Annotated in this window: 79 protein-coding genes, 2 tRNA genes and 1 pseudogene; 40 read left to right on the top strand and 42 right to left on the bottom strand. The window is 73.3% G+C overall.

The genetic code is table 11. The features are described from left to right. Nucleotides 1-905: 905 nt before the first annotated feature. Both AB0B83_RS08215 and AB0B83_RS08210 read left to right on the top strand, forming a co-directional pair. Nucleotides 906-1,502 (top strand): hypothetical protein, encoded by a 597-nt coding sequence (locus AB0B83_RS08215; RefSeq protein ID WP_357577574.1) that lies wholly within the window; start codon nucleotides 906-908, stop codon nucleotides 1,500-1,502. Nucleotides 1,503-1,651: 149 nt separating this feature from the next. Next, entirely contained in the window at nucleotides 1,652-1,900 is a 249-nt protein-coding gene (locus tag AB0B83_RS08210) for a hypothetical protein (protein ID WP_357577573.1), read from the top strand. A gap of 152 nt (nucleotides 1,901-2,052) precedes the next feature. Here AB0B83_RS08210 and AB0B83_RS08205 read toward each other — a convergent pair whose 3' ends face one another. Both AB0B83_RS08205 and AB0B83_RS08200 read right to left on the bottom strand, forming a co-directional pair. After that, a complete protein-coding gene (locus tag AB0B83_RS08205) occupies nucleotides 2,053-2,805 on the bottom strand; it encodes a PP2C family serine/threonine-protein phosphatase (protein WP_357577572.1) in 753 nt (250 codons plus the stop codon). A 108-nt stretch (nucleotides 2,806-2,913) separates the two neighbouring features. After that, nucleotides 2,914-3,348 (bottom strand): VOC family protein, encoded by a 435-nt coding sequence (locus AB0B83_RS08200; RefSeq protein WP_357577571.1) that lies wholly within the window; start codon nucleotides 3,346-3,348, stop codon nucleotides 2,914-2,916. A 133-nt stretch (nucleotides 3,349-3,481) separates the two neighbouring features. Between AB0B83_RS08200 and AB0B83_RS08195 the strand changes: the two genes are divergently transcribed. From AB0B83_RS08195 to AB0B83_RS08165, 7 genes are all read left to right on the top strand, one after another. Beyond that, the gene (locus tag AB0B83_RS08195) at nucleotides 3,482-3,718 is read left to right on the top strand and encodes an HTH domain-containing protein (protein WP_089001290.1); all 237 of its coding nucleotides are present in this window, start codon (nucleotides 3,482-3,484) and stop codon (nucleotides 3,716-3,718) included. Then, nucleotides 3,718-4,296, top strand: coding sequence for a Clp protease N-terminal domain-containing protein (locus tag AB0B83_RS08190; protein ID WP_357577570.1), 579 nt, complete (start codon nucleotides 3,718-3,720; stop codon nucleotides 4,294-4,296). The genes AB0B83_RS08195 and AB0B83_RS08190 overlap by 1 nt, the downstream gene beginning before the upstream one ends. 233 nt (nucleotides 4,297-4,529) lie before the next feature. After that, nucleotides 4,530-5,537 (top strand): diacylglycerol kinase family protein, encoded by a 1,008-nt coding sequence (locus AB0B83_RS08185; RefSeq protein ID WP_357577569.1) that lies wholly within the window; start codon nucleotides 4,530-4,532, stop codon nucleotides 5,535-5,537. Next, complete coding sequence (locus AB0B83_RS08180) at nucleotides 5,530-6,531, top strand: YihY/virulence factor BrkB family protein (RefSeq protein WP_357577568.1); 1,002 nt, start codon at nucleotides 5,530-5,532, stop codon at nucleotides 6,529-6,531. The genes AB0B83_RS08185 and AB0B83_RS08180 overlap by 8 nt, the downstream gene beginning before the upstream one ends. A gap of 79 nt (nucleotides 6,532-6,610) precedes the next feature. Beyond that, the gene (locus AB0B83_RS08175; protein ID WP_357577567.1) at nucleotides 6,611-8,101 is read left to right on the top strand and encodes a phosphatase PAP2 family protein; all 1,491 of its coding nucleotides are present in this window, start codon (nucleotides 6,611-6,613) and stop codon (nucleotides 8,099-8,101) included. Between the two features lie 8 nt (nucleotides 8,102-8,109). Further along, on the top strand, nucleotides 8,110-8,913 hold the full coding sequence (locus tag AB0B83_RS08170; protein WP_357577566.1) for an endonuclease/exonuclease/phosphatase family protein: 804 nt from the start codon (nucleotides 8,110-8,112) through the stop codon (nucleotides 8,911-8,913). Nucleotides 8,914-9,013: 100 nt separating this feature from the next. Beyond that, a complete protein-coding gene (locus AB0B83_RS08165; protein ID WP_357577565.1) occupies nucleotides 9,014-9,820 on the top strand; it encodes a hypothetical protein in 807 nt (268 codons plus the stop codon). Nucleotides 9,821-10,183: 363 nt separating this feature from the next. Here the strand turns inward: AB0B83_RS08165 and AB0B83_RS08160 are convergent, their stop codons facing one another. Together AB0B83_RS08160 and AB0B83_RS08155 are read right to left on the bottom strand one after the other, a co-directional pair. Continuing rightward, nucleotides 10,184-11,041 carry an alpha/beta fold hydrolase gene (locus tag AB0B83_RS08160; RefSeq protein ID WP_357577564.1) on the bottom strand — a complete coding sequence of 286 codons (858 nt, stop codon included), beginning with the start codon at nucleotides 11,039-11,041 and terminating at the stop codon, nucleotides 10,184-10,186. Further along, nucleotides 11,038-12,000 carry a TIGR03557 family F420-dependent LLM class oxidoreductase gene (locus AB0B83_RS08155; RefSeq protein WP_357577563.1) on the bottom strand — a complete coding sequence of 321 codons (963 nt, stop codon included), beginning with the start codon at nucleotides 11,998-12,000 and terminating at the stop codon, nucleotides 11,038-11,040. The genes AB0B83_RS08160 and AB0B83_RS08155 overlap by 4 nt, the downstream gene beginning before the upstream one ends. A gap of 239 nt (nucleotides 12,001-12,239) precedes the next feature. On the opposite strand from AB0B83_RS08155, the gene AB0B83_RS08150 reads away from it, so the two are divergent. Next, nucleotides 12,240-13,628 carry a cellulase family glycosylhydrolase gene (locus AB0B83_RS08150; RefSeq protein WP_357577562.1) on the top strand — a complete coding sequence of 463 codons (1,389 nt, stop codon included), beginning with the start codon at nucleotides 12,240-12,242 and terminating at the stop codon, nucleotides 13,626-13,628. A gap of 291 nt (nucleotides 13,629-13,919) precedes the next feature. Here AB0B83_RS08150 and AB0B83_RS08145 read toward each other — a convergent pair whose 3' ends face one another. From AB0B83_RS08145 to AB0B83_RS08120, 6 genes are all read right to left on the bottom strand, one after another. Continuing rightward, complete coding sequence (locus tag AB0B83_RS08145) at nucleotides 13,920-15,182, bottom strand: sigma-70 family RNA polymerase sigma factor (protein WP_357577583.1); 1,263 nt, start codon at nucleotides 15,180-15,182, stop codon at nucleotides 13,920-13,922. A 3-nt stretch (nucleotides 15,183-15,185) separates the two neighbouring features. Then, entirely contained in the window at nucleotides 15,186-15,578 is a 393-nt protein-coding gene (locus tag AB0B83_RS08140) for a YciI family protein (protein WP_357577582.1), read from the bottom strand. Between the two features lie 108 nt (nucleotides 15,579-15,686). Continuing rightward, nucleotides 15,687-17,825 (bottom strand): alpha-galactosidase, encoded by a 2,139-nt coding sequence (locus AB0B83_RS08135; protein ID WP_357577561.1) that lies wholly within the window; start codon nucleotides 17,823-17,825, stop codon nucleotides 15,687-15,689. Next, nucleotides 17,822-18,733, bottom strand: coding sequence for a carbohydrate ABC transporter permease (locus AB0B83_RS08130; RefSeq protein WP_357577560.1), 912 nt, complete (start codon nucleotides 18,731-18,733; stop codon nucleotides 17,822-17,824). The genes AB0B83_RS08135 and AB0B83_RS08130 overlap by 4 nt, the downstream gene beginning before the upstream one ends. Then, nucleotides 18,730-19,686, bottom strand: a complete 957-nt coding sequence (locus AB0B83_RS08125) for a sugar ABC transporter permease (protein WP_357577559.1) — start codon at nucleotides 19,684-19,686, stop codon at nucleotides 18,730-18,732. Before AB0B83_RS08125 ends, AB0B83_RS08130 begins: the two co-directional genes overlap by 4 nt. 21 nt (nucleotides 19,687-19,707) lie before the next feature. Next, nucleotides 19,708-21,033, bottom strand: a complete 1,326-nt coding sequence (locus tag AB0B83_RS08120) for an ABC transporter substrate-binding protein (RefSeq protein WP_357577558.1) — start codon at nucleotides 21,031-21,033, stop codon at nucleotides 19,708-19,710. A 271-nt stretch (nucleotides 21,034-21,304) separates the two neighbouring features. Here AB0B83_RS08120 and AB0B83_RS08115 point away from each other — a divergent pair, with 271 nt between their 5' ends. Beyond that, complete coding sequence (locus tag AB0B83_RS08115) at nucleotides 21,305-23,311, top strand: beta-galactosidase (protein ID WP_357577557.1); 2,007 nt, start codon at nucleotides 21,305-21,307, stop codon at nucleotides 23,309-23,311. Between the two features lie 28 nt (nucleotides 23,312-23,339). Continuing rightward, the gene (locus tag AB0B83_RS08110; RefSeq protein WP_357577556.1) at nucleotides 23,340-24,116 is read left to right on the top strand and encodes a DeoR/GlpR family DNA-binding transcription regulator; all 777 of its coding nucleotides are present in this window, start codon (nucleotides 23,340-23,342) and stop codon (nucleotides 24,114-24,116) included. Between the two features lie 17 nt (nucleotides 24,117-24,133). On the opposite strand, the gene AB0B83_RS08105 is transcribed toward AB0B83_RS08110, so the two are convergent. Next, the gene (locus AB0B83_RS08105) at nucleotides 24,134-25,300 is read right to left on the bottom strand and encodes an FAD-dependent oxidoreductase (RefSeq protein ID WP_357577555.1); all 1,167 of its coding nucleotides are present in this window, start codon (nucleotides 25,298-25,300) and stop codon (nucleotides 24,134-24,136) included. A 100-nt stretch (nucleotides 25,301-25,400) separates the two neighbouring features. Here AB0B83_RS08105 and AB0B83_RS08100 point away from each other — a divergent pair, with 100 nt between their 5' ends. Further along, a complete protein-coding gene (locus AB0B83_RS08100; protein ID WP_357577554.1) occupies nucleotides 25,401-26,006 on the top strand; it encodes a TetR family transcriptional regulator in 606 nt (201 codons plus the stop codon). Between the two features lie 117 nt (nucleotides 26,007-26,123). On the opposite strand, the gene AB0B83_RS08095 is transcribed toward AB0B83_RS08100, so the two are convergent. After that, nucleotides 26,124-26,558: a pyridoxamine 5'-phosphate oxidase family protein gene (locus AB0B83_RS08095; RefSeq protein ID WP_357577553.1), complete on the bottom strand. Its 435-nt coding sequence runs from the start codon at nucleotides 26,556-26,558 to the stop codon at nucleotides 26,124-26,126. Nucleotides 26,559-27,055: 497 nt separating this feature from the next. On the opposite strand from AB0B83_RS08095, the gene AB0B83_RS08090 reads away from it, so the two are divergent. Then, on the top strand, nucleotides 27,056-28,015 hold the full coding sequence (locus tag AB0B83_RS08090; protein ID WP_357577552.1) for a sporulation protein: 960 nt from the start codon (nucleotides 27,056-27,058) through the stop codon (nucleotides 28,013-28,015). A 69-nt stretch (nucleotides 28,016-28,084) separates the two neighbouring features. Here the strand turns inward: AB0B83_RS08090 and AB0B83_RS08085 are convergent, their stop codons facing one another. Further along, entirely contained in the window at nucleotides 28,085-28,489 is a 405-nt protein-coding gene (locus tag AB0B83_RS08085; protein ID WP_132240023.1) for a hypothetical protein, read from the bottom strand. A gap of 694 nt (nucleotides 28,490-29,183) precedes the next feature. Here AB0B83_RS08085 and AB0B83_RS08080 point away from each other — a divergent pair. After that, nucleotides 29,184-29,590 (top strand): annotated as a pseudogene (locus AB0B83_RS08080) (hypothetical protein). Nucleotides 29,591-29,639: 49 nt separating this feature from the next. On the opposite strand, the gene AB0B83_RS08075 reads toward AB0B83_RS08080, so the two are convergent. Beyond that, on the bottom strand, nucleotides 29,640-31,946 hold the full coding sequence (locus AB0B83_RS08075; protein ID WP_357577551.1) for an ATP-binding domain-containing protein: 2,307 nt from the start codon (nucleotides 31,944-31,946) through the stop codon (nucleotides 29,640-29,642). A 172-nt stretch (nucleotides 31,947-32,118) separates the two neighbouring features. Then, nucleotides 32,119-33,228, bottom strand: a complete 1,110-nt coding sequence (locus AB0B83_RS08070) for a sigma-E factor regulatory protein RseB domain-containing protein (RefSeq protein WP_357577550.1) — start codon at nucleotides 33,226-33,228, stop codon at nucleotides 32,119-32,121. A 94-nt stretch (nucleotides 33,229-33,322) separates the two neighbouring features. Between AB0B83_RS08070 and AB0B83_RS08065 the strand changes: the two genes are divergently transcribed. Both AB0B83_RS08065 and AB0B83_RS08060 read left to right on the top strand, forming a co-directional pair. Then, nucleotides 33,323-33,979 carry a response regulator transcription factor gene (locus tag AB0B83_RS08065; RefSeq protein ID WP_132240027.1) on the top strand — a complete coding sequence of 219 codons (657 nt, stop codon included), beginning with the start codon at nucleotides 33,323-33,325 and terminating at the stop codon, nucleotides 33,977-33,979. Between the two features lie 65 nt (nucleotides 33,980-34,044). Further along, nucleotides 34,045-35,415 carry an ATP-binding protein gene (locus AB0B83_RS08060; RefSeq protein ID WP_357577581.1) on the top strand — a complete coding sequence of 457 codons (1,371 nt, stop codon included), beginning with the start codon at nucleotides 34,045-34,047 and terminating at the stop codon, nucleotides 35,413-35,415. An 89-nt stretch (nucleotides 35,416-35,504) separates the two neighbouring features. Here the strand turns inward: AB0B83_RS08060 and AB0B83_RS08055 are convergent, their stop codons facing one another. After that, nucleotides 35,505-37,067 (bottom strand): tetratricopeptide repeat protein, encoded by a 1,563-nt coding sequence (locus tag AB0B83_RS08055; protein ID WP_357577549.1) that lies wholly within the window; start codon nucleotides 37,065-37,067, stop codon nucleotides 35,505-35,507. A gap of 57 nt (nucleotides 37,068-37,124) precedes the next feature. After that, a complete protein-coding gene (locus AB0B83_RS08050; protein WP_357577580.1) occupies nucleotides 37,125-37,586 on the bottom strand; it encodes a MarR family transcriptional regulator in 462 nt (153 codons plus the stop codon). Nucleotides 37,587-37,636: 50 nt separating this feature from the next. Here AB0B83_RS08050 and AB0B83_RS08045 point away from each other — a divergent pair, with 50 nt between their 5' ends. After that, nucleotides 37,637-38,158, top strand: coding sequence for a VOC family protein (locus AB0B83_RS08045; protein ID WP_311411444.1), 522 nt, complete (start codon nucleotides 37,637-37,639; stop codon nucleotides 38,156-38,158). A 132-nt stretch (nucleotides 38,159-38,290) separates the two neighbouring features. Beyond that, nucleotides 38,291-39,181: a hypothetical protein gene (locus AB0B83_RS08040; RefSeq protein WP_357577548.1), complete on the top strand. Its 891-nt coding sequence runs from the start codon at nucleotides 38,291-38,293 to the stop codon at nucleotides 39,179-39,181. A 57-nt stretch (nucleotides 39,182-39,238) separates the two neighbouring features. Here the strand turns inward: AB0B83_RS08040 and AB0B83_RS08035 are convergent, their stop codons facing one another. After that, the gene (locus AB0B83_RS08035; protein ID WP_007075522.1) at nucleotides 39,239-39,418 is read right to left on the bottom strand and encodes a DUF4236 domain-containing protein; all 180 of its coding nucleotides are present in this window, start codon (nucleotides 39,416-39,418) and stop codon (nucleotides 39,239-39,241) included. A gap of 345 nt (nucleotides 39,419-39,763) precedes the next feature. Between AB0B83_RS08035 and AB0B83_RS08030 the strand changes: the two genes are divergently transcribed. Continuing rightward, on the top strand, nucleotides 39,764-40,324 hold the full coding sequence (locus AB0B83_RS08030) for a flavin reductase family protein (protein WP_357577579.1): 561 nt from the start codon (nucleotides 39,764-39,766) through the stop codon (nucleotides 40,322-40,324). A gap of 41 nt (nucleotides 40,325-40,365) precedes the next feature. Here AB0B83_RS08030 and AB0B83_RS08025 read toward each other — a convergent pair whose 3' ends face one another. Genes AB0B83_RS08025 through AB0B83_RS08015 form a run of 3 tightly spaced genes read right to left on the bottom strand, consistent with a single transcriptional unit; the run spans nucleotide 40,366 to nucleotide 42,243 of the window. Further along, nucleotides 40,366-40,878, bottom strand: a complete 513-nt coding sequence (locus tag AB0B83_RS08025; protein WP_357577547.1) for a GNAT family N-acetyltransferase — start codon at nucleotides 40,876-40,878, stop codon at nucleotides 40,366-40,368. Continuing rightward, nucleotides 40,878-41,333, bottom strand: coding sequence for an Rrf2 family transcriptional regulator (locus AB0B83_RS08020; protein ID WP_121398934.1), 456 nt, complete (start codon nucleotides 41,331-41,333; stop codon nucleotides 40,878-40,880). The genes AB0B83_RS08025 and AB0B83_RS08020 overlap by 1 nt, the downstream gene beginning before the upstream one ends. A gap of 7 nt (nucleotides 41,334-41,340) precedes the next feature. Further along, the gene (locus AB0B83_RS08015) at nucleotides 41,341-42,243 is read right to left on the bottom strand and encodes an AraC family transcriptional regulator (protein ID WP_357577546.1); all 903 of its coding nucleotides are present in this window, start codon (nucleotides 42,241-42,243) and stop codon (nucleotides 41,341-41,343) included. Between the two features lie 268 nt (nucleotides 42,244-42,511). Here AB0B83_RS08015 and AB0B83_RS08010 point away from each other — a divergent pair, with 268 nt between their 5' ends. After that, complete coding sequence (locus tag AB0B83_RS08010) at nucleotides 42,512-43,288, top strand: glucose 1-dehydrogenase (protein WP_357577545.1); 777 nt, start codon at nucleotides 42,512-42,514, stop codon at nucleotides 43,286-43,288. Nucleotides 43,289-43,391: 103 nt separating this feature from the next. Here the strand turns inward: AB0B83_RS08010 and AB0B83_RS08005 are convergent, their stop codons facing one another. Further along, the gene (locus AB0B83_RS08005; RefSeq protein WP_053653619.1) at nucleotides 43,392-43,823 is read right to left on the bottom strand and encodes an SsgA family sporulation/cell division regulator; all 432 of its coding nucleotides are present in this window, start codon (nucleotides 43,821-43,823) and stop codon (nucleotides 43,392-43,394) included. A gap of 303 nt (nucleotides 43,824-44,126) precedes the next feature. On the opposite strand from AB0B83_RS08005, the gene AB0B83_RS08000 reads away from it, so the two are divergent. Together AB0B83_RS08000 and AB0B83_RS07995 are read left to right on the top strand one after the other, a co-directional pair. After that, nucleotides 44,127-44,672: a TIGR02611 family protein gene (locus AB0B83_RS08000; RefSeq protein ID WP_357577578.1), complete on the top strand. Its 546-nt coding sequence runs from the start codon at nucleotides 44,127-44,129 to the stop codon at nucleotides 44,670-44,672. Nucleotides 44,673-44,776: 104 nt separating this feature from the next. Next, nucleotides 44,777-44,851: transfer RNA gene (locus tag AB0B83_RS07995), tRNA-Val, on the top strand. A 325-nt stretch (nucleotides 44,852-45,176) separates the two neighbouring features. Here AB0B83_RS07995 and AB0B83_RS07990 read toward each other — a convergent pair. The 4 genes from AB0B83_RS07990 to AB0B83_RS07975 all read right to left on the bottom strand — a co-directional run bounded on the left by AB0B83_RS07990 (nucleotide 45,177) and on the right by AB0B83_RS07975 (nucleotide 47,329). Next, nucleotides 45,177-45,521, bottom strand: coding sequence for a hypothetical protein (locus AB0B83_RS07990; RefSeq protein ID WP_357577544.1), 345 nt, complete (start codon nucleotides 45,519-45,521; stop codon nucleotides 45,177-45,179). Between the two features lie 156 nt (nucleotides 45,522-45,677). Further along, nucleotides 45,678-46,013, bottom strand: coding sequence for a DUF6204 family protein (locus AB0B83_RS07985; protein ID WP_357577543.1), 336 nt, complete (start codon nucleotides 46,011-46,013; stop codon nucleotides 45,678-45,680). Nucleotides 46,014-46,187: 174 nt separating this feature from the next. Continuing rightward, complete coding sequence (locus AB0B83_RS07980) at nucleotides 46,188-46,742, bottom strand: GrpB family protein (protein ID WP_357577542.1); 555 nt, start codon at nucleotides 46,740-46,742, stop codon at nucleotides 46,188-46,190. Between the two features lie 140 nt (nucleotides 46,743-46,882). Next, nucleotides 46,883-47,329: a hypothetical protein gene (locus AB0B83_RS07975; protein WP_357577541.1), complete on the bottom strand. Its 447-nt coding sequence runs from the start codon at nucleotides 47,327-47,329 to the stop codon at nucleotides 46,883-46,885. Nucleotides 47,330-47,415: 86 nt separating this feature from the next. Between AB0B83_RS07975 and AB0B83_RS07970 the strand changes: the two genes are divergently transcribed. Next, nucleotides 47,416-48,159: an SDR family oxidoreductase gene (locus AB0B83_RS07970; protein WP_357577540.1), complete on the top strand. Its 744-nt coding sequence runs from the start codon at nucleotides 47,416-47,418 to the stop codon at nucleotides 48,157-48,159. A 204-nt stretch (nucleotides 48,160-48,363) separates the two neighbouring features. Here the strand turns inward: AB0B83_RS07970 and AB0B83_RS07965 are convergent, their stop codons facing one another. Then, on the bottom strand, nucleotides 48,364-49,479 hold the full coding sequence (locus AB0B83_RS07965) for a MerR family transcriptional regulator (protein WP_357577539.1): 1,116 nt from the start codon (nucleotides 49,477-49,479) through the stop codon (nucleotides 48,364-48,366). 268 nt (nucleotides 49,480-49,747) lie between these two features. Between AB0B83_RS07965 and AB0B83_RS07960 the strand changes: the two genes are divergently transcribed. From AB0B83_RS07960 to AB0B83_RS07940, 5 genes are all read left to right on the top strand, one after another. Beyond that, nucleotides 49,748-51,046 carry an MFS transporter gene (locus tag AB0B83_RS07960; protein ID WP_357577538.1) on the top strand — a complete coding sequence of 433 codons (1,299 nt, stop codon included), beginning with the start codon at nucleotides 49,748-49,750 and terminating at the stop codon, nucleotides 51,044-51,046. A gap of 179 nt (nucleotides 51,047-51,225) precedes the next feature. Beyond that, complete coding sequence (locus tag AB0B83_RS07955) at nucleotides 51,226-51,873, top strand: DNA alkylation repair protein (RefSeq protein ID WP_357577577.1); 648 nt, start codon at nucleotides 51,226-51,228, stop codon at nucleotides 51,871-51,873. Between the two features lie 213 nt (nucleotides 51,874-52,086). Continuing rightward, on the top strand, nucleotides 52,087-53,535 hold the full coding sequence (rox, locus tag AB0B83_RS07950; protein ID WP_357577537.1) for a rifampin monooxygenase: 1,449 nt from the start codon (nucleotides 52,087-52,089) through the stop codon (nucleotides 53,533-53,535). Nucleotides 53,536-53,666: 131 nt separating this feature from the next. Further along, on the top strand, nucleotides 53,667-54,593 hold the full coding sequence (locus AB0B83_RS07945; protein ID WP_357577536.1) for a hypothetical protein: 927 nt from the start codon (nucleotides 53,667-53,669) through the stop codon (nucleotides 54,591-54,593). A gap of 312 nt (nucleotides 54,594-54,905) precedes the next feature. Further along, a complete protein-coding gene (locus AB0B83_RS07940) occupies nucleotides 54,906-55,346 on the top strand; it encodes a hypothetical protein (protein WP_132236024.1) in 441 nt (146 codons plus the stop codon). Between the two features lie 108 nt (nucleotides 55,347-55,454). On the opposite strand, the gene AB0B83_RS07935 is transcribed toward AB0B83_RS07940, so the two are convergent. Further along, nucleotides 55,455-56,201 carry a hypothetical protein gene (locus tag AB0B83_RS07935; protein ID WP_357577535.1) on the bottom strand — a complete coding sequence of 249 codons (747 nt, stop codon included), beginning with the start codon at nucleotides 56,199-56,201 and terminating at the stop codon, nucleotides 55,455-55,457. A gap of 134 nt (nucleotides 56,202-56,335) precedes the next feature. Between AB0B83_RS07935 and AB0B83_RS07930 the strand changes: the two genes are divergently transcribed. The 3 genes from AB0B83_RS07930 to AB0B83_RS07920 all read left to right on the top strand — a co-directional run bounded on the left by AB0B83_RS07930 (nucleotide 56,336) and on the right by AB0B83_RS07920 (nucleotide 60,353). Beyond that, nucleotides 56,336-56,935, top strand: a complete 600-nt coding sequence (locus tag AB0B83_RS07930; RefSeq protein ID WP_357577534.1) for a TetR/AcrR family transcriptional regulator — start codon at nucleotides 56,336-56,338, stop codon at nucleotides 56,933-56,935. Beyond that, complete coding sequence (locus tag AB0B83_RS07925; protein WP_357577533.1) at nucleotides 56,932-58,560, top strand: isovaleryl-CoA dehydrogenase; 1,629 nt, start codon at nucleotides 56,932-56,934, stop codon at nucleotides 58,558-58,560. Before AB0B83_RS07930 ends, AB0B83_RS07925 begins: the two co-directional genes overlap by 4 nt. Before the next feature lie 209 nt (nucleotides 58,561-58,769). Further along, nucleotides 58,770-60,353 carry a DHA2 family efflux MFS transporter permease subunit gene (locus AB0B83_RS07920; protein WP_357577532.1) on the top strand — a complete coding sequence of 528 codons (1,584 nt, stop codon included), beginning with the start codon at nucleotides 58,770-58,772 and terminating at the stop codon, nucleotides 60,351-60,353. A 51-nt stretch (nucleotides 60,354-60,404) separates the two neighbouring features. On the opposite strand, the gene AB0B83_RS07915 is transcribed toward AB0B83_RS07920, so the two are convergent. The 5 genes from AB0B83_RS07915 to AB0B83_RS07895 form a co-directional block, all read right to left on the bottom strand. After that, nucleotides 60,405-62,273 (bottom strand): ATP-binding cassette domain-containing protein, encoded by a 1,869-nt coding sequence (locus AB0B83_RS07915; RefSeq protein WP_357577576.1) that lies wholly within the window; start codon nucleotides 62,271-62,273, stop codon nucleotides 60,405-60,407. A gap of 320 nt (nucleotides 62,274-62,593) precedes the next feature. Further along, complete coding sequence (locus AB0B83_RS07910) at nucleotides 62,594-63,493, bottom strand: bile acid:sodium symporter family protein (RefSeq protein ID WP_357577531.1); 900 nt, start codon at nucleotides 63,491-63,493, stop codon at nucleotides 62,594-62,596. Nucleotides 63,494-63,658: 165 nt separating this feature from the next. Further along, entirely contained in the window at nucleotides 63,659-65,185 is a 1,527-nt protein-coding gene (locus tag AB0B83_RS07905) for a TROVE domain-containing protein (protein ID WP_357577530.1), read from the bottom strand. 553 nt (nucleotides 65,186-65,738) lie between these two features. Then, nucleotides 65,739-65,821 (bottom strand) — tRNA-Ser (locus AB0B83_RS07900). Nucleotides 65,822-65,855: 34 nt separating this feature from the next. After that, nucleotides 65,856-66,332 carry a hypothetical protein gene (locus AB0B83_RS07895; protein WP_357577529.1) on the bottom strand — a complete coding sequence of 159 codons (477 nt, stop codon included), beginning with the start codon at nucleotides 66,330-66,332 and terminating at the stop codon, nucleotides 65,856-65,858. A 236-nt stretch (nucleotides 66,333-66,568) separates the two neighbouring features. Here AB0B83_RS07895 and AB0B83_RS07890 point away from each other — a divergent pair, with 236 nt between their 5' ends. Continuing rightward, nucleotides 66,569-67,510 (top strand): phosphotransferase, encoded by a 942-nt coding sequence (locus AB0B83_RS07890; protein WP_357577528.1) that lies wholly within the window; start codon nucleotides 66,569-66,571, stop codon nucleotides 67,508-67,510. A gap of 128 nt (nucleotides 67,511-67,638) precedes the next feature. Here AB0B83_RS07890 and AB0B83_RS07885 read toward each other — a convergent pair whose 3' ends face one another. The 3 genes from AB0B83_RS07885 to AB0B83_RS07875 form a co-directional block, all read right to left on the bottom strand. Next, complete coding sequence (locus AB0B83_RS07885; RefSeq protein ID WP_357577527.1) at nucleotides 67,639-68,901, bottom strand: family 16 glycosylhydrolase; 1,263 nt, start codon at nucleotides 68,899-68,901, stop codon at nucleotides 67,639-67,641. A 94-nt stretch (nucleotides 68,902-68,995) separates the two neighbouring features. Continuing rightward, nucleotides 68,996-70,531 carry a ricin-type beta-trefoil lectin domain protein gene (locus AB0B83_RS07880; RefSeq protein ID WP_357577575.1) on the bottom strand — a complete coding sequence of 512 codons (1,536 nt, stop codon included), beginning with the start codon at nucleotides 70,529-70,531 and terminating at the stop codon, nucleotides 68,996-68,998. Nucleotides 70,532-70,734: 203 nt separating this feature from the next. Then, entirely contained in the window at nucleotides 70,735-71,511 is a 777-nt protein-coding gene (locus AB0B83_RS07875) for an IclR family transcriptional regulator (protein WP_357577526.1), read from the bottom strand. 54 nt (nucleotides 71,512-71,565) lie between these two features. Here AB0B83_RS07875 and eda point away from each other — a divergent pair, with 54 nt between their 5' ends. Next, a complete protein-coding gene (eda, locus tag AB0B83_RS07870; RefSeq protein WP_357577525.1) occupies nucleotides 71,566-72,231 on the top strand; it encodes a bifunctional 4-hydroxy-2-oxoglutarate aldolase/2-dehydro-3-deoxy-phosphogluconate aldolase in 666 nt (221 codons plus the stop codon). A 3-nt stretch (nucleotides 72,232-72,234) separates the two neighbouring features. Next, nucleotides 72,235-73,329: a sugar kinase gene (locus tag AB0B83_RS07865; RefSeq protein WP_132235695.1), complete on the top strand. Its 1,095-nt coding sequence runs from the start codon at nucleotides 72,235-72,237 to the stop codon at nucleotides 73,327-73,329. 126 nt (nucleotides 73,330-73,455) lie between these two features. Here the strand turns inward: AB0B83_RS07865 and AB0B83_RS07860 are convergent, their stop codons facing one another. Then, entirely contained in the window at nucleotides 73,456-74,256 is an 801-nt protein-coding gene (locus AB0B83_RS07860) for a crotonase/enoyl-CoA hydratase family protein (RefSeq protein ID WP_357577524.1), read from the bottom strand. A 281-nt stretch (nucleotides 74,257-74,537) separates the two neighbouring features. Here AB0B83_RS07860 and AB0B83_RS07855 point away from each other — a divergent pair, with 281 nt between their 5' ends. The 4 genes from AB0B83_RS07855 (at nucleotide 74,538) to AB0B83_RS07840 (ending at nucleotide 88,793) form a co-directional block, all read left to right on the top strand. After that, nucleotides 74,538-75,728, top strand: a complete 1,191-nt coding sequence (locus tag AB0B83_RS07855; protein ID WP_357577523.1) for an MFS transporter — start codon at nucleotides 74,538-74,540, stop codon at nucleotides 75,726-75,728. Further along, nucleotides 75,725-87,049 (top strand): MupA/Atu3671 family FMN-dependent luciferase-like monooxygenase, encoded by an 11,325-nt coding sequence (locus AB0B83_RS07850; RefSeq protein ID WP_357577522.1) that lies wholly within the window; start codon nucleotides 75,725-75,727, stop codon nucleotides 87,047-87,049. The genes AB0B83_RS07855 and AB0B83_RS07850 overlap by 4 nt, the downstream gene beginning before the upstream one ends. Continuing rightward, the gene (locus AB0B83_RS07845; RefSeq protein WP_357577521.1) at nucleotides 87,046-88,077 is read left to right on the top strand and encodes an MBL fold metallo-hydrolase; all 1,032 of its coding nucleotides are present in this window, start codon (nucleotides 87,046-87,048) and stop codon (nucleotides 88,075-88,077) included. The genes AB0B83_RS07850 and AB0B83_RS07845 overlap by 4 nt, the downstream gene beginning before the upstream one ends. 83 nt (nucleotides 88,078-88,160) lie before the next feature. Beyond that, nucleotides 88,161-88,793, top strand: a complete 633-nt coding sequence (locus AB0B83_RS07840) for a hypothetical protein (protein WP_357577520.1) — start codon at nucleotides 88,161-88,163, stop codon at nucleotides 88,791-88,793. A 211-nt stretch (nucleotides 88,794-89,004) separates the two neighbouring features. On the opposite strand, the gene AB0B83_RS07835 is transcribed toward AB0B83_RS07840, so the two are convergent. The 3 genes from AB0B83_RS07835 to AB0B83_RS07825 form a co-directional block, all read right to left on the bottom strand. After that, nucleotides 89,005-90,153 (bottom strand): endonuclease, encoded by a 1,149-nt coding sequence (locus tag AB0B83_RS07835; protein ID WP_357577519.1) that lies wholly within the window; start codon nucleotides 90,151-90,153, stop codon nucleotides 89,005-89,007. A 213-nt stretch (nucleotides 90,154-90,366) separates the two neighbouring features. After that, on the bottom strand, nucleotides 90,367-91,035 hold the full coding sequence (locus tag AB0B83_RS07830) for a response regulator transcription factor (protein WP_357577518.1): 669 nt from the start codon (nucleotides 91,033-91,035) through the stop codon (nucleotides 90,367-90,369). Continuing rightward, nucleotides 91,023-92,312: a histidine kinase gene (locus AB0B83_RS07825; RefSeq protein WP_357577517.1), complete on the bottom strand. Its 1,290-nt coding sequence runs from the start codon at nucleotides 92,310-92,312 to the stop codon at nucleotides 91,023-91,025. Before AB0B83_RS07825 ends, AB0B83_RS07830 begins: the two co-directional genes overlap by 13 nt. 162 nt (nucleotides 92,313-92,474) lie before the next feature. Between AB0B83_RS07825 and AB0B83_RS07820 the strand changes: the two genes are divergently transcribed. After that, nucleotides 92,475-93,557, top strand: coding sequence for a PIN domain-containing protein (locus AB0B83_RS07820; RefSeq protein WP_357577516.1), 1,083 nt, complete (start codon nucleotides 92,475-92,477; stop codon nucleotides 93,555-93,557). Nucleotides 93,558-93,663: 106 nt separating this feature from the next. On the opposite strand, the gene AB0B83_RS07815 is transcribed toward AB0B83_RS07820, so the two are convergent. Together AB0B83_RS07815 and AB0B83_RS07810 are read right to left on the bottom strand one after the other, a co-directional pair. Continuing rightward, nucleotides 93,664-94,530, bottom strand: coding sequence for a S1 family peptidase (locus AB0B83_RS07815; RefSeq protein ID WP_357577515.1), 867 nt, complete (start codon nucleotides 94,528-94,530; stop codon nucleotides 93,664-93,666). Nucleotides 94,531-94,632: 102 nt separating this feature from the next. Then, the coding region (locus tag AB0B83_RS07810) for a 2'-5' RNA ligase family protein (RefSeq protein WP_357577514.1) at nucleotides 94,633-95,090 on the bottom strand (458 nt) is incomplete at its 5' end.

Raw genomic sequence — 95,090 nt, 5'->3', positions numbered from 1 at the left:
CCCGGCTCCGGGCGGTCAGGCTTGATCCCTGCGCCGGGCACGGCGGGCCACACCCCGTCGGTGCCTACTCTCGCGTCCGTCCGCCGGGCTCCCGCCGGAGATCTTGGCGAGAAACCGCCCCTCCAGGGGCCGTCTCGTACCAAGATCTCCACCGGTGCCTCGGTGACCCGGTGTCCGGGGCGACCCCGGTGACCCAGTTACCGAAGTGCCTCCAGTGGCCCGAGGACCGGGCTCACCCGACTCACCCGCGTTCACTCGGATGAGCCAGATGAGCCGGATGAGCCAGATGAGCCGGATGAGCCAGATGAGCCGGATGAGCCGGTTGCGCCGGGTGCGGCGGGTGCGCCCTTGGTGAGCCGGGTGAGCCAAAGTTGGTGACCCTTGGGCCCGGGTGTGATCGGGTGTCCGGTTTTGTGGTGGCTGTCTGGGGCGGCTTGAGCGGGTGAGTCGTCGGTGGTTGGCGTGGCGGTGCCGGGTGTGCGGTTTGGGGGTGTGACCGGGGGCATCGTGGGGGCGGAATCGTGGCCGGGGCGGGGTCGTTACACCCTGCGTACGACCGAGCAAGACCACCCCGCCGAGGTCACGCCGCCCCGACAGATGGCGGGCCCGGGGCCCCGGAATGATGGCGGGCCGGCGGTGGTTACACATGGTCCGGCCGGCGTGAGGGCGTCCCCCGCCCCGCGCGACAGCCCGGCCCTCCTTTCGACCCACGGGGTCGGACATCCGGCCGGCACGGCCGAGCTGATCTACCCTCTGAACTTTCCTCCGGCTGATTCGTCGGAGATTCCCTCCAGGTTTCGCTGGATCCCCCTGAGTTCGCATGAGCGCCGGACGGTGCTTGCACCCGTGTGAAAGCCGATCCCCCTTCGGCGTGTGGGTGCCAACCCCCGAATGGAGCGTTTCTGATGAACACGATCATCCGTAAGAGCGTTCTTGGTATTGCTGGTCTGGCGTTCGCCGGTGGCGTGGCCGCCGGTCCGATGACCGACACCGCCCACACCGGTGCCCCGTCCGTGGACGCCACGGCGGTCGCGGTGGCCGTGCAGGCCGACAAGCCCGACACGGGCAAGCTGATTCCGCACGGTGTGCAGGGCGCGCAGTCGCACGTCGACCTGTCGGATGAGCAGGTGGCGAACGTGAAGGCGATCGTCGCGGCGACGAAGAAGGCCGGCATGGACGAGCGCGCCGCGGTGGTGTCGATCGCGACCGCGTTGCAGGAGTCGAAGCTGGAGAATCTGGGTCATCTGGGTGATCGCAACGACCACGACTCGCAGGGCCTGTTCCAGCAGCGTCCGTCCTCGGGTTGGGGCACGGTCGAGCAGATCACCGACCCCGAGTACTCCACCACCGCGTTCCTGAAGGGCCTCAAGCAGGTCGACGGGTGGCAGGACATGCCGCTGACGAAGGCCGCGCAGACGGTGCAGGTGTCGGCGTACCCGGACCACTACGCCCAGTGGGAGCAGCAGGCCGCCGACCTGGTGGCCGAGCACTGGAACAGCTGACCCGTACCCGTGGTGAGAACCAACGCCCGACTGGCCGGACCCCGCACCCCGGGGCCCGGCCAGTTCGGCGTCTGACGGCCCGTGCGTGCCGTGCAGGCCCGGTGTAGTCCGCCGCGCCCCGGTTGCGGGTCTCGGCGAGGATGGGGGCCATGTCTGCGTGGGACAAGTGGCGGGGTCGCCTGGGCACGGTCCTCGGGACGGTCGGGCTCTCGGTGTTCATACCGGTCGCGGCCTGGGCATCGTCGGGCAGTGGCGAGATCGTGGTGCGGGCGGGACAGAACGCACGCCCCGCCCAGCCCGGGTTCGGGGGCTTCGACTGCTGCCTGATGGTGGTCTTCGGCATCGGTCTGCTGGTGGTGCTGCTCATCAAGCTCGCCCGCAACCGCCCCCCAGACTGACACCGCCACCGCCCACCCGCCCTACCATGGGAGCAGCAGGCCGCCGACCTGGTCGCCGAGCACTGGAACAGCTGACAGCAGTAGTCGAATCGCCGTTGGCCGGCACCCCACCTCGGGGTGCCGGCCAGCGGCGTCTGCGGCGGGTGGGCCCCTCAGCGGGGAGTCGTGGCGTGGACCCGGACGATCACGGCGGTGGCGTTGTCGTCGCCGCCGGCTTCCAGGGTGCCGTGGAGCAGGTCCCGCACCGCCTCCTCGGGTCGCGGTGCCGCCAGGAGTTCCCGCATCAGGTGATAGTCGACCTGGTCGCTGACGCCGTCGGTGCAGAGCAGCCAGACGTCGCCGGGGCGCAGCGACACCGCGAGCAGGTCCGCCTCCGGCTCGTCCGGATGGCCGGCGTAGCGGGTGAGCTGGTAGCGGGCGCGATCGGCTGCGGGGGAGCCGACCGGGTACCAGCCGTGCAGTACGCCGAGCCAGGCAGCAGTGTGGTCGACGGTGAGCAACTCCAGCAGGCCGTCGCGCAGGCGGTAGGCGCGGGAGTCGCCGAGCTGGACGAGCCAGCCCTGCCCGCCGTCGGGCTCCACGAGCAGGGCGGTCAGGGTGCAGCCGGTCAGCTCCGCCAACTGCGCGCCGGCGGCGCGTACGGCTGACTGGACGTGGGCCACGGCGGTGCGCAACTGGCGCGCGTCGACCGCGGGCCAGGCGGCCCGGACCTGCGCGACGAGGGTGCCCATGGCCGTCGTGCCGGCCCGGCGGCTGCCCTCGCCGGCGCCCATGCCGTCGACCACCGCGGCGAAGGGCAGGGCGGGGTCGACGTGCAGCACGTCGAAGTTGGCCGGGTAGCGGTTGCCGACCACGCTGCCGCCGGCGAGCTCCAGCGTTATCTCGCCGAGCGGGAGACGGTGCACGTCACCGGGCACGGTGACCTCGGCGCGGCGGCCGGCGGAGGAGGGGCATCGGCGGATCGTACTGTGGGTTCCCGGCGCAGGTGGTTTGGGTTGCCCGTTCGCGGCCACTCAGTCGAGGCAGAACTCGTTGCCCTCGACGTCCTGCATCACGAGGCATGACTCGTCGTAGCCGTCGGCAGTCAGCAGTCGCACGCGCACCGCGCCGAGCGCGACCAGTCGTGCGCATTCGGCCTCAAGCGCGGCCACGCGCTCCTCACCCACGAGCCCGGTGCCGACCCGCACGTCGAGATGCAGCCGATTCTTGACGACCTTGCCTTCGGGAACGCGCTGGAAGAACAGTCGCGGGCCCACGCCTGTGGGATCGCCGCATGCGAACGCGGAGCCCCGCCGCTCAGGCGGCAGCGCGCGATCGAAGTCGTCCCAGGTGGCAAACCCCTCCGGTGGCGGCGGTACGACGTATCCCAACGCCTCGCACCAGAAACGAGCGACGCGCTCAGGTTCTGCGCAGTCGAAGGTGACCTGGACCTGCTTGACCGACGCCATCGAACCACCATAGAGGCGGGATCCTCCGTCGTCTCCCCGGTTTCGCTGCGAACCCACGCCTGGCACCCGGTGACCCGGACGAGTTTTGTCAACATGGGTTGACGCGGCGGCGATGTCAACGTAAGTTGACGACATGAGTCAGGCAACGGAACTCGCGGCGGCAGCCGGCAGCACCGACCCCCGGGTCGGGCTGCGCGCCGTCCGCGCGCTGCGCCGGTTGCTCGAACGGCTCGAGGTGGTCCAGGTGGACAACGCCCGTCGACAGGGCTGGTCCTGGCAGGAGATCGCCGACGAGCTCGAGGTCAGCCGGCAGGCGGTCCACAAGAAGCACGCCGGTCGTCCGGCGGTCGGATCTTCCTGGGAGGCGTGATGTTCGAACGGTTCACCGACCGGGCCCGCACGGTCGTGCGGGACGCCCGGGACGAGGCCCGGACCGAGGGCGAGCGGCCCGTCGGGACCGAGCACCTGCTGCTCGCCCTGCTCTCCGACGGCGACAACCTCGCCGCCCGGGTGCTCGCCGAGGCCGGCCTCCGCGCCGACGACCTGCGGTCCCGCGTCCGCCGGCACACCGTGCGGGGAGCCACCGGCCTCGCCGACGCCGACGCCGCGGCCCTGCACGAGATCGGCATCGACCTGGCCGCCATCGTGGCCCGGATCGAGGAGTCCTTCGGCCCGGACGCGCTGCGCGAGGCCGCGCCGGCACCGCGCCGCCGCTGGGGTCGCCGGCGGTACGCGGGCGGCCCCTTCTCCCCGCGCGCCAAGAAGGTGCTGGAGCTGGCGCTGCGGGAGGCGTTGCGACTGCGCCACCGACACATCGGCACGGAGCACATCCTGCTCGGCGTGCTCCGCGAGGGCCACGGGCTGGGCGCACGGGTGCTCACCGAGGCCGGCGCCGACCTCGACGACCTGCGCCGCCGCGTCGAGACCGCCCTCCGCACCCCCGCCTGACCCACCCCACCCCACCCACGGCACGGCTTGCCCCGGCCCGGCGATCATGAGGTTGGCGGGGACGTCGATCTCAAGGACCGCCGTCGACCTCATGATCGGCGGGCCGACGGCGGGGTGGGAGTGGGGCGGGAGGTGGGGGACGGTCCCGGGCGGGGGCAAACGTGTTTGCGCTGCGCGTAACATCACCGCGCCGCCGGGTCGCTGCCGTGCCGAATGTGCTGCACACTGGCGCCGTGGACCCTCGACAGGACAAGCGACGCGCGGCACCCGACGGCGGTGGCCTGCGCTCCGCCGTGGTGGTCAACCCGGTGAAGGTGGCCGACCTCGACGAACTGCGTCAGACGGTCCACGACGCCCTCGCCGCGGCCGGCTGGCCCGAGCCGCTGTGGTTCGAGACCACGGTCGAGGACCCGGGCCGCGGCCAGACGCAGGAGGCGGTCGAGGCCGGCGTGGACGTCGTCTTCGCCTGCGGCGGCGACGGCACCGTGATGGCCTGCGTCAGCGGCCTGGTCGGCACCGAGGTGGCGCTCGCCGTGCTGCCCCAGGGCACCGGCAACCTGCTCGCGGCCAACCTGGGTCTCTCGGGTGACCTGGCCGCCGGGCTGGAGGTCGCCGTCGAGCGTGGCCGCCGGCTGCTCGACGTCGGCGCGGTCGAGGACCACTACTTCACGGTGATGGCCGGCATGGGCTTCGACGCCCAGATGCTCGCCGACACCTCGGAGACCACCAAGAAGCGGATCGGCTGGCCGGCGTACGTCGTGGGAGCCGCCCGGCACCTGCGCGACCGGCCGATGCGGGTCTCCATCCGCATCGACGACCAGCAGCCCATCCGCCGCCGGGCCCGCTCCGTCCTCGTCGCCAACGTCGGGCGCCTTCAGGGCGGGGTGCGGCTGCTCACCGACGCCGAACCGGACGACGGCTACCTCGACGTCGCGGTGCTCACCCCGCGTACGCTGCGGCAATGGCTGGCGCTCGGCTGGGCGGTCGTACGCCGGCAGGACCGCGTCCCCCGGATGGAGGTCTTCAAGGCCAGGCGGGTGGAGATCACCAGCAACCGGGCCCAGCCCCGGGAGCTCGACGGCGATCTCATCGAGCCGGGTCGCACCCTGAAGGCCGAGATCCGGCGGCGGGCGTTGTGGCTCTGCGTGCCGCAGCCGGAGCAGGATCCCGACCTGGCCGAGGACGCGAAGGCGGCCGCCGAGCGTGGTGAGCAGCTGATCGAGGAAGCCCGCCGTGAGTAGCACCCGCATCGTGCCGGAGACCCGGCTGATGTCCGACGAGGAACTCAACGCCGACGACGCCTGGCACACACTGCGCCGGCAGGGCGGCTGGCACCTGCTGCGCGACGCGTTCATCCGGTTCCGCTACGGCGACGGGTTCAGCCACTCGCGCGCCTTCGCGCTGCAACTCTGCCTCGCCGTGGTGCCGTTCCTGATCGCGCTGACCGGCCTGATCAGCGAACTCGGCGTGGAGGAGGGCGGCCGGGTGGTCGCCGACACGGTCCTGGCCCTCACCCCCGGGGCGAGCGAACCGATGGTGGCCGAGCTGCTCGGCGAGGGGGACCGCACCGAACGCGCCGGGGAGCTGGCGCTCGGCCTCGGCATGCTCACCGGCCTGGTCGCGCTGACCACCACCATGGCCCAGATCGAGCGCGGCGCCAACCGGATCTACGGCGTGGAGCGGGACCGGCCCGCGCTGTGGAAGTACGTCCGCGCCAGCGTCCTCGCCCTCACCGCCGGCGTGCCGGCGCTCACCGGGTTCCTGATCCTCGTCGGCGGCGGCCCGATGGGCGACTCGGTGCAGCGACACTACGCCTGGGGCGAGTTCGCCAACGGCCTCTGGAACGTGGTGCGCTGGCCGCTCAGCCTGGGCCTGACCGTTCTCGCCGTCGCGGTGATCTTCCGGCACGCACCCCGCCGCAAGCAGCCCGGCCTGTCCTGGCTCTTCTTCGGCGCCGGCATCGCCACCGCGCTGTGGTGGCTGGCCAGCCTGCTGCTCGCCGCGTACGTGCGGTTCAGCGGCGGGTTCGGCCAGACGTACGGGGCGCTGACCGGGATGATGGCGTTGCTGCTCTGGGCCAACCTGACCGGCATGGCGCTCTTCGGTGGACTCTCCTTCGCCGCCCAGTTGGAGGCGCTGCGCATCGGGGTGCGCGAGCCCGCCCAGCCCGACCTCTGGGAGCCCGAGGCCGAGCGCCAGGAGATCCACGACACCGGCGAGATGAGTTCCCTCTAGCTCCGCATCGGACATCCCCCGGTGTACGCGGAGCGCCGATCGGGTAATGCGGCACGCCAGAAGCGAGAGGGAGGCTGCCGTGGGCGCGGTCAAAGAGGCGTTGCGACGACCCTTGGGTCACTTCACCGAGCGTACGCTCGCCGGCCTGGCGATCGTGCTCGGTGCCGGGGTCGGGTTCGGGATTCTCCTCGTGCTGGTCCGGACCCGGTGGTCCCCGCTCTACGACGTCGACCACGGCGTGGCCGCCTGGCTCAACGACCTGGTCGCCCCGCACGGGCCGCTGGTGACCGTGCTCAACGCGCTCACCGACCTCGGCGGGCGGGCCGTCATCATCTGGCTGGTGTCGGTGGCCGTGGTCGGACTGCTGATCCGCAAGCAGGGTCGACTCGCGGTGTTCCTGATCGTCACCGGCGTCGGCGCGCTCGTCCTCGACCCGGCGCTCAAGACGCTTGTCGACCGGCTGCGCCCCGAGGTGGACGTGCCCATCGGTACGTACGCCGGGGACAGTTTCCCCAGCGGTCACGCGCTCGGCTCGATGGTCGCGTACGGGGCGCTGCTGCTGGTCTTCCTGCCGGCCATGTCGCGCCGCTGGCGTAAGCCCGCGATCGCCCTGGTCGCCCTCGTCGTCTTCCTCATCGGACTGACCCGGATCGCGCTGGGCGTGCACTTCGTCTCGGACGTGCTGGGGGCCTGGCTGCTCGGCGCCGCCTGGCTCGGCGTCACCGCGTACGCCTTCCGGCTCTGGCGGTTGGAGCGCGGCCGGCCGGTCCCGGCGTTGACCGACGGGCTGGAGCCGGAGGCCGCGCACGACGTGGCGCCCGCCCCCGACGAGGCGCACCTGCTGCCGCACCCCCGGGCCGCCGTGTTCGAGCTGATCGTCGGCTGGGTGCTGATCCTCGGCGCGCTCTACGGCTTCGGCATGTTCGTCAGCTACCACGCCGGCGGCACCTTCTTCGCCACCCTGGACACGGACGTGCCGAGGTGGTTCGCCGAGCACCGCACCCCCGGCCGGGACGACTTCAGCTACTGGTGGAGCAAGGTCGGCGACACCCACGCCATCCTGCTCATCTCGCTGGTCTTCTGCCCGATCGTGCTGGCCGTCTGGCGGCGTTGGCGGCCGTTGCTCTTCGTGGCGCTGACCATGTTCGGCGAGCTGAGCCTCTTCCTCGCCTCCGCCGCCGCGGTCGACCGGCCGCGCCCGCCCGTCGGCAACCTCGACGGGCCGATGCCGACCTCCTCCTTCCCGTCCGGCCACATCGCCGCCACGCTCTGCGTCTGGGTGGCGATCGCGGTGATCGTCTTCCCGCGTACCGACCGCTGGTGGCGGTGGGTCTTCGTGGCGCTGGCGGTGGTGATGCCGACCGGCGTGGCGATCAGCCGGATGTACCGGGGGATGCACCACCCCACCGACTTCATGGGCGCGATCATCCTCACCACCCTCTGGATCGGGCTGCTCTACTGGGTCGTCCGCCCCAACGAGGACGTCCACGAGGGCAACCAGCCGAGCATCGAGTCCGAGGACGTGGACACCCTCGACGACGAGCTGGCCAAGGCCGGCCGGGCGGACTGACGCGGCCGATGCTGCGGGCGATGACCTGGAACATCCGCACCGGCGGACGGGACTCCGGCGGCGCCGACCGCCGGGACCTGCTGGTCCGGGTCGTCGCCGACCAGCGGCCGGACGTGCTGGCGTTGCAGGAACTGCGGCACTTCGACTCCGGCGACGTGCTCGCCGACTTCGCGGGCCGGGTGGGGATGCGACCTCACCTGGCCCGTTCCTGCTTCGGCCAGCCGGTGGCGGTGCTGCTGCGCCCGCCGCTGCGCGCCCTCGCCGCGACCCGGGTACGCCGGCCGTTCCACCATGCCGCGCAGCGGGTCACCGTGGCGACCACCGCCGGCCCGCTGACGGTGCTGAGCGTCCACCTCGACCCGTACTGGGGGCTGCGGCGGCGCGTCGAGGCGGGCTGGGCCGCCGCCGCGCTGCGCCGCGCGCCGGGGGAGCTGGGACTGCTGGCCGGCGACCTCAACACCCTCGACCCGGTCGCCGACCACACCGACCGCATCGCCCGGCTTCCGGCCGCGTACCGCCGCCGTCACCTGCGCCGGGACGGGCGGACGGTGGAGACCCGGGCGGTGGCCCGGCTGCTCGCCACCGGCCTGGTCGACCTGTACGCGACGGCGGGGGCGCCCGACGGCGGGCTGACCGCGCCCACCCGGCACGGCGGCGGGGCGGAGTTCTCCGGCATGCGGCTGGACTACCTGCTCGGCACGGCGGCGCTCGCCGGCCGGGTGCGCGACTGCCGGGTGCTGCGGGGCGGCGAGACCGAGTACGCCTCCGACCACTATCCGGTCGTGGCGGATTTGGACCTCGACCCCGCCTGACCGCACTGCCCCCGCTTACGCCCTGCCTGGCCGGGCGACCCCGGTCCGTCCGCGAGGGCCGGGCGGGCGGCGCGTTGCCAGTGCTGACTACCGTGAGCCGGTGATCGACTCGCCGAGCGCGGACCCGGGGAACGCCGGGTCCCCACCCACCCCGCTGCTGGTCGCCGTCGTCCGGGGAATCGCGCTGGTCGTGGTGCTGCCCTTCCGGCTGGCCTGGGAGTTGGTCGCCGCCGTCGGCCGGTGGCTGCACCGCTGGCTGCTCGCGCCGCTCGGCCGGTTCCTGGACCGCTGGCTGCTGCGCCCGCTGGGCTGGCTGCTACGGATCCTGGTGTGGGTGCCGCTGAGCTGGCTCGGGCGTGGGCTGGCCTGGCTGCTGCGCTGGCTCGGCCTTGGCCTGTCCTGGCTGCTGCGCACGCTGGTCTGGGTGCCGTTGGTCTGGCTCGCCCGGGGCTTGGCCTGGCTGGCCCGGACGGTGGTGTGGATACCGCTGGCCTGGCTGGCGTACCACCTGATCTGGGTGCCACTGCGCTGGCTGGCCCGGCTCCTCGCGCCGCTCGGACGCCTGCTGGTGGCGGGGCTCGCGGCGGTCGGCCGGTGGCTGGCGGCGGGGCTCGTGGCGGTCGGCCGGTGGCTGGCGGCGGTGGGGCGGGTGCTGCTCGGCGCGCTCGGCTGGGCGTGGTGGGCAGCCGGCCGGCTGCTCTGGTGGTGCTACGCGCTCACGCTGCGGCCGTTCGTGCTCGGGGCGCGCTGGCTGTGGCGGCACGCCGTCCGCCCGGTGGGCCGGGCGGTGGCCGCCGCGTGGCGGGCGACCGTCTCGCCGGCCGCCCGCTGGGTGCGCCGCGCCGTCGTGGACCCGGTTCGCCAGGCGGCCCGTGAGGCGCTGACCGCCCTCGGCCTGCGCGGCTGACCCGCGAACGCCGCGACGACGGCGCTGCCCCGACGCGCGGTGCCCGGCGAGCGGTGCCCGACGAGCGCTGCTCGACGAGCGGTGCCCCGACGAGCGGTGCCCGAGCAAGATCTTGGCAAGAAACGGCCCCTCCAGGGGCACTCCGGTACCAAGATCTCGGAGCCGGAGCCGGAGCCGGAGCCGGAGCCGGAGCCGGAGCCGGAGCCGGAGCCGGAGCCGGAGCCGGAGCCGGAGCAGGGTTACAGGAGCAGGTTTAGCACCACGGTCAGGACGACCGAGGCGACGATCGAGAAGAGGATCATCAGCAGGCAGCCCAGGCCGCCGCCGGCCGGACGGATCTCCGTGTTGCCGATACGCATGTCGTCACCTGTTCGTGAGTGTGGGGGCCAGCAGGGCGCGGACCGCGTCGGCGACCTGCGCCGGCGCGGTGGTCACGACGTTGTGCGCGGCGCCCGGCACGGTGACCGTACGGGCGTGCGGCACCAGCCGGCCCACCTGCGCGCGCCAGGACGGCGGCACGACCGGGTCCCGGGAGCCGGCCACGACCAGGGTGGGCGCGGCGATGCGGACCAGGTCCGCCTCGATGCCGTTGCGCACCGAGTGCGACAGCGTCGCGTGGACCCGCCAGGGGCGGGCGTCGAGGACGTCCCGGAGCAGGATCGGCGCCTGCAACGGCGCCTCCCGCAGGGTGTCCACCAGCCAGCGCCCGAACTGTCCCCGCCGGGACCGGGCGGCCGGGTCGCTGGTCGGGCCGGCGAGCACCACGGCCGCGACCGCGTCGGGGTGCCGGGCGGCGAGCGCCGCGACGACCTCCGCGCCGAACGAGTGCCCGAGCAGACAGACGGGCGGCATCCGGTACGCGGCCAGCCAGGCGGCCAGGTGCGCGGCGTGCTCGACCACGTCGTACGCGCGGCCGGGGCGCTCGGTCAGCCCGAAGCCGGGCAGGTCGGGCGCGTACACCGGGTGGGTGTCGGCCAGCGCGAGGGCGAGCGGGGTCAGGTAGCGGTGGGACACCGCCAGCCCGTGCACCAGCACGACCGGGGTGGCGGCGGTGCCGGGGTCGCCGGCGCGGCGGGTGTGCGTACGGAGGCCGTCGACCAGCCGCCACTCGCTGGTCAGCCCGGCGGCCGGCTTCGGGGCGGCCAGCGCGAGGCGCAGCTCCGCCGGACCGAAGCGGCCCGGTGGGGTCACCCGGGGACGCCGGACGGGTGCCTCCCTCACAGCTCGCGCAGCCTCGGCAGGAGCTGCTCCTGCGCCCAGTCCAGGAACATCGGCTGCGTCCCGCCGCCCACCTGCACGATCGCCACGTGGGTGAAGCCGGCGTCGACGAACCTGCGGAACGCCTCGACGTGCCGGTCCACGTCGGGCCCGCAGGAGATCCCCTCGGCCACGTCCTCCTCGCGGACGAACTGGGTGGCGGCGGCGAACGACTCCGGCCCGGGCAGGTCGGCGTTGACCTTCCAGCCCATCCCGAACCAGCGGAACTGGTCGTGCACGATCTTGCGGCACTCCGCCTCGTCCGGGCCGTAGCAGATGGCCACCTGCCCGTAGCGGGGCTGCCCGGCGCCGCCGGCCTCGTCGTACATCTCGATGATGTGCGGGTCCGGCTCGGTCGCGACGAGGCCGTTGCCGTACTCGGCGGCGAGGGTGACCGACTGGCGGCCGGAGGCGGCGACGGCCATCGGCACCGGGCGGGCCGGCCGGTCCCACACGTAGGCGTCGGGCACGTCGTAGTGGTTGCCGGAGAAGGTCAGCGTCTCCCCGTTGAGCAGGGGCCGGATGATCTGGAGGGCCTCCTCGAACATCTCGTGCCGCTGCTGCACGTGCGGCCAGCCGCCGACCACGTGCTCGTTGAGGTTCTCGCCCGCGCCCAGGCCGAGGGTGAACCGGCCGTCCGAGAGGACCCCGACCGTGCTGGCCTTCTGCGCCACGACCGCCGGATGGTAGCGGCGGATCGGGCAGGTGACGAAGGACATCAGCTCCGCCCGGTTGGTGGCGTGCGCGACCGCGCCGAGCACGGACCAGGCGTACGGGGAGTGGCCCTGGGAGTCCAGCCAGGGGTAGTAGTGGTCGGAGATGACGAGCTGGTCGAAGCCGGCCGCCTCCGCCCGCACCGCGCAGTCGACCAGTTGCTTCGGACCGGCCTGCTCGCACATCAGGGTGTAGCCGACCTTGACCATGGGTGTCTCCTTCCGACCCGGGCGGATCATCCCCGGATACCCCTGCCAGGTCGGGTCAACCCTCGCGTCCGGTGTCGGCGGTCCGCTGCTTAACCGGTTCATTGCGTGACCGGCCCGACCGGCCTACGCTGATCCCTGCGCCGCCGGGAGCCGGGCGGCGGCTGTCGGGCTGCAGCCGCCATCCCCTGTGACGTCCCACCCCCACCTGGGCAGCGGGGGTCCTCCCTTTGAGGAAGGCCATGAAGAAGAGACTCTCCGCCGCCGGTGCGGCCCTGCTCGCGTTGCTGGTCGCCGTGTTGGCGTTCGGGCAGCCCGCGCGGGCCGCGACCGGCTTCTCCGTCGCCGACGGCAAGCTCTACGACGCCAACGGCAGCGAGTTCGTCATGCGTGGCGTGAACCACGCGCACACCTGGTACCAGCAGCAGACCAGCTCCTTTGCCAACATCAAGGCGCTCGGCGCGAACACGGTGCGGGTGGTGCTGGCCAGTGGCCAGCGGTGGGCGAAGAACGACACCGCCGACGTCGCCAACGTCATCTCGCTGTGCAAGGCCAACCGGCTGATCTGCGTGCTGGAGGTGCACGACACCACCGGCTACGGCGAGCAGAGCGGGGCGGCCACCCTGGACCAGGCGGTCGACTACTGGCTCAGCGTCTCCAGCGCCCTCGCCGGCCAGGAGAAGTACGTCATCGTCAACATCGGCAACGAGCCGTACGGCAACCAGGGCTACGGCACCTGGGCCACCGACACCGCCAACGCCATCAAGCGGCTGCGTACGGGCGGCCTGACGCACACCATCATGGTCGACGCCCCCAACTGGGGTCAGGACTGGTCGTTCACCATGCGCGACAACGCCGCGTCGGTGTTCGCCGCCGACCCGCAGAAGAACACGGTCTTCTCCATCCACATGTACGGCGTCTTCGACACCGCCGCCGAGATCAGCGACTACCTCGGCCGGTTCCGCGCCGCGAAGCTGCCGATCGTGGTCGGCGAGTTCGGCTTCGACCACTCCGACGGCAACCCCGACGAGGACACCATCCTCTCCTACAGCCAGGCCAACGGGATCGGTTACCTGGGCTGGTCGTGGAGCGGCAACGGCGGTGGCGTCGAGTACCTCGACATGGTCACCAACTTCAACCCCGCCGCGCTGAGCACCTGGGGCCAGCGCATCTTCAACGGGGCGAACGGGATCAAGGCCACCGCGAAGGAGGCGACGGTCTTCGGCAGCACGCCGCCGCCGACCACCCCGCCGCCGACGACGCCCCCGCCCACCACCCCGCCGCCCACCACGCCCCCGCCCACGACCCCGCCGCCGAGCACCCCGCCGCCGGGCGGCTGCACGGCGACGTACACGGTGACCAACCAGTGGCAGGGTGGCTTCCAGGGTGAGGTGAAGGTGACCGCCGGATCGGCGGCGATCACCGGCTGGACGACGAAGTGGACGTTCGCCAACGGCCAGAGCGTCAGCCAGTCCTGGAACACCGCCCTCAGCAGCAGCGGGTCGGCCGTCACCGCCCGCAACGTCGACTACAACGGCCGGCTGGGCGCCGGCGCCAGCACCAGCTTCGGCTTCATCGCCAGCTGGAACGGCACCAACGCCACGCCCGCGGTGACCTGCACCGCGAGCTGAGGACTCCCCGTACCACCGGTGGCCGGGCCCCGCGCGGGCCCGGCCACCGCTCGTGTCACCCGTCGAAACGTCGCAACTCCGCCGCGCCCCCGCACTCGCCCTCGCCCTCGATCGCTGGGCGGGACAAGGGCTGGGCGGGGTGGGAGGCACGGCGGGGTATGCCCACGGGGTGCTGTCGAGCTGCCCCGTCCGTGGGACCGCCAGCCGCCACGGACCCGGAACTCGCTGCCCCATCTGCGCGGGCAGCTCGACAGCGTCCGCGCGAGCATGCCCACGTCGCGTCGGGGCCCGTCAGGCCCCGTTCGGTTCGGAGGCCAACCGGGCGGCGCGCATCGTCAGGTATCGCTGCTCGGGCACGCTCGTGGTCAGGTCGGCGGCGATCCGGTACGCGGCCACCGCCCGTTCCCGGTCGCCGGCCATCTCGTGCAGGTGCGCGCGGGCGGCGGGCAGCCGGTGGTGCCCGGCGATCCGGGGGTCGGCGTCCAGCACCGCCAACGCGGCCAGGCCGGCGGCCGGGCCGTGCACCATGGCGGTCGCCACCGCGCGGTTGAGCGAGACGACGGGACTGCCGGAGGCGCGTTCCAGCACCTCGTACAGGGCGAGGATCTGCGGCCAGTCGGTCTCGGCGGTGCTGGGCGCCTCGTCGTGCAGCGCGGCGATGGCCGCCTGGAGCTGGTACGGCCCGACCGGCCCGCGGGGCAGCGCCCAGGTGACCAGTGCCACCCCCTCGTCGATGGCCGCGGCGTCCCACCGGCTGCGGTCCTGGTCGGCCAGGGAGATCAGCTCACCCGAGGGCCCGGTGCGCGCGGCGGCGCGGGCGTCGGTGAGCAGCATCAACGCGAGCAGCCCGGCGACCTCGGTGTCGTCGGGCAGGAGCGCACGCAGGGCCCGGGTCAGCCGGATCGCCTCCTCCGACAGGTCCACCCGGCGCAGGTCGTCGCCGAGGCTGGCGGTGTGTCCCTCGGTGAAGATCAGGTAGAGCACGTGTCGCACGGCGGCCAGCCGGGCCTCCCGGTCGGCGGGCTCGGGCATCCGGAACGGGACGCCCGAGGCGCGGATGCGCTGCTTGGCGCGGCTGATCCGCTGGGCCATGGTGGCCTCGGGCACGAGGAAGGCGCGGCCGATCTCGGCCGTGGTCAGGCCGCCGACGGCGCGCAGGGTCAGCGCGATCGCCGACGCCGGCGTGAGCGTCGGGTGGCAGCAGAGGAAGAGCAGCGTCAGGGTGTCGTCCCGGCCGGCGGTCAGCTCCTCGTCCGGCGGCGGCGCGGCGCGCCGGTCGTCCGGCTCGCGGCGGGCGACGAGGTCCTCACGCCGCCGCCGGGCCGTCTCGCCACGGACCAGTTCGATCATCCGCCGGTACGCGACCTGGATCAGCCAGCCGCGCGGGTTGCCGGGCGTCCCCTCGACCGGCCACTGGGTGGCCGCCGCCAGCAGCGCCTCCTGCACGGCGTCCTCGGCGGTGGCGAAGTCGCCGAAGCGGCGGGTGAGCACGCCGAGGACCTGCGGCGCCAGCTCGCGCAGCAGGTCCTCGACGGGTGGGTCGGCGGCGGCCAGTCGTCACATCTCCTGCGGCGGCGCCGACATCACGGGGCGCACCTCGATCGGCATGTTCAGCGGCCGACCGCCGGGGCCGGGCGCGGTGGAGATGTGCGCGGCGAGCGCGACGGCCCGCTCGGGGCTGTCGCAGTCGACGATCCAGAAGCCAGCGAGGAACTCCTTGGTCTCGGCGAACGGCCCCTCGGTGACCACGGGGGTCCCACCAGCGCCCGCTTGGACGATCTTCGCCTGGGCCGGAGCGGCGAGCCCCTCACCGCCGACCAGTTCGCCGTCGGCGATCAGCTTCCCGTTCACCTCGCCCATGAACGCCACGTGCGCCCGGATCTCCTCGGGCGTCCACGTCTCGATCGGGGGGAAGTCCGTGCCGGCGGCGCTGAACTGCATGAGCAACATGTACTTCACGTCTGGCTCCTCACGACTGCGCACCATCATCGGTGCTCTCACCCGTCGGTAGAAGCCGGCACCCCGGTTCTCGACACCCGCGCCGAAAAACTATCCCGGTCAGTCGGCGGCGGTGACCTCCAGCAGCAGGGTCTGCTCGGGATGCAGCGCGGGCATCTGGAGCCCGACGGTCGCCAGCACCGTGCCGCTGAGGGTCACGCCGCCGTCGGCCAGCCAACCCGGGGCGGCCCGCTGGAGGGTGGCGGGCTCCGGCACTCCGGCGGCGGGCCGCACCGCGTACCGGCGGCGGTGGTCGAGGCCGGGGAGCCGGACCGGCCCGGGCACCTGGGCCACCGAGGTGGCCAGCTGGGCCACGGCGTACACCGCGTGGGAGCCGTCGTGGGCGATGACGCCGTGCGCCCAGACGGCCGGGTCCGGGTGGTCGACCCGGACCACCCGGCCGGCGTGCAGCAGCGGGCGGAGCCGCTTGTGCAACGCGACCCAGGCGGCCAGTTCGCCGCGCTGCGCCGCGTCGATCGCGCCGATGTCCCACTCGATGCCGTGGTGGCCGAAGAGCGCGGTCGCCGCCCGGAAACCGAGGTCGTGCACGCGGTGGGTGGTGTGCGAGCGCTCCGGCCCGATGTGGCCGCCGACCAGCTCGGGCGGGAGCAGCAGCCCCGTCCAGCGCTGGATGGCCAGCCGCTCCAGGGCGTCGTTGCAGTCGCTGGCCCACACCCGGTCGGTGCGCCGCAGGATCTCCAGGTCCACCCGGGCGCCGCCGGACGCGCAGCTCTCGATCTCCACGCCCGGGTGGCGGCGGCGCAGCTCGTCGAGGAGCCGGTAGACCGCCAGGGTCTGCCCGTGCACGCCGGGGCGGCCCTGGTGCCCAGCCTCGGTCAGGTCCCGGTTGTGGTCCCACTTGAGGTAGCCGATGCCGGGGTGCGCGGTGAGCAGCGCGTCCAACCGCTCCAGCAGGTAGTCGTGCACGGGTGGGTGGGCCAGGTCGAGCACCTGCTGGTGCCGCCACGACGGAGGCAGCCGGCCCGGCGCCGACAGCACCCACTCCGGGTGGGCCCGGAACACCTCGGAGTCGGGGTTGACCATCTCCGGTTCCACCCAGAGCCCGAACTGCATCCCGCGCCCGCGTACGTGGTCGACGAGCGGGTGCAGGCCGTCCGGCCAGACGGTGTCGTCGACGTACCAGTCGCCGAGGCCGGCGCGGTCGTGGCGGCGGCCCCGGAACCAGCCGTCGTCGAGCACGAAGCGTTCCACCCCGACCTCGGCCGCCTGGTCGGCCAGCGTGCGGAGCCGGTCCAGGTCGTGGTCGAAGTAGACGGCCTCCCAGACGTTGAGGGTGACCGGGCGGGGCGTGGCCGGGTGCTGCGGGCGGGCGCGCAGGTGGGTGTGCAGGACGTCGCTGAGCCCGTCCAGCCCGTCGGCGGAGAAGACCGCGTACAGCAGCGGGGTGGCGTACTCCCCGCCGGGATCGAGCACCACCTCGCCGGGGGTGAGCAGCTCGCCGCCGCCGAGGGTGGACCCGCCCGTCGGCCGCCGCTCGGCGACGGTCACGTGGTCGCCGCTCCAGGCCGTGTGCACCGCCCACACCTCGCCGTGGCCGAAGCCGAAGCCGACCGTGCCGGCGACCAGCAGCAGGGTCGCGTCGTGCCCGGTGCGGCCGTGCCGGCCCTCGCGTACCCAGGCGCCCATCGGCCACGGGTGCCGCTGCGGGGACCGCTCCCGGCACCACCGGCCGGTCAGGTCGAGCAGCTCGGTGGCGACCGCCGGCACCGGCAGGACCGGCGTCAGCTCCCGCAGCTCGTACGCCGTGTCGCCGTCGTTGCGCAGCCGGTGCCGCAGCAGCACCAGGCCGGTCGGGTCGAGCTCCATCTCGACGGTCAGCGACAGCCCGGCCCCGCCGTCGGACGCCCGGACGGTGACCCGGGCCGAGCCGGTGCCGTCGTCGGCGACGTCGAGTCCGGTCAGCCGGAAGGCGGTGGACCAGCCGGTGCGGTCGCGGTGCCCGGCGAGCGCGGGCCGGCCGCCCCAGCCGGCGGACGCCTCGGGCAGCAGGGACAGCACGGTCGGCGCGTCGAAGCTGCTGGGTACGACCGGCGCGACGGTGGCGTCGACCAGGGCGGGCAGGTCGCCGTCGGGGACGGAACCGAGGTCGGCCCCCCAGTGCGCGACCCGGGGCAGCCCCGGGTCCCGCGCGTCGAGCACCAGACTGGTCTTGGCGCGGCGCAGGTGGACGATGGTCATCCCTTTGAAGCCCCCAGGGTCAGGCCCCGGACGAACTGCCTCTGCAACAGGAAGAAGATCACCAGGGTCGGGATCGCGACCAGCACCGAGCCGGCCGAGACCAGGTTGTTGTCGGTGAAGAACTCACCGCGCAGGTTGTTGAGCGAACTCGTCACCGGGAACTTGTCCCCCGTGCGCATCAGCACGGTGGCCCAGAAGAACTCGTTGTAGATCCAGGTCACCTCCAGGGTGGCCAGCGCGGCCAGGGCTGGCCGGCACAGCGGCATGGTCACCTGCCAGTACTGCCGCCAGACGCTCGCCCCGTCGACCATCGCCGCCTCGTAGAGGTCGCGCGGCAGCGCCTTCATGTAGTTGCTGAGCACGAAGACGCAGAAGCCGCACTGGAAGGCGACGTTGACCAGGATCAGCCCCCAGTAGCTGTCGTAGAGCAGCTCCGAGTCGCTCATGAACGCCGGCAGCGGCACCTGCGTGAAGAGCCGGAACAGCGGGATGAGCAGGGCCTGCTGGGGCAGCAGGTTCGCCGCGGTGAACAGGCCGAGCAGGACGATGTTGGTCTTCCAGCTGAACCGGGCGATGACGAACGCCACGCACGAGGCGAGGAAGAGGGTCAGCAGCACCGCCGGCACGGTGATGTAGACGGAGTTGAGGAAGTGCTTGCCGAACTCGGCGGTCCGCCAGGCGGTGACGTAGTTGTCGAGGGTCCACCCGCCGAGCGAGACGTAGCCGTTGGTGGCCGTGTACTCGTAGGAGCGCAGCGAGGTCAGCACGGCCCAGAGGATCGGGAAGAGCCAACCGATCGCCACCGCCGCGAGGAACACGTGCAGCACCACCCGGGCCGGGCGCGGCGGCGGGCGGCGTTCGGTCGCGGGGGCGGTCCGGTCCTTCCGGGGCACGGTCACGGTGCTCATCGGCGTCCCTCCCGCAGCACGGTCGCCAGGTAGACGGTGATGAAGACCAGCGAGACGACGAGCATGATGGTGGCCAGCGCCGAGCCGAAGCCGATGCGGCTCGCCTCGCCGACCACGTTCTGCGTGACCAGCGCCGAGATCAGTTCCAGGCCGTTGCGGCCCTTGTTGATGACCCAGACCAGGTCGAACGCGCGCAGCGACTCGATCACCGTCACCACCAGCACGATGATGTTGATAGGCCGCAGGACCGGGAAGATCACCTTGAAGAACGTCCGGCCCTCCGACGCGCCGTCCACGGCGGCGGCCTCCCGCAGCGACGGGTCGACGCCCTTCAGCCCGGCCAGGTAGAGCAGCATGATGTAGCCGACGTGCCGCCAGCCGGCCGCCACCAGCACGGCCCAGATGTTGACGTCCGGGTCGCCGTACCAGTCGACGTCGGTGCCGAGGACGGCGTTGACCAGGCCCTGGTCGCGGGAGTAGAGCAGCTGCCAGACGAAGCCGATCAGCGCCAGGGAGAGCACCACCGGCAGGTAGAGCGCGGTCTGGTAGAACCGGGTGCCGCGCAGTTCCTTGTCGAGCAGGACGGCCAGGAACATGCCGAACGGGGTGGCCACCACGAACAGCGCCGCCAGCCAGAGCAGGTTGTTCTGCACGGCCGGCACGAACGGCGGGTAGTTCTGGACCACGTCGGCGTAGTTGCGGCCGCCGACCCACTCGATCTCGGAGACCGGGCCGATGCCGTCCCAGTCGGTGCCGGAGAGCAGCACGGTGGCGCCCGCCGGCAGCCAGACCAGGCCGACGACGAGCAGCAGCGGTACGGCCACCATGAGCGCGACGACCACGCGGTCGGTGCGGGACAGCAGCCGTACGCGCCGGCGGCGACCACCCGTGGAGGTGGTCGCGGCCGGCGGCGGCGCGGCGCGATCCGCTTGGATCAGGGGCAGGTCGGACACGGTGCCCTCACCCTCTCGCCGTCAGTCGGTGAAGATCGACTTCTTCTGGTTCTCGATGCTCGACGTCAGCCCGTCGATGTCCTTCGGGTCCTTGATGAACTGCTGGAGCGCCGGGATGATCACCGTGGAGGCGAAGTCCGGGCGGGTGTCGCGGTCCAGGAACTGGGCGATCTCGGTGGCCGAGCCGACCAGCTCGGCGGCCTTCTTCTGCAGGGCGCTGTAGCCGCTGGTGTCGGCCTCGCTGTTGGCGACCAGCGTGCTCGGGTCGCTCTTGACGGTGATGTCCGCGGCCGCCTTCGAGCCGACGTACTCCAGCAGCTTCCTGGCGTTGGCTTCCTGCTTCGGCTTGCGGGCCATCATGTAGCCGTCGATGGGCGCGTCCAGGGCCTTGGCGCCGATCGCCGGGTCGATCTCGGGGAAGGTGAAGAAGTCGAGGTCGGCCAGGTCGGCGCCGTCGAACTGCTGGCCGACGAAGAGGCCGAGCAGGTACATGCCGCTCTTCTTCTGCTGCAACGACTGGGCGGCCTCCTGCCAGGTGCGGCCGAGGCTGTCGGGCTGGTGCAGGGGCAGCAGGCCGCGCCAGGTGTCGAAGACCTTCTTCACCTTGTCGGAGGTCCAGGACTCCTTGCCGGCCATCAGGTCGATGTGGAACTGGTAGCCGTTGATCCGCAGGTTGAGGATGTCGAACGTGCCCATCGCCGGCCAGCCGTCCTTGTCGGCGAAGGCGATCGGGGTGAGCCCGTCCTTCTTCATCTGACCGGCGAGCGCGGTCAGGTCGTCGAGGGTCTTCGGCACCTGGTAGCCGTTCTGCTGCCAGACGGACCTGCGGTAGAAGACTGCCCACGGGTAGTACGACGACGGCACGAAGTACTGCTTGCCGTCGTCGCCGGTCGACGCCTTGCGGAACGCGTCGGACATCCCGGAGAGCCTGCCCCAGACGTCGCTGAGGTCGCCGGCGAGGCCCCGGGCGGCGAAGAAGCGCATCCGGTAGCCGGCGAACCACATGAACACGTCGTCCGGCTTGCCCTGGAGATAGTTGTTGATGTTCTCCTGGAACGTGTTGTGGTCGACCGTGTTGACGGCGACCTCGAGGCCGGACGAGGTCCGGAAGCCGTCCATGACCTTCGCGATGACCTCCTTGGGCTTCGGGTCGGACTGGTTGGAGCCCAGCGACACCGTCTTGGCGCCGGAGCCGCCGGAGTCGGAACCGCAGCCGGTGAGCAGGCCCGTGCCGAGCAGCGCGGTGGTGCCGGCCGCGCCGGCGAGCAGCGAACGACGGTCGAGGCCGGCCACTGAGGGGGGTACGAGCCGGGCGAGGTACTCGGCTCGGGTGCGGGGACGGGACATGGTGCCTCCTGCGGATGAAGAGGTGCCCGAGGGCCGTCGGTGGCGGTGCCCCGGCAACCGTGAACACACACCCGGATCCATCGCGAATCCACATTGGCGAACACGAATTGCCAGTGGCGCCTCAAGCTACTCGTCCTCCGGGCGGTGTCAAGGGGGCGGCAATCTCCCGACAACCCGGTCGCGACAAGGCCGTTGAGAGGTGAACGTTGTAAAGATGATCGATGTTGGAACATGTTGACTTGGCCGCCTCGGCCGGGCACGCTCTGCATCCATGCGGCGATGGCAGGGTGACGACATCTGGTTCGGTGCCGACTACAACCCCGAGCAGTGGCCCGAGTCCACCTGGGCCGAGGACGTCGCGCTGATGCGCCGCGCCGGGGTCAACCTGGTGTCGGTGGGGATCTTCTCCTGGGCGCTGCTGGAGCCCGCCCCCGGCGCTTACGAGTTCGGCTGGCTGGACCGGGCGATCGACGTGCTGCACGGCGGCGGGATCTCGGTCGACCTGGCCACCGCCACCGCCAGCCCGCCCCCGTGGCTGGCCCACCGGCACCCGGAGACGCTGCCCCGGCGCGCCGACGGCGCGATCCTCTGGCCGGGCGGCCGGCAGGCGTACTGCCCCAGCTCGCCCGTGTTCCGGGAGCGGTCGCTGGCCCTGGTCGAGGCCCTCGCCACCCGCTACGCCGACCATCCCGCCGTGGTCATGTGGCACGTCTCCAACGAGCTGGGCTGCCACAACGTGCACTGCTACTGCGACGTCAGCGCCGAGGCGTTCCGCCGCTGGCTGCGCGAGCGCTACGGCGACCTGGACGGGCTCAACGACGCCTGGGGCACCGCCTTCTGGAGCCAGCGCTACGGCGACTGGGCCGAGATCAACCCGCCGCGCACGGCGCCGACCTTCGCCAATCCCACCCAGCAACTGGACTTCCTGCGCTTCTCCTCCGACGAGCAGCGCGCCCAACTGCGCGCCGAGCGCGAGGTGCTCACGCGCCTGGTCCGCCAGCCGGTCACCACGAACTTCATGATCGGCACCGGCATCAAGTACCTCGACTACCACTCCTGGGCGTCCGACGTGGACGTCGTCGCCAACGACCACTACCTCACCGCCGCCGACCCGCGCGCCCACGTCGGGCTCGCCCTCGCGGCCGACCACACCCGGGGCGTCGCGGGCGGCGACCCGTGGCTGCTGATGGAGCACTCCACAAGCGCCGTCAACTGGCAGCCGCGCAACGTGGCCAAGGCCCCCGGCCAGTTGCGCCGCAACAGCCTGGCGCACGTGGCGCGTGGCGCGGACGGGGTGCTCTTCTTCCAGTGGCGGGCCTCCCGCGCCGGGGCGGAGAAGTTCCACTCCGCGCTGCTGCCGCACGCCGGCCCGGAGACCAAGGTGTTCCGCGAGGTGTGCCGGCTCGGCGCCGACCTGCGGGCCCTCGCCGAGGTACGCGGCAGCCGGGTCGACGCCGAGGTGGCGATCCTGTTCGACTACGAGGCGTGGTGGGGCGCCGAACTCGACTCGCACCCCACCGTCGACGTCACGTACGCCGACCGCCTCGGCGCGCTGCACGACGCGCTGTGGCGGGCCGGGATCACCGCCGACGTCGTGCACCCCTCCGCCGACCTCTCCCGCTACCGGCTGGTGCTCGTCCCCACCCTCTACCTGGTGCGCGACGCGCACGCCGCGGCGCTGCGCGCGTACGTCGAGGCCGGCGGGACCGCCCTGGTCACGTACTTCAGCGGCATCGTCGACGAGCACGACCACATTCGTCTCGGCGGCTACCCGGGGGCGTTCCGCGAACTGCTGGGCGTCCGCGTCGAGGAGTTCTTCCCGCTGCGGGCGGGGGAGCGGGTCACCCTCGACGACGGCTCGGTCGCCGACGTGTGGACGGAGTGGCTGCACCCCGAGGGCGCACAGGTGCTCGCCGCGTACGCCGACGGGCCCCTGCCGGGCGTGCCGGCGCTGACCCGGCACCCGGTCGGCGCGGGCGTGGCCTGGTACGTCGGCACCCGGCTGGACCCGGCGGCGACGGACCGGCTGGTGGCCCGGCTGGTGGCCGAGTCGGGGGTACGCCCGGCGGCGCGGGTCCCCGCCGAGGTGGAGGTGGTCCGGCGCCGCGCCGGCGACCGCACCTGGCTCTTCGTCATCAACCACACCGACGCCGACGCCCGGCTCGACGCCACCGGCGTGGAGCTGCTGACGGGCGCGCGCTGCTCCGGCGAGCTGGTCGTGCCGGCCGGCGAGGTGGCAGTCATCCGCGAGACGCCGGCCGCCGCTGCGGCCCGCTGACGGTGACGGCCCGAGGGAGGACATCCGGATGCTGGCCCGACAGCGACAGGCCGCGATCCTCGAGATGATCCGGCAGCGCGGCGGCGTGCGGGTCAGCCAGCTGGTGAGCCGGTTCGGCGTCTCCGACATGACGATCCGGCGCGACCTGGAGGTGCTGGCCGAGCGGGGGCTGGTCGACAAGGTCCACGGTGGCGCGACCCTGGTCGGCCCCGGACCTGGCGACGAGCCCGGCTTCGCCGCGAAGTCGCTGCGGCAGCGGGCCGAGAAGCGGGCCATCGCCGAACGGGCCGCCGCCCTGGTCGAGCCCGGCATGGCCGTCGCGCTCTCCGCCGGCACCACGACCGCCGCGCTGGCCAGCCTGCTGGCCGACGTACGCGGCCTGACCGTGGTGACCAACTCCATCCCCGTCTCCGAGGCCCTGCACCAGCACCCGGGCGCCGACCAGACGGTCGTGCTGACCGGCGGGATCCGTACCCCGTCGGACGCCCTGACCGGGCCGGTGGCCGAGGCGGCGATCAGCACCCTCAACGTCGACGTGCTCTTCCTCGGCGTACACGGGATGAGCCCGCGCACCGGATTCACCACGCCGAACCTGCTGGAGGCGGGCACGGACCGGTGCCTGGTCGGCGCGGCCCGGCGCCTGGTGGTGCTGGCCGACCACACCAAGTGGGAGACGGTCGGAATGGCCACCATCGCCCCACTCTCCGAGGCCGACGTGCTCGTCACCGACGCCGGGCTGCCCGAGGATGCGCGCGACCAGCTAGCCGGCCAGGTGGGCGAGCTGATCGTCGTCGGAATCGACTGACCGGCCCGAGCGCGTGGTCACGGCACGGCCTTGCGGCTTGCGCGCTCGATGCCGCGCCGGACGAGACCGTGCACACCCGGGAGGGTCATCGCCCGGATGGTCACGTCGCCCATCCACACGTGGAACCGGCTCGGCGGCGCGTACTGGAGCATTCCGCGACGGGCGAGCGCCTGCCGTTTCGTGGCTTCCGGGCGCAGTCCCGCCTCCCACTCGGTCAGTGCCGCCGGCACGTCGTCGTGCCGTTGCAGGGCGGCGCCGAGCTGGTCCGCGCCGGCGAGCGCGAGGGTGGCCCCGTGCCCGGCGAAGAGCGTGACGCACCAGGCCGCGTCTCCGAGCAGCACGATCCGGCCGGTGCTCCAGCGTGGCATCACCACCTGGCTGATCGCGTCGAAGTAGGCGCCGGCCGGGTCCTTCCCGAGGTGGCGGATCGCGTCGGGGACGCCCCCGCCGAGATCCCCGAACGCCGCGTCGAGCGCCTCCACCGCTCCGCGCCGCAGGTCGGCGGCCGGGTCCGCGCTGCGGTACGTGAAGAACGCCGAAGACCGCCGAGGGCCCAGGTTGACGATCGCCGCCGTGCGTCCCGGGCCGATGAACGTGGTGGCTGAGGAGTCCGGCACGCCCGCCACCGGGTGGGCCAGGGGAAAGGCGCCCACGACGTACGGCAGATCGACCTGGAAGCCGGAGCCGAACGCGGCCGTCCGCGTGGCGGAGTGCACCCCGTCGGCGCCGACGAGCAGGTCGGCGTGTTCCGTGGTGCCGTCGCTCAGCACCACCCGTACCCGTTCGGTGTCCTGCTCCAGGGACGTGACGGTGGTGCCGAAGCGGATGTCGGCGCGGTCGCGCACCGCCTCGTACAGCGTCGACTCCAGGTCGCCGCGGAACACCGACACGGCCCGGTCGCCGAGGGCGGCCTCGGCGAGGCTGGACGGCACCGTGAACTTGGGCCGTCCGTCGGCGCGGACGAGCACGGTGGTGAACAGACCCAGGTCGTACGCGGACAGCGCGGTGAGCAGGCCGAGGCGCTCGGCGGCGTCGTGGCCCGGGCCGATCAGGTTGACCATGTAGCCGCTGCTGCGTCGGGCGGGAGCGCGTTCCACCACGACCGTGTGCCACCCGTCCCGCCCGAGTCGCAGCGCGGTGGCCAGCCCGGCTATGCCCGCTCCCACGATCACTGCACGTTTCATCCAGCACTCCCGATTCAGAATGAGCGTTCGCTCAAACTAGTATGAGCGACTGTTCATACCGGGCGCAACGAGGGGCAGCGGCACCGCCTAGACTTCAGGCATGCCGCGCGGAGTAGCCATCCCGGAGATTCGGCAGCAACTCTTCGCCGCCGTCGAGCGGCTGATCGTGCGAGACGGGCCGAGCCGGCTCACCGGCAGGGCCGTGACGCGCGAGGCCGGCGTCGCCACCGGGCTGCTCTACGCGCACTTCGCGAACTTCGACGACTTCCTGGCCGGGTACTGGATCGACCGGTCCTTCGTGGTCTCCGCCGAGGTGGCCGGCCTCCCGGAGCGCGCCGGGTCCGGCACGGTCGCCGGCAACCTCAACCAGGCCATCCTGGCTACGCCGATGGAGACGCTGCTGGCACTGGCCCGGCTGATGGCCTTCCGGCCCGACCTGGTGGCACAGGTCGAGACGGTGCTGGGCGGTGGGACCGCCGGCCTGGAGACGGTCGAGCACGCCGTCGCCGGCTACCTGGCCGCCGAGCGGCAACTCGGACGGGTGGCCGTCGGCACCGACGTGGCGGCGCTGGCCCTGGCGGTGGTCGGCGTGCTGCACCACGTCGCCCTCACGGGCGGCACCGATCCGGCGGCCCCGCTTCGCATCCAGCGGGCGGTGGCCGCACTCACCGGAGACTCTCCCGCCATCGCCGCCCCGAAGGCCTGATCCGCACCCTGACCGTCCCGCCGCTGCGATGCGCGGGCTACGAGGCGGCCCCGGCGCTGTCGAGCTGAGCCGTCCACGACATCAGCGCGACGCGCTCCGCTGCTCGGGGAGCCGAAATCAACGGGCCACGCCCGCGAGCAACCAGCGCCGTACGGGGATCTCCAGCAACACCCGGAAGCTCTCCGGGGCGACCGGCTCGCGGATGTCCCACCCTCCGTACTTTGTCGCGAAAGCCTTGACGATCGGGTCCGGGAAGTCGGTCCGGCGCACCCGGGCGAGACCCTCGGCCACGACGGGCGCCTCTCCGCCCTCCAGGGCCAGCGACACCCGTGGATCGGCCGCCACGTTGCGGGCCTTGACGCTCTCGCCACCGCAACCGATCCACCACGTGCCATCGACGTAGACGAACCAGACCGGCGTCACGTGCGGCGAGCCGTCGCGGCGCAGGGTGCACAGCCAGACTCTCAACTCCCGGACCAGGCGAGCCGCGACCTCCGGCGGAACCGCTGCCTGCGGCTCCGGCAGCCACGTACGCCCGATGCTTGCCCTCACGCCCGAGACCTCCACGCCCGACCCCCTGCCAGATCCACCGCATGCCCGAAACGTGCCCTGGCCCCGACGGCGTCTCATGGCGCGGCTGTGGTGCCGCACCGCCGCCCCCGGTCTACGACGTACTGCTCGAATTGTCCGACCAGCCGTTGACGCAACCCCCAACGCCGCCGCCGACCACGGTCCGTCCAATGGTGATCAGGACGCCATGGACGTCATCCCGCCGTTTTAGGGTCCATGGCGTCCTGATCACCGGGAGCCTCGCGTCGTCACACGCCCGGCGGCCGGCACGCTGCCCCCAGCACGTTGTTCCCGGCAGGCCGTCCCGTCCGGGCTGGCGGCGACCAACGACCCGGGCGTCTGCGGGGATGCCGGCCCAGCTGCGCGTTCCGCCGTCGTGGTGCACTCTCACAGGCACTTCACAGCGCCTCCGCGTAGTGTCCCGACCAGTCAGCGACCGGCTCCAGGGTGGAGTGCGGTGTCTTTGCACGGGAGTTTCGATGGTCTTCAAGAAGATGTTGAGCGCGTTCGGAGTGGGCGGGCCGAGCGTCGACACCGTCCTGACCAACCCGAACACCCGCCCCGGCCTGACCCTCGAGGGGCAGGTCAACCTGCAGGGCGGGGACGCCCCGGCCAACGTCGAGCAGGTCGTCGTCAGCCTGGTCACCCGGGTCGAGATCGAGGGCGGTGACACCGAGTACGCCGGCGTGATGGAGTTCCACCGGCTGCCGGTCAGCGGCGCGTTCCAGCTCGCCCCGAAGCAGCAGCTCTCCCTGCCGTTCCAGCTCCCGGTCCCGTGGGAGACGCCGATCACCGACGTCTACGGCCAGCGACTGCGCGGCATGACGATGGGGCTGCGCACCGAGCTGGCGATCGCCCGGGCGGTCGACAAGGGCGACCTGGACCAGGTCAACGTGCACCCGCTGCCGGTGCACGAGCGGATCCTGGAGGCGTTCCAGCGGCTCGGCTTCCGGTTCAAGCACGCCGACCTGGAGCGGGGTCACATCCGTGGCACGCAGCAGACGCTGCCGTTCTACCAGGAGATCGAGTTCTTCGCCTCGCCCCAGTACGCGAGCACCATCAACGAGGTCGAGCTGACCTTCGTGACCAGCCCGCACGGCGTCGAGGTCATCCTGGAGTGCGACAAGCGCGGCGGGTTCCTGACCCCCGGGCACGACGCCTTCGGCCACTACCGGCTCTCGCACGCCGACGCCGACACGACGGACTGGGTCCAGGTCGTCGACGGCTGGCTGCGGGAGACGACGTCCCGCTACGGCAGCCTGCGCGGCGCCCACGGCTTCGGCGGACACGGTCACGGGCACGGTCATGGCCGTGGCGTCGGCATGGGCGGCGTCGTCGCCGGTGCCGCGATGGGAGCCGTCGGAGGCATGATCGTCGGCGACATGATCGGCGACGCCTTCGAGGGCGACGGCGAGGACTTCGGCGGCTTCGAGGAGTAGGACCACTCACGACGGTGGCCCCCGGGACCGTAGTCCCGGGGGCCACCGTTGCCGTGGTGCGTCGCCCGGTCAGTGCCGGGCCTTGCGCTCCTCACCACTGCGCCAGTTGCTGCCGGCCTTGGCCAGACCACGGCTACCCAGGTACCCGATGGTCAGCAGCGTGATCATGAACCAGGCGTTGTCGGCCCGGAAGATGTCCACACCGGCCGAGTTCCGGCCGACCAGCTGCGAGGCGGCCAGCACGCCGATCACGGCCGCGATGTAGACCCAGAACTCGGTCGTACGCAGCGACGGCTTGGTCTCCGTGCCGGGTGCCTGCATGGCCTCCCGGTGCCCGTCGTGCATCATCGGCATCGGGCGGGTGGGCGTCTCCTGCATCGCCCGGTCCTGCATGGCCCGGTCCTGCATCGCCCGGTTGGGCGCGTCCTGCGTCGGCCGGTTCATCGGCCTGGTGGAAGCAGCCTGCGTGCTCATCTTGTCCTCCTCAGGATGCGATGAGTCGTACCTGCGTTCCCTCGCCCCGCTACCGCGTGTCGGCCACGGCACGGTTCGCGTGCATGGCGGGGGCACCCGCCGTCTACCCGACCCGCCGGGGGCAGTAACACCCCCGGCACCCCGGATACCTGCCCCGCTCCCTGCACCCCACCCGGCCCCCACCTGACCCCGGGCTCGTCCCGAAAGCTCGGCCCCTCAGCCCTGAACGCCTGGCGCCGCCCGTGCGGGGCGAAAGCCCGGCCTCGCCGCGAAGCCCCGTCCTGCGCCGCGAAGCCCCGTCCTGCGCCGCGAAGCCCCGCCTCGCCGCGAAAACCCGGAAGCCCCGTCCTGGGCTGCGAAGCCCGCCCTGGGCTGCGAAATCCCGGAAGCCCCGTCCTGCGCCGAAAGCCCCGCCTCGTCGCGAAAGCCCGGCCCGCGCCCCGAAGTTCGGCGTCGATCATGCAGTTGTGCTGGCGTGCAAAATGCCTGAATCGGTATCCCACGGGCACCACGACTGCATGATCGACGCGGCCGCCGGGGGCGGGGCCGGGGTCGCGGCGGTGCGGGCCTTCCGCTGATCGACGCCGGGTGTGGGCGGGTCACGGCGAGGCGGCGGGGCGACAGGCGGGGCGGGTTTGTTGGTGGGGGTGGCGGGCACGCATGTCGGACCGACCACTCCTGTGAGGTGATGGACATGCGTGAGGACGACGTGCGACAGGACGCCGCCCGGCAGGCCGAGGAGCGGATCGCCGGTGGCGTGTACGGCGAGGGTGTTCTCGACGAGGTGACTGTGCCCCCTACCGACGTGCAGCGGGTCATCCAGGACGAGGACCCGGACGACCCGGCGCACGTTCCGGTCGACCCGGAGGTGCTGCGCGACGGCGGACCGACCCGGGGGCAGGGCGCCGTCACCACGACCGGCGGCACCGCCGGCCCGGCCAGCGTGCGCCGGGTGGCACGCCAGCCGGAGCGGCACCCGGCAAGGTGGCACCGACCACCACGGGCGACGCCACCACCGGCGGCCTGAGCACCCCGGCGGGCGGCTCGACCAGCGACCAGTCCGGCACCGCCAGCCAGGTCGGCGACTTCACCCCGGAGTGACCCGCCGACCAGGTCGCAGGGGGCCGGCGGGCGCAACGGGGCCGGCGGGTCAGGTGGGGCGGAGGATGCCCAGGCGTTGGGTGGCGCGGGTGAGGGCGACGTAGAGGTCGCTGCGGCCCCGGGGCGACTCCGCCACGATGCGGTCGGGGTCGACCAGGACGACCGAGTCGAATTCGAGGCCCTTGGCCTGGCCGACGGTGAGCACCACCACGCGGCTCTCCAGCTCCGGGTCCTCGCCGATGGCCGCCTCGGGCAGGGCGGCGGTGAGCGCGGCGCCCAGCTCGTCGACCCGACCGGTCGGCACGATCACGCCGAGCCGGCCGTCGTCCAGGCCGGCGGCCTCCCGGGTGGTGGCGGCGACCAGCTCCGCCGCCAGGCGCTCGGGTGCCACCGCGTGGTCCCACGGCGGCACACCGCTGGAGCGTACGGAGCGGGGTGGGCGCAGCGCCGGGTCGATCTCGGTGAGCACATCGGCGGCGACCGCCATGATCTCGGCCGGGGTGCGGTAGCTGACGGTCAGCTCCTCCAGCCGCCAGCGCTGCGCCACGTACGGCTCCAGCGCGTCGGCCCAGGACGGGGTGCCGGACAGCGCGCCGGTCTGCGCCACGTCGCCGACGATGGTCATCGAGCGGCTCGGGCAGCGGCGCATCAGCAGCCGCCAGGCCATCGGCGAGAGCTCCTGTGCCTCGTCGACGATCACGTGCCCGAACGCCCAGCCCCGGTCGGCCGCGGCCCGCTGGGCGGTGGTGAGCCGGTCCGCCTCCTCCTGCCGCTCCAGCAGCCGGTCGGCGTCGATCAGGTCGGTGACGCCGAGGATCTCACCGCCGTCGGCCTCGTCCTCCACGTCGATGGAGCGGGAGCCCCGGGCGATCTCCAGCACGCCCTCGGCGTACTCCCGTTGCAGGGCCCGGATCCGCTCCCGGCGGGCGGCGGCGGCGCGCTCGTCCTCGCCGAGCAGCTCGGCCGCCTCGTCGAGCAGCGGGACGTCGGCCGGCGTCCAGCCGCCCGGCTCGCGGTGCAGCATGGCCCGCTCGGCCTCGGTGAGCATGGGCGCGGCGACGGCGATCCGGTCGGTGGAGGCGTACAGGTCGGCGAGCAGGCGCTGCGGGGTGAGCACCGGCCAGAGCTGGTCCAGCGCGGCCCGCACCTCGGGCTCCTCGCGCAGCTCGCGGCGGATCTCCGCCACGTCGGCCTCGTCGAGCAGGTTCTCCCCGCCCAGCGGGTCCGCGCCGATGCGCTCGGCGACCTGGGCCGCGAGGGCGTGGACGATCTCGACGTCGAAGAGCGCCCGGGCCAGGTTGTGCGGCCGCTCGGAGCGGCGGGCCCGGTCCCGGGCCGCGCGGACGGTCTCCGGGTCGAGCAGCAGCACCTCCTGCTGCGGCAGCGCGATCTCCAGCGGCTCGTCGGGCACCCACTGCCGGTCCCGTACGGCGGCGGCCAGCACCTCGACCAGCACCGCGCGGCCCTTGAGCGCTGCGGTCTCGGCGGGCTCGGCGCGGCGGGCGCTGACCCCCGGGAAGAGGTCGCCCTGCGTCCGCAGGAGCACGCCCGTCTCGGCCAGCGCCGGGAGCACCTGGGAGATGTAGCGCAGGAACGTGGCGTTCGGGCCGACCATGAGCACGCCCCGGGTGGAGAGCTGCTCGCGGTGGGTGTAGAGCAGGTACGCCGCGCGGTGCAGCGCGACGGCGGTCTTGCCGGTGCCGGGGCCACCCTGCACGACCAGTACGCCCGGCAGGTCGGCGCGGATGATCCGGTCCTGCTCGGCCTGGATGGTCTCGACGATGTCGCGCATCCGGCCGGTGCGCCCGGCGTTGAGCGCGGCGAGCAGCGACGCCTCGCCGGTCAGCTCCTCGTGGGCGGTGGGGGAGGCGGTGTCCAGGTCCAGCACCTCGTCGTTGAGGGCGATCACCTTGCGTTCCCGGGTGCGCAGGTGCCGACGGCGGCGCACTCCCTGGGAGTTGGCCGCGGTGGCGAGGTAGAAGGCGCGGGCCGCCGGGGCACGCCAGTCCATCAGCAACGGGTCGTAGTCGCCGCCGGTGTCGAAGATGCCGATCCGGCCGATGTAGTGCGGGCCGCCGTCGTCGGTGTCGAGCCGGCCGAAGCAGAGGCCGCTCTCGACGGCGGAGAGCTGCTCGACCTGGTCGGCGTACATCCGCACCGCGCTGTCGCGCTGGGAGCGGGCCTGGAGGGTGCCACCGGTCGCCCGCAGCTCCTCGGTCAGCCGTCGGGACGCCTGCTCGCGCAGCTCGTCCAGCCGGCGGTAGAGCATCGAGACGTATTCCTGTTCGCGGCCGATTTCGTCATCGGACTGCAATTCGGCGGAATCGGCGGAATGCCTTGACAAGCCGTCTCCCATTTGGTTAGCATCTCTCTCGGAACGGCTTTCGATGGCCGTTCTTTTTTGTTGCCTGAACTGAGAAAGATACCGCGCGCCGGGCGTCGCGACCAAGCGCGCCGGGCCACGCCACAGGCCGCCCCGGACAGACAGCGGGGGCCCGCCGCGTGGCGGGCCCCCGGACTGCCGGTCCTCAGCCCCTGGCGACCTCGTAGAGCCGCTCCGGCGTCACCGCTCCGGCGATGAGCCGGCCGTCGTCGGTGAGCAGCGCGCTGAACAGCTTCCCGGTCAGCAGCCGGCCGCTGCCCCAGTCGCCGCTGACCTTCGGCAGCCTGCCGAGCAGCGCCGCCGGGTCGCCGGTCGACCCCTCCCCGGCGGGGGCGGTCCCGGCCCGGTCGGCGGGTGCGCCGGCGCCGTCGAGCCGCGCGACCACCACCGTGGCCCAGCTCTCGCCGACGGTACGCACGTCCGGCCGCTCGCCGTGCGCCGGGCGCTTCCCGGGCACGTCGGCGGGCTGCCTCCCGGCGGTCTCCTCGGTCACCTTCACCCCCGGCGGCGGGTTGAAGGTGAACTGCTCGGCGTCCGGCCGGGCGTACGACACCTGGGTGAAGGCCATCTCGAAGGCCGGCTTGTCGCTGCCGTCGGCGAAGACCTCGAAGCGCAGCGGCACGTGCTGGCGCGCGTCGATGGCGATGCGCACCTGGTGCACCAGCGAGGCGGCGTCGCGCGGGGCGAGCACCAGCTCGTACGCGTCCCGGCCGGCGACCGTGGCGGACCGGCCGACGCTCACCTCGGTGCTCGGGCTGATTGCCGCCAGGGCCCGGTCGGCCGCCTCCCCGGGGGTGACCGGCAACTCCCGGCTCTCGGCCCCGGCGGCGCCCTCGGGCAGCGTGCGGTGGGTGGCGGTGTTGGACCGGCTGTTCCAGGCCCACACGTCGCGGCCGTTGCGGATGACGTCCCGCTCGCCGAGCGTGTCCACGAGGGCGATGCGCTGCCGGTCGGGCCCGGAGTGCCAGACCCGCAGCGTGTGCGTGCCGGTCAGCAGGGCGGCCGGCCCGTCGCCGGCGACCAGGCCGGCCAGCGGCGGCAGGCCCAGGTCGGCGCGCTGCACGACCGTGCCGGAGAGCCCCTCCAGCCGGGAGGTCTGCAGGTCGACCAGGAGTTGGGCGGCGGTACGCGGCGGCAGGCTCGGCTCGGCCTGGGCGGCGAACGTGCCGAGCGCGGCGCCGCCGCCGATGACGGTCACGACGGCGGTCACCGGGACCAGCCAGCGTAGGACGGGACGGCTCTTCAGGACGGACATGTGACACCTCCTGCCGGACATCCTGCCTCCCCGACGCTGTGAGGGCGCTGAGGACGACCGTACGACCGCCCGCACGGGTGGCACCCTTGACCCCGTGCGGTTGCTGGTGGTGGAGGACGAGTCGCGGCTGGCGTCCGCCCTGCAACGGGGTCTGCAGGCCGAGGGGTTCGCGGTGGACGTGGCGGCGACCGGCCCGGCGGGGCTCGACGCGGCCCGGCACGGCGGGTACGACGCGATGATTCTCGACGTGATGCTGCCCGGCCTCTCCGGCTACGAGCTGGTGCGCCGGCTGCGCGCCGAGGAGCACTGGCTCCCGGTGCTCATGCTCTCGGCGAAGGACGGCGAGTACGACCAGGCCGACGGGCTGGACTGCGGGGCCGACGACTACCTCACCAAGCCCTTCTCGTACGTCGTGCTGCTGGCCCGGCTGCGGGCCCTGCTGCGTCGCGGCGCCCCCGAACGCCCCACGGTCCTCGCGGTCGGCGACCTGCGGCTCGACCCGGCCCGGCGGCGGGTGACCCGGGCCGACGCCGAGGTCGCGCTGACCAGCCGCGAGTTCGCGCTGCTCGACTACCTGATGCGCCGCCCCGGCGAGGTGGTCTCCAAGACGGAGCTGCTCGACCACGTCTGGGACGCCAGCGTCGAGACGGCGCCCAACGCCGTCGAGGTCTACGTCGGGTACCTGCGGCGCAAGATCGGCCGGGAGCGTCTGGAGACGGTCCGGGGCGCCGGCTACCGGCTCGCCCCGTGAAGAGCGATAGGAAGGTGCCCTTCCTTCGCGGGGTGCGCGGCGCGCTCGGGCTGCGCGGGCGGCTCATGGCGGTCGGGGTGCTCGGGGTGTCCGGGGGACTGGCCGTCGGCGGACTCGTCCTGCTCGCCGTGCTGGGCTGGGCCCTGCAACGCGCCGTGGACACCGAGGCGTTCCAGACCGCCGACGCGGTCGCGCTGCTCGCCGCCGAGGAGGTCCTGCCCGATCCGCTGCCGGTGGCCGGTGGACAGGTCCGGGTGCAGGTGATCGACGCCGAGGGCCGGGTGCGGGCCGCCTCGATCGACGCCGACCGGCTGGTGCCGATGGTGTCGCCGGAACGGCTCGACATCGGCGCGCGGCAGCGGCTGACGGTGTCGGGGGAGCGGGTCGGCCTGGCCGGGCCGGTGCGGGTGGTGACCGTACCGGCGGGCACCGCCGCCGACCCGCGCACCGTCCTGGTGGCCCGGTCGCTGGCGGACGTACGGCACAGCGCGCACGTCGTACGGACCATCCTGCTGGTGAGCTTCCCACCGCTGGTGGCGGTGCTGGCCGCCGTGGCCTGGCGGGTGGTCGGCGCGACCCTGCGCCCGGTGGAGGCGCTGCGCCGGGGCGCCGAGGAGATCACCGGGCGGGACGGGGGCGGGCGGCTGCCCGTACCGGCGTCGCAGGACGAGATCCACCGGCTGGCGGTCACGCTCAACGGGATGCTGGGCCGGCTGGAGTCCGCCCGGGACCGGCAGCGGGCGTTCGTCGCCGACGCCGCCCACGAGCTGCGCAGCCCGCTGGCGAACATCCGTACCGAGCTGGAGGTCGCCCGGCGGCTCGCCGACCGGACGGACTGGACGGCGGTGTCGGCGAACCTGCTCGCCGACACCGAGCGGCTCGGTCGGCTCGTCGACGACCTGCTGCTGCTGGCCCGGCTCGACGAGCGGCCGACGGCGCGGGCCACCGGGCCGGTCGAGGTGGGGGCCCTGCTGGCGGCGGTGGCCGCCCGGTACCCGTCGCCGCCGGTGCGCCTCGACGCGCCCGCGACGCCGCTGTGGACCGAGGGCGACCCCGACGAGCTGCGCCGGATCCTCACCAACCTGGTCGACAACGCGGTCCGGCACGCCCACGGCGAGGTGGTGCTGACCGCCGGCAGAGGAGCGGGCGGCAGCGGCGCCGGCGACGGGGCGTACCACCTGGTGACGGTGACCGACGACGGGCCGGGGATCCCGGCCGCGGACCGGGAGCGGGTCTTCGGGCGGTTCACCCGGCTCGACGACGCCCGCGCCCGGGACGACGGCGGCGCGGGCCTCGGGCTGGCCATCGTGCGCGAGCTGGTCCGCCGGGCCGGCGGCGGCATCGTCCTGGCCGACGCCCACCCCGGCCGGGACGACGGTCCGGGGCTGCGGGTACGGCTGCTGCTGCCGGCCCTGCCCGACCCGGAGCGGCCCTGACGGACCGGGCCACGCCGGGCGGTGGCCCAGCCGGACCGCCCGGCGCACCCGCGATCGGCGCCGCGCCACCCGGGACCCGCGACGGCCCGTCAGTCGCGGCGGGTGCAGACCTGCTGGGCCCGGGCGATCGTGTCGGTCGACCACACGACGGCGACGGTGAAGCAGTAGTCGGTGCTGCGGTTCAGTCCGTAGACGACGAAGGCGGTGGTGCCGGCGGGCAGGTTGGCGAAGGCCGTCTGCGCCTGGCCGACCCGGCCGCCCGAGATGACCACCGGGCCCTCCCCGCCGGCCGGGTACGTCCAGCGCAGCGCCACGTTGTCGCGGTTGTCCCGCAGCGTCACCGAACCCGGCGGGCTGCCGGGGGAGGCCACGGCCCCGGCCGTGGGGCCGGCGGCGGGCGGGGTGCCCGTGCCGGCCGGGTCCCCGGCCCCCGTGGAGGCCGGTGCGCCGGTGGCCGCCGGGGGCACCGGGTCGGGGGCACCGTCCATCCCGGCCACCCCGGTGATCACCGCGACCGTGCCCAGCAGCACCACCGCGACGCCACCGACGGCGAGCGGCAGCAGCCGGTTGGGGCGCCGGGCCGGCGCGCGGTGCACCGGCACCGGCAGCAGCCGCGACGGCTGGTAGGGCTCCTCGGGCGCGCCGGGCTGGCGGACCCGGTGCACCCCCTCGGCCTCCTCGGTGGCGCCGCCGGCCAGGGGGACGACCGCCGGCGGCACGGCGCTGCCGGCCGGCCCGTCCCCGGCGTCGGCCTCGGGGGGCCACCAGCCGGGCGGCGGGTCCTCCGTCGGCTGCCGGGGTGTCGGCACCACGTGCGGCGGCCCGGCGTACGGGTCCGGCTCCGCCGGGCGGTAGCCCGCCTGCGAGGGGTGCTGTGCCGTCGCCGGCCCGTCGCCCGGGGGCGGGGTGCGCGCGGACGGCACGATCGGACCGTCCCGCCCGACGGGCGCGGTGTCGGCGCAGACGTGGTCCGGGTTGGCCGCCGCCCTGGCCAGCCCCGCCACCTGCGTGGCCAGCGGGTCGTCCGCCGGCAGGTGCTGTCGGCACAGCTCCCGGGCCAGCGCCAGGTTGTCGTGCGCCTCGGCGAACTGCCCGCAGTCGCGCCGCATCGCCCCGAGCCGGGCCAGCATCTTGATGCCGCTGGGATGCCCGTCGCCGTAGACCTCGCGGTGCAGCTCCCAGGCGTCCAGCAGCCGGTCGCGGGCCACCTGGCACTGGCCGCGCGCGTACTCCACGGTGGCCAGGTCGGCGTGGGCGGCGAGCACCCGCAGCGACTCGGGACCGTCGAGCGCGGTCAGCTCGATGATCACTTCCTGGTAGAGCCGGGCGGCGCGGGACCAGCTGCCGACCCGGTGCAGCACCGCCGCGAGGGTGGCCGCGGCGGCCACCGTGCGCTGGTCGGAGCGCCCGTGCAGCCGGGTCGCGGCCGCGTACGCGAAGGCGGCCCAGCCCCGGGCCGAGTGCGGCTCGCCGAGGGCGACCAGCACGCGGGCCTGGAGGCTGGCGGCCTCGGCCAGCTCGGGTGTGGCGTTGGCCGGACGCGGGTCGGCGTCGGTCAGCGCGTCGGCGAGCAGCCGTTGGGCACCGGCGAGGTCGCCGGAGGACACCAGGTGGTGCGCCTGGTCAGTCAGTTCACCGAAGCCGGAAGGCACGCCCCATCGTGCTCATCCGACGACGGTAAGTACAAGACCCGAGCGGGAGTGTATTGGTCAAGAACTCGTCAGGTGTGCGGCGAGCGTCTCGCTGATCCGGCGCAACTGGTCCACCTGCGCCGGGCTCAACGCGTCGAACAGGTGCCGGCGTACCCCCTCGACGTGGCCGGGCGCGGCAGCGGCGAGGGTGGCGAATCCCTCGTCGGTGAGGACGGCGATCTGCCCGCGCCGGTCGGTGGGGCACTCCTCGCGGCGGACCCAGCCGGCCGCCTCCAGCCGGGCCACGGCGTGCGAGAGCCGGCTGCGCGACGAGCCGCTGGCCTCGGCGAGGTCGCTCATCCGCAGCCGCCGCTGCGGCGCCTCGGAGAGCCGGACCAGGATCTCGTAGTAGGCGTGCGGCATCCCGGCGTCGCGTTGCAGCTCCCGGTCCAGCGCCTCCATCAGCGCCCGGGAGGCGGTCAGGTACGCGCGCCACGTGTGCTGCTCGTCGGGGTCCAGCCAGCGGGTCATGACGCCCATCATACGCCAGATAGTTGAACGTTCAACAAAATCGCGCTAGCGTCGGTGGCATGGGAATCCACCGCCTCAACCACGCCGTGCTCTATGTCAGTGACCTCGCCCGCAGCGTCGCCTTCTACCGCGACGTGCTGGGCTTCCGGCCGATCCCGATGACGCCGGACGGCTTCCGGGGCGCCGCCTTCCTCCAGGCGCCCGGCTCCACCAACGACCACGACCTCGGCCTGTTCGAGGTCGGCGCGGGCACCGGCCCCTCCACCGCCGGCCGCGGCACCGTCGGGCTCTACCACCTGGCCTGGGAGGTCGACACGCTCGACGAGCTGGAGGTGACCGCCCAGCGGCTCGCCGCCGCCGGCGCCCTGGGCGGCGCGTCCGACCACGGCACCACCAAGAGCCTCTACGGCCAGGACCCGGACGGGCTGGAGTTCGAGATCGTCTGGCTGGTGCCCGCCGACCGGCTCGACGACGCCGCCCTGGCCGCCCGCAAGCGGATCGGCCGGCTCGACCTGGACGCCGAGCGGCGGCGCTACGGCGGCCAGACCCGTGGCGGCGTGGGCGTCTCCGTCCCGGCCTGACCCCGACCGGTCCGACGGCGTCCCGTCCTGACCGGCCGGGGACGGGACGCCGCCCCGACCGCGCGACGCGCCGTCCGGCCCGGATGGGGGAGCTGTGCCCGGCCCGGGACGGGCGTGCGGTAGAACGGCAGCATGCCGACCGACGCCGTCCTGCGCGAGCTGCTCGTCCGACACCTGGAGACCTGGCTGCCGGGGGCGCTGCACCGCGCCCGGCGGGCCACCCTGGCCCTGGCGTACGCCGGCGGCGACGCCGGCTCCGCGGAGGCCGCGCTGCGGGTGGTCGCCCGGCACGCCGACCGGCTGCGGGGCCGCCAGCTCACCGTGCTGGTGCTCGCCGACGGCACCGAGGAGCTGCCGGCCCGGCTCGGCGCCGTGGAGGCGGAGCTGCCGACGGGCGTCGCCGTGCACCTCGTGCCCGGCGGACCGGCCCGGCTGCCGGTGGCGGTCAAGGCGGCCGGCGCGGCCGGCGCGCCCCTGCTGTCCGTCGTGGACGACGCCGCCGCCGATCCCGCCGTGCTGACCGCCGCGGCGATCGGCAAGCCGGCCGACGTGCTGCTCGCCACCGCCGCCGGCACCCCCGCGCGCGCCGCCCTCGCCGACGCCGGGTTCCCGCTGACGACCGAGGTGGAGCTGGTGCCCGCCGACGGGGCCCCGGCGCGGCTGTTCGCCTTCGCGACGGGGTCGGACAAGAGCCTGGAGGCGTTCAAGGAGGCGCTCTGGGCGGTCGACGGTGCCGCCGGCGTGCGCTACCGCGACCCGGCGGGGCGGCTGCTCGACGTCGTCGCCGCCCCGGAGCCCGGCCCGCTGCGCCGCGAGCTGCTGGCGGAGCTGGCGCGCTCCGGCCCGCGTACGGTCACCGAACTGCGCCGGCACGCCCTCACGGCGACCGTCTACCGGTCGTCCGACGCCGTCCGGGCGCTGACCGGCCTGCTCGACGCGGGAGAGGCGACCCGCGACCCGGAGCACGGCCGGCTCGGCGGCGACGTGGTCGTCTCGGCGCGCGGGGGCGGGCCGGCGTCCTGACGCGAACGTCGAGCGGGGTGCCGGTGGATCACCGGCACCCCGCTCGACCTCGGGACCTCACGCCCGGGACTTGTCCTGCTTCCAGGACAGCGGACCCGGCAGGTCGACCCGGTGCGCCTTGGCCCGCGAGTTCCAGGACCAGCGACCGATCTTGATGCTCCAGGAGGAGAAACCGTTCTCGGTGAAGTTCAGGATGATCGGACCGTACTTCTTGCGCTTGCGGAACATCAGACCCATCGTCGGACTCCCTTCGATTCCCTTCCCTGCCCTGTCGAACCCGAACATGCCCGGATCGCCGAATCGTGAAACCCCCGCCCGTCCGGTCTGGACGGTGTCGAGGGGCGGTGACGAATCCTGTACGTCCGAGGGGGTCGAACCCCACCCGCCGGCATAGGGGTTCGGAGCGGCGTCGGCCGTCGTCGATCCCGTCCCCGATAGGGGCATTGACCGGGGCCCCGGCCCCCGGCAGCATGGGGCGATGACGCAGCGGGACGATCTTCTCCACGCGGCTCGCCTGCCCGTCGACGCAGGGCTGCCCCGCACCTCCGGCGCCCACCCGACGCCGCAGCCGGCGTGACCACCGTGGAGTGGTCCCGGCAGGGCGATGCCGACCTGCTGCCGGTGGACCGGGACCTGTTCCGGACGCTGCTGCGCCGGCAGGCCGCCACCGTCACCGTCGTCACCGCCGTCGCCCCGGGCACCGCGCCGGCCCACCCGGACGCCTCCGGCGGGCCCGTCCGGGCCGGCTTCACCGCCACGTCGTTCACGTCGGTCTCGCTGGACCCGCCGCTGGTCTCGTTCTGCCTCGGGACCGCCTCGTCGAGCTGGCCCGTCTTCGCCCGGGCCGAGCACGTCGCCGTGCACCTGCTCGGCGCCCACCAGCGGGAGGCCGCCCGGGTCTTCGCCACCGGCGGGATCGACCGGTTCGCCGCCTATCCGCACTGGACGCCGGGGCCGTTCGACGTGCCGCTGCTGACCGGAGCGCTGGCCCGGCTGCTGTGCCGGGTCGTGCACCGGGTGCCGGTCGGCGACCACACCCTCTTCGTGGTCGAGCCGCTCGCGCTCGGCGGCGGCGAGGACGGGGACCCGCTGGTCCACCACCGGGGCGGCTACACCACGACGGGCCCGCCGCCGGGGCCCTGACCGGGCCGGGCCCCGCCCGACGGCGCGGCCGGCCGGCCTGGTCAGGCGGGAGCGCGGTCGATGACGAGCACGCGGGTCACGCTGCCGTCGTCCTCGGCGATGTCGCGTTCGTGGACGAAGCCGATCCTGCCCAGCAGCGACAGCGAGGCGTGGTTGGCGTCGGCGACCGTCGCGTACACGCGGGGCAGGCCGAGGGTGTCGAAGCCGTAGCGGACCAGGGCCCGGGCCAGCTCCGTGCCGAGACCGGCGCCCCAGGCCGGCTTCGCCAGCGCGTAGATGATCTCGTGACCGTCGACCTGGTCCGTCCGCTTGATCTCGGCGTGCCCGACGTAGCGACCGTCCCGGCGCACCGCCCAGACGTCGAAGAGGTCCTCCGCGTAGACCTTCGTGAAGATCCGCCCGAAGAGGGCGCCGGCCGCCTCGGCGCTCAGCGGACCGTCGCCCATGAACCGGCCCACCTCAGGGTCGGTGAGCAGGGCTATGGAGTCCTCGGCGTCGTCCGGCCGGTAGGGCTCCAGCAGCAGGCGCTCGGTGCGCAGGACGGGGGTGGGCATCAGCGCGGCTCCCAGGCGTCGGGCAAAGCCGTCAACCTACGGACGTGGGCGGGCAGCCGACCACTGATTATCTCCGCGAGGCTCACCTCGTCGACCACCCGTCGCACGGCGGCCCGCACCGCGACCCAGAGCCCGGGCAGGTTCTCCGCCGCTCCCTCGTAGCTGGTCTCCTCCGGGCGCAGCCCGCGCACCCCGGCCAGCGGACCCTCCACGGCGCGCAGCACCGCGCCGACGGTCACCTCGCGCGGCGGCCGGGCCAGCGTGTAGCCGCCCTCGGCGCCGCGCTGCGCCCGGACGATGCCGGCCCGCCGCAGGTCGGCCAGGACGGCCTCCAGGAACTTGCGCGGCATGTCCTGCTCCGTGGCGATGGCCTGGGTGGACAGCAGCCGAGGGTACGCGGTGGCGAGGCTCAGGGCCGCCCGTACCGCGTAGTCGCCGCGCGCGGAGATCTGCACCCCGACATCATGCCCCGCGCGGTCGGTCGGTCGCGTCGGCGGGCGGGCGGGGCCGGACCACCGGCCCGGGTACCGGCTGCTCGCGGGCCGCGCGGAACGCGCCCGGGCTCACCCCGACCTCCCGGGTGAAGAACCGGCCGAAGTTCGTCGGCTCGGAGAAGCCCAGCCGCCGGCCGATGCGGGCGATCGGCTCGTCGGTGGCGGCCAGCAGCCGGCTCGCCTGGAGGGCCACCCGCTCGTCGACCACCTGCTTGGCGCTGCGCCCGGTCACCGCCAGGCAGGCCCGGGTGAGCGTACGCACCGAGCAGCCCAGCCGGGCGGCGTAGTCCTCGACCCGGCGGGTGTGCTGGTAGCCGCGTTCGACCTCGCGGCACAGCCGATGGAAGGTGGCGGCCTCGGCCCGGGTCGCCGGGTGGGCGCGTTCGGGCAGCATCGACAGGCGGAGCAGCAGCACGGCGAGCTGGTGGCGGAGCAGTCCGCGCGCGACGGCCAACCCCCGGTGCCGCTGGCAGTCCACTGCCAGCTGGCTCACCTCGTTGATCACCGCGTCCTCGTCCTCGCCGGCGAGCTGGAGCCAGGCCGGGACGGCGTCCGGGTCGACGTCGAGCCCGCGCAGCGCCGCCGGATCCCAGCGCACCACCGTCGCGTCGAGCTGCGGGCCGGCGCAGCGCAGCACCTGGCCGGCGCGCACCCGCAGCAGCGTGCCGGGGCGGCAGGGCAGGGCGCGGAAGTCCAGCTCGGCCGTGCCGTGTCCGCCCGTGGTCAGCACGAGCAGGTCCTTCTCCAGCAGCACCGGACGACGCCAGCGCGGCTCGGGGGCGAGGTCACCGAGGGCGACCGTGTCGATCTCGGCGGGGGCGGTCGCCGGGTTGCCGGGCGGAGCGGGGGAGAGCTGACCGGAAGAGACCATCGCCTGCGACGGTAGCCCGGGGCGACGGTCGACGCATCCCGGGAAGGCCGCCCAGGCCAGCGGCCGGCCGGTCGCACCGTGGCTCCGCCCCGCCGGCCGAGCGGTGCGCCGGGCCGCGCGGGCGCCCGGCGGGGGTTGTCGAGGTCGTCGGGGGCGGGCTACGTTACCGAACGGTAGCGCCGTCCGGTGGAGGCACGGCCGGAGCCGGTCCGCGCGGACCGGGCCGCCCCCGCCCCGGCGGCCCCGGCCGACTCGCGATGGGATGGGCATGACGGATCTGTTCTCGGTCGAAGGCAAGACGGTCCTGGTCACCGGCGGCTCGCGGGGGATCGGCCTGATGATCGCCCAGGGCTTCGTCCGGGCCGGCGCACACGTGATCATCTCGTCCCGCAAGGCGGACGTCTGCGAGGCCGTGGCCAAGGAACTCTCCGCCGAGGGGCGCTGCGAGGCCATCCCCGCCGACCTCGGCGACGACGCCGGCGCCGAGGGCCTGGCCGCCGCCGTCCGGGAGCGGTTCGACCGGCTCGACGTGCTGGTCAACAACGCGGGCGCGACGTGGGGCGCGCCGCTGGAGTCGTACCCGGAGAGCGCGTTCGACAAGCTCTGGGCCGTCAACGTCAAGGCCGTCTTCCGGCTCACCACCGCGCTGCTGCCCGCGCTGCGCGCGTCGGCCAGCGCCGACGACCCGGCCCGCGTGATCAACATCGGGTCCATCGACGGCATCCGGGTGCCGATGATGGAGGTGTACGCGTACTCGGCGACCAAGGCCGCCGTGCACATGCTCACCCGCAGCCTGGCCCACCAGCTCGCCGGCGAGCAGATCACCGTCAACGCGATCGCGCCGGGGCCGTTCGAGAGCAAGATGATGGCGTTCGCGCTGGACGACCCCGCGTCCCGGGCCGCCATCGAGGGGCAGGTGCCGCTGGGTCGCATCGGTCGGCCGGAGGACATGGCCGGCACCGCGATCTACCTGTCGTCGCGCGCCGGGGCGTACCTCACGGGTGCGGTGATCCCGGTGGACGGCGGCATCACCACCCACGGCTGAGCTCGGCGAAGGGCGGGAGACGGTGCGCGTACCCCCTGGTGGGCCGGAGCCGCGCGGACTCGGCAGATCCGCGCGGCCCCGGACGGCCGGTGTGGCCGGTGGTTCAGCGGCCGGCGAGCAGCCGGGTCACCGCGGTGTCGACGTCCAGGTGCTCGGCCTCGCGGCCGCGCGGAACGACGACGTAGGTCCGCCGCAGGAAGCGCACCAGGACGCTGCGCGGCACCTCGAACAGGGCGTTGCCGTCGGGCGACGACAGCGCCAGGGCGACGAAGTCCCCACGCGGGGTGGCCCAGGGCCAGACCCGCACGTCGCCGATGCCGGCCGGCTCGTCGAGGCCCGTGACCAGCAGCTCCCGGGCGAACGACCAGCTGACCGCCTCTCCGCCGGCGGATTCGGCGTGGAACAGGACATGGACCGCATACGGATCAGCAGGGTCGTAACGCAGACTGGCACGCACCGGCAAGGCGGTGGCGTCAGGTGCGACGAGCCTTAGCGACGTCTCGACCTCTACGGTCGTCGGTCGGATGACACTCATGGACGATCTCCCCCCGGCACCGCTGCGGAACGCGCGTGTCCCGCTTTTCCCATACTCAGGTGCTACTCCTGGCTACGCTCCGCCATACGCTGACTTCACCCAGTGGTGGGAAGGGGGTCGGAAAGGCCGCGTGAATGTGAATATTCATGTAGGATTTCCGGTTCTGCCCAGTGCGTGATCCCGCCCGGCATCGGGTGGTTCAGTCGTCGACTTACTCCGGTAACGTCCAGTCGGCCGTTGCAGTGACGGGCGCGAGCCACACTGGGGGAGGAAATGGTTACGAAACGATCCTCAGTGGATCCGATGGCAGTGCCGGGCCCGCCGAACGTCGCGGCCCGAGCAGCCGAAAGGCGGGGGTACGGGGTGCCGACGGAGCAGCACGACCGGCCCGGTCGGCCGACGACCGAGCGGGATGGCGCAGGCGGCACGACGCTGGCCGAGCGGCGGCGGCGACCCCGCTGGCGGCAGCGGCTGAGCACCACCCTCGACCTGATCCGGGCCAACCCGACCGGACGGGTCACCCTCAAGATCTTCATCGCCATCGCCGGCGCCCTCGTCGTCACCATCGGCATCGCCCTCATCCCGCTGCCCGGGCCGGGCTGGCTGCTGGTGATCGCCGGCCTCGGCATCTGGGCCGTCGAGTTCCACTGGGCCCGCCGGCTGCTCGGCTTCACCCGCCGCCACGTACACAACTGGACCCAGTGGGTGAAGGACCGCTCACTCGCCGTACGCTTCGTGCTCGGCTCCGTCGGCCTGGTCTTCGTCGGCTCGGTGGTCTGGCTGTCACTGAAGTACAGCTTCGGCATCGACGTGGTCGCCGAGGCGCTGCACTACCTGGCGACGCACTGACCCGGACCGACCCGGCGTTCTGTCGGGTCGACTGACCGCGGCGCGGCGCGCGGACCCCGGATTTCCGGTCCGGTCCCTCGATCAGGTAGAGTCAGCGGCGCTGAGGGCGATTAGCTCAGCGGGAGAGCGCTTCGTTCACACCGAAGAGGTCACTGGTTCGATCCCAGTATCGCCCACCATCGAAGTAACGCAGAAGAGCCACCCTCGGATGAGGGTGGCTCTTGCTGATTCCGTCGTCAGTCGTCGTTGGGCGTCAGCGGATCGTCAGCGAACGCGTCGCCGATGCGTCGATCCCGCCCGTCGGAAGCGGCCGGTGCTCGTCGAGTACGTGCGAGAGGGCGAGCACGTGACGCCGCGCTGGGCGGTGAGGTGGTCCAGGCAGCAGGAAGTGGCCCCGCCCATCCGAGGTGAGCAGGGCCGTTGGGTCGGTGGGCCAACAGGATGAAAGCCACAGCGTCCCCGGAGCCGGGCGAGACTACCCCCGAAGGCCTCTGAGGTGGATGCTCAGCGGGTGCAGTTGATCTGCGCCAGCACCGAGTAGAGGCCCGGCCACGGCTGCGTCGTGAAGCTTCCAGCGTGGCTGCACTGCGTGTCCGGGTCGAAGCCGTCGGCGCTGGCAAGGGAACGTGCAGCGTTGTTGGCGTTGGTCAGCGCCGTGAAGTAGTTGTTACTCATTCCGTTGCCGTAAAAGGCCTTGGTTTCGGCGGCGACCGCAGGTCCGGAGAGCAGGACGGACGCGGACACCGCCCCGACCAGCGCTGTGGCTGCGACGACCCGACGAAGTGCAGACATGCGAGCTCCACTCTGTTCGATCCGGATGCCGAGCCTGCCAGAGAAATTGACGTACATCAACTACAGTATGAAGCGGATCTCCGGCCCTCCGAAGGAGAGCGAGGGCCGATCAGACGTTGATCGGTGCTGACCGGGACGGCTCCGGTGCGTGGACGGGGGACGGAGTTACGTGACACCATCCACGCGTCAGGATCGGCCCGGCGGCTGCGAGTGTCAGTGTTCCCGTCGGCGGCGGATCTTGATGTCGTCGAGGTCGGTCGACACCGACTTGAGGTCGCGGTAGTCGGCACCGATTCCCGAGACGGCGGCTGCCGCGAGCGCTTCCGCCTTGCTAATCACGATCGCTTCCTCGTCCTCCGCGGTGGCCGAGACCAGGCAACGGAAGGTGAAGGCGAGCAGGGACCGCTCGTAGGTCACGGTGCCTTCCTCGGTGAACTTCGCCCGAAACACGTCGTGTTCGTCAGCCTTGGCGAGCAGCGCGGCCCGCTGCTCGTCATCGAGCGGCGCGAACTTGCCACGCACGATGACCTGATAGGTCTTGCGGGCCATCGCTGAGGGCCTCCGGTTTCGGCTGGGCATCACGACATCGGTCGGCGGCTGGTGAGGCCGGAAGGGCTGCGGGCAGATCGCCGCCGCCATGCCCTGGCCGACCCGTACGGCGGTGGCGACCCTACCCGGAGGAACACAGGAACGCATGGGCATTTCACAGCGGGTGACAGACCGTCAGGGTCCTTGGGTGTAGCTGACGGTCGGAGCTTGCGTCCTGTCGCGCGCGCCGAGGACCTCGTTGACGAAGTCGTCCTTGTTGCGTGCGTAGGCCGTGAGGTCAGCGCCGTGAGCGTGCGCGAGATCGCGCTTGAGGCGCTCGTACCGGGACCGGTAATCCGCCCGGCACCGCAGCGCATCGCGGAACGCGACTCGTCGCCGCCACAGCAGGGAGGTCGGCTCGGTGAGATGAAGCTGGTAGGTGCGCTCCCACCAGTTGTCGGTCTCCGGCTTGAAGAAGTAGTGCGCTTCCTCCGGACGGTGCACACCGTTGCGGTAGCCGAGAGCGGTCACCACCTCGATGGCGGCTACTGCCTCTGAAAGACTGCGCACCGGCGCCATCATGTCGATGATCGGCTTTGCTGCCAGGCCGGGAACCGATGTGGAGCCGATGTGCTCGACTGGCCCGACCAGCCATTGCGCCAGAGCGGTTTCGAGAATGACCCGCTCCTGCTCGAACAGCACAGCCCATTGCGGGTCGTACGGGCTGAGGGTAACCGGTGCGCCGTCCACGAGACCTGCCTTTCAGTATGTAGTACCTGCATCGCGCGGTCGATGTGCCCGGGGACGTCACCGGCCCGACGCATCGTCGATGCCGTACCGCACCATGACGTGCAGGTCCTCGGTAAGTAGATCCTTTGCGAGGCCACGATTCATGAACGCTGCCAACGAGCGGCCTGGCACCGGAAATCTGGGTCTCCCGACTGGTCCAGCAGCACCGCGTGCAAGCGCTCCGCGCGCCAGTCCCACGGCGGTTGCTCGGCTGCCGGTAAGCCGTCGCGCAACTCCCTGGGTGGCCGGTATCCGTGCTCCTCAACGTAATGCAGGATCATCATCGGCGCGGCGTAGATGTCCCCGTCGGGCAGGTAGTAGCGGTACTCGCCGTTGCCCTTGAAGTCCCCGCAGAAGTCGCAGTCGTGCCAGCCGAGCGTGATGCTGCCGAGCCGCTGGGAGGCGGCTCTGAGCCGCTTCAACTGGGCACCGGTCATCGGCGTCGCGCTGGCGCCCTGCACTCCGTGGCGGCTCCCCAGCCACCCGACGGTCCGCATCGGCAGGGGAAAGCCGAGGTAGTCGTACGGCGACAGGTCGAGGTATTCCACGCCACGATCATCCGGCACGTGGGAACCGAGAACGCGCCGTCCGATCGCCGCCAGACTGCGGGTCTCCTGTCGGCCAGGCTGCTGTCATGAACAACGCACTTGACGGCAAGGTAGCTCTGGTTACTGGTGGTGGTCGTGGCATCGGCGCTGCGGTGGCGTTGCGCCTGGCGGAGGACGGCGCCGATGTGGCGTTGACGTTCCAGCAGAATCAGCAGCGCGCCGATGACGTGGTGGACCAGATCAAGGCCGCGGGACGGCGGGCCATCGCCGTGCAGGCGGACAGCGCCGACCCGGCGGCCGTGGTCGGCGCGGTCGACCGGGTCGCCGGCGAGCTGGGTCGGTTGGACATCCTGGTCAACAACGCTGGCGCGTTCCTGCTCGGACCGTTGGAGCAACTGACTCTGGAAGAGTTCGAACAGACTGTCGCGGTCAACGTCCGGGCACCGTTCGTCGCCTCCCAGGCTGCGGTGCGACACATGTCGGCCGGTGGGCGGATCATCAACATCGGCAGCAACGTGGCAGAGCGGGCCGTCTTCCCGGGCTTCGCGCTGTACGCGATGAGCAAGACCGCCCTGATCGGCCTGACCAAAGCACTCGGCCGCGAACTCGGCGGCAGAGCGATCACCGTGAACCTGGTGAATCCAGGGGCCACGGACACGGAGCTGAACCCGGCCGACGGCCCCAACGCCGACACGATCAACGGGTTTACCGCCCTCGGCCACTACGCGGACCCGGCCGATGTGGCCGCTGCGGTGGCGTTCCTCGCCAGCGCCGACGGACGCTACGTCACCGGGGCGACGATCAACGTGGACGGCGGCTTCACCATCTGATCACCGGCTCACCGCCGCCCTGTCCACCCTTGCATCACAGCTACGGCCCGTTCCTCCGTCGGGAACGGGCCGTAGCATTTCCAGTAACTCGGCACCCGAGCCGGACCACCTCGATTCGGCCCGTACACCAGTGAGCCGACCAGCTTGCGTCGAGCGCTTCGCGGCACGAGCGTGCGCCGGAGCACGCGCATGCCGCACGGCGGTTCAGGCCACGAGCAGGCGGAGGCCGAGCTCTGCCGTGTCGAGGGCGAGGATGTCGCGGTTGCGTTCGGCCCACCGGCCTGAGGCGAGGTCTTCGCGGAGATTGCGGACCGCCCGCTGCTCAGCCTGCGGTCCGACTCTGGTCCACACCGAGACCGCGCGGCGGACACGTTCGTCCAGGTACGCCTCGGGCCGGCGCCAGTGTGCCTCGAAGAAGCCGTCGGCGCAGTCCCACGGGACGAGCAACGGCTCCGCACGTCCTCCGATCGCGCTGGTCAGGTCGGCCAGTGAGGGCCAACCGACGAGAAGGTTCGCGAACTCGGGCAGGTAGTCGCGGGTGAGCCAGAACCGTTCACGCCAGCCGGTGTCATCCGCGTCGTACGTGAAGACCACCACGCGGCGGGCCACCCGCCGCATCTCACGCAGCCCGGCGACGGGGTCCGGCCAGTGGTGAAGGGTGCTGACGGCCATCGCGGCGTCGAAGGACTGGTCCTCGAACGGCAGATTCTCCGCATGGGCGGCCACGCACGGCGCCGCGCCCGCGGGACGCTGCGCCCGCATGACCGCCGACGGTTCCACGGCCGTGACGTCCCGGTCGGGTGGTTCGTAGGAGCCGGTGCCAGCCCCGACGTTCAGCACCGTCCGTGCGTCCCCCAGCGCGTCCCAGATGCGGGCGGCGATCCGTGGCTCGGTGCGCCGCGTCGCCGGGTAGGCAGAGCCGATGGCGTCGTACAACTGTGCGCCGAACACCTTCAGCTGCTCCTCCGGCGTCGTCCTGATCCCCATCGCCCGTGCCTCCAGTTCCCTGTCTATGGCCGTCACCATGGCGGCAGCGCGGTCGCGCTGGTCCATCAGCAGGCCGCGCAGCCGGCACAGGTGCGCGACCGCGTCGGTGGCCGGGTCGTCGACCAGATCTGCGATCTCCCGCAGTCCGAAGCCGAGCCGCCGGTAGGCGAGCACCTCCCGCAGCCGTTCCACATCGCCCGCGGAATAGGCCCGGTGCCCGGCCGCGGTCCGCGTGGACGGCTCCAGGAGGCCGATCTCGTCGTAGTGATGCAGGGTGCGGACGCTGACCCCGGCCAATTCCGCCACACGCCCCACCGTCAGGTGCTCCGCCACGCCCCCGACTATGTGGCATGACGTCGCGTGAGGAGCAAGCGCTCCGCCGCAGGCGACTCGTACGTCGCGGCCACCGCCGCATCCGCAACGACCGCCACCACCTCGACGACCTCGCCCCGCAACGTGCCGTTCTGCCTCGGTGGTCAGTCCCGACGGGATCGCGAAATTCGCGGCGTCCTTGCCCGACTGTTGGGCGAGGATGGAGGGCTCGTGACCGCCGCCGTGGCGCGGCACGGCGGCGGTCCGTCCGGTCTGAGGAGGCCCCCTCTTGTTCGCACTTCCATCGATGCGCGTGTTGCGGGAGCGCGACTTCCGGCTGCTGCTCGGCGGGCGCATCACCTCGCAGTTCGGCAACCAGATCACCGTCGTGGCCCTGGCCTTCGGGGTGCTCGAACTGACCGGTTCCGCCTCCGACCTGGGGCTCGTGCTCGCCGTGGAGGCGTTCTCCCTGGCGCTGTTCCTCGTGGTCGGCGGCGCGGTCGCGGACCGGATGTCCCGGCGCCGGCTCATGATCACCGCCGACCTGGTGCGGTTCGCGTCGCAGGGCGTGATGGCGGCGCTGCTGATCTCCGGCCACGCCAGGATCTGGCACCTCCTGCTGTTGCAGGTGGTGTCCGGAATCGCCTCGGCGTTCTTCATCCCGGCCGTCAGCGCCCTGCAACCGGAGACGGTGCCGGCGGAGCACCACCGGGAGGCCAACGCGCTGCGGGGGCTGATGATCGCGGCTGCGGGGGTGGTGGGGCCGGCTCTGGGCGGGCTGCTGGTGGTGGCGGTCGGCGCCGGTTACGCGCTGGCGCTGGACTCGCTCTCCTTCCTGCTCAGCGCCGTGCTCATCAGCGCGATCCGGGTCGGCGCCGCGCCCGTCGCCAACTCGGGCAAGAGCGTGCTGCGTGACGTTCGGGACGGCTGGCAGGACTTCCGGTCGCGCAGGTGGCTCTGGCCGGTGACCCTCCAGAGCGCGCTCGTGCGGATGCTCGGCCTGGCACCGTTCATGGTGCTCGGCCCGCTGATCGCGAAGGACGAGCTCGGCGGGCCGGCCAGCTGGGGCCTCATCCTGGGCGCGATCAGCCTCGGGGCGTTCGTCGGTGGATTCGTCGCCATGTCGGCCCACCCCCGGCGGCCGTTGATCCCGGCGGTGGCCGGCGCGTTCCTCTTCGTACCCATGCTCCTGCTGCTCTCCGTCGCGGCCTCCCCGGTCGCTATCGCCGCGGTCGCGTTCCTCGGCGGGATCGCCCAGTCCGTCTTCTGGACGTACTGGCAGACGGCCATGCACGAGAACGTCCCGCCGGAGACCCTGTCGCGGATTAGCTCGTACGACTGGTTGGGCGCCTACACCTTCGAACCGATCGGGTACGCCCTGGCCGGTCCGGCGAGCGCCCTGATCGGGGCCAGCGCGACGCTGGTCGCCGGGGCCGGCGCCGTCGCGGTCGGCACGGCAGCGACACTCGCGGTGCCGGAGGTACGCCGACTGCGGGCTCGGTCGGCCGGCACGGAGGACCCGCAGCCAGCCAGCGCGACGGGCGGATCCACCGACGCGGCGCGGGCACAGGGTTCTCCGGCACCTTAGGCCCACCGGCGACCGGCGGAGCCCCGGCACGCAGGCGAAGCGCCCACGACGCCACAACGCCATGGGTTGTCTCGACCATGCCCTCGCTGATCAGCTGGTTCACCCGCGCTTCCCTCGTAGGCTGAGCCGCACAGACGGGGGAGGAGGCTGGGGTGACGGAGACGACCGTGGCCGAGGTGATGGCCGAGTTGGCCGCGCTCGAGGACCCGCAGGCGCGCGAGGTGAACAGGAGACACGGTGACGACCACGGTGTGAACCTCGGCAAGCTGCGCGCCCTCGCGAAGCGGCTCAGGACGCAGCAGGAACTCGCGTGCCGGCTCTGGGCGACGGACGACACCGCGGCGAGGCTGCTGGCGATCCTGATCTGCCGCCCGAAGGCGTACGGGCGTGACGAGTTGGACGTCATGTTGCGCGAGGCGCGCACACCCAAGGTGCACGACTGGCTCGTGAACTACGTGGTGAAGAAGAACCCGCACTCCGAAGAGCTTCGCCTGGCGTGGTCCGCCGATCCCGATCCCGTGGTGGCGAGTGCCGGCTGGGCCCTGACCGCCGAACGCGTGACGAAGAAGCCCGAAGGCCTCGACCTCGAAGGACTGCTCGACGTCATCGAGGCGGAGATGGGAGACGCGCCGGATCGCCTGCAGTGGGCGATGAACGAGTGCCTGGCTCGGATCGGGATCGAGCACGCCGGGCACCGCGCCCGTGCGATCGAGATCGGTGAGCGCCTGGGGGTGCTGAAGGATTACCCGACCTCCCCGGGCTGCACGTCTCCGTTCGCGCCCGTCTGGATCACCGAGATGGTGCGCCGGCAGCAGGGCCGTTCGTGAGGAACCGGTGACGAGCGCAGCGTACTGACGGGCAGATCCTGTCGGCCTGGGAACGACAAAGGCCGCGCGTGCGGGGCCGGAGAACACCAAAGGCAAGGAGGGGAACTCCTTGCCACCATTAACATATACCGCACCTCAGGGCTTGCGGCAAGACCCCCGTCGTGGCGCAGAATCGTCGGCCGAGCGCAGAAATCGGCACACCATGGGGGATTCATGTTCGATGTGATCATTGTTGGCGGCGGCCCGACCGGCATGATGCTGGCGAGTGAATTGCGTCTTCGGGGCGTCCACGTGCTCGTGATCGAGAAGGACGCCGAGCCGCCGCCGTTCGTGCGGTCGCTCGGGCTGCACGTGCGCAGTATCGAGGTGATGGATCAGCGGGGGCTGTTGGAGCGGTTCCTCGAAAACGGCAGGCAGTATCCGCTCAGGGGATTCTTCGCGGGCATCGAAAAGCCCGCCCCGATCGGGCTGGACACCGCCCACGGATACGTGCTCGGCATTCCGCAGACGCTCACCGACCGGCTGCTCGCGGAACACGCGGCCGAAGTCGGGGCCGAGATCCGGCGTGGTGGTGCGGTGGTCGGGTTGGCGCAGGACGACGACGGTGTGACCGTACACCTTGGCAGTGGCTCCGCGACCGCGTTGCGGGCGCGGTTCGTCGTCGGCTGCGACGGTGGGCGCAGCACGGTTCGGAAACTGCTCGGGGTCGGATTCCCCGGCGAGCCGTCGAAGATCGACACCCTGCTGGGCGAGATGGAGGTGACGGCGTCCCCGGAACACCTCACCGAGGTGATGACCGAGGTGCGCAGGACGGAGAAGCGGTTCGGGATCGGGCCGTCGGGCAAGCCGGGGGTGTTCCGGGCGGTCGTACCGGCGGAGGGTGTGGCCGAGGACCGTTCGGTGCCGCCGACGTTCGAGGAGTTCACGCGACAGCTACGCAGGTACGCCGGCACCGACTTCGGCGCGCACTCCCCGCGCTGGCTGTCGCGCTTCGGCGACGCGACCCGCCAGGCCGAGCGCTACCGGGTCGGCCGGGTGTTCCTGGCCGGGGACGCCGCGCACGTCCACCCGCCCATGGGTGGGCAGGGACTCAACCTCGGCATCCAGGACTCGTTCAACCTGGGCTGGAAGCTGGCGGCGGCCGTCAACGGCTGGGCGCCGGACGACCTGCTGGACAGCTACGAGTCCGAGCGGCATCCGGTGGCCGCCGACGTGCTGGACAACACCCGCGCACAGATGCAGCTGACGACCAACGAACCCGGACCACAGGCGGTTCGGCGGTTGTTGGCGCAGCTCATGGACTTCAACGACGTCAACCGGTTCCTGATGGAGAAGATCACGGCGATCGACATCCGGTACGACTTCGGTGCGGGCCACGACCTGCTCGGGCGGCGGCTGCGCGACGTCGGGCTGAAGCACGGGCGTCTGTTCGAGCTGTTGCGCACCGGCAACGGGCTGCTGCTCGACCAGACGGGGCGGCTCGCGGTGGACGGCTGGGCCGACCGGGTCGACCACGTCGCCGACGGCAGCGACGAGTGGGGCGTGCCGGCGGTACTGCTCCGGCCGGACGGGCACGTCGCGTGGGTCGGCGAGGACCAGCAGACGCTCGACGTCGCGCTCGCCAGGTGGTTCGGCGCCGCGGGAACTCCCACGGCCGGGTGAGGGACGCAGGCGCGTCGAAGGTGGACAGCGACGGTCGCCGTACGGGGATAGTGTGCTCGCGACCGGCCCTCACGATCGGACACCCGGATGACGCTCTCCAGGACGACGGCCACGCCGCAGTGCGACCGCCGATGATCGACCCGCGACAGGCCCACGACGTGGCCCACGCGATCGCCGCGGCGGCCCTGGGCCGGGACCCCGGCCCCATGACCGTCGCCGACAGCCTCTCGCACCACGTCTACCTGGGGGCGGACGTCGTCGTGAAGGTGATCGACGCCGACCGCCACTCGCGACTGGACCGGGAGATCGCCCTCGCGCCCCACCTGCCCGCCGGCATCACGGCGCCGCTGCTCGACAGCGGGCGCTACGAGCTGGAGACCCGCGAGGTCCGCTACGCCTGCTACGCCCGCGCGCCCGGGGCGACGCCCGGCATGGACATGCCCGGCGTGGACGAGGTGACCGCGCGCCTGCTGGCGGCGGAGGCGGTGCAGCGGCTGCACGCACTGCACCGCTGGACGCCTGCGGCCCCCGCCCGGCAGACGCTGGCAGAGACGCTCGACCACGGCGGATTCGTCAGCCAGGCAGCGCTCTTCGCCGAGGTGGAGAGCCTTGCCGCCCTGAACCGGGACGGGATCATCCCTCGCCGGGTGCTCGACGGTCTGGCGGCGATAGCGGAGGGCGCGCCGGCGCAGGCGAGCGTGGCCGTCCCGGTCCACGCGGACTGCCACTGGGGGAACTGGCTCGCTCGTGACCGCAGTGTGACGGCGCTGCTGGACTTCGAGTGGGCGCGCTTCGGTGAACCGATGGATGACTGGTTCTTCCTGGTCCGGTTCAGCGGCCCGCACATGGAGGCCGTCCTCGACGTCGTCGCCGACGAGACGGGGACGTCCCCGGCCACCCTGCGCCGGGAGTGCGAGGTGCGCGAGGCGAGCTACCTCGCCGCGGACCTCCGCGTCTCGCTCCAACGCCCGGACATTCCCGCGCAGACGGTTGCCGAGAACGTCCGTGACCTCGAGGAACTCGTTCTCGAGAACCCCTGGTGGCGCCACGCCCCGTGACGCCGGCGGCGGCGTGGGCGGGTGTCCGCGCGCTCTGCGGCAGACGGCGCGTGCGCGTTTCCGCGCCGCCGGGCGGGCCGCGTCCCCGTGTCAACCGCCGGGGTCGGCGTCGCGCGAGGTTTGCGGCGTCGACGGCGACGTCACCGGGGACGGGAAACCGGACGTGGTCGCCGTCGCGTACGACAAGGTTGCCATCCTGCGGCAGCTCTGACGCCCGGCGGCGTGCCGCCCACGGGGCAATGCCGGGGCGCGCGTCGTGCGATCATGATCCACAACGCAAGACAGTCGACTGTGGATTGGGCCTTGGTGACCATGAAGAGAGTGTTCTCGACCCTGATGGCACTGGTGACCGTCGCGTCGGTCATGACGATCGGCGCACCCGCCGCCCAGGCGGCCGGCTCCTGCTCAGGCACGATCATCTACAGCCAGGTGCAGTCCTCGGGCTACGGCGAACTGGTGATCTACTACAACAGCAGCAACGGGGGCACCAACAGCGCATGCTTCTACCACCGGGGCGCGGCCTACGGGAAGTCGGCACCGACCTTCGTGCAGATCTACCGCTGCGCCGAGCGTTCCGGTGAGGGCGCGCACTGCACCCGCTCGGGCAGCGCGGACACCGACTCCGGTGACTTCAGCTACCACGCCGGCCCGGTCGGCGTCACCGGCACGGCGTCCTACTGCGTCGAGGCGGTCGGCTACATCGGCTGGGCGGGCGCGCGCCACCAGATCTACAGCCGCCGGCAGGGCTGCTGACGCATCGCCCCGGCCCGGCTGGCCCGCGGACCATGTGCCGGCTACGGCCCAGGGGGCACTCCCGAGACGGGGGTGCCCCCTTTCGCCGTTCCCGGCAGCCTCGCGTGGCTAGCCGCGCTTGTCCCACCGGTCGGCGTCGGGGAGGGCCAGCAGTTGTACGAGGTCGCGCACCTCGGCGGACGCGTCGTGTTCCCGCAGCGCGGCCGGCGCGTGCCGCAGCACCCACATCGACAGCGCGAGGCACGTCGTGTCCTCCTCGTCCCGCCAGCTCGACCAGGGCAGACGGTCGACGACCAGGTCGTACGACCACTCGTCCGCCGCCGCGACCAGTCGTCGCCGAGCCGTCGGGTCGGCCAGCAGCCGCGCCCAGGTGTCCAGCCACGGGGCGAGCTGCCCGGTGACCTCGGCGACGAAGGCCAGGGCCTCGTGGGCGGGGACCCTCGCCCCGGGATCCACAAGCGTGTGCTGCCACCAGGCTGCCAGGAACTCCCGTACCGCGTCGCGTTGCGCGGCGGGCCAGTCCTGCCAGCGGCCCTTGACGAACAGGCGGGCCAGGGAATCCATTCCGGAGACCGACTCCACCTCACCCGCCGCGAGGCGTCGGGTGACCGGGGGCAGGATCCGGCGCAGCAGCGGCCCCGGGTAGTGCCAGTCCGTGGTCCAGTACGTTCGGCGGAGCAGGTCTTCGTCGAGCGGCGCGTCCGGAGTCTTGAGCAGCGCCAGCTCCTCGGCGCTGCCCCAGTGACACTCGCAGTTGGACTCCCGCCGGTGGGCGGTCATGCCTCGGAACGCGGCGGCCACGCCCGCCAGCGCCGCGTCCAGGCGGCGGTTCACATCGGTCAGGTCAGGGGTCACGGCGGGACCGCCTTCGAGGACTCCGGGGCGTACGCCTGCCGAAGAGAGAGAGCCTAGACCGCGTCGCGGGCGGGTCGTACGCCAGTCGGGCGGGCGCCTTGCCGGCAAGGATTGAATGGTGGTTCAATCCTTGCGTGGTCTACCGGAGCACCGAACGCGTGAAGGCCCGGCTCAGCGCGTCCCGGGAGCGGATCATCGCCGCCGCGCTGGAGATCATGGCCGAGCACGGGTACGCCGGCTGCTCGGTCGCCGCCGTCGCCGAGCGGGCCGGGATGGCGACCGGCAGCGTCTACCGGCACTTCCCCACCAAGGCCGACCTGGTCGCCGAGGTGTTCCGCACCGCCTCGCAGCGGGAGGTGGACGCGGTGGCGCGCGCGGCGGCCTCGGAGGGCACCGTCGCCGAGCGGGTCACCGCCGTCATCGAGACGTTCTCCGGCCGGGCGCTGCGCTCGCCCCGGTTGGCGTACGCGCTGCTCGCCGAGCCGGCCGACCCGGCGGTCGACGCCGAGCGGCTCGTCTTCCGCCGCGCGTACGCCGCGCTGATCGCCGGTCACGTCGCCCAGGGGGTGGCGAGCGGCGAACTTCCCCCGCAGGATCCCGAGCTGACCGCCACCGCGCTGGTCGGCGCCCTGGCCGAGGCGATGGTCGGCCCCCTCGCTGCCGGGGTCGCCGGGCCGCGCACCATCGAACACCTGATCACCTTCCTCCACCGCGCGCTGGGAGTGTCGCCGTGACGACGCACGAGGTCCTCAACCAGGTTCCGCCGCTGGTCGGTCACGACACGGCCGACGACGCGGCGCTGCTCGACGGGCTCGACCGCGAGGGCGCCGGCTGGGCCGCCGCCGAGCTGCACGAGCTGGGCCGCCTCGGCGGCGGCGAGCAGGCGATCGAGCACGGGCGGCTGGCGAACGAGCACCCGCCGGTCCTGCGCACCCACGACCGGCACGGCCACCGCGTCGACGAGGTGGAGTTCCACCCGGCCTGGCACGAGCTGATGCGTACCGCGGTCACGCACGGCCTGCACGCCGCGCCGTGGGCGGACGACCGGCCGGGCGCGCACGTGGCCCGCGCGGCCAAGTTCTACACCTGGCGTCCCGACGCCGGCCACGGCTGCCCGATCTCGATGACCTACGCCGCCGTGCCGGCGCTGCGGCACGCCCCGGAGCTGGCCGCGCGCTACGAGCCGCTGCTCACCGCCACGTCGTACGACTTCGGGCTGCGTCCGCCGCTGGCCAAGCGGGGACTGCTGGCCGGCATGTCGATGACGGAGAAGCAGGGCGGCTCGGACGTACGCGCCAACACCACCACCGCCCGCCCCGAGCCGGACGGCACCTACCGCCTGCTCGGGCACAAGTGGTTCACGTCGGCGCCGATGTGCGACGTCTTCCTCACCCTCGCCCAGGCGCCGGGCGGGCTCACCTGTTTCCTCGTCCCGCGCGTCCTGCCGGACGGCACGCGCAACCCGATGCGGCTGATGCGCCTCAAGGACAAGCTCGGCAACCGCTCCAACGCCTCCGCCGAGATCGAGTACGAGCACGCGGTCGCCTGGCGGGTCGGCGACGAGGGCCGTGGCGTGCGCACCATCATCGACATGGTCAACCTGACCCGCCTCGACTGCGTCATCGGCGCGGCGGCCGGCATGCGCCAGGGCGTGACCACCGCCGCCCACCACGCCACCCACCGGCAGGCCTTCGGCCGGTACCTCGTCGAGGCGCCCCTGATGCGCAACGTGCTCGCCGACCTCGCGGTCGAGTCCGAGGCCGCCACCGTCCTGATGATGCGCCTCGCCGGGGCCACCGACCGGTCCGCGCGCGGCGACGCCGGCGAGACCGCGTTCAAGCGGCTCGCCCTCGCCGTCGGCAAGTACTGGGTCTGCAAGCGCTGGCCGGCGCATGCCGCCGAGGCCCTCGAATGCCTGGGCGGCAACGGCTACGTCGAGGAGTCGGGCATGCCGAGGCTGTTCCGCGAGTCCCCGCTGAACTCGATCTGGGAGGGCTCGGGCAACGTCGCCGCGCTGGACGTGCTGCGCGCCCTCAGCAGGGAACCCGAGGTCATGGCGGCGTTCCAGGCCGAGGTCGCCGCTGCGGCCGGCGCCGACGCCCGGCTCGACGCCGCCGTACGCGAGGTGCAGGCCGAGCTGTCCGACCGCGACGACGTCGAGCTGCGGGCCCGCCGGGTCGTCGAGCGGCTCGCCCTGGTCCTGCAGGGCTCGCTGCTGGTGCGGCACGGCCACCCCGCCGTCGCCGACGCCTTCTGCGCCTCCCGGCTCGGCGGCGACCACGGCCAGGCGTACGGCACGCTGCCCCGCGGCGTCGACTTCGCCGCGATCATCTCCCGCGCCGTGCCCAAGGTGGGCTGACCGCCACCGACCGGGCCCCGACCTTCGCGCGAAGGAGCGCCCCTTCCGGCGGTCGACCCGCCCGCCGACGTGGCGTCGCCCACTCTCCGGCGGTCGGAAATCCTACGCCGATCGTCGGTGCCGCTCGTTAGTCTGCCTGCGGACAGTGTCAGCACGTGACAGGTCGAGGCACGGCTCGCGCCGGCCACCACGGGGACCCAGGAGAATTAGTGACACAACAATCCATCGCGACCTCGGACAAGCTCGACGCCTCGGTGCTCAAGATCGCCGGGGTCGTCGTCCTCGGCGCGATCATGTCGATCCTCGACGTGACGGTCGTCGGCGTCGCCCTGCCCACCTTCCAGCGCGAGTTCCAGGCGTCCTACGCCGAGGTCGCCTGGACCATGACCGCCTACACGCTGGCCCTGGCCACGGTGATCCCACTCAGCGGCTGGGCTGCCGACCGGTTCGGCACCAAACGCCTCTACATGATCGCGTTGGCCCTCTTCACGATCGGGTCGGGGCTGTGTGCCACCGCCGACACCCTCGGGGAACTGGTCGGCTACCGCGTGCTCCAGGGCCTCGGTGGCGGCATGCTCATGCCGCTGGGCATGACCATCATGACCCGGGCGGCCGGTCCGCACCGGATCGGTCGGCTGATGGCCGTCCTGGGCATCCCGATGCTGCTCGGGCCCATCGGCGGCCCGATCCTCGGTGGCTGGCTGATCGACATCGCGAGCTGGCACTGGATCTTCCTGATCAACCTGCCGATCGGCGCCGTCGGGCTCGTCTACGCCGCACTCGCGCTACCGAAGGACAACCCCGAGCCGTCCGAGTCGTTCGACTTCCTCGGCATGCTGATGCTCTCGCCGGGGCTCGCCCTCTTCCTCTACGGCGTCTCGTCGCTGCCCGAGACCGGCACGTTCGCCGACACCGGGGTGTGGGCACCCATGCTGGTCGGCGGCGCGCTCCTTGTCGCCTTCGTCATCTACTCCTTCCGGCCCCGGCACCCCCTGCTGGACCTGCGGCTGTTCGCCAACCGCAACCTGACCATCGCGTCCGTCACCATGTTCGTGTTCATCATCGCGTTCATGGGCGCCGGCCTGCTGTTCCCGAGCTACTTCCTGCAGATCCGCGGCGAGTCGACGCTGACCGCAGGCCTGCTGATGGCGCCGCAGGGCATCGGCGCGATGGTGACCATGCCGGTGGCCGGGATGCTTGCCGACCGGGTCCCCGTCGGCCGTACCGTGCCGTTCGCGCTGGCACTCATCGCCGTCGGGTTCTTCAGCTTCACCCAGGTCGACCCGCAGACCTCCTACGTCCTGCTCTGCGGGTCGCTGTTCGTCATGGGCCTGGGAATGGGCGGCACCATGATGCCGATCATGACCTCGGCGCTGAAGACGCTCAAGGCGCACGAGGTGGCCCGCGGCTCCACCCTGGTCAACATCCTCCAGCAGATCGGCGGGTCCGTGGGCGCCGCCATGATGTCGGTGATCCTCACCAGCGAGCTCAACGACTCCCGGCCGATCCCCGGGGTGACCGACCCGAGCGGGGAGCCGGTGACGGAGGCCGGTCTCGCCATCGCCCTCCAGCAGCAGCCGGAGCTGGCCGAGCAGTTCCCGGTCGACCCATCGCTGATCCAGCGTGGCCTCGACTTCGCCGCCAGCTCCTTCGCCACCACGTTCTGGGTCGCGTTCGCGCTGGTGCTCCTCACGTTCGTCCCGGTGGCGTTCCTGCCGCGTCGGCGCGAGCCGTCGCACCTGCTCGACGGCCAGCAGGAGGGGCAGCCGAAGGCTCCCGTCATCGTCCACTGACGCGACGCTGCGGCCCCCGGGACGCCCCTGGGGGCCGCAGCGCCCGTCGGGTCAACGCTGCCGTGGCGCGGGGGCGTGCTCGTCGTGGGCGCCGTGGTAGCCGGCGGCCTGGAGGGCGAACAGTTCAGCGTACCGGCCACCGGCGGCGACGAGTTCGGCGTGACTGCCGGCCTCGACCAGCGCGCCGTCGTGCATGACGAAGATCCGGTCGGCGTGCCGGACGTTGGCCAGCCGGTGGGTGATGAGGATGGTGGTCGCCCGACCCTGCCGGTCCCGGATGGCCTGGAACAGGGCGTCCTCGGCGCGCGGGTCGAGGGCGGAGGACGGCTCGTCCATGACCAGCAGCTCGGCGTCGCGGAGGAAGCCGCGGGCGGCGGTGATGCGCTGCCACTGGCCGCCGGAGAGGTCCTGGCCCCTGGCGAACGTCCGGTCGAGCAGCGTCTCGTACCCGTCGGGGAGCTCCTGGATCATGTCGTGCGCGACGGCACGGGCGGCGGCGGCCTCGATCCGGTCCTGCCGGGCCTCGCTCTCGACGTCGCCGACGGCGATGTTCGTCGCGGCCGTGAACGGCCACTTGTGGTATTCCTGCGTGACCACCGCGATGCGGGCCCGCAGCCCGTCGAGGTCCCACTCGGGCAGGGGCCGCCCGTTCCAGCAGATGACGCCCTCGGTGGGCGCGCGCAGGGTGGCGATCATCGCGGCAAGGGTGGTCTTGCCCGAGCCGTTCTCGCCCACGAACGCCACCGTCTGCCCCGCCGTGATCGTCAGCGTCACGCGGTCCACGGCGGGGACGTCCCGGTCGGGGTAGCGCAGGCTGACCTCCCGCACGGCCAGTTCGCGCAGCGGGCCGGGGCCGGCGCCCGCCGCCGGGTCGGGCAGGTAGTCGGCGGCGCGGGTCATGAACCCGGTGTAGTCGCCGAAGTGCTGGCCCTCGGTGTAGACGCGGTCGACCTGGAAGGTGGTGACGGCCAGCGAACGCTGCGCGGCCTGCACCGCGACCACGCAGGTCGCCGCCGCCGCGAGCGGGATCTGACCGTCGACGAGCAGCAGCCCGAGCAGGAGGTAGACCACGGCGGTGGCGATTCCACCGATCACCGCCCCGACCGTGGTGGTCGTGGTGACCCGGCGGGCGAGGGCCAGCTCGATGTCGGTCTCGACCTCCATCACCCGGTCGTACTGGTCCAGCAGGAAGCGGCGCAGCCCGTAGGAGCGCAGCTCCGGCGCCGAGTCCCGCTCGGCCATCAGCCGGTGCAGCAGCCACAGTCGCCGTCGCCGCACCGAGCCGGCCGTGTAGGTCCGGTAGCGCAGGTGCCCGGCCCGCAGCGACGCCCAGGCCTTGGGCAGCGTCGCGACCAGCAGCGCCAGCAGCAGCAGCGGGTGGATGACGACGACGGCGACCGCCACGGCGAGCAGGCCGGCCAGCCCGGCGAGCAGGTTCATCGACGACTCCACCAGGTCGACAGTCGACTCGGTGCCCCGGGAGGCGCGCTCCATGTCGTCGGCGAACGCGTCGGCGTCGAACGCCTCCAGCCGTACCGCCGTGGACATCTCGAACAGGCCGCGTTCCACCTCCCGGCTCACCCGCGGGGTGAGCCCGTTCTGCGCGTACCCGGTGGCGATGCCCATGCCGGCGCGCAGCGCGGTCGCCCCCGCCAGCACGGCGAGCGCGGGCGTCGCGGCGACCACCTTCTCCGTGGTCGGGCCCCCGGCGAACAGCTCGACGAGCACCCGCTGGGTGGCCAGCAGCCCGAAGGCGGCCATCGCCCCGCCGCCGAGTGTCGCGGCGGCCACCACCGAGGTCCGGAGGCGGTCGGCCCGCCAGCTGGTCCGGACCGCCGTCCAGACCAGCCGGGGCAGTTCGGCGAACACGGTGAACAGGCCGGCTTCCGACCGCGCCTGCATCCCGGTCTCCCAGTACATCGTCCGCAGCTCCGGCAGGACCGACTGCGCCCCTACCGGAGCCGACTGTTCCGACGTGGTGTCCCGTTCGGTGCGGGTGGCGGCTCCGGTCACGGGCGTGTCTCCTCGCTGCGCGGTGACGTGGTCGTCGGTCGCGCCCGGGTGGTGGCACGGCGGGCGGCGGGGGTCGCCCCCCACCGTCTCCACTCAGGGCATTCGACCAACTACCAATGGTCACTGCCAGCGACGCGCCGGTCCATCCCCCTGGGCAGGGAAGATGGCGCGTACTTGCCGGTGGCGCCCGGCCGGAGGGCGTCCTCCGTCCTCCGGCGCCGGGCCGCTCACGCCGCCGCGGTCGGCTGCCTCGTGGGATCGGCGGCGGCCCTGCCACGCCGCGCGGCGACGAAGCCGAAGGCGGTGGCGGTGAAGAACATCAGGATGCCGTAGATCGCCGGTGGCATACCGATGTCGGTGTTGTTGAGCAGGGCCGGGCTGAGTGCGATCGTGATGGCCAGGGTGGCGTTGTGGACGCCGATCTCGAACGACGACGCGACGGAGTCCCGGTGCCCGACGCGCAGCAGGCGCGGCGCCGCGTACCCGATGGCCAGGCTGAGCAGGTTGAACAGCAGGGCGATGAGGCCGACCGCGCCGATGGTGGCGGCGAGTTCGTCCTTGACGCCGAGGACCGCGCCGACGATCACGACCATGAGGACCACGATGGAGAGGATCTTCACCGGTCGCTGCATACGCTCGGCGAACGCGGGACGCCGCTGCCGGACGACCATGCCGATCGCGATCGGGATGAGCACCAGGGCGAACACCTGGAGCACCTTGTCGAACTGGAGGCCGAGCGAGCTGTCCGAGCCCATGAACGCGGCGACGGAGAGGTTGACGATCACCGGCAGCGTGAACAGGGCGAGCACCGAGTTGATGGCGGTCAGGGTGACGTTCAGCGCGACGTTGCCCTGGAACAGGTGGCTGAAGAGGCTGGCGGTGCTGCCGCCGGGGGAGGCGGCGAGCAGCATCATGCCGACGGCCAACTCGGGGCGCAGGTCGGCGGCGAGCACCAGGCCCAGGCAGACGGCCGGCAGGACCAGCATCTGGCAGACCAGGGAGATGATCACGGCCCGGGGATAGGCGACGACGCGACGGAAGTCGGCGATGGTCAGGGTGAGGCCGAGGCCGAGCATGACGATGCCCAGCGCGATGGGGAAGAGCACGAGCGACAGACCGGTATTCACAGTGCTGGGCCTCCTGATCGCGGTACGCCAGGGATCACCGGAGCTTCACACCACGACGGGTGCGCCCGCATCTTGCAACGTGCGCAGACGACCGTCAATGGGTGTCGTCCACCGGCCGTACCCCGGCGCCGGCCCCGGGCGACGGGGCCGACGCCGCGACGCGGGTCAGAAGGGCCACTGGTCGCGTGACCCCGCCTCGATGAGCGGAATCATCGCGAACGCGGCGTCGGAGAGGCCGCCGAACGTGTGCCGGTTGCCGGCCGCCGGTGCGTGCCCGACCCGGTACCCGGCCAGGTTCCAGGTGTACACCGGTATCCGCGCGGGCACGGCGGCCGTGACGTCCGCCGCGCCGTGCCAGTGCGCCTGCTCGTCGGTGAGGATGACCACCCGGTCGTGCCCGTCGTAGTGGTCGCGCACCGCCTTCTCGGTCTGGGTCCCGGCGCCGTGGAAGTAGCCACCCTCCTTGAACCGGCGCACCGCCGCCAGCACCGACTCGCCGGCGACGGCCGGGAACACCGTGCTGGCGTTGGAGAACGACACCACCGTGGCGTCCCGCGCGCGGGCGGCCAGCGCGAGGCCGAACACGGTGGCCGCGTCCCAGCAGCGCAGCGTGCCGTCCTTGCTGAACGCGGTGTTCATCGACCCCGACGTGTCGATCAGAACCAGGGTCCGCCGGTCCAGGGCGGGCACGTGCGCCAGCGCCTGCTGCAACGCCCGCTCCAACGGGTACGCCCACCGCAGGCTCGGTGCCGCGTTGTACGCCGACAGGTACCGCATCGGCAGCACGCGCGACCGGGCGACCTCGGCCGGGTCGGCCAACCTGGCCGCCACGGCCTCGGCGACGGTGTCGCTGACACCGGCCCGGTCGAAGTTGCGCAGGTTGCGCAGCAGCGCCAGGTAGCCCATGGTCGGGATGATCGCCTCCCAGGCCGCGGCGTCCATCGCGGTCTGCCGCCAGCCCGCGAGGGCCTCCCAGGTCATGCCGGCCGCGCCCAGCACCGCCGGGTCGATGATCTCGACGCGCCGCTCGACCGGCAACGCCATGAGCTCGGCCCGCGCCGCCAGCATCGTGAGGGACCCGGGCAGCGGGTTGTCGCGCTTGTGCCGGCGGTCCAGCGCGTGCCGGAAGAGGTCGCCCTGCCGCGCGTCCCGCGCCGTCGGGTGGGTCAGGTCGATGACGTCGCCGAACCGCACCGGGCTGCCGTCGGCGTCGTACTTGAGCAGGCTCCGCTCGTGGTACAGCCGCGCCACCGCGTCGGCGACGCCCCGCTTGACCGGCTTGGGCATCGCCCGGCCGTGCCGACCCAGCCAGTACGCGAGGGCCTCGCCCGGCTCGTCGGCCCGCTGCAACGCGGAGTCCACCACCGCCCGGGATCCGGGGATGCCGGCGGCGACCTGCGCGCGGGCACCCTCCAGGGCGGCCACGACGGATGCGGAACGCAGCATCGCGCCGGTACGCAGCCACCGCACGAAGCGCGCGAACCAGTCGGGGTCGGCGACGGCCACGGCGGCGACCAGCTCGCGGAACCGGGAGTCCCGGTCGGCGGCGCCCTCGTAGAAGGTGTCCTCGCCGACCATGTTCGACACGCCCAGCAGAAACAGCTCGGCCCGTGGCTCGCGGGCGAAGCCGGGCGCGCCCTCGGCGGTGACGGGCAGCTTGTCGCGCCGCAGCTTGAGGTTGAACTTGGCCATCGCGTACCCCGTGTGGGTGGAGCGGAAGGCGCGACCGCACCGCACACCCGAGACCAGAGGTCGGCGACGGACCTGTCCGCTGCTCTGCCGCTTGAGCTAGCCACCCGAAGGCGGCGGAGGACTCGAACCTCCAACCCGCGGATCCCTGAAGTAACCGTCACCTGCGCACCGGGCGTGCGGCGTGGTCGCGCCTCCCGAGATCGGAGCCGGCGACGGACGGCCTCTTCAACGGGGTGCGGGCACCCCTCCAAGATGTAACCGTCGCCTTCGCACCGGGAGGTGCGGGCACGACCGTAGCGGCGGCGGCGCCGAGCGGACAACGGAGTTTGCCGGCCCGTGGTCGCGGAGGCCGGAAACGGGCGACGCCGCGTACCCGAGATCGAGGTCCGACACAGCGCCGCGTATACCACCGCGGGGCCCAGGCAGCCAGCCAGGAAGTAGCTGTGTCTGTCGCACCGGGTACGCGGCGCGGGCACCTCCCGAGATCGAAGCGGCAACGGAGACCGGCCCTCGCGGGCCAAGGTGACCTTGGCTGCTGGTCGACACCGCCTTTCGGCGGCGGCGGGATTCGCACCCGCGTCTCCCCGTTGGAAGCGGAAGTAGCCGTTGCCTGCGCACCGGGAGGTGCCCGCCGACGGTAGGCGACCGGTGCGGAAGTGGGCAAGCCAGTTCACTGCCGCAGCCCCAGCGTGTCCTCCCGGGTGGCTCCCGGCAACCGCCGGGCCAGCTCGCGGCGTAGCACACCCGGGCCGGGCGTCATGCCGGTGAGCGGCACCACGATCTCGTACGGGCGACTCTGCCCGTACCCGGCCCACTGCCATCGCCTCATCGGCGGTCGGGTCCGTTCCGGATCGACGGGCTCGACGTGCAGCGACGGTGTCAGGCGCCCGCGGATCTCGGCGCGCTCGACGTTCGACCAGTCGATCGCCAGGGTCGTGTCGCCGGGGCCCGACATCTCCAGTCGCTGGTCGTCGAGCCGCACCGGCAGGAGTGTCCGCTGGCTGCCTCCCGGTGGGGTCGGTAGCCGCCAGAAGTGGAAGAGCATGACGAGCGGGAGGTACGTCCACAGCCCGTCCCACCACGGCCGGCCCCGCGCCAGGTTGATGACGACCCCGATCGCTGCGACGGCGAGCAGCCCCAGGGCCACCCTCCGGACGAGCCGGAGGGCCGACCGTCTGAACTCGACGGTGCGAGGCTCATCGGTGCGGGTCACTGTGGCCACTTGCCCGGCCCGACGGGGTGACAAACAGCAGGAGGCCGAGACCGGGCCGGGCCTGTCCGACGGGAACGGCGGGGCCGGGTGCCGCCACGCCGCGGTCGCCGCGTACGTCGGCAGGTGACTTCGGTCGGTTGGATGTCTCACCGTCCTGCTTGAGTGGGCCGATGCGGATCGGAGAACTCGAGGGCATCGCGGCGGCACTGGGTAGCAGGGTGGTGACGACGTCGGTGTTGGCGGGCGGCTTCTCCCACGAGACGTGCCTGCTCACGCTTGCTGACGGCCAGGTCGTTGCCCGGTTCGGAGGAACGGACCCGGCGATCGAGGCCGGGGTCATGGCCGCCGCCCGTCGGCATGTGCCAGTTCCGGACGTCCTGTTGGTCACGCCCGGTGAGGACGAGAGCGTGCGGCCGGCGATGGTCATCGAGTATGTGGACGGCGATGCGCTGAGCGGGGTGCTCGCCAAGGGTGATCTCAGCAGGGTGGAAGCATGTGAGCTGGGGGCTGAGGTCGGAAGGGTCGTCGCGGAGGTCGCCGTCGTGGCGTTCGACCGGCGAGGCTTCTTCGTCGACGGGGACCTCACCGTCAAGGAGGAAGACCCGTGGTCGCAGCAACTGGTTGAGGTCGCCGAGGCGTGTATGGCCGCGGTTCCCGAGGGCCGGCTCGACGGCGGGACGCGTCGCGCCTGGGTGGAGTTGTGCGCGGCTCACTCGTCGGCGCTGGAAGGCGTCGACGGTCACACCCGGCTGGTGCATGCCGACATCAACCCGAAGAACATCCTGGTCTCTCGCGTGGGCGGCGGTTGGCGGGTGGCTGCGCTGCTCGACTGGGAGTTCAGCTATTCCGGTTGCCCGTATGGCGACGCCGCCAACATGGCCCGGTTCGGCGACGACCATCCCGCCGGCTTCCTGGACGGCTTCCGCGCGGGCTTCGCTGAGCAGCAGCCTGCGGACCTGGCCCTGGTCGAGGACTGGGCCTACGTGGGGCGGGTCCTGGACATGTTCGCGTTGAGTGACCTGGTGACCCGCCCCGTGGGGCACGCCGTCGCTGACCAGGCGGCCGAGCAGGTCCGGCGTTGGGTTGGGCGTGGCGTGCCGGACAGGGTGTGACGGGTGCCGACGAGACGGTCGTGGTGCGGGACCGGCAGGACGGCCGCTGAGGGGGCGCGAGCCGGCAGGGCCGGCCGAGGCGGTGTGCCCCGGCTGACCCTGCCAACGTCCGCGTGCTGCCCGAGGGATCAGACGCGGGACCACTTCTGGTTGGCGTCGCCCGTGCAGTCCCACAGTTGGAGCTTGCCCCCGTTGTTGGGGTTGCGGTCCCGCACGTCGACGCACCGGTTGGCGCTGAGGTTGACCAGGTCACCGGCGGCGTTCAGGGTGAAGCGCTGGGCCGGGTTGCCGTTGCAGGTGACGAGGTTGACCTCGGTGCCGTTCGCCGTGCCGGCCCAGGCCGGGTCCATGCACTTGCCCATCGCCCGGATCGTGCCGTCGGAGGCGAACGTCCAGGCCTGCGCAGCGGTGCCGTTGCAGTCCCAGATCTGGAGCTTGGCCCCGTCGACCGGGTTGGCGCTCGGGATGTCGATGCAGCGACCGCTGAGCGCGCCCCGGATGGCGTTGGTGCCCGTCGGCGGGTTGCCGCCCGAGGTGTAGCCCGAGACGCGGACGTAGTCCACGAGCATCTGCTGCGGGAACTGCGTGGAGCCGTCGGGGTAGCCCGGCCAGTTGCCGCCCACCGCCACGTTGAGGATCATGAAGAAGGGGTGGTCGAACACCCAGCGGTTGCCACCGAGCCGACCCGGGTCGACCCGGTGGAACTCGACGCCGTCGAGGTACCAGATGATCGAGTTCGGCTCCCAGTCCACCCGGTAGGTGTGGAAGGTGTCGGCGAGCGGCTGGCCGATGGTGCGGCTGCCGGTGATGCCGCCGCCGCCCGAGTAGCCCGGGCCGTGGATCGTGCCGTAGACGGTGTTCGGCTCCCGGCCGATGTTCTCCATGATGTCGATCTCGCCCGCGTTCGGCCAGCCCACGCTGCCCATGTCGTTGCCGAGCATCCAGAACGCCGGCCAGATGCCCTGCCCGCGCGGGATCTTGATGCGGGCCTCGAAGCGGCCGTACGTCTGGGTGAACGTGGCCGCCGTGAGCAGCCGGGCCGAGGTGTACTCGCACCGGCCGTAGTGGCACTGGTAGTTGGCGGGGTTCTCCCGGCGGGCGGTGATCACCAGGTTGCCCTGGCCGTCGTGCACGGCGTTGCTCGTGCTGTTGGTGTAGTACTGCCGTTCGTTGTTGCCCCAGCCGCCGCCACCGATGTCGAAGCGCCACTTGCTCTGGTTGACGGGCGTGCCGGCGGAGGCGTTGAACTCGTCCTGCCAGGTGATCCCCCCGATGGCGGCCTGCGCCGGTTCGGGGTGGATCGGCACGGAGATTGCCGCCGTGGCGGCGATGATCGCGGTCGCGGCGAGGGCGAGCGCCCACGGCCGGCGGCGGGTACGGACTCTGAACATGTAGGACCTCCTTGGCGAAACTGCGCCGGCGCGACGTCTCTCGCGGTGGTCGATCGGCCGGTCGGTGCGGGCGCGACGACGGGCGGGCACCGGGTCAGCCGCGACGCCACTTCTGGTTGGCGGCGCCGAGGCAGTCCCACAGGTGCAGGCGGGCGCCGTCGGAGTTGTTCCACTCCTTGATGTCGACGCACTTGTTGGCCTGCGGGTTGACCAGGTCGCCGGCCGCCGAGAGGACGAACTGCTGGGCCGGGTTGCCGCTGCAGTTGGCGATCTGGATGACCGCGCCGTTGGCGGTGGACCCCCACGCCACGTCCATGCACTTGTTGTTCTGCGTACGCAGCGTGCCGCCGGTGAAGGTCCAGGACTGCGCGGCGGTGCCGTTGCAGGTCCAGGTCTGCAGGGGCACGCCGTCGGAGAAGTTGGAGTTCGGCACGTCGATGCAGCGGTTGTTCCAGTTGCTGATCAGCCGGCTCCCGCCGCCGCCACCGGTGGTGACCAGAGTCAGCCCGTAGACGCCGAGGATCTCGTTGACCGGCTGGAACCAGGTCGTGCCGCCCGTGGAGCAGTTGCCGGAGCCGCCGGAGGTGACGCCCTGGGCCTGGTTGCCGGAGACCCAGGCCCCGCCGGAGTCGCCGCCCTCGGCGCAGGCGTTGCTGCGGGTCAGGCCCGACACCGCGCCCTGCGGGTAGTTGACGGTCTCGTTGCGACCCAGGATGGTCCCGCAGCGCCAGCCGGTGGTCCGCCCGGAGCGGCAGACCGAGCTGCCGATCGCCGCGTCCTGCGAGCCGGCGACCGTCACGTTGCCCCCGGCGTAGTTGTTCACCCAGGGCTGCGGCGTCCATGAGCCGTTGGTGCGTACCCACCCGTAGTCGTTGCCGGGGAACGACGATCCCGCGAACGTGCCCTGGGAGACGTTGTTGTAGCCGAGGGTGGGGCTGCCGACGCCCCCGCAGTGGCCCGCGGTGACGAAGCCGCCGACGACCGCGAAGCCTACCGAGCAGAGGGTGTTGCCGTTGATCACGTACTGGTCGCCGCCGCGGATGTCGTAGAGCGGGCGGGGCGCGTCGGCGGAGGTGACCACCTGGATCGCGTCCGCGGGCACGCGGGCGGCCTTGGCGTACGCGATCGCCTTGGCGGTAGCGCCCGGACGGGCCGTCACGACCACGCTGTTGCGGGCGACGTCGACGCGCCAGGCGTGGACGTCGCGGGGAGCGGCGTCGGCGGCCCGCCGGTCGAGGGCGCGCTTGAGCGCGTCGAGGGTGCGCTCGCTGCGGGCGACGACAGTGACGTCGGCGCCCTCGGCGCGGACGGCCGTGGCGAGGGCCGCATCCGTGACGGCGACGGTGAGGCGCTGTCCGCCGGGCGGGATCCACGCGCCGGCGAACGCCGAGCCGAGCTTCGCCCGCAGGCGCCGCTCGACCACCGGCGCCGCCGCCTCGGTGCGCAGGCGTTCGTCGACCTGGGTGGGGGTGAGGTCGAGGTCGCGGCGCATGGCCTCGACGAGGGCGGGGCTGGGGCCGGCCGGGGCCGCCGCAGCGCGGTCCGGGGCGGCGGGGGACGTGTCGCTGGCGTGGCCCGCCGCCGGGGTCAGGCCGAGGAACAGGAGGCCGGCGGCGGCGGGGACGAGCATGCGCAGTCTTCGAGACAAGGGGGTTCCTCCCGGTGCGGCGAGGGCGGCAGACGACACAAGAGAGCGCTCTCTGAAAGAAGTCTGTCGATATCTCGACACATCTGTCAAGAAGGTTGCCAGTTGTGGCCCGCGCGTCGCCCTCGGCGACGGCCGGTGCGCGCCCGCGCCGGGTCCGGCGGCGGGGGCGTCGAAGCGGCGCCGGGTCAGGCGGTGGAGAGCAGGCCGCGCGCCGCCTGGACCTGGTCGACGGCCCGGCGGAGCGCGGCCACGATCCGGTCCTCGCCGGCGGCGCCCAGCCGGGCCACCGGCACCGACAGGCTGATCGCGTCGGTGGCCGGCGCAGCCAGGGGTACGGCCGTCGCGAAGCAGACGATGCCCTCGGTGTTCTCCTCGCGGTCCACCGCGTACCCCCGCTCCCGGACGGCGGCCAGCTCGGCGCGCAGCGCGTCGGGGTCGGTGACGGTGTGCGGGGTGAGCGCGGACAACGGCCAGGTCAGCAGCCCGTCGAGCGCCTTGTCGGGGCGCTCGGCGAGCAGCGCCTTGCCCAGGGCGGTGGCGTGGGCCGGCAGTTGCCGGCCGATCGCGCTGTAGAGCCGCAGCGGGTGCACCGACTCGCGCTTGGCGAGGTAGACGATGTGCGCGCCGTCGAGGCGCCCGAGGTGGACGGTCTCGCCGAACTGCCGCGACAGGTCGTCGAGCACCCCGCCGAGCAGGCCCACGGTGTCGTCGCTGGTGAGGTACGCGGCACCGACCTGGAGCGCGCGCACCCCGAGCCCGAAGCGGGTGCCGGTCGGGTCGCTCTCGACCCAGCCGCGCTGGGCCATGGTGCGCAGGATGCCGTGCAGGCTGCTCTTCGGGATGTCCAGCGCGCGGGCCAGGTCGACCAGCGAGCGCCGCTGCGGCGAGGCGGCCAGCGCCTCCAGCACCTCCAGCGTCCGGGTGGAGGACTTCACGGGTTGGAACCCGCCGGGCAGCGTCATGGGTGCCACTCTAGCGGGGTTGACAGGCCGGGCGGCAGCGCTAGGGTCACATATGTGACTGGCGTACAGAATGATGAACAGAAACCCGCGGTCGTGGCGGCCGTCGGCGCGGCCCGGATCCTGCCGGTCGTCGTGCTCGACGACGCCCGCGACGCCGCCCCGTTGGCCGAGGCGCTGGCGCGCGGTGGGCTGCCCTGCGCCGAGGTGACCTTCCGCACCGACGCCGCAGCCGAGTCGATCCGCGTCATGTCCGAGCGGGGCGACCTGCTCGTCGGCGCGGGCACCGTGCTGACCCCGGCCCAGGTCGACCGGGCCGTCGAGGCGGGTGCCCGGTTCGTCGTCACCCCCGGGTTCTCCCCGGCCGTCGTCCGGCGCTGCCAGGAGGCGGGCGTGCCCGTCTTCCCCGGCGTCGCCACCGGCACCGAGATCCAGATGGCCCTCGACGCCGGGCTCGACACGGTCAAGTTCTTCCCCGCCGAGCAGCTCGGCGGCGTCGCGATGATCAAGGCGCTCGCCGCGCCGTACCGCTCGGTGCGGTTCATCCCGACCGGCGGGGTCAACACCGCCAACCTCTCCGACTACCTCGCCCTGCCCGCGGTCCTGGCCGTCGGTGGCACCTGGATGGTCGCCCCCGACCTGATCGCCGCCGGGCGTTGGGACGAGGTCGCCGCCCGCACCGCCGCGGCCGTCGAGGCCGCCCGACCCGCCGTGGAGGCCTGAGCCGTGCTGTCCATCCGTCCGGCCGGCGAGTGCCGGTACGACCTGGTCTCCCTCGGCGAGATCATGCTGCGACTCGACCCGGGCGAGGGCCGGGTCCGCACCGCCCGCACCTTCCGGGCCTGGGAGGGCGGCGGCGAGTACAACGTGGCGCGTGGCCTGCGCCGCTGCTTCGGGCTGCGGACCGCCGTGGTCACCGCGTTCGCCGACAACGAGGTGGGCCGGCTGCTGGAGGACCTCGTGCTCCAGGGCGGGGTGGACACGTCGCTGGTGACCTGGCTGCCCTACGACGGGGTCGGCCGCGCCGTGCGCAACGGGCTGAACTTCACCGAGCGCGGCTTCGGCGTCCGGGGCGCCGTCGGCACCTCCGACCGCGGCCACAGCGCCGCCAGCCAGCTCCGCCCCGACCAGGTGGACTGGGACCACCTGTTCGGCACCCTGGGGGTGCGGTGGCTGCACACCGGCGGCATCTACGCCGCCCTGTCCGAGACCACCCCGGAGACGATGGAGGCCGCGATGGCCGCCGCCGCCCGGCACGGCACCGTCGTCTCGTACGACCTCAACTACCGGCCCAGCCTCTGGAAGGCGGTCGGCGGGCAGGCCCGCGCCCAGGAGGTGAACCGCCGGCTGGCCCGGTACGTCGACGTCATGATCGGCAACGAGGAGGACTTCACCGCCTCGCTGGGCTTCGAGGTGCCCGACACCGACGCCTCGCTGTCGGAGCTGGAGGTGGCCAACTTCCAGCGGATGATCGAGGCGGCCACCAGGGAGTACGACAACTTCAAGGTCGTCGCCACCACCCTGCGTACGGTCCGCACGGCCACCGTCAACGACTGGGGCGCGATCGCCTGGGCCGACGGGCGGTTCGTCGAGGCGACCCACCGCCCCGGCCTGGAGATCATGGACCGGGTCGGCGGGGGCGACAGCTTCGCCTCCGGCCTGATCTACGGGCTGCTGGAGAAGGGCGACCTGGCCACGGCCGTCGAGTACGGCGCGGCGCACGGCGCGCTGGCGATGACCACGCCCGGCGACACCTCGATGGCATCCCTCCGGGAGGTCGAGGCGCTCGTCCGGGGCGCTGGCGCGCGCGTCCAGCGCTGACCCGCCGACGGCCGGCCGGCCCGGGAGCGACGCGGCTCCCGGGCCCCGGCGGCGGTCCGCAGTGCACGACGCGGCAGGCCGGCGGCCAGCACCCACGGCGGGGCCGTCACCGGCTGCCCGTCCCGCTCACTCCCCGGTGAAGTGCGGGTCGCGGCGGTCGAGGAAGGCCCGGACCGCCTCGTCGTGGTCCCGGGTCTGGTGCGCCAGCGCCTGCATCGCGGCGGAGAGCTCCAGCACGCTGTCGAGGCTCTGGTGCTGGGCCTCGCGCAGCAGCTTCTTGGCCATCCGTACGGCGTGCGGAGGGTTCGCGGCCACCCGGTCGGCCAGCCGGCGCGCCTCGGTGAGCAGTTCCTCGTGCGGCACGACCCGGGAGACCAGCCCCCACTCCAGGGCGGTGGCGGCGTCGACCCGGTCCCCGGTCAGCGTCATCTCGGCGGCCCGGGCGGCGCCGACGGCACGGGGCAGCAGCCAGGCGCCGCCGTCGCCGGGGATGATGCCGAGCTTGACGAAGCTCTCCGCGAAGAACGCCCGCTCGGAGGCGATCCGCAGGTCGCACATGAGCGCCAGGTCGCAGCCGGCGCCGACGGCCGCTCCGTTCACCGCCGCGATCAGCGGCACGTCGCACGCGTACATCGCCCGGGGGATCCGCTGGATGCCGCGGCGGTAGCCGTCGCGCAGCTCGTGCGGGGCGCCGCCGAAGAGGCCGACCCGGTCCGCCATGTCCTTGACGTTGCCGCCGGCGGAGAAGGCGCTGCCGGCGCCGGTGAGGATGACCGCCCGGACCGCCCGGTCGGCGTTGACCGCGTCGACCCGGGCCACCAACGCGTCGATCACGTCGTCGCCGGAGATGGGGTTGCGGGCCTCTGGCAGGTTGATCGTCCACGTCTCCACGGGACCGTCCCGCTCGACGAGAACCGGGTCGTCCACGTGTGTCTCCTCGGTGTGCCGCTGATCTGGTCTGCCCCGAAACCAACCACACGCCCGCCGGGCCGGCAAGGCGGGGTGCCCCGGACGGGTCTACGTCACGGCGGGCGGACAGCCGCCGTCGGCGATGCGGGCGCCGATCCTTCGACGTATTGAGATGCCCGTACCCGCAATGGCATGATCCTCGCTCCATACAGGATCATGAGCGGGGCGGATCTCGACAGGTGCGATCAACGGAGGAACCTTCCGCACGCCCGCTTCGTCTCGTCATCGCCGCACACGCCGTGTCCACGTACGGCAGCTTCCTGAACATGGTGGCGCTGGGGCTGTTCACCCTGGAGATCACGGGCTCCGCCGTGTCCACCGGGATCTTCATGGCGGTCCGCCTGTGTGCCGGCGTCCTGATGGGGCTGGTCGCCGGCACGCTGGTCAGCCGGTACGCGCGGGCCAGGCTCATGATCGGCGGCGATCTGCTGTCGGCCGGCGCGCTGGTGCTGCTGGTCGCGATGCCGTCCGCCGCGCAACCGACAATGCTGCACGCGCTGGCCGTGCTCCTCGGCGGGAGCCAGACGCTGTGGGTGGTCGCGCTGCGCAGCGGGTTGCCCGCGCTGGTCGGCCCGGACGACCTGGCCCGGGCCAACGCGAACCTGGTGGCGGCCCGCTCGGTGGCCATGCTGCTGGGCTTCGGCAGCGCGGGGATCCTCGTGACCCTGTTCGGCTACCACGCCGCGTTCCTGCTCGACGCCACCTCGTTCGCGCTGTCCGCACTGCTGCTCTCCGCGGTCCGCGCCTGGCGCGTGGTGGGCCGCCCCGCCGGGCCGCCCGCCAAGGGCTCCCGCCGCCGGGCGGGGCTCCGGCGCCTCCTGCCTTCGGTCGCCCCCGTGATCCTGGCCATGATCGCGGTGCGGTCCGTCGACGCGTTCGGGTCCGCCTCCCACAACGTGGGCCTGCCGGTGTACGCGAACCTGGCCTGGCCCGACGCCCCCGCCGCGTTCGCCGCCCTGTTCACCACGCCCTGGGCGGTCGGCAGTCTCGTCGCCGGCCGCTGGTACGCCCGGCGGGCCGCCGGCACCTCCCGCCCGGGATCGCCGAGGGCCTTCGGCGTCGCCACCTGCGCGATGTCGCTGCTGTTCGTGCTCGCCTTCGCGGGGCCCCCGATCTGGCTGGTGGCCGTCCTGGCGCTGGCCGCCGGCATGGCGGACGGCTACGCCGAGATCAGCTACACCACCCGGTTGCAGACCGTCGAGCCCTCCCGTCTGCCACAACTCATGGGCCTGGCCAGCACGGCGCAGAACGCGGGGTTCGGCATCGGCATGATCGTCAGCGCCTTCGCGCTCGACCGCCTGACGCCCCTGCCGGTGGTCGCGCTGGCGCACGGCCTGGCGCTCGCCGCCGCCGGTGCCTTCCTCATCTCCCACGCCCGTACGCCGGCGCACCGTCCGTACCGAACGCAAGAAGTCGAGGTAGCACCGTGAAGTCGACGTCCGCCGATCGCCCCGCCGCCGTCAGCCACGGCGGGGACCTCCCCGGCCCCGTCGACCATCCCCTGACCTTGGACGAGGCGCTGCTGCGGGCGGCCCGGAACCACCCGGACTCGGGCATCCGGATCGTGGGTCCCGACGGGCGCGAGGAGTTCCTCGACCACGGGCGGCTGCTCGCCGGGGCGCGTGCGGCGCTGCCCGGTCTGCGGGCCCACGGCCTGGGTCGGGGGTCCCACGTCGTCCTGCGGATCACCTCGGGCGAGCAGTACTGGCCGACCTTCTTCGGCTGCGTCCTCGGCGGGATCGTGCCGCTCACCGTCGGCGCGCCCACCGGGTACGACGCGGACAACCCCACCGCCGCCGCCCTCGTGCACGCCTGGCGGGTGCTGGGGGAGCCCGTGGTGCTGGCCGGGCCGGAGGACCTGGACGTGCTGGCCCGGCTGCCGCTGCGGGACCGGGTGGTCGCGGTGGCGGAGCTGACCGCGACGACCGCTCCCGACGGCCCCGCCCCCTCCGTACCGGAGCCGGAGGCCACGGACACCGATCCCGGGTCGGTGGCGCTGCTACAGCTCTCCTCGGGCAGCACCGGCCGGCCGAAGGTGATCCCGTTGACGCACCGGGGGCTCTCGGAGTACGCCGTCGGCGCCCGGACGATGCTCGACATCGGCCCGCGCGACGTCCTGCTCAACTGGCTTCCCCTGGACCACGTCGCCGGCCTGCTGCTTTACCACCTCGGCGGCGTCTTCCTCGGCGCCACGTCCGTCCACGTCGCCACCGAGTGGGTGCTCGACGACCCGCTGCGGTGGTTGGAGCTGATGCGGCGGCACCGGGTGACGCACAGCTGGGCGCCGAACTTCGGCCTGCGGCTGGTGGCCGACGCGGTCGCCCGGGCCCCCGGTGAACCGTGGGACCTCGGCGGCGTACGCCGTATGGTCTGCGGCGGGGAGCAGTGCCTGCCGGAGACCTTCGAGGCGTTCGTCGCCGCGACCGGGGTGCCGGCCGAGGCGATGACGCCGGCCTGGGGCATGTCGGAGACCAGCACGGGAATCACCTTCGCCTCCTTCACCGAGCCCGGCACCCGCCTCCGGATCCGTACGGCGAGCCTGGGCGGCGACCTGGAGTACGCCGAGGACGACGACCCGGCCGACGTCACCGAGTTCCTCTCCGTCGGGCCGCCCGCGCCCGGTGCCACCCTGCGGATCGTCGACGCCGCCGGCGCGGTGCTTCCCGAGGGCCGCATCGGGCGGCTCCAGGTCTCGTCGGCGCGGGTCACGCCCGGGTACCTCGCCGACCCGGAGGCGAACCGCCTGGCCTTCCCCGACGGCGACGGCTGGCTGGAGACCGGCGACCTCGCCTTCATGCGGGACGGTCGGATCACCATCACCGGCCGGGCGAAGGACATGATCATCCTCAACGGGCACAACCTGCCCTGCCACGAGGTCGAGCAGGTGGCGGGGGAGGTGGACGGGGTACGGCGCGGCCTGGTGGCCGCCGTCGGCGTACCGGAGCCCCGCACCGGCACCGAGTCGCTGGTGATCTTCTACGTGCCCGACGACGACGCGCCCGCGACGGGGGTGGCCGAGGCGGTGCGGACGGCGGTGGCCCGACGCTGGCAGGTCGTACCCGAGCGGGTGCTGTCGCTCCCCGCGGAGCAGTTCCCGCGTACCACCGGGGGGAAGATCCGGCGCGCGGAGCTGGTCCGGCGCTGCCTGGCCGAGCGGTCGCCGCAGCGGCCGCACGACGGGCGGCGGGCGACCACCGATCCCACCGGGGTCCCGGCGGCGCGCGCGGCCGGACCGGGCAGGGCGGAGGTGCGCGCCCTGCTGACCGGCATCCTCGGCGACCTGACGGGTGGCCAGGTCGACCCGGCGCGTCCGTTCTACGAGCTCGGCATCGGCTCGGTCGAGATCGTCCGTCTCCGGGCCCGCCTGGAGCGGGCACTGGAGCGCCCGGTCCCGCAACCGGTGCTCTTCGCCCACCCGACGGTCGACGCGCTCAGCGCGCACCTCGCCGCCCCGGCGGCCACGCCCACGGCGGAGCCCGTCGGCGGGCCGGTACGGGACCGGCGGATCGCGGTGATCGGCATGGCGGTCCGGTTCCCCGGAGCGCGCACGGTCGACGAGTACTGGGCGAACCTGACCGCCGGGGTGGAGAGCGTGCGTGCCTTCACACCGGACGAACTCGTCGCGGCGGGAATCCCACGCGACACCGTCGACGCCCCCGACTTCGTGGCGGCCAGCGGGGTCCTCGACGACGACGTCGCAGGCTTCGACGCGGGCTTCTTCTCGATCAGCGCCCGGGAGGCGGAGCTGCTCGACCCGCAGCACCGGCTGTTCCTGGAGACCTGTCACCACGCCTTGGAGGACGCCGGGCACCCGGGCGACGCGCGGGGGCTGCGGACCGGCCTCTACGCCGGCAGCGGAATGAACCTCTATCCGCACCACACCTACCTCCGCCAGCTCGGCCACCGGACGGTCTCCGCCGATCCGGCCGACTCGATCGGCGTCGCCCTCGGCAACCAGCCGGACTTCCTGGCCACCCGGGTGGCGTACCGGCTGGGGCTGACCGGGCCGGCGATCAACGTGCAGAACGCCTGCTCGACCTCGCTCGTGGCGGTGCACCTGGCGGTGCGGGCGCTGCTCGACGGCGAGGTCGACCAGGCGGTCGCGGGCGCCGTGGCCGTGCACGTGCCGCAGGTGACGGGTCACCGGCACACCCCGGGATCGATCCTGTCGGCGAGCGGTCGGTGCCGGCCCTTCGACGCCGACGCGGACGGAACGGTCGGCGGCAACGGCGTCGCCGCCGTGGTGCTGAAGCCGCTCGACCGGGCCCTCGCCGACGGCGACACCGTGCACGCAGTGATCATCGGCTCGGCCGTGAACAACGACGGCGCCGGCAAGGTGGGCTTCACGGCACCCGGGGTGGCCGGGCAGGTCGACGTCGCCCGGCGGGCGCTGGCCGCCGCGCGGGTCCCGGCGGAGTCGATCGGGTACGTCGAGGCACACGGCACGGGCACGGCCCTGGGCGACCCGGTGGAGCACCATGCCCTCGCCGAGGTGTACGCGGGCGGTCGACCGTTCCTCGGCTCGGTCAAGGCGAACATCGGTCACCTGGACAGCTGCGCGGGCATGGCCGGCCTGATCAAGACGATCCTGACCGTGCGTTCCGGCCGGGTCGCCCCACAGATCAACTTCCGCCGGCCGAATCCGGCGATCGACCTGGCCGCCGGCCCCTTCACGGTGACCACCCGTGGCACGCGATGGCCGGCGGACCTGCGGCCGCGCCGGGCGGCCGTCAGCGCGTTGGGGGTGGGCGGCACCAACGCCCACGTGATCGTCGAGGAGCCGCCCCCGGCGGACCGACGTCGGCCGGACGAGCCGCCGGCCCACCCCGCGCCGGGACTGCTGCCCCTGTCGGCGGCCGACCCGTCGGCGCTGGTGGAGTTGGCCGCCCGTCACCGCGACCTGCTCCGCGAGGACCCCGGGTTGGCGTTGGCAGACGTGGTCACCAGCGCCGGGCGGCGCAGACGCCACCTCCGGCACCGCCTGGTCGCGCTCGGCACCTCGGCCGCCGAGCTGGCCGACGGCCTCGACCGGTACGTCCAGGCGGGCGTGGCGGGAAACGTGCTGACCGGCCGGGCGGAGCCGGAGGGCGTCACCCCGATCGCGCTGGCCTTTCCCGGGCAGGGCGACCGTCGCTGCGTCGTCCTCGATCTCGCCGAGCGGTTCCCGGTCGCGCGGGACGTGTTGGCCGAGGGGGCCGACGCGTACCGCCGGGCGACGGGTGGCGACCTCGTCGCCCGGCTGCGGGAACACCCCGTCGGAACGGGCCGCCCGACGGACGTGGCGCAGCCGGCGCTGGTGGTCACCGCGGTGGCGTTCGCCGAGCTGTGGCGGTCGTGGGGGCTCACGCCGGACGTCGTCCTCGGCCACAGCGTGGGCGAGTACGCCGCACTGGTCGTGGCCGGTGCGCTGTCCCTACGCGACGCGGTCGGGCTGGCCGCGCACCGGGGCGCCCTGATGCGCGACGCGCTGCCACCCGGCGCGATGTGCGCGGTGCTGGCCGACGAAGCGACGGTCGGTGAGCTGCTGCGTGGGTCGACGGCGGAGATCGCCGCCCGCAACGGCGCGGAGCACCACGTGCTCGCGGGGCCCCCCGAGGCCCTGGCGGCGGTCGTCCGGGAAGCCGAACGGCGGGGCGTGGCGATCCGTCCGCTCCCGGTCGACCGGGCGTTCCACTCGACCGGCGTGGACGCGGTCCTCGACCGGCTCCGCCGGATGATCGGGGAGGTGCAGTTCGCACCGACCCGCCTGCCCCTGATCAGCAGCCTGGACGGCCGGGTACGCCCGCCCGGCTGGCTGCCGGACGCCGACCACCTGTGCCGGCAGGCGCGCGAGCCGGTCGCCTGGAGCGCCGCCGTGGCCACCCTCGCCGAGCAGGGCGTGCGGTCGGTCGTCGAGGCGGGCGCGGACGGGGCGCTGACCGGCATCGCCCGCGGCGCGGGATCCGACCTGCGGTGGGTGCCGTCGCAACGCCGTGGCACCCCACCGGTCGACGGGCTGTGGCGGGCCGTCGCGGAGTTGCACGTGGCGGGGTTCCCGGTCGACTGGGCCGCGCTGACCGCCGACTGCGGTGGCCGGGCGGTGCCACTGCCGGCCTATCCGTTCCAGCGCCGGCGGTTCTGGGCCTCCGCGCCCGGGGCGGCCGACATTTCCGCCGCGACCGGCACCTCTGCCGCGACGGACGTGCGGGTCGCGGCCGGCACCTCTGCCGCGCCTGACGTGCGGGTCGCGGCCGGCACCTCTGCCGCGCCTGACGTCCGGGTCGCGGCCGGCACCTCTGCCGTGAGCGACGTGCGGGTTGCGGCCGGCGGGTCCGCCGCGGGCGGCGCGGCCGGATCGTCGGCGACCGCCGAGCCGGGGCCGCCCCGGCCGTCGGCCGGACACGACGTCGGGGCCGAGCAGGTGCTCGCGCGCATCCGGGCCCTCACGGCCGAGCGGCTCGGACTGGACGTGGGAGAGGTCGATCCGGACGAGACCTTCCTCGACCTCGGTGCCGACTCGCTGCTCCTGATCACCATGTCCCGGGAGATCGACCACGCGTTCGGGGTGCGGGTTCCCGTCCGGGACCTGTTCGCCGCCGTGGACACCCCCCGCCGGCTCGCCGAGGCGGTGACGCGCGGCGTCTCGGCCGGCGTGCTCCCTCCGGCGACCCCGCCGACCGCGTCGCCCTCCGTCCCTGTCGCGCTGGTCCCCGTGTCCGCCGCGTCGGTTCCCGTGCCTGCCGCGTCAGTTTCCGAGCACGGCACGTCGGTACCCGTGCCTGTCGCGCCGGTAACGCTGGTTCCCGCCGGGCCGGTGCCCGTGCCTGTCGCGCCGGGTCCCGCGCCTGCTGCGCCGGTTCCCGCCGGGCCGGTGCCCGTGCCCGTCGCTTCGGCGGCACCGGCCGACCCGGGCGACGCACCCCGGGACGTGCCGGCCGACCTCGTCACGATCGTGCACCGCCAGCTGGACCTGATGCGCGACCAGCTCGCTCTTCTCGGCGCCGCCACGGGCGCCACCGGCGCCACCGCCACCACCGGCGCCACGGGCGGCAACGGCGGCGGCGCGACCGGCGGCGGCAACGGCGGCACCAGTGGTGGCGGCGCGGCCGCCGCCCCCGAGCCGTCGACGCGGCCGGCGCCGGCCGCGTCGGTCGCCGGCGTGCCGGACACCGTCGACTTCAGCCTGTACTTCTTCGGCGACTACCCCGACTCGGCCCGGGACGACGCCTACGGAACCATCATCGAGGCCGCCGAGTTCGCCGACACCCACGACTTCCACGCGGTGTGGTTGCCCGAACGGCACTTCCACTCCTTCGGCGGGCTCTTTCCCAACCCGTCGGTGCTCGCCGCGGCACTCGCGACCCGGACCCGCCGGCTGCGCCTCAACGCCGGCTCGGTGGTGCTGCCCCTGCACCATCCCGTCCGGGTCGCCGAGGAATGGTCCATGGTGGACAACCTCTCCGGAGGGCGGGTCGGGCTGGGATGCGCGCCCGGATGGCACGCCAACGACTTCGTCTTCTACCCGGACAACTACCGTCGCCACAAGCAGGTGATGTACGACAATCTCGACACCGTACGGCGGCTCTGGCGCGGTGAGGCGATCACCGCGCGGTCGGGCAGCGGGGAAGACGTCGACATCCGCCTGTTCCCCCGCCCGGTGCAGGCGGAACCGCCGACCTTCACGGCGATCGTCGGCAACCCGGACAGCTACCGGGAGGCGGCCCGTCGCGGCCTGGGCGTGGTCACCAACCTGATGACACAGGACGTCGCGCGGCTGGCCGAGAACGTCGCGCTGTACCGGCGCACCCGGGCCGAACACGGTCTCGATCCCGCTGCGGGGCGGGTGGTGGTGCTGCTGCACACCTTCCTCGGCGACGACGCCGAGCAGGCGCGGGCCATGGCGTTCGAGCCGTTCTGTGCCTACCTGCGCTCCTCGTTCAGCCTGCTCGGCCAGGTGGTCAACAGCCTGGGCATGAACGTCGACCTCGCCGACACCCCCGACGAGGACGTCCGGTTCGTGTTGTCCCGTGCCTACCAGCGGTACTGCGAGCAGCGGGCCCTGATCGGCTCGCCGGAGAGTTGTCGGCCGGTGCTCGACGCGGTCCTCGACGCCGGCGCCGACGAGATCGCCTGCTTCGTCGACTTCGGCCTGCCGGCGGGGGCCGTGCGGGACGGCCTGCCGGCCATCGACGCGCTGCGGCGGGCCACGCCCCGTCGACCGGCCCCGGCTGCGGCCCCGGCCCCGGCCCCGGCTGCGGCTGCGGCTGTGGTCCCGGTCCCGGCCACGGCAGCGGTCCCGGCCACGGCAGCGGCCCCGGCCCCGGCGGCGGCCCCGGTCCCGGCAACGGCCGCGGTGGTCGTCGGGACGGCGGCGCCGGTGGCCGTCGGGATCGCCGTGCCGCCGACCGTCGAGATCGCGCCGTTGACGCCCGGCCAGCGTCGGCTGTGGCTGGTCGAGCAGGCGTACGCGGGTACCCCGGCCTACACGGAAGGCGTGGCCGTGCGGCTGTGCGGCGCGCTCGACACGGGAGCGCTGCGCGGGGCGTTGCAGGACGTCGTGGACCGGCACGCGCCACTGCGGACGACCTACCGCGAGGTCGACGGGCAACCCTGCCAGGTCGTCCGGCCGACGGCGACGGTCGACCTGCCGGTGCGGGAGCATTCCGGTGCCGACGAGGACGCCGTGGTGCGGGCCGCGATGGCCCGGGAGAGCGCGCGGGTGTTCGACCTCGTCGAGGGGCCGGTCTTCGCGTTCGAGCTGCTGCGCTTCTCCCCGACACACCACGTGCTGGTGATGTCGTTCCACCACCTGGCCACCGACGGCGGCTCGTACGCGATCCTCACCCGCGAGGTCGGCGCGTGCTACCGGGCCCGGTCGACCGGTACGACGGCCGCGCTGCCCCCGCTGCCGGTCACCTACCCGGAGCTGGCCCGGGCGCGGGCCCGGTCGGCCCGGGACGGCGTGGACAAGAGCCTGGCGTACTGGCTCGACCTGCTCGATCCGCTGCCGCCCACCCTCGTGCTGCCCTCGGACCGGCAGCGACCGGCCACGGTCTCGGCCGCCGGTGGGAGTCTCCTCGCGGAGATCCCGGTGGAGCTGACCGAACGGGTCCGGCAGCTCAGCCGCGTCGAGCGGGTCACCCCGTTCACCACGCTGCTCAGCGCGATCGGGGTGGCGCTGTTCCGGTTCAGCGGCCAACCGGACCTGGTGCTCGGCACCGGCATGAGCGGCCGCGACGAGGATTCCGAGGACCTGATCGGGTTCTTCGTCGACACCGTGCCGCTGCGGCTGGACCTCACCGGTGACCCCACCTTCCGGGAGTTGCTCGCCCGGGTCCAGTACCGCTCGGCGGACGGGTACGAACACGCGGGCGTGCCCTTCGACGACCTCGTCGGCGCGCTCGCCCCGAACCGGGAGGCCGGCCGCCACCCGCTCTTCGACGTGGTCGTGGAGTACGAGCGCGGCGCCCCCGCGTTCCAGTTCGACCTGCCGGGGGTCACCGCCGAGCCGATCCCGGTGGGCCTGGACAAGGCCCCGGTCGACCTGGTCGTCTACCTGTCCCACGGCGACACCGTGCGCTGCCACGTCGAGTACCGGACCGACGTGCTCGACCGGGCGACGGTGCGTCGCCTGCTGGACTACGTCGAGCGGCTGCTCGACCGGGCGACCCGGGAGCCCGACGAGCCGCTGTCGGGCCTGGCGGCGTACCTGGACGACTCCGCCGACCGCCTGCACGGGCCGCGGACACCCGTCGGCGACGCCCGGCTGCACGAGTTGTTCCTGCGGCAGGCGGCCCGCACCCCGGACGCCGTGGCGGTCGTGTGCGGGCCGACCCGGTGGACGTACCGCGAACTGCGCGAGCGGGCCGACCTGCTCGCCCGCCGGATCGCCGCCGCCGGCGTCGGGCCCGACGACCTCGTCGCGGTGCTCCTGCCGCGCCGACCGGAGCTGATCGCCGCCCAGCTCGCCGTGCTGATCGCCGGCGCGGGCTTCATCCCCCTTGATCCGGGGCTGCCCGCCGCCCGGGTGGCCACCCTGTTCGCCGACAGTGGCGCCCGGCTGCTGGTCACCACGAGGGACGTGGACGCGCCGACGGACGCGGTCTGCCTGCGGGTCGAGGATCCCGGTGACCCGGACCTGCCGGCCCCGAGCCGGGTGCCGACGGCGGAGCAGGTGGCCTGGTGCGTCCACACGTCCGGCTCGACCGGCCGGCCGAAGGGCGTCCTGGTGCCGCACCGGGCCGCCGTGGACGCCGTCGACTGGCACGTGCGGGCCCTCGCCCTCACCGGAGCCGACACCGTCGGCCACGCGCTCGGGCTCGGCTTCGACGCGAACCTCGCCGAGATCCATCCGGCGCTCGCCGCCGGCGCCACCGTGCATCTCGTACCGGAGGAGGCGCGGACCGACCCCGCGGCCCTCGTCGAGGAGTGGGCCCGCGGCGGCGTCACGGTGGCCTTCCTGCCGGCGCCGCTCGCCGAGCTGGTCTTCGCCCTTCCGACGCCCGCGCACGCCCCGCGCACGCTCGTCGTGGGCGGCAGCCAGCTCCGGCGCCGACCGCCCGCCGACTTCCCGGCCGAGGTGATCAACGCCTACGGTCCGACCGAGTGCAGCATCGTCGCCACGGCGGGTCCCGTGCGGGCGGACGTCCCGGGCCCGGTCGACATCGGCACCCCGGTCGACAACCATCGGCTGTACCTGCTGGACGAGCGCGGTGTGCCGGTGCCACGGGGGGCGGTGGGGGAGCTGTACGTCGGCGGAAGCGGCGTGGCCCGGGGCTACCTCGGCCGACCCGCGGCGACCGCCGCCGCCTTCCTGCCCGATCCCGGCCTGCCCGGGGCACGGGTCTACCGGACCGGAGACCTGGTCCGGGAACGGGGAGACGGGACCCTCGAGTTCGTCGGCCGGGTGGACGACCAGGTCAAGATCGCCGGACAGCGGACGGAGCCCGGCGAGGCCACTGCGGAGCTGGCCACGCTGCCCGGGGTACGCCAGGCCACCGTCATCGCGCGGCACGACCGGGGCGACGAGCCGTACCTCGCCGCGTACGTCGTGGCGGACGACGACGGGGAACCGGCCGCGACCCGCGCGGAGCGACTCGCCGCCGTGCTGGCCGAGCGCCTGCCCGCACACCTCGTGCCCCGGGCCTGGGTGCTGCTGGACACCCTGCCCACCACGGACAACGGCAAGGTGGACCGGTCGCGGCTGCCGGCACCCGCCGTGACCGGCGCCGCCGACCGGCCCCGCACCGCCATGGAGCAGCTCGTCCACGACGCCTGGTGCGCCGAGCTCGGGGTGGCCCGGCTGCCGGTGGACGTCCCCTTCTTCGCCGCGGGCGGTCACTCCCTGGCGGCCGTACGGTTGGCGAACCGGCTGACGGAACTGCTGGACCTGAAGGTCGGCACGCACCGCGTGCTGCGCAGCCCGGGCATCCGGGCGATGGCGCGGGACCTGACGACCGCGGAGGTCGGGTCCGAGGTCGTGGACCGGGCGCCGGCGACCTACCCGCAGGAACTGATGTGGCACCGCCAGCGGCAGGCCCCCGACCCGCCGGCCGTGCACATGGCGGTACGGGTGACCCTCGCCGGTCGGCTCGACGTGCCGGCCCTGCAACGGGCGGTCGACGGCCTGGTCGCCCGGCACGAGGCGCTGCGCACCCGCCTGGTGGAACGCGCCGGTGAGCTGGTCCAGGAGGTGCTCCCGGCCCGGCCGGGGACCCTGCCGGTGCGCGAACTCGCCGCCGACGAGGTCGAGCAGTGGTGCGTGCGGACCGGCCGCGAGCCCTTCTCGGAGGACACGGGACCATGGCTGCGGGCCCGGCTGGCGCGACTCGACGACGACGCGTGGGTGCTGATGCTGGTCGTGCACCATCTCTGCGGTGACGGCTGGTCGATGCTCCAACTGCTCGACGAGCTGGGCAGGAGCTACGCCGCAGAGACCGGCCAGGGTGCGGCCCCCGCCGCGCCCACGGCCCGCTACGTCGACCACGCGCGCCGGCAACGGGCGACCGCCGTCCCGCCGGACGTACTGCGGTACTGGCGGGACCAGCTCGCCGGAGCGCCCCGCGCCGTGTCGTTCCCGGCCGACTGCCCACGGCCGGCGCGACCGTCCGGCCGGGGCAGCGAGTACGCCTTCGACGTCCCGGCTGAGCTGACCGACCGCCTGACCGGCCTCGCCGAGCGCTGCGGCACGACCCTGTTCCCCGTCCTGGCCAGCGGGTACGCGCTGCTCGTGCGCGAACTCACCGGCGCCCGTGACGTGGTCCTCGCCTGCCCGTACGCCCACCGCGACCACCGCGAGGACGAGTCGGTCGTGGGCCTGTTCACCAGCCCGCTGCTGCTGCGGCCCCCGCTGGCGGGCGCGGCGTCCTTCGCGGAGCTGGTGGCCGGCACGGACGAGGTGTTCCTCGACGCGATCCGGCACCAGCCGGCGCCCCTGGTCGAGGTGTACGCGGCCCTCGACCCGCAGTGGCGGGTCGGCATGCCACCACCGGTCGCCACGACGCTGTTCGGCTGGAATCCGGGGATGCCGGAGGTGCGGCTGCCGGGGCTCGTGGCGCACGCCACCGACCAGGGGCTCGGCTGCGCCCGCCGGGACTACGCCACGGTCGTCACTCCGCACGAGGGCGGCCTGCGGGGCGTCGTGGAGTACTCCACGGACCTGTTCGACCGGGCGACGGTGGCGGCCTGGTGCGACCGCTTCGTCGCCATTCTCGTCGCGGCCGCCGACGAGGGGCCGGGGCAGGTCGCGGCGCGCACTATGGTCGGATCATGACCTCGGGCACCGGCAACTCCGACGACTGGACCACTCCCGGGACGTTCGAGGTCGCCCCGGGCGTCCATCGCGTGCCGCTGCCGCTGCCGAACGACGGCCTGCGCGCGGTGAACGTGTACGTCCTGCGCGACGACGACGGTCTCGTGCTCGTCGACTCCGGGTGGGCGATCGCCGAGGCGCGCTCCGCGCTCGACGCGGCGCTCAAGGAGCTGGACTGCTCGCTGGGGGACGTGCGCCGGTTCCTCGTCACGCACGTGCACCGCGACCACTACACGCAGGCCGTGCACCTGCGCCGCGAGTACGGCATGCGGGTGAGCCTCGGCGCCGGCGAACGCGAGAGCCTGGCGGTGTCCATGACGCCGCACCGGAACCCCCTCGCCGAGCAGCTCGGCCGCCTGCGGCTGCTGGGCGCCGGCGAGCTGGCCGACACCCTGGCGGGGCTGACCGGGACGCGGCTGAGCACCGAGGACTGGGGCCTGCCGGACGACTGGTTCCACGACGGTCAGCAGATCAGGCACGGCGAGCGCACCCTGCACGTCGTCGAGACGCCGGGCCACACGCGCGGGCACGTCGTCTTCCACGACACCGGCTCGCACCTGTTGTTCGCCGGTGACCACGTACTGCCCACCATCACGCCCTCCATCGGCTTCGAGGCCGCACTGTCGGCGAACCCGCTCGGCGACTTCCTGGCATCGCTCGCGCTGGTGCGGCGGCGACCGGACGCGCGGCTGCTCCCGGCGCACGGGCCGGTGACCCCGAGCGTGCACGCGCGGGTCGACGAACTCGTCGCGCACCACGGCGCGCGGCTCGACGAGACGGAGGCCGCCGTGGCCCGGGGGGCGAGTTCGGCGTACGAGGTCGCCGGGCGGCTGCGCTGGACCCGACGGGAGCGCCGGCTGGGCGACCTCGACGTGTTCAACGCCATGCTCGCCGTCACCGAGACCGCGGCGCACCTGGACCTCCTGGTCGCCCAGGGCCGCCTGACCCGGTCCGACGTCGACGGGCTGCGCCGCTACGCCACCGCCTGACCCGCCGGGGCCCCGCTCGCGCCGGGCGCGTCGCGTGCGGCCGGGTCAGCGCGGGGCACGGGGGTGCCCCTACGATGCGGCGTATGGCGCTGTTGTACCGGGCGGAGATGCGCCCCACGAAGTTCGCACTCCTGGCGGCGTGGCTGCCCGGCCGACCGTGGTACCAGGGGCCGGCCGGCGCCGACGTCGAGCGCGTGGCGGCCTACCGGTTCGACGATCCGGCCGGCGCCGTCGGCGTCGAGACGCTGCTGGTCAGGGCCGGCGACGGGCCGATCCACCAGGTCCCGCTGACCTACCGTGACGCGCCCCTCGACGGCGGCGACGACTGGCTCGTCGGCACCACCGAGCACTCCGTGCTCGGCCGCCGCTGGGTGTACGACGCGTGCGCCGACCCCGTCTACGCCGCGACGCTGGCGGCGGCCGTCCTCGCCGACGCCGGGCAGGCGCAGGAGTACTTCGAGGCCGACGGCCGGCGGGAGTACCGCGAGCTGTCGATGACCATCGCCGGCAGCGGCACCCGGGGCGCCGAGGTCCCGCCCGTCGGCGCCGTGCGCCGCGTGGTGGAGGACGACCTCACCGTCATCGTCACCGACTCCGTGGAGTTGGCCGTCGTGCGCCGCCCCGACGGCGGCACCGCGTCGGAGGGCGCCGTGCTGACCGGCACGTGGAGCGGCCAGCCGAGCCCCCTGCCGCTGGCGTACGCCCGCCGGCGCTGACGGGACGCACCGCCGGCCAAGGGGCGGCGCGCCGACCTCCTGCGGCCCACCGTCCCGACAGACGGATACCGGCTGCGCGGGACACCCCTCCCGGGCGGGGTACACCTACCGGTACCAAAGGCGGAACGCCGGGTCCCACCGGCGGGTGCCGACCGCTGGTCGGCCGGTCCCCCCGACGGAGGACCGGCCGGGACGCGCCGCTGTGGCGAGGTCAGCCCCAGATGGCGGTCGCCCACTCCGGGTGGTCGACGAACGGGTTCCGGTTGCCCTGCCAGCGCTCGTAGATCCGCTGGTTGCGGCGCTTCTCGAAGGCGTCCGGCGGGTCGGCCTGGTTCCACTGGAGCAGTACCGACATCTTGCCGTGGTACGGCGCGCTGCCGTTGTTGACCGACTGGTTCAGCTCCAGGTTGGGCCAGCCGTCGGTGCCCTCGTACCGGATCGCCATGTACATGATCATGCGTGCCACGTCGCCCTTGACCGCGTTGCGCGGCTCCCACGAGTCGGCGTCGGTGTAGCAGCCCGGCGCCTCGGCGACGGCGCTGCCGCCGTTGTCGAAGTCCTTGTTGCCGCGTGTGGAGTTGACCGAGACGTCGGTCGGCCGCAGGTGGTGCACGTCGGTGCCCGGGCCGGTCGAGGTGCCGAAGTCGCCGTGGGACTTGGCCCAGACGTGCTCGCGGTTCCAGTCGTTGACCCCGCCGCCGTTGCTGCTCTTGCTCTGCGACCGGCCCGTGTAGAGCAGGATGACGTTGTTGCTGTTGGCCGGGTCCTGGTCGGTGTCCTTCAGGGCCTCCCACACCTGGTCGTAGGAGAGCTTCGTCTGCACCTTGATGATCGAGTGCAGCGAACCGCGCAGCGCCGTGCCGGACTTGCCGATCGCGTTGGCGTAGTAGGTGGAGTCGTAGTCGCCGCCGGGCACCGGGCTGGTCGTAGGGCCCGGGGTCGGCGACTGGCTCGGCGAGGGCGCGGTGCCGCCGAGGGTCATCGCCGTTGGGTTCTTCAGGCCGCCGTGGCTGAAGTAGGCGGTGAGCGTGCCGGTGGCGGTGATCCGCTGGCCCCGCAGGCCCGGGTTGGTGAGCAGCCCGAAGGTGCTCCGGTAGGCGGCGGTGACCTGGACGTAGAGCATCCTGCTCGTGCCGGTCTCGGCCGCCGTGTCGGCGATCGCGATCGCGGTGTCCGAGTTGAAGCCGGACCTGAGCACCGTCGTGGCGCTGGTCGGCTGGCCGATGACGTAGCCGGTCACGGCGGCCGTCCGGCCGTCCTGCGCGGCGAGTGCCTGGGCCACGGTAAGGGTGGTGGCGGCCGACGCCGCGGCCGTCACCGCCACGGGCGCCACCACGGCGACGGCCAGCGCGAACGCCATCGCCAGCCTTCTGGGCCCCGAGCGGGTACTGCTCCTCGTATTCATGAGCAGCGATGCTAGCGGGGTGTGGGTGAACGGCGGGAGATCGGGACCGCAACTTTTCGGCGCGGCGGCCGCGCCTGACCGCCGCACGGCCGTGCCTGACCGCCGCACGGCCGTGCCTGCCCGGCGCACGGCCGCGCCGGAGGCGGCCACCAGCCGCGCCGGAGCCGGCTACCCCGGCGACGGGCCCGCGCGCAGGTAGGTGAGGGCCGCCAGCACCCGGCGGTTGGTGTCGTCGCTGGGCGGCAGGCCGAGCTTCGCCAGGACGTTGCCGATGTGCTTGCCGATGGCCGCCTCGGTGACGTGCAGCCGCGCGGCGATCGCCGCGTTGGAGTGCCCCTCGGCGAGCAGCGTCAGGACCTCGCGCTCCCGGGCGGACAGGGCCGCGAGCGGGTCGCGCGGGCGGTGCAGCAGCCGCCGCACCACGTCGGGGTCGACGACCGTGCCGCCGCCGGCGACCGTACGCAGCTGCCCGGCGAACTCGGCGACCTCGGCGATCCGGTCCTTGAGTAAATAGCCGACGCCCCGGCCGTCGCCGCTGGCGAGCAGGGCGGAGGCGTACTCGGCCTGCACGTGCTGGCTCAGCACCATGACGGCGAGCCGCGGCCGTTCGGCGCGCAGGTCGACCGCGGCCCGCAGCCCGTCGTCGTGCGGGCCGGGCGGCATCCGGATGTCGGTCACCACCAGGTCCGGCTCGTGCGCCCGGACCGCGTCCCGCAACTGCGGTGCCGTGCCGACGGCGGCGACCACCTCGAAGTCGAACCGGGCCAGCAGGCCGGCGAGGCCCTCGCGCAGGAGGACCTCGTCCTCGGCGAGCACGACGCGCGTCATCGGCGGCACGGCAACTCCACCCGGACGAGCGTGGGGCCACCGGGCGGGCTGGCGAGCAGCAGCCGCCCATCGACTGCGGCGACCCGGTCGGCGAGGCCGGTCAGGCCGGTGCCCCGCGCCGGGTCGGCCCCGCCGTGGCCGTCGTCGGAGATCTCCACGACGAGTTCGCCGTCGGCCTGGACGAGCCGGACCTCGGCCCGGGTCGCCCCGGCGTGCCGGACGACGTTGCCCAGCGCCTCCGACACCACGAAGTACGCGGTGCTCTCGACGAGTTCGGGCAGCGGCTGCCCGAGGTCGGCGTGGACGGTGACCGCGACGGTGGCCTCGCCGGCCAGTTCCCGTACCGCGCCGGCCAGGCCGAGGTCGGTGAGGCTCTGCGGGCGGATGCCCTGCACGATCTGCCGTAGCTCGACCATCAGGTTCTTGGCCTGGTCGTGCGCCACGGCGAGCGGGGCGGCGGCGGGGGAGTCCTCGGGCACGTCCAGCCGGGCCAGGCCCAGGTGGAGGGTGAGGCTGGTCAGCCGGGGCTGCGCGCCGTCGTGCATGTCGCGCTCGATGCGGCGGCGTTCGGTCTCGTACGCGTCGACCAGCCGGGCGCGCGAGCGGCTGACCTCCCGCAGGGCCGCCCCGTCGGCGGGCCGGCCGAGCAGCCACCGGGTCACCGCGCCCTGGGCCGCGGCGAGCACGCCGAGCCCGTACCAGAGCACCGGGAGGAGCAGGACCCCGAGCACGGCGTACGGGACGGCCTCGCCGGCCGTGTCGACGGTGGTCCAGACCACGATGACCTCGTCGGCGTCGCCCACCAGCCAGGGGCTGGCGACCAGCGTGAGGTCGAGCAGCACGAGCAGGGTGGACACGGCGTAGCCGAGCGGCACGACGCCGCCCAGCCAGAAGGTGTGAGCGACCTCCCGCCACGCGTCGGCGCCGGTGTAGCGCGCGGCCAGGCCCCGCCACCGGTACGCCGGCAGCGGCCGCCCGTCCACGAGGCCGAGCCGCTGCCGTTCCACGGCGGTCACCGCGATGCTCACGACCGGGGCCGACGCCAGCACCGTCAGCGCGCCGACGGCCAGGAACAGCACGAGGGGCAGCTCGACCGGGCGGCCCTGCCGGGCGGCGTTGACCGCCGCCAGCAGGGGCGCCCCGACGACGAGCAGCCCGACGGCGAGCACCCCGGCGACCGGGACGGTGGTGAGCAGGTAGGCCAGCGCGCGCCACGGCCACGGGGAGAGCAGGTATCCGGGCCGGCGCAGCGCCTCGGCCAGGCACAGGGGACGGGCTGTCGTCATGCCGCTGACGCTAACGGCGGGTGACGCGCCGACCCAGCCGTCTGGAGGTAGTTCCCGGGTAGGGCCAGCACTACCCGGTGGCCGGACGACCCCGGCGGGCAGCGCGCCGGGCCAGCGGCGGACGCGACGGTGCGGCACCCCGACGGGGGTAGGCTGACCTGCGTGGATCACGAAGACCGCATCGCACTCTTCCTCGACTACGAGAACCTCGCGCTGGGGGCCCGCGACCACCTCGGCGGCGTGGCCTTCGACTTCCGTCCCATCGCCGACGCCCTCGCCGAGCGCGGCCGGGTGGTGGTGCGCCGGGCGTACGCGGACTGGTCGTACTTCGACGAGGACCGGCGGATGCTCACGCGGTCGCACGTCGAGCTGATCGAGATTCCCCAGCGGATGGGGGCCTCGCGCAAGAACGCTGCCGACATCAAGATGGCCGTGGACGCGGTGGAACTGGCCTTCGAGCGCGGGTACATCTCGACCTTCGTGATCTGCACCGGCGACAGCGACTTCACTCCGTTGGTCCACAAGCTCCGCGAGCTGAACAAGCGCGTCATCGGGGTGGGCGTGGAGAACTCGACCTCGGCGCTGCTGCCGCCCGCGTGCGACGAGTTCCTCTACTACGACCGGTTGGAGGGCGTCGACATCCCTCCCGCCCGGGTCCGACGGGGCCGCCCGGCCCGCCTGCCCAGCCCCGACGTGCCGCGGGTGGAGCAGGAGCCCGAGCCCGAGCCGCAGCCGGCGGCCGAGGAGCCCGGCCGGGACGTCGACACGCTCGCCGTGTTCGTGGCACAGACCGTCGCCGGCCTCCAGGGCAGTTCGAGCGGCGAGGTGACGGCCTCGACGTTGAAGCGCACCCTGCTGCGCAAGGACCCGACGTTCAGCGAGTCCGACTACGGGTTCCGCACCTTCGGCGAGCTCATGCGGCACCTCGCCCAGCACAACGTGGTCGAGCTGGCGGAGGGACCCGCCAAGGGCGACCCCGAGGTCTCCCTGCCCGAGCACGGCGACCGGGAGGTGGCGTTCGGGCTGCTCGGCTCGGTGGTGTCGGACCTCGCCGGAGACGAGGGCGCGGTGGCCCTCTCCGGGCTGAAGAACCAGCTGCGCCGGGCGCGGCCCGACTTCAGCGAGAAGAAGCTGGGTTACCGCAGCTTCCTCCAGTTCTGCAAGGCGGCCGCCACCAGCGGCGTCGTCGACCTGCGGTGGAGTCCCGAGGCCGACGACTACCTGCTCACCCCCCGGGCCGCCTGAGCTGCTGCCGCCCGGCGGCGTCGTGGCGGATGCTCCCTTTCGACCTGCGGGCTGACCGCCGCGCCCGGCCCGTTCCGTCGCGCGGGCCGGGCCGGGCCTCGACGGGTCAGGGCACGGTCACGCCGTACGCGGCCAGGATCTCCATGATCGGCTGGTAGTAGGTGGTGCCGCCGCTGGTGCAGTTGCCGCTGCCACCGGAGAGGATGCCGAGGATCGTGCCGGTGCCGGCGGCGTAGAGCGGCCCGCCGCTGTCGCCCGGCTCGGCGCAGATGTTGGTGCGGATCAGGCCGGCGACGCTGCCCTCGGCGTAGTTGACGGTCGCGTTGAGCCCGGTGACCGTGCCGCAGCGCACCCCCGTCGTGGAGCCGCTGCGACAGACCGCCTGCCCGATGTAGGCGTTGCCGGCGCCGTTGATGGTGAGCAGGCCGGGGTACGTGTAGACGGCGCTGGGGTGGGCGACCAGGCTCGTGTAGCGGACCAGCCCGTAGTCGTTGCCGGGGAAGCTGCTGCCCGCCCGGCTGCCGAGGACGGTGGTCTGTGCGCTGTTGGCGTACCAGGTCGTGCCGACGGCGGTGCAGTGGCCGGCGGTGACGAAGTAGTAGGTGGTGCCGCTGCGGACGTTGGCGCCGAGGGAGCACCTGCCGCCGCTGTAGATCGCCTGCCCGCCGGCGATGAGGATGCGCAGCTCGCCCGGTTCGTGCCGGAGCACCGCACCGGCCCGGGCGGCGGTCGCCCGCAGCGCGGCGACGTCCCGGGCGGAGACGGTGTCGTCGACGGTCAGGGTCATCCGGCCGGTGGCGGGGTCGAGCCCCCAGGCGGTGCCGGCGGTGCGGACCTGTGCGAGCGCGGCCGCGGCGCGGCCGGGGTCGTGGTCGGGGGTGGCCCCGCCGGGGCCGGGGGCGGCGTGGGCGGGCGTCGGCAGGCCGAGCAGCAGCGCGGCGAGCAGGAGCAGGGCGGGCGGGAGACGACGCATCGAACCTCCATAGATTCGTTTCTGTCGATTCCCTACAGGATCCACCCCCGGCGTGACACGGACAAGCGGCTCGTCGTGCCGGTGACCCGTCCCGCGGTCCGGCTACGGCAACGGCTGGGAGATGCCCCGGGCGTGGTCGGTGAGGGCCGCGCCGACGACGGTCGCCTCCAGCGGCAGCATCTCCAGGCAGCGGCGCACGGCGGCGGCCATCAGGGCGTTCGGCACCCGCATCGACAGCGTGCAGTGCGGCACCCAACGCCCCGGCCGGTAGTGCTCGACCAGCCCGATCCCCGCCTCGGTCAGCCGGTCGTGCACCCGCGCGTGGTGCGTGAGCAGTTCGGCGGTGGGGGTCGGGCCCAGCCACAGCACCCGGCCGACGAACTGCCCGGCGTGCTCGAAGCTCAGCCGCAGCGGCGCGGCCACCACCGTCCCGCGCAACGCCGTCGCGACCCGCTCCGGATCGAAGCGCCGACACCGGACGGGCCGGCGAAGATGAACGAGCCCGACGGACGCTTCGGGTCCTTCAGGCCGGCCCGGGTGCGCCGGATCGCCTTCGAGAC

The sequence above is a fragment of the Micromonospora sp. NPDC049060 genome (assembly GCF_040649055.1).
Lineage (GTDB): Bacteria > Actinomycetota > Actinomycetes > Mycobacteriales > Micromonosporaceae > Micromonospora > Micromonospora reichwaldensis.
This window is presented reverse-complemented; position numbering and strand designations above follow the sequence as displayed.

What these genes read in the sequence shown, in the direction of transcription:
- AB0B83_RS08070 (WP_357577550.1), bottom strand. Translation starts at nt 33,228, where the DNA reads ATGTCCGTCCTGAAGAGCCGTCCCGTCCTACGCTGGCTGGTCCCGGTG.
- AB0B83_RS07940 (WP_132236024.1), top strand. Translation starts at nt 54,906, where the DNA reads ATGAAGAGAGTGTTCTCGACCCTGATGGCACTGGTGACCGTCGCGTCG.
- AB0B83_RS07835 (WP_357577519.1), bottom strand. Translation starts at nt 90,153, where the DNA reads ATGGCGTTCGCGCTGGCCGTCGCCGTGGTGGCGCCCGTGGCGGTGACG.
- AB0B83_RS08120 (WP_357577558.1), bottom strand. Translation starts at nt 21,033, where the DNA reads ATGTCCCGTCCCCGCACCCGAGCCGAGTACCTCGCCCGGCTCGTACCC.
- AB0B83_RS08015 (WP_357577546.1), bottom strand. Translation starts at nt 42,243, where the DNA reads ATGGTCTCTTCCGGTCAGCTCTCCCCCGCTCCGCCCGGCAACCCGGCG.
- AB0B83_RS08100 (WP_357577554.1), top strand. Translation starts at nt 25,401, where the DNA reads ATGCCGCGCGGAGTAGCCATCCCGGAGATTCGGCAGCAACTCTTCGCC.
- AB0B83_RS07815 (WP_357577515.1), bottom strand. Translation starts at nt 94,530, where the DNA reads ATGCGTCGTCTCCCGCCCGCCCTGCTCCTGCTCGCCGCGCTGCTGCTC.
- AB0B83_RS08140 (WP_357577582.1), bottom strand. Translation starts at nt 15,578, where the DNA reads ATGTTGCTCATGCAGTTCAGCGCCGCCGGCACGGACTTCCCCCCGATC.
- AB0B83_RS07890 (WP_357577528.1), top strand. Translation starts at nt 66,569, where the DNA reads ATGCGGATCGGAGAACTCGAGGGCATCGCGGCGGCACTGGGTAGCAGG.
- AB0B83_RS07970 (WP_357577540.1), top strand. Translation starts at nt 47,416, where the DNA reads ATGAACAACGCACTTGACGGCAAGGTAGCTCTGGTTACTGGTGGTGGT.
- AB0B83_RS08210 (WP_357577573.1), top strand. Translation starts at nt 1,652, where the DNA reads ATGTCTGCGTGGGACAAGTGGCGGGGTCGCCTGGGCACGGTCCTCGGG.
- AB0B83_RS07905 (WP_357577530.1), bottom strand. Translation starts at nt 65,185, where the DNA reads ATGGCCAAGTTCAACCTCAAGCTGCGGCGCGACAAGCTGCCCGTCACC.
- AB0B83_RS08190 (WP_357577570.1), top strand. Translation starts at nt 3,718, where the DNA reads ATGTTCGAACGGTTCACCGACCGGGCCCGCACGGTCGTGCGGGACGCC.
- AB0B83_RS08075 (WP_357577551.1), bottom strand. Translation starts at nt 31,946, where the DNA reads ATGGGAGACGGCTTGTCAAGGCATTCCGCCGATTCCGCCGAATTGCAG.
- AB0B83_RS07990 (WP_357577544.1), bottom strand. Translation starts at nt 45,521, where the DNA reads ATGTACGTCAATTTCTCTGGCAGGCTCGGCATCCGGATCGAACAGAGT.
- AB0B83_RS08130 (WP_357577560.1), bottom strand. Translation starts at nt 18,733, where the DNA reads ATGAGCACCGTGACCGTGCCCCGGAAGGACCGGACCGCCCCCGCGACC.
- AB0B83_RS08170 (WP_357577566.1), top strand. Translation starts at nt 8,110, where the DNA reads ATGCTGCGGGCGATGACCTGGAACATCCGCACCGGCGGACGGGACTCC.
- AB0B83_RS07955 (WP_357577577.1), top strand. Translation starts at nt 51,226, where the DNA reads ATGGCCGAGTTGGCCGCGCTCGAGGACCCGCAGGCGCGCGAGGTGAAC.
- AB0B83_RS08115 (WP_357577557.1), top strand. Translation starts at nt 21,305, where the DNA reads ATGCGGCGATGGCAGGGTGACGACATCTGGTTCGGTGCCGACTACAAC.
- AB0B83_RS07845 (WP_357577521.1), top strand. Translation starts at nt 87,046, where the DNA reads ATGACCTCGGGCACCGGCAACTCCGACGACTGGACCACTCCCGGGACG.
- AB0B83_RS08040 (WP_357577548.1), top strand. Translation starts at nt 38,291, where the DNA reads ATGCCGACCGACGCCGTCCTGCGCGAGCTGCTCGTCCGACACCTGGAG.
- AB0B83_RS08025 (WP_357577547.1), bottom strand. Translation starts at nt 40,878, where the DNA reads ATGCCCACCCCCGTCCTGCGCACCGAGCGCCTGCTGCTGGAGCCCTAC.
- AB0B83_RS08010 (WP_357577545.1), top strand. Translation starts at nt 42,512, where the DNA reads ATGACGGATCTGTTCTCGGTCGAAGGCAAGACGGTCCTGGTCACCGGC.
- AB0B83_RS08105 (WP_357577555.1), bottom strand. Translation starts at nt 25,300, where the DNA reads ATGAAACGTGCAGTGATCGTGGGAGCGGGCATAGCCGGGCTGGCCACC.
- AB0B83_RS08200 (WP_357577571.1), bottom strand. Translation starts at nt 3,348, where the DNA reads ATGGCGTCGGTCAAGCAGGTCCAGGTCACCTTCGACTGCGCAGAACCT.
- AB0B83_RS08195 (WP_089001290.1), top strand. Translation starts at nt 3,482, where the DNA reads ATGAGTCAGGCAACGGAACTCGCGGCGGCAGCCGGCAGCACCGACCCC.
- AB0B83_RS07840 (WP_357577520.1), top strand. Translation starts at nt 88,161, where the DNA reads ATGGCGCTGTTGTACCGGGCGGAGATGCGCCCCACGAAGTTCGCACTC.
- AB0B83_RS08035 (WP_007075522.1), bottom strand. Translation starts at nt 39,418, where the DNA reads ATGGGTCTGATGTTCCGCAAGCGCAAGAAGTACGGTCCGATCATCCTG.
- AB0B83_RS08215 (WP_357577574.1), top strand. Translation starts at nt 906, where the DNA reads ATGAACACGATCATCCGTAAGAGCGTTCTTGGTATTGCTGGTCTGGCG.
- AB0B83_RS08090 (WP_357577552.1), top strand. Translation starts at nt 27,056, where the DNA reads ATGGTCTTCAAGAAGATGTTGAGCGCGTTCGGAGTGGGCGGGCCGAGC.
- AB0B83_RS08005 (WP_053653619.1), bottom strand. Translation starts at nt 43,823, where the DNA reads ATGAGTGTCATCCGACCGACGACCGTAGAGGTCGAGACGTCGCTAAGG.
- AB0B83_RS07985 (WP_357577543.1), bottom strand. Translation starts at nt 46,013, where the DNA reads ATGGCCCGCAAGACCTATCAGGTCATCGTGCGTGGCAAGTTCGCGCCG.
- AB0B83_RS08150 (WP_357577562.1), top strand. Translation starts at nt 12,240, where the DNA reads ATGAAGAAGAGACTCTCCGCCGCCGGTGCGGCCCTGCTCGCGTTGCTG.
- AB0B83_RS07885 (WP_357577527.1), bottom strand. Translation starts at nt 68,901, where the DNA reads ATGTTCAGAGTCCGTACCCGCCGCCGGCCGTGGGCGCTCGCCCTCGCC.
- AB0B83_RS08135 (WP_357577561.1), bottom strand. Translation starts at nt 17,825, where the DNA reads ATGACCATCGTCCACCTGCGCCGCGCCAAGACCAGTCTGGTGCTCGAC.
- AB0B83_RS08110 (WP_357577556.1), top strand. Translation starts at nt 23,340, where the DNA reads ATGCTGGCCCGACAGCGACAGGCCGCGATCCTCGAGATGATCCGGCAG.
- AB0B83_RS07875 (WP_357577526.1), bottom strand. Translation starts at nt 71,511, where the DNA reads ATGACGCTGCCCGGCGGGTTCCAACCCGTGAAGTCCTCCACCCGGACG.
- AB0B83_RS07945 (WP_357577536.1), top strand. Translation starts at nt 53,667, where the DNA reads ATGATCGACCCGCGACAGGCCCACGACGTGGCCCACGCGATCGCCGCG.
- AB0B83_RS08000 (WP_357577578.1), top strand. Translation starts at nt 44,127, where the DNA reads ATGGCAGTGCCGGGCCCGCCGAACGTCGCGGCCCGAGCAGCCGAAAGG.
- AB0B83_RS07825 (WP_357577517.1), bottom strand. Translation starts at nt 92,312, where the DNA reads ATGACGACAGCCCGTCCCCTGTGCCTGGCCGAGGCGCTGCGCCGGCCC.
- AB0B83_RS08155 (WP_357577563.1), bottom strand. Translation starts at nt 12,000, where the DNA reads ATGGTCAAGGTCGGCTACACCCTGATGTGCGAGCAGGCCGGTCCGAAG.
- AB0B83_RS08045 (WP_311411444.1), top strand. Translation starts at nt 37,637, where the DNA reads ATGGGAATCCACCGCCTCAACCACGCCGTGCTCTATGTCAGTGACCTC.
- rox (WP_357577537.1), top strand. Translation starts at nt 52,087, where the DNA reads ATGTTCGATGTGATCATTGTTGGCGGCGGCCCGACCGGCATGATGCTG.
- AB0B83_RS07880 (WP_357577575.1), bottom strand. Translation starts at nt 70,531, where the DNA reads ATGCTCGTCCCCGCCGCCGCCGGCCTCCTGTTCCTCGGCCTGACCCCG.
- AB0B83_RS08085 (WP_132240023.1), bottom strand. Translation starts at nt 28,489, where the DNA reads ATGAGCACGCAGGCTGCTTCCACCAGGCCGATGAACCGGCCGACGCAG.
- AB0B83_RS07915 (WP_357577576.1), bottom strand. Translation starts at nt 62,273, where the DNA reads ATGTACTGGGAGACCGGGATGCAGGCGCGGTCGGAAGCCGGCCTGTTC.
- AB0B83_RS08060 (WP_357577581.1), top strand. Translation starts at nt 34,045, where the DNA reads ATGGCGGTCGGGGTGCTCGGGGTGTCCGGGGGACTGGCCGTCGGCGGA.
- AB0B83_RS08050 (WP_357577580.1), bottom strand. Translation starts at nt 37,586, where the DNA reads ATGGGCGTCATGACCCGCTGGCTGGACCCCGACGAGCAGCACACGTGG.